Source organism: Amycolatopsis eburnea, assembly GCF_003937945.1.
GTDB lineage: Bacteria > Actinomycetota > Actinomycetes > Mycobacteriales > Pseudonocardiaceae > Amycolatopsis > Amycolatopsis eburnea.
Map to the genome: position 1 here is coordinate 229680 of NZ_RSEC01000060.1, position 110672 is coordinate 340351.

Below are 110672 nucleotides of genomic sequence, written 5' to 3' on the forward strand. Positions count from 1 at the left end.
AGTGGACGCCGCGACGACGGTCGCGTTGGCCCGCAAGCTGTTGCTGGCCAACGCCCGCTCCGGCCGCTTCGACCAGAGCACCACCGGCCACCTCGACCGCAACCGGAAGAACTGGGTCTACGAGCGCACCCGCCAAGGCTGCTTCCGCTGCGGCGGGCGGCTCCTGGTCCGCACGCAGGGCCACGACGTCCAGCGGCGCCCGACGTGGTTCTGCCCGAAGGACCAGGCCGGGCCGTACCCACCGCAGTAGACTCGGCCTCGTGACGACGTTCAAGCTCCCGCTCTACGGGACCGACACCGAACGCGGCGACCTCGCTCCCTGAGCCGCGCCCGGCACCCCGTCACCCGCAACCCCGAATCAGGGAGCTTCGTCATGCCCGGAATCCTCACCGGGCAGGCCTTGCGCGCCTTCGCGCAGGCCCTGCCCAAGGTCGAACTGCACGTCCACCTGGTCGGCTCGGCGAGCCTGCCGACCGTCCTCGAACTGGCCCGGCGGCGCCCGGCCGCCGGCGTCCCCACCGACGAGCGCGAGCTCGCGGAGTTCTTCACCTTCCGCGACTTCGCCCACTTCCTCACCGTCTACCTCGCGGTCACGTCGCTGGTGCGCGACCGCCACGACGTCGGCACGCTGGTGACCGGCCTGGCCGCCGACCTCGCCGCGCAGAACTGCCGCTACGCCGAAGTCACCGTTACCCCGTACAACCACCTGCTCGACGGAGTGCCCGGCGACGAACTCCTGTCCGGGTTGGAGGCCGGCCGGGCCCGCGCCGCCGAACTGGGCGTGGAACTGGCCTGGTGCTTCGACATCCCGGGCGAGAAGGGCGGCAAAGCCGGGCAGGAGACGCTCGTGTTCGCGCTGCGCGAACGCCCCGAGGGCCTGGTGTCGTTCGGGCTGGGCGGGCCCGAACTCGGGGTCGGCCGCGCGCGGTTCGAGCCGTTCTTCACGCGGGCGCGGGAAGCCGGGCTGCACAGCGTCCCGCACGCGGGCGAAACCACCGGCCCGGCCACGATCTGGTCCGCGCTGCACGACCTCGGCGCCGAGCGGATCGGCCACGGCACCAGCTGCGTCGGCGACCCCGCGTTGCTGGAACACCTTGCCGCGCACCGGATCCCGCTCGAGGTGTGCCCGACGTCGAACGTCCGGACCGGACAGGTCGGCAGCGTCGCCGCGCACCCGGTGCGGCGCATGCTCGACCACGGCGTCGTCGTCACGCTCAACACCGACGACCCGCCGATGTTCGGCGCCACGCTGACCGGCGAGTACGTCGCCGTCGCCGAAGCCGTCGGGCTCACCGCGGCCGAGCTCGCGCGGCTCGCGGAGAACGCCGTGGACGCGTCCTTCCTCGACGAGCAGCGGAAAGCAGGTCTGCGGAGTGAGATCGCGAAAATGACATTGCCGGACCCCGGCGACTTCGCCTAGCGTGGCAGTACACGAGAGAGGAGGTGGTCCAAAGTTGTATTCCAACAGGACTCGTGAGGTGGCTGTCCGCTAGCGGATGGCACGTGGAGGACTTTGAGCAGCGCTACAGCTGAGCCACCTTCTGGCTCATCGCCTGCTCCACGTGATGCCTGATAGCGAATACCAGGCAGTCACCGTGCCCCCGGGGTTCCCGAGCACCAGTCCGGCTCGGGCTCGAACGTTTGACGGCGTTCGAGAGACACCCCGGGGGTTCCTTATGTGCTCATCTGTGCAGGTCATGCCACCCGGCGTCGCAGGACGACCGTCCGGCGATCAGCGTTTCGCCGTTCTGTCCCCCGGACGGCTGAAGGTCGCTAGCCTGGGAGCATGCTCAGGCCCGACTACCCGATCACCACGGATCGGCTGCTCCTGCGCCCGTTCACGCCCGGCGACCTCGACGCGTTGAACTCCTTCCAGTCCCGCGCGGACGTCGCCCGTTACCTCTACTGGGGCCCCCGAAGCCGCGCCGAATCGGCCGCCGCGCTGGCGAAGCGCGTCCACAGCTCGACCCTCACCAAAGAAGGCCAGTTCCTCGCCGTGGCGGTCGAACTGGCCTCGACCGGGCAGCTGATCGGCGACCTGAACCTCGAGTGGCTCAGCAGCGAGCACCGCCAGGGCGAGATCGGGTTCGTCTTCCACCCGGACCACCACGGCAAGGGCCTGGCCGCGGAAGCCACCACCGAACTGCTCCGGCTGGGCTTCGAAGACCTGGGGCTGCACCGCGTCATCGGCCGGTGCGACGGCCGCAACACCGCGTCCGCCGCGCTGATGGAACGCCTCGGGATGCGCCGCGAAGCGCACCTGAAGGAGAACGAGATCGTCAAGGGCGAGTGGACCGACGAGCTGATCTACGCGATGCTCGAAGACGAGTGGAAGGACCTCCGGGCCTCCGGCGCGTAGTGGTCGCTTTCACGTGAAAGTGGCGCTCCGGTCGCGGGCCGCGGGCGGTTTGGCAGCATGGGGGCGTGTTCTTCGACAAGATCGTCCGCCCGGCGCTGTACCGGCTGTCCTACCACGACCCCGAGCTGGTGCACGAGCGCACGATCGGCGTCCTCGCGCGGCTCGGCAAGGCCGCGCCCGCGCTCGGCGGCGCCCTGCGCGTCGACGACCCGGTGACGGTGCTGGGCCTGCGCTTCCCCAACCGTGTCGGCCTGGCCGCCGGCATGGACAAGAACGGCCGCGCGCTGCCCGCGTGGGCCGCGCTGGGCTTCGGGTTCGTCGAAGTCGGCACGGTGACGCGGCTGGCGCAGCCGGGCAACCCGAAGCCGCGGCTGTTCAGCCTCCCCGCGAGCGACGCGGTGATCAACCGCATGGGCTTCAACAACGACGGCGCCGAAGCGCTCGCGGCCAAGCTGGCCCGCGACGGCAAACCCGGCGTGCCGCTGGGGATCAGCATCGGCAAGTCGAAGGTCACGCCGCTCGAAGACGCCGTCGAGGACTACCGGTTCTCGCTGCGGGCGCTGTACCCGTACGCGGACTACTTCGCGATCAACGTCAGCTCCCCGAACACGCCGGGCCTGCGGCAGCTGCAGGACCGCGCCGCGCTGGCCGAGCTGCTCGGCGAGCTGCGGTCGACGTCCGCGGAGCTGGCCGGCGCGGGCACGCCGACGCCGTTGCTGGTGAAGGTCGCGCCCGACCTGACCGACGACGCGCTGGGCGAGCTCCTGGGAGTCGCCGTCGAGCACGGCGTCGCCGGGATCATCGCGACGAACACGACGCTGTCCCGCGACGGCATCGCGGCCGCGGAAAGCAGCCTGGCCGGACAGGCGGGAGGACTGTCCGGCCGGCCGCTGACCACCCGCGCGGCGGAGGTCGTGCGGTTCGTGCACGACCACACCGGCGGGAACCTGCCGATCATCGGCGTCGGCGGCATCCTGGGCCCCGACGACGCGCTCCGGCTCGTGGACGCCGGCGCGTCGCTCGTGCAGCTCTACACGGGTTTCGCGCTGCACGGCCCGGGCCTGGTGCGCCGCGTCAGCCGGGGTCTCGCGGGCCGGCGGTAGAGGCGAACCGGACGTACCCGCGCCAGGACTCGTAGCGGTCCAGACCAGGCCCGTCCGCGGCCAGGCAGCGGACGGCGAGCGGGGCGGTGCCGTCGTCCAGCTCGACGCGGTCGAGCACGAAGGGTTCCTTGAGCGTCGCGGCGAACCGTTCGAAGGCGGCCGGGGACAGCCGCCAGCGTTCGCCGTCGAGCGCGGCGCCGCCCGGGAGCACGCCGGGCTGCGGCGGCTCGGTGGGCAGGAGCACCATCCGGTAGCCCTCGATGGTCCGGACCGGTCCGCCGAACCGGGCGCCCAGCCCGGTGAGCTCCGCGTTGAGCGGCTGGCCGCGCAGGTGCGCGCCGAACACGACGACGTCCTCGCCCGGCTCGGGGTAGGGCGTCATCGGCTCGTCCGTGCAGACGGTCGCGAGGTCGAGGGCGATCTGGTCCTCGAACGCCCGCGTCAGGAAGGTGACGCCGAACGGGCGGCGGTCACCCGGCAGCACCGGGACGGACACCGCGGCCACGTCGAGGAGGTTCGCGAACGCCGTGCAGGCGGCCAGGCGGTGGCCCACCCCGGCCGGGTCGGCCAGCGCTTCGGCGATCCCGGGCTGCTCCGGCACGGTGGGCACGACGAGGGCGTCGAACCCGTCGAACCCGGGCTCCCGCACGGAAACCGGGGTGAGCACGGCTCCCGCCGCCGTCAGCCGCGCGACGGCGGTCTTCAGCGCGAGGCTCGCCGCCTCGCCGAGGGGCAGGTCGGTGGGGTAGGCGAGCCGCGGGTGCTCGCCGGCCCCGAGGCGGACGTCGGCGGGCCAGGTCCGCTCGCCCCCGGTCGCCGCGGTGAGGGCGCGGTGGGCGGCGGTCAGGCCGTTCGAGTACACGGAAACGCCGTCGGCGGCGGGCAGCAGACCGCGCGTCGGCTTCACGGCGGTGACGGCGTTCAGCGCCGCGGGGACGGCTCCCCCGGTGCTCAGCGCCAGGTCGACGATGCCGAGGGCGACCGCGACCGCCGCGCCGTTCCCGCCGGCCTTGGTGCGGTCCCACGCGCCGGAAACCATGGCGGCTCCGGTCTTCCCGAGCACGATGGCGCCCGCGGCGGTGAGCCGCGCGACGACCGGCGCACTGGTTTCCGGGACGGCCCGCCCGGACGGCTGCCCGGCGACGTCGATCAGGTCCTGCACGGCGAGGACGGTGCCGGCCAGCGGCAGGGCTTCCCCGGCCTTGACGCGCTCGTCGACGGCCTTGGCGTCGACGAGGACGTCCTCGACGGCCCGGAGGGAGGTCCAGATTTCGGGGCGGCCGGCTTCGGTGATGCGCTCGAAGGCGGCGATGACGCGGTGCGAGGCGGTGGGCGGGGTGACCGGGACGGGATCCGGGTCCGGCGGGAGCGTGTTCACGGGGCGTCCTTTCCTCGGCGGGTCGAGAAAGTCCACTGTGTACGGTCGGCGCCGGCGAACCTCAGTGCACGGCGGGCCTCCCGGCGAGTGACACCTCTGCATGCATGACAGAAACGTTAGTTCGCGGACGTTTCCGTCGCGATCAGCTTCCGATTACGGGCGTGTTTCGGCACCGGGAGGTGAACAGGGCGCGACGCCGGGGTGAAACGCACGATCACGCACGCCGGGTGACGAAGGGGCGAAGCGGCCGTGTGTTCGCCCTCGAACGGCGGAGCGGGGCACCCGGATGGCGCAGTGCGGCCGGATTCGCGTGACCGGCGGGGAAATCGTGGGATCCGCGCCGGATCAGGCGGATTTCGCGTCGGCGAGCGGCGTCGCCGGACGGAATCGGGCGGTCAGGACAGCTCGCGCAGGGCCATCGCCAGCCCGGCCAGGCGGTCCGTCGCGTCGGTGAGGGCCTGCTTCGACGTCACCAGGCCGTCGCTGGAGGCGGCGACCGTGTGGCCCGCCGCGGCGACCAGGCCGCGGTAGCCCTCGAGGCCGTCGTCGAGCTGTTCGCGGAGCTTGCCGACCGCGGCGTCCAGCGCGGCCTTCTCGCGCGCCGGCGCGGAGTCGCGGCCGCGCTCGATCGCCTGGATGCGGGCCGCCAGGCCGCGCAGCGCCGCGGCCGCTTCGCCCGCCGTCTGCCGGGCGTCCTCGACGGACACCTCGGGCACGGGAGCCGTGCCCACCGAAGACGGCACGGAAAGCTGGCGCAGCAGCTCGCCCAGCGACGCCTCGCACTCGGCGAGCCGTTCCATGGGTTCACGAGCCGCCGACCGGGCGGGTGGCAGCGGCGGCGGTCCGGCCGGCGCCGCCGGGATCGGGGTGCGCTTGAGGTCGCGCAGCTTGAGACCGGACCGGACGCTGAACGTGCCGAAGATGACGGCACCCGCGAACGCCGTGATCGCCTGCGGCATCATCGCGGCGCCGGCCGGGCTGAGCCAGCCCACCGCGGCGGCCACCGTCACGACCGCGCACAGGATCGTCAGGATGATCCACAGCGTCAGCGCCTTCGACGTCCGGCGCTTGCGGCGTTCGAGCTTCGCGGCCGGGTGGTTCCAGCGGTCCCACTTGGCCCTGGCCTCGGCGAACGCCGGGACCTGGTTGGCCATCGACGACAGCGAAGCCGTCATGTCCGGCCGCCGCACGGGCGGCCGTTGCAGCGGGTTGGGGCGGGCGGGCTTCCCGCCGGCCTGGTCGGCCGGCGGGAAGTACCGCTGCACCTTCTGGAGCTTTTCCTGGGCGCGCACGGCGTAGTCGGGCAGCTTCTCGATGTGCTTCTCCAGCTTGGCGCTCAGTTCGCCGAAGTCACGTCGCTTGCCCTGCTGCCCCATGCTCGCCCCCTCGCCTCGGTCGCCCGCGTCAGGCCGGGTTCTTGCCCTGCTCGGCCTGGACGCGCGCCTGGATCTCGCGCTGGATGTCGGCCGAGCTGCTCGCCGGCTTCTGGGCCGCCGCGCCGCCGTCGGTCACCTGCGCGACCGACTCGCCGCGCATCGACGACCGGATCTGCTCGAGCCGCGAGTGGCCGGCCAGCTGCGTCGTGGAGGCCTGGACCTCCATCATGCGCCCCTGGACCGAGTTCTGGGCGAGCTCCGCCTGACCCAGCGCCGTGGTGTAGCGCTTCTCGATCTTGTCGCGGACCTCTTCCAGCGACGGCGTGTTGCCCGGCGCGGCCAGCTGGCTCATCTGGTTCAGCGAAGCGGAGACCTGCTCCTGCATCTTCGCCTGCTCCAGCTGCGAGAGCAGCTTGGTGCGCTCGGCCAGCTTCTGCTGCAGCATCTGCGAGTTGCGCTCCACGGCCTGCTTGGCCTGGGCCGCCGCCTGCAGCGACTGGTCGTGCAGCGTCTTCAGGTCCTCGATGTTCTGCTCGGCCGTGACGAGCTGCGTCGCGAAGCTCTCCGCGGCGTTCTCGAACTCGGTCGCCTTCTGCTCGTCACCCTTGGCGCGGGCTTCGTCCGCGAGGACGAGCGCCTGCCGGGTGGACGCCTGCAGCTTTTCGACGTCGCCGAGCTGCCGGTTGAGCTTCATCTCCAGCTGCCGCTGGTTGCCGATCACGGAGGCGGCCTGCTGCGTCAGCGCCTGGTGGTTGCGCTGCGCCTCCTCGATGGCCTGCTGGATCTGTACCTTCGGGTCGGCGTGCTCGTCGATCTTCGACGAGAACGCCGCCATCATGTACTTCCAGAACTTCACGAACGGGTTGGCCATCTCCTCCGCCTGCCTTCTTGCGTCCCACGGGCCTTGAGTACTCGGGGTGGGGCGTCGCTCCCCTGCTTCTGCAACGCACCGACCCCGGCGTTGGGTTCCATCGTGTCAGGTCGGCCACGTCCGTTCCAGGCGACCCGGCGGAATTCAGGGATCGCCCTGATCACCCCGAGTAGGCAACGCGAACGGCCCCGGGCGGGTTGCCCGGGGCCGTTGTCGTGTCCGACCTGTGATCAAGCTGCGATCGTCGAGGCCAGCTTGGGCTGGCCGATCGTCGTCCGCAATGTCGTGTTCATCCTCGGTGCCGGGGAAACCCGCAGGTCGGCGAGGTCGTTCCCGATCAGCTCCGACATCAGGCGACCGCCTTCGATGCCGGCCGCCGAGGCCTCGGCACCCCGCTTTTCCCGGGGCGCGCCTTCCACGATCCGCTCGTCGACCGGTGCGACCTCGACGGTGTCGAGGGCCGAAACGTCCGCCGCCACGTTGTGCAGCAGTTCGCCGAGCGGAAGGTCCAGGGCCTGGCAGATGGACGCGAGCAGCTCGCTCGACGCCTCCTTCTGACCCCGTTCCACCTCCGAGAGGTAGCCGAGGCTGACCCTGGCGGCGCGGGAGATGTCGCGCAGCGTTCGACGCTGGTTGGTGCGGGCATGACGGAGCCGATCACCGATCGCCTCACGCAACAGCACGGTCATCACGCGCCTCCCTTCCGAACAAGTACCCCCTACGTTACCCAGAGCGGTGCCCTGGGCGCAGGAGTTGGTGAGCCCGTACGCCAAGGGCGAACGCCCGATTCACGTCAGATGTTCCCCGAGCAGGGCAAACGCGGCCTGGACCGATCGGGTCCTGATCAAGTCGCGATCCCCGCTCAAGGCCAGGGTACGGACTGTGCGTGTTCCCGGCCCGGCAAGCCCCAGGTGCACGGTGCCGGGTTCGACGCCGTCCTGCGGCGACGGGCCCGCCACGCCGGTGAGGCCGAGGCCCCAGGTGGCGCCGCACCGCTCGCGGGCACCGTCGGCGAGCTGCGCGGCCACCTCGGGGTGGACGGCGCCGTGCTCCGCCAGCAGGGCGGCGTCGACCCCGGCCAGCGCGGTCTTCAGCTCGGTGGCGTAGACCACGAGCCCGCCGCGGAGCGCGGCGCTGGCCCCGGGCACGCGGGCCAGGGTGGCGCAGACGAGCCCCGCGGTCAGCGACTCGGCGGCGGCGACGGTCTCGCCCCGCGCGGTGAGAGCACCGATGAGCGCGGCGGCCTGCTCGTCCGCTCGGTGGGCCTGATCGGCCACCTCAGCCCCCGGTCACCCGGCGCCCGGCCGCGCGCAGCCGCACGGCCCGGACCAGGTAGTCGACGCCGGTCACCACGGTCAGCACCAGAGCCAGGCCCATCAGCGACCACCGGACCGGGTCCGCGCCGGCCGGCAGCGGCAGCAGGTACGCCACGATGGCCGCGATCTGGGCCATCGTCTTGGCCTTCCCGCCCCGGCTGGCCGGGATCACGCCGTGCCGGATCACCCAGAAGCGCAGCAGCGTGACGCCGATCTCGCGGACCGCGATGACGATCGTGACCCACCAGCCCAGCTCGCCCAGCACGCTCAGCCCGACCAGCGCGGCGCCGGTCAGCGCCTTGTCCGCGATCGGGTCGGCGACCTTGCCGAAGTCGGTGATCAGGCCGTACTTGCGGGCCACCCAGCCGTCCAGCTGGTCGGTGGCCGAAGCGACGGCGAACAGGCCGGTCGCGATCGCGCGCCAGGTCGTGTCGTGGCCGTCGCCGACGAACAGCGCGACCACGAACAGCGGCACCATGACCAGCCGCGAGAGCGTCAGCAGGTTCGCGACGTTGAGCGTGGGGACCGGGGTCGGCTCGGGGACCTGCGCGGGGCCCTCACGCGTCAGGCCGTCGTCGGCGGCGTCGCTGGGGAGCGCACTCACCGGTCGGCGTCCGGTACCGCGCGGACGATCAGGTCCACGCCCGCGGAGTCCACGACCTCGCAGCGCAGGAAGTCGCCCACCTCGGTCTTCTCCGGCGCGTCGAGGATGACGCACTCGCCGTCGACCTCGGGGGCCTGGTGCGCGGCGCGGCCGGTCAGCTCGCCGTCGTCGTCCAGCTCGACCAGCACGTCGACGAACGTGCCGATCCGGTCCTCGGCGCGCTGCGCGGTCAGCTCCTCGACCAGCGCGGAGATCCGCGTGACGCGCTTGGCCACCTCTTCGGCGTCGAGCTTGCCGTCGAAGCCCTCGGCCTCGGTGCCGTCCTCGTCGGAGTAGCCGAAGACGCCGACGGCGTCGAGGCGCGCGCCGGTCAGGAAGCGTTCCAGCTCGCTCAGGTCGTGCTCGGTCTCGCCGGGGAAGCCGACGATCACGTTGGTCCGGATGCCCGCCTCGGGCGCGTACTCGCGGATCTGCTCGGTCAGCGCCAGGAACGAGTCGGTCGAGCCGAACCGGCGCATCCGGCGCAGCACCTGCTCGCTGGAGTGCTGGAACGACAGGTCGAAGTACTCCGCGACGCCCGGCGTGGTGGCGATGGCCTTGACCAGCTGCGGGCGCGTCTCGGCCGGCTGCAGGTAGGAGACGCGGACGCGCTCGATGCCGTCGATCCCCGCCAGCCGCGGCAGGAGCCGCTCCAGCGCGGTGGCGCCGTCGCGGCCGAAGTCCTTGCCGTAGGACGTCGAGTTCTCGCTGACCAGGAACAGCTCCTTGACGCCGTTTTCGGCCAGCCACATCGCCTCGGCGACGATCTCGTCCGGCTGCCGCGAGACGAACGAGCCGCGGAACGACGGGATCGCGCAGAACGAGCAGCGCCGGTCGCAGCCGGAGGCGATCTTCAGCGCGGCCACCGGCGAGTCGTCGAGGCGCGTGCGCAGCACCCGCGGGCCCCAGCCGTGCTGCGCGTGGCCCGGGACCTCGACGTTCTCGGCCGCGGCGGGCCGCTGGACCGGGCTGATCGGCAGCAGCTTGCGGCGGTCGCCGGGGGTGTGCGAAGCGATCTTGCGGCCGGCGACGACGTCGTCGAGCCGGGCCGAGAGGTCGGCGTAGTGGTCGAAGCCCAGCACGGCGTCGGCCTCGGGGAGGCTGTCGGCGAGCTCGTGGCCGTAGCGCTCGGCCATGCAGCCGACGGCGACGACCTTCTTGCCGGTGTCCGACGCCGCCAGCAGCGTGTCGACCGAGTCCTTTTTGGCCGATTCGACGAAGCCGCAGGTGTTGACCACCACGACGTCGGACTCTTCGGGATCGGCCGCCAGCTCCCAGCCGCCGGCCGCGAGCCGGCCCGCGAGCTCCTCCGAGTCGACCTCGTTGCGGGCGCAGCCCAGGGTCAGCAGGGAGACGCGGCGGGTGGCGGCTGGGTCCGTGGCAGGGGAAGGCACGACGTTCAGGGTAGCCGCCGGGTGCACGCGGCCTGACGACGGCGTAGCCCGGTCGTGTCACCGCCCGCGCCGGACCATGTGGCAGGCTTGACGATCGTGCCGTCCGACTCCCCCAGCCCGACCGTCCGCCGCGCGCGGATCGCCGACGTCCGCAAGATCAAGGCCCTCGTCGACTCGGACGCCGGGCGCGTCCTGCTGGAGAAGGACCTGGTCACGCTGTACGAGGCGGTCCAGGAGTTCTGGGTGGCGGAAGTGGGCGGCGAGGTCGTCGGCGCGGCGGCGCTGCACGTGCTCTGGGAGGACATCGCCGAGCTGCGCACGGTGGTGGTCGACAAGGCGGTCCGCGGCCAGGGCGTCGGGCGCGTGCTGGTGGCCCGCCTGGTCGACGAGGCGCGTGAGCTCGGTCTCCGCCGGCTGTTCGTGCTGACCTTCGAGACGAGCTTCTTCGCCGGGCACGGGTTCGTCGAGATCGACGGGACACCGGTTTCGCACGAGGTGTACGAGGAGATGCGGCGCTCGCACGACACGGGTGTGGCCGAGTTCCTGGACCTGCCGTACGTGAAGCCGAACACGCTGGGCAATTCGCGGATGCTGCTGCAGCTCTGAGCCACCCGGTCCGGGCCGGTGCGGCCGGTCCGCGATGTGATGAAAGGGTCGTTCACCTCGCCAGACGACATGAACGACCCTTTCATGACACCGCACGCCCCACGCCGGCGCACGAGCCGCTCCGGGCACCCCTACGTCAGCTGGACGATTCCCGCCTAGGGGCCGAAGTCAGGGGGAAATTTTCCCGACAACCTCCTTTCGGGCGGTGACCTGCACCACTGCGCTGCCCGAAGCTGATCGGGCACCAAGTCACCCGATCGGCAAGGAAGCAACGATGCGCACGACACTGCGGAACCTGGGGGCCACCGTCGCGGTGGCCGCGACTGTCGGCGGAGGCGTCCTCGCGGGCGCCGGCACCGCGGCGGCCGTCGACATCCCGGCGGTCACCGACCAGTACCTCTTCTCCACGTCCCTGTCCGGCTTCGAGTCGATCCGGAACCAGGCGCCCTACTCCGGCCAGCTCGACTGGTCGTCGGACGGCTGCTCGTGGTCCCCGGACACCCCGTTCGGCTGGCAGTTCCTGCCCGGCTGCCACCGGCACGACTTCGGCTACCGCAACTACAAGAAGCAGGGCCGCTTCACCGAGGCGAACCGGCTGAAGATCGACGACAACCTCTACAGCGACCTGAAGAGCGTGTGCGGGTCCAACGTGGCCTGCAAGGGCGCGGCCTGGACGTACTACCAGGCGGTCCGCAAGTTCGGCGGCTGAGCCGCTCCCCCGGCCCGGGTGCGCCCCCGCGCGCCTGGGCCAGGATGGGGGCATGGAGATCGATCACCTGCTCAGCACGACCCGCGCGGTGCGCCGCAAGCTCGACCTCGACCGGCCGGTCGAACCCGGGGTTCTCGAGGAATGCCTGAACCTGGCGCTGCAGGCGCCGACACCCGGCAACGTCCAGGCGTGGCGCTGGCTCGTGGTGCGCGACCAGGAGGTCAAGAACCGCCTCGGCGTGCTGTTCCGCGAGGTCGGCGACGCCTACCTGGCGGCCAGGGCCGACGCCGACCCGCGGGCGCTGGCGTCCGGGCGGCACCTGATCGACGTGATCGAGCGCGTCCCGGTGTTCGTGATCCCGGTCCTCCAGGGGCGCCCCACCGGCGACAACGCGGCCGACGCGGCGTTCTACGGCGGCATCTTCCCGGCGGTGTGGAACTTCCAGCTGGCGCTGCGCTCCCGCGGCCTGGGCTCGACGCTCACGACCTACCACCTCTCGCGCGAGGCCGAGGCGGCCGAAATCCTCGGCATCCCCGACGGCCACACGCAGGCCGGCCTGCTGCCGGTGGCGTACACGACCGTGCCGGACTTCAAGCCCGCGCCGCGCACCCCGCTGTCCGAAGTGGCCTACCGGGACCACTGGGGCACGCCGCTCAGCTGATCCGGACCGTGGCCTCCTGGCCGTCCACGCTGACCGACACCAGCTCGACCCGGCTGGCGGCGAAGGTCGTCTCCTGCGGGCCGGTGCGCGGGCCGCTGTGCAGCTCGGCCGTGGTGCCTTCACCGCGGCCGGGCTCCTTCAGCAGGAACGCCAGCGTGGCCTCCCCCTGCCAGACGCAGGTCATGTTCGGGCGGCACCGCGAGTCGGAGACGACCCGGACGTAGCGCACGGTCAGGTCCTTGCCCTGCACGGCGGCCTCCTGCCCGAGCCGCAGGGTGACGTCGTGGCCCGCCGGGGTGCTCACCGTCGACGGCGGCGGGGGCGCGGCGGGACCGGGAGCGCTCGGCTGCCCGGAGGCGACCGAGCTCCCGGCACCCACCGTGACGACGGCGAAGGCGAACAGTCCGGCTACGAATCGCTGTAGGTCCACGTACTCAAGACGGAAGGGACCGGGCGGCGGGTTGCACCGGCTAGTTGATCTTTTCGATCAGCCGGCCGACCTGGGTGGACGGATTTCGGCCGTGCCCAGCGTCCGGATGGCGTGCTCGTTCGACGGCCACCTCGACCCCGCTCGCGTAGTCGTCGAACCGCAACGCGGACTTGCGATAGGCGGGAACATGGCGAAGGAGCCGTTTCTCGACGTCCCCATAGCAGGTCAACGGCGCTACGCACGTCTCGAAGTGCAGCAGCAGCCAGTACTCGAAGCACGGGTTCGAAACCGCGAGGTTCACCTGAAGCCGGTCCGCCGTCTCCACGGCCTTGTCCAGGTCGAACTCATCGACATCGACGACACACCAGACTTCGTCGTACGCCGCTTCGCGACTTGCGAGCCCGGCCGCGTACCTGACGACGGTCTCGGGATCCGCCGGTTTCGCCTTGATTTTTACCGTGACCGCCGGATTTCGCCGGAACCGCTTCAACCCTTCGAAATAGGCCGGCTCGGTCGCCGCCGCGCCGCAGACGACCAGGATCGACAGGAGCGGGTCCCGGAACGGTGCTCTGCGCCGCCTGCTGTTTTCCCGACGAGTCATCAGCCGCGCAGCGCCTTCGCGAAGTCGCCCAGCACCGGCACGGCACCATAACTGCCCGCGAGATACCGGCGCTCGGTGTTCTGGTCCTTGCGCGGTTTGAAATCGGTGAGCGGGTAAAGACTGCTCGCGCCCGCGGCGTCCCGGTCGACGAACCAGATCTGGTCCCGGTCGAGCACGTGCTCACCGAGCATGCTCCCGAGCAAACTGGTGTCGTGGGTGGTGAAGATCAGCTGCGCGCCCTTGCTGTTCAGGTCGGTGTCCTGGAACAGCCCCACCAGCTTCGCGGTCAACATCGGGTGCAAACTGGCATCGATTTCGTCGACCAGCAAGACGAGTCCTTCGTCCAGCGCCGAAAGCACCTGCGGCAGCAGTCCGATCCAGTTGCGCGTCCCCGAGGATTCGTCGTCGAAGTCGAACGGCTCCCGAGCGGCACCGTGGAGCAGCTTCAGTTCCAGGTCGAACCCGCGGGAGCGCACGTGGTGCGAATCCTGCCGCTCCACGAGGACGTCCGCGATGCCGACATCGGCCACGGTGAGAAGCGAGACCATGCGCTGCCGGTTCTCCGGGTTCCGGAGCAGGTAGTCGCCGACGACCTGCTGCACGTACCTCGAGGTGAACCACCCGTCCCCCAGTCCGTTGACCAGGAGCCCGGAGGAGAACCATCGGTAGACCGGCATCAGTGGACCGAGTTCGAGCCGGTCGCACACGCTCAGGAACAACGCCGTCGGCCGGATCAGCTCTTCCAGGACATCCAGCTTCGGCTTGGAATCGGCCACCGTGGTGCCGAACTTGATGCCCTCCCGATCGCGCTCGAAGACCACTCGCTTCCGCTTTTCCGGGTAGGCGTAGAGCCACTCTTCGAGGATCTCGTCCCCGCTCAGCAGGAAGCCGTAGGTGTACGGAACGCCGGCGGCGAGCAGTTCGAACACGAACGTCGACGGCCGCGGTTCAGCGTCGGGGTCCAGCCGGAAGGGATCCTGAACGGCCGCGATCTCGTGGCGACCGGCGAGGTTCGGGGCGAACACGTCCGTGACGGCTCGCTGAACCAGGGTGATGGCGTTGAACAAGTTCGACTTGCCGGAGGCGTTGGCACCGTAGACGGCGATCACCGGCACCGCGGGCCGCTCGTCACCCGGCAACGCAGGCATGAGGAGAAGCTCCTGCTCCTCCCGGAACGAACGGTGATTGCCCAGCCGGAAGCTGCGCAGCACCCTGACCACCTCCCTGACGGAGCTTCGAGCCGTTCTGTACCAGTAAACCGCACAGAACGGCTCGAAGCACCAACCAGGGCCGCTACTCGTCCTCGCCGCCCGCGTCGGCGTCCACCGGGCCGCCGCCGCGGATCATGAACAGGACCGACTCCAGCTCCTCCGGCTTGATCAGCACGTCGCGGGCCTTCGAGCCCTCCGACGGGCCGACCACGCCGCGGCTTTCCAGCAGGTCCATCAGGCGCCCCGCCTTGGCGAACCCGACCCGCAGCTTGCGCTGCAGCATCGACGTCGAGCCGAACTGGGACGTCACGATCAGCTCCGCCGCCTGCAGCAGGACGTCCAGGTCGTCGCCGATGTCCGGGTCGATCTCCTTCTTCTCGCCGGCCTTCTGCGCCGTGACGCCGTCCTGGTAGTCCGGCTGCGCCTGCTCCTTGGCGTAGTTGACGACGGCCGCGATCTCTTCGTCGCCGACGAACGCGCCCTGGATGCGGACCGGCTTGCCGGCGCCCATCGGCAGGTACAGCGCGTCGCCCATGCCGATCAGCTTCTCCGCGCCCGGCTGATCCAGGATGACCCGCGAGTCGGTCAGCGACGACGTCGCGAACGCCAGCCGCGAGGGCACGTTGGTCTTGATCAGGCCGGTGACGACGTCGACCGACGGCCGCTGCGTCGCCAGGACCAGGTGGATGCCCGCCGCACGGGCCTTCTGGGTGATGCGGACGATCGCGTCCTCGACGTCGCGCGGGGCGGTCATCATCAGGTCGGCGAGCTCGTCGACGATCGCCATGATGTACGGGTACGGCCGGTACTCGCGCTCGGACCCCGGCGGCGCGGTGATCTCGCCCGACTTGACCTTCTTGTTGTAGTCGTCGATGTGCCGGACCTTGTTGACCTGCATGTCCTGGTACCGCTGCTCCATCTCCTCCACCAGCCAGGCCAGCGCGGCGGCGGCCTTCTTCGGCTGGGTGATGATGGGCGTGATCAGGTGCGGGATGCCCTCGTACGGCGTCAGCTCGACCATCTTCGGGTCGATCAGGATCATCCGGCACTCGTCCGGCGTCGAGCGCGCGAGCAGCGACACCAGCATCGAGTTGACGAAGCTCGACTTACCGGAACCGGTGGAGCCCGCGACCAGCAGGTGCGGCATCTTCGTCAGGTTCGCGGTGACGAAGTGGCCCTCGATGTCCTTGCCGAGGCCGATCACCATCGGGTGGTTGTCCTTGACCGTGGACGGCGCCCGCAGGACGTCGCCCAGGCGCACCATCTCGCGGTCGGAGTTCGGCACCTCGATGCCGACCGCGGACTTGCCGGGGATCGGCGCCAGCAGCCGGACGTTGTCGGTGGCCACCGCGTACGCGATGTTCTTGGTCAGCGCGGTGATCTTCTCGACCTTCACGCCCGGGCCGAGCTCGACCTCGTAGCGCGTGACCGTCGGGCCGCGGGTGAAGCCGGTGACCTGCGCGTCGACGTTGAACTGCTCCAGCACGCCGGTGATCGCCTCGATCATGGCGTCGTTGGCCTTGCTGCGGGACTTCGGCGCGTCGCCGAGCTTCAGCAGGTCGGGCGGCGGGAGCTGGTAGTCGCCTTCGACGGTCCGCGTGACCGCGAGCGGCGGTTCGGCGGGCTTCTTCGGCTTCTTCTCGGGCACCTCGACCGGCTTGGGCACGGCCTTGGGCGGCTTGGTCGGCGTCGGCGGCTCGGCCAGCATCGCGTCGATGTCGAGCTGCTCGGGGTCGGCGTCGCTGGCCTGGCGGCGGCGGGACGGCTTGCGCAGCCGCGCGGACTTCGGGTCGGCCTCGGTGACGGCGTCCTCGTCGGTGGCGAACCCGGAGCGCAGCGCCTCGGCCTCGGCGATCTCCTCCTCGTCGAGGCCCCAGTTGCGCAGCCGCTGCGGGATCTCGCGGACCGGCGTGCCGGTGAAGACGAGGATGCCGAAGACGAGCGCGAGGATCAGCAGCGGCACGGCGACCCAGGTGGTGACGCCCATGGTCAGCAGGCCGCCGGAGAAGGCGCCGATGATGCCGCCGGCGTACATCCGGCCGTCGTTGGTGGCCGGGAGCGCGGTGAAGATGTGCAGCATCCCGAGCACCGACAGGACGACCATGATCGTGCCGATGACCATCCGCGGCCGCGTTTCGGGGTGCGGCTCGGACCGCATCAGCGCGACCGCGACCACCACCAGCACCAGGGGCAACGTCACAGCCCCGGCGCCGAGCACGGTCCGGGTGGCGACCTCGACGCCGGCGCCGATCGGCCCGGCGGCCCGCCACCAGACCCCCACGGCGGCGATGATGGCCAGCGCGATCAGGCCGAGCGCGAGGCCGTCGCGGCGGTGTTCGGGCTCGAGCTCACGGGTGCGGCCGACCGTGCGGGCCAGCGTTCCGGTGCCCTTGGCCAGCAGGTTCCAGGTACCGCGGACGCCCTTGCCGAAGATGCCGGGCGTCTTGCGGCGCGGGGCGGGCTTGCGGGCGGGCGACGAACGCGGCCGTGGCTTCGCGGGGGTACGCGGCTTGCGCGCCGCTGCCCCCTTCGCGCCGCTTCCCGTGCTTCTCTTCCTCGTCGCCGACCCAGCCATGCGTCAACGGTAACTTGCCTTGCGCCTCAGCCCCGTGTGCCACTCTCGGCTCAGGGTGAACTTCTGCCTCACCGCGCCACACCGCCCGTGCGCATTCGGGTGAAAGCGGCGTCTGCCATGCTCTGCCCATGCTCGCGCTGCGCACCGCCGAACCGCCCCGCCGTGCCCCCGCCATCTGGCGCACCATGCTGAACATCGACCGCGGTCTGGTGAACCTGGTCGGGCGGCTCACCGTCACCGGCCGGGTCCCGGCGCAGCTGCGGGGCAGGCCGCTGCTCATGGCCGCGAACCACATCGGCGTGTTCGACGCGTTCGTGCTGATGGCGGCGTGCAAGCGGATCGGCATCAACCCGCGGTTCATGCTGGCGGGCGGCATCCTGGACGCGCCGGTGATCGGGCCGGCGCTGCGGGTCAGCGGGCACCTGCGGGTCGACCGCAAGCACGCCGGCACCGCGGTCGGGCAGTTCGCCGAGGCCGTCGAGGCGATGAAGACGACCCGGGAGCCGATCATCGTCTACCCCGAGGGCCGGATCAGCCACGACCCCGGCCTGTGGCCGGAGCGCGGCAAGACCGGGGCGGCCCGCCTGGCGCTCGCTTCGGGCGTGCCGGTGATCCCGATCAGCCAGTGGGGCGCGCACGAGGCCGTCTACTGGGGCACCGAGACCGTCAACGGCCCGGCCGACCTCGTCCCGCTCGCCCGCTCCGGGCTCAGCGCGCCGCTGCGCCGGCCGCGGTTCCAGGTGCACTTCGGGGACCCCGTCGACCTGTCCGACGTCGAGCCGGAGCGGCCGGGCGCCGGGGTGCGCGCGCACGCGCGGATCATGCGGGCCATCACCGACGGCCTGGTCCCGCTGCGCCGCGGCGAGCTGGACCGCCCGCGCTTCCACGACCCGACGCGGCCGACCGACACCGTCAGCCCGTGGAAGCCGGCGTCCGGATCCTGAGACGCCCGGACCGGCCCGCCTAGAGTCGCGGACGTGAGCACCCGGATCCTCGTCGTGTACTACAGCTCGACCGGCAACACGGCGGCCCTCGCCGAGTCCCTCGCCGCCGGCGCCCGCGAAACCGGCGCCGACGTGCGGGTGCGGACCGTGCGGGAGACCGCGCCCGCGCAGGCCGTCGCGCAGAACCCGCGCTGGCAGGCGTGGATCGACACCGGCCCGCACCAGGCGCTGGCCGAGCTGGCGGACCTCGAGTGGGCCGACGGCCTCGCGATCGGCAGCCCGACCCGGTTCGGCGGCCCGGCCGCCCAGCTCAAGTCGTTCCTGGACAGCACGGGCGGGCTGTGGGCGAAGGGGAAGCTCGCGGACAAGGTCGCGACGTCGTTCACGACGGCGTCCACCGCGCACGGCGGCCTGGAATCGACGCTGCTGGCGATCAACAACGTCTTCTACCACTGGGGCGCGATCGTCGTGCCGCTCGGCTACACCGACCCGCACCTGATGGAGTCGGGCAACCCGTACGGCGGCTCGTTCGTGTCCCGCAAGTCGGCGGCGCCCGACGACCTCGCCCTCGGCGCGCTGCGCGTCCAGGGCCGGCGGCTGGCCACCATCACGACGCACGTGGCGACCGGCCTCAAGCGGGCCGAGTAACCGGAAAAACCCTTTTGGCAGTGACGCGGCCGCGCTTAGAGTCGCGACGGTGACCACCGAGCTGCCCGTCCTCGCCCCGCCCCGGGTCGCCCACCGCGGCCGCGGGACCACGCTCGTCCTGCTCGCCGCCCTGTCCTTCAGCACGTCGGGCACGCTGGGCAAGTCCGCGATGGCCGCCGGGATCAGCCCGCAGCAGGTGGCCTCGATGCGCATCGCGCTGGCCGGGCTGGTGCTGCTGGCGGGCGTGGCGCTGGTGGCGCCGCGGAAGCTGCGGGTGCGCCGTGCCGAGCTGCCGGTGCTGGCCGGGTACGGCCTGCTCGGCGTCGCCGGCGTGCAGCTGCTCTACTTCGTCGCAGCGGGCCGGATCCCGGTCGGCATCGCGATCCTGCTGGAGTTCGTCTCCCCCGTGCTCATCGCGCTGTGGGTGCGGTTCGTGCGGCGGCACCGGCTGCCGCGGTCGGTGTGGGGCGGCATCGCGCTGGCGATGATCGGGTTGTCGCTGGTCGCGCAGGTCTGGCAGGGCGTGACGCTCAACGGCCTCGGCCTGCTCGCCGGCTTCGGCGCGGCGCTGTGCTCGGCCGGGTACTTCCTGCTCGGCGAGCGCGCGGTGGCCGACATCGACCCGCTGGGCCTGGTGACCTGGGGCATGGTGATCGGCGCGGTCGCGATCGGCGTCGTCGCGCCGCCGTGGACGTGGCCGGTCGGGCTGCTCGGCACCGACGTCGCGTTCGGCGCGTGGCACCCGCCGGTGTGGCTGCTGATCACCCTGCTGGTGCTGGTGGCGACCGTGCTGGCCTACGTCTTCGGGATCTCGTCGCTGCGGCACCTCCCGGCGTCGGTGGCGAGCGTGCTGGGGCTGGTCGAGCCGGTGATCGTCACGGTCACGGCGTGGGCGCTGCTCGGCGAGGAGCTCACCTGGCTCCAGCTGCTCGGCTCGGCGATCCTGCTCGGCGGCGCGTACCTGGTGCAGCGGAAGGCCGAGGTCCTCACGAGCTGAGTTCTTCACGAAGTGCCGTCGAAGTGCGACAATCCCCCACCGTGACGACGAAGTCCGGGCTGCGGCCCGATCTGCGCCAGCGGCACGTGCGGATGATCGCCCTCGGCGGCATCATCGGCGCGAGCCTGTTCATCGGCAGCGGCGCGGTGATCCACACCGTGGGCCCGGCGGCCGTACTCTCCTACGCGCTGGGCGGGCTGCTCGTCGTGCTCGTGATGCGGATGCTCGGCGAGATGGCCACGGCCGCGCCGTCGCTGGGCTCGTTCATGGAGTACGCGCGCGACGCCCTCGGCGGCTGGGCGGGCTTCACGATCGGCTGGCTGTACTGGTACTTCTGGGTCGGCGTGGTCGCGTTCGAGGCGGTCGCCGGCGCGAAGATCCTGCAGGGCTGGATCCCCGGCGTGCCGCAGTGGGTGTTCTCCCTGGCGCTGATGCTCCTGCTGACGGCGACGAACCTGGCGTCGGCGCGGTCGTTCGGCGAGACGGAGTTCTGGCTGGCGTCGGTCAAGGTCGCGACGATCGTGGTGTTCCTGGTGCTGGGCCTGCTGTTCGTGCTGGGGCTCTGGCCGGGTGGGCACTTCTCGGTCGGCAACATCGGCCTGGACGGTTTCGTGCCCCACGGCGGCTTTTCGGTCGTGCACGGCGTGGTGATCGTGATCTTTTCCTACTTCGGCGCGGAAATCGTGACGATCGCGGCCGCGGAGTCCGACCAGCCGGAGACGGCGGTCCGCAAGGCGACGTCGACGATCGTCTGGCGCGTGATCGTGTTCTACGTGGGTTCGGTGACCCTGCTGGTGATGATCACGCCGTGGCGCGAAATCCCCAGCGAGACCAGCCCGTTCGCGGCGGCGTTCGGCCGCTTCGGCGTCCCGGCGGCATCGACGATCGTGAGCGCGGTCGTCCTGACGGCGGCGCTGTCGGTGCTGAATTCGGGGCTGTACACGGCATCCCGGATGCTGTTCGCGCTGCGCCGCCACGGCTGGGCCCCGGCGTGGATCTCGGACACGAACGCGCGCGGCGTCCCGTGGAAGGCGATCCTGGCGTCCACTTCGGTCGGTTACGTGGCGGTGGTGATGAGCTACGTGTCCCCGGACAAGATCTTCTACTTCATCATCAACTCGGCGGGCGCGGTGGCATTGTTCGTGTACGCCATCATCTGCGGCTCGCAGCTGCGGATGCGGCGCACGCTGGAGGCGTCGTCACCGGAGAAGCTGAAGCTGCGGATGTGGGGTTATCCGTGGCTGAGCTGGGTGACGTTGGCGCTGACGCTGGCGGTGGTGGCGTCGATGCTGTTCGTGGACGAAGACGCGCGCTCGCAGCTGTACCTGAGCCTGATCAGCCTGGCGGTGATCCTGGGCGTGTACGCGCTCATCCGCCGGCGATCCGGCTCAGCGCCCCGAAGAACACGTCCGTGATCTTCGCCGGGTCCGGCGTCACGAACGCCTGGCCGCCGGTCGCGGCCGTGATCTGGTCGAGTTCCGGCTTGTCCGCGTCCGGGCCGATGCCCACGCCGATCAGCGGGATGGGGCGGCGGGGGTCCTGGAGTTTCGCCAGCTCGGCCAGCAGGTCCGCGCGGCTGATGCTGTGCGGGTCCTCGTTGCGGCCGTCGGTCATCACGATCACCAGGTTGAGCCGGCCGGGCTCCCACTCGCGGCGGGCGGTGCGGTAGGTGTCCAGAACGCTGTCGTACAGCCCGGTTCCGCCGTCGGCGGTCGCCGTCAGCTGCGCGAGCTTGTCCGGCGCGCCGCTGGCCAGGTGCTGGGCCACCGAGGCCATCGGGAGGATCTCGCGGTAGTCCTTGTCGCCGTCGAGCTTGGTGGAGAACGCCAGCATGCGCAGCTGCGTCGCCGGTTTGAACAGGCGCAACGCCTTCTGCGTCGCCTCGACCGTCAGCTGCATGCGGTTCAGCGCCGTGCCGGGCACCTGCGCGTTCATCGAGCCGGACACGTCGATCAGCACCTGCACGCGCGCGCTCAGGTTGATGCCCGCCCACTGGTTGAGCAGCTCGTCGACGACGCCGGCCTGCGGCAGGTTCATCACCTGGATGCCCGTCGGCGACACGCGCGGGTCGTCGGTGTGGTCGCGCAGCGCCTGCCCGCCCGCCGCGCGCAGGCCCGTCTTCGCGATCGCGTCGGAGCCGGGGCCGCCGAGCAGGGCCTCCCGCAACGCGTCGACGATCGGGCGCTGCTGCGGGGTGACGCCGCTCAGCTCCGCGAACGGGTAGTCCAAAGTGGGCACCGCGGTCGAGTAGACGGCGACGAGCGGCGCCGACGTGTCCTCGATGTTGTGGCGCAGCAAGGAGTTCTCCGACGTCGGGAACGCCGTGACCGCGGCCGTGCCGCTGCCGTCGCTCGAGCCCGGCAGCCGCGCGATCAGGTCCGTCTCGGCGCCGAGCGTGTTGACCGAGAACCGCCGCAGCAGCGCGACGTACGCGGCCGAAGGTTCGGGCGCCGCCTTGACGCTGTCGCGCAGGCCCAGCAACGCCAGCGCGCCGACCGGGTCGCGCGCCGGGTCGGGCATCCCCGGCACGACGCCGGGCGCGGCCAGCACGTCCGCCCACGTGGGTGCGCGGTCGGGCCAGCCGAGGCCCTTGGCGACGTCCGCGGCGACACCGAGCACCACCGGGGAGCTGGCGACCGACGCCCCGGTTTCGGGCACGTCGGCGGCCCCGAGCTGGTGCGCGCGGCGCAGGGCGAGCGTGGAATCGGGCACCCACACCTGCGGGCGCGGGCTGCCGTCGGACAGCGCGAGCCGCTCGGCGGCCTGCGTCGCCTCCCTGGTCTGGACCTCGACCGCGCCGCACGGCAGGTCCAGCCCCCGCGCGACGATCGTCAACGCGGGCGCGATGTCCGCGGACGCGGTCACGAGGACGTTCACGGGGTGCTCGCACGCGGGCTTCCGGTTGACGACCGCCACGGTCACCCAGGCCGCGGCTCCCAGCACGGCCACGAGCCCGATCGCGAGCACGGGCACCAGCAGCTGGCGTCGGCCATCCGGCGAATGACGTCCCATCGGCGCGGCCTCTCTGCGCGAGGCGAGGTGGGGATCAAGGTTATCCCGCGGCAAAGCGGCGTCTCGTGGTCCAGACGGCGTAACAGCCCCTAGGGGAAGCCTCATCCCCAGGAGGGACCCGGTCCGTCCCGCAGCGGGATGTCCCGGCCCGCGGCAGCCGAAACACTGGTGCCCATGAAGCCGACACGTGCCGAACAGCGCCGGGCCCGCCGCGCGCTCCTCCGCCAGAGCGTCGTCGTGGCCCTCGCACTGATAGTGATCAAGCTGGAACGCTAAGCAACAACCGGCCGCGCCTCATCCCAGTAGGAGTCGATCTCACCGGCGAACTGTGCGTACCAGCGTCCGTCTGCGGAAGCGAGGCAGATCCACGGTTTGTCGTACGACTCACCCTTGAACGTGTAGTGCTTGAGGCAAATAGATCCATTTTCGGAGCGGTAATCGGCAGCGACGACACCGTACGGAAATGGAACCTGCGAGAGCCGCACTTCAACGCCATCGGCTGACGACAGAGCACGCAGCGTCAAGAAGTCATAACAGGAGTTCTCGATCAACGCGACTTCGCGGTCACGTGAAAAGTGCCGCCTCGATCGCACGACTGCGTGGTCGAGGGCCGTTCCCTCGGGGTCGTACAGCATGACTCGAAGTCGCTTACCCGCCTGCACGTAGTCTTTCAGTTCCGCCTCATAGCGGCCGAATGTCCGCGAAAGATCTACTCCGGCAAGCATCACCAGGCTCGAGTTCTTCAACGCCGACGGAAGATCCAGAACGGGCTCGTCCTGAAACTTCGCTCTCGCACCGATATCAGCCAGCCTGTCCAAGCCGGCTTGAACAGCGATCCGCTGCTCGATGAGGGCAAACCCGGTCAACCCCAGTGCCGTGACCGTGAGCGTCGAAACAAGCCGCTGGGATCCGACGTCCAGAATCGCGAGTACCACGGCGACGGTGCTGACGACCAGGACAAGGTACAGCTCGACATGGCGGCCTCGCCGAATCGAGTCCCAGATCCTCGAAAACACACCGACCCCCGTCCAGGCGAGTCTTCAAGGGTAGATGGAGCGGGAAGCAACCTTCACCGCCGTTACCCAAGCGGAACCGATGTGGTGAAACGCGGAACGCCTCCGCACTCCGGCTGGAGGCGAAGGCGTTCCGCGCGAAGGACTCAGACCGGGATGACCGTCGGGACGATCATCGGGCGGCGGCGGTAGGTGTCCGCCACCCAGCGGCCCACGACCCGGCGGACCGCCTGGGCGATGCGGTGGGTGTCGGTGATGCCTTCCGCCTCGGTGCGCGCCAGCTCCATCTCCACCAGCGGCACGACGGCGTCGAGGGCCTTCGGGTCGTCCGAGAAGCCGCGGCCGGCGACCGTCGGGCTGCTGACCGCGCGGCCGGTGTTCGAGTCGACCGCGACGTTGATCGCGATGAACCCGCCCTCGCCGAGGACCAGGCGGTCCGACAGCGTCGACTCGCCGACGTCGCCGACCGACAGGCCGTCGACGTAGACGTGGCCGACCTCGACGCGGCCGGTGCGCGACGCCTTGCCGTCCACGAGGTCGACGACCACGCCGTCTTCGGCGATGACCACGTTCTCCGCGGCCACGCCGGTGCGGACGGCCAGCTCACCGTTGGCGCGCAGGTGCTTCCACTCGCCGTGGACCGGCATCACGTTGCTCGGGCGCACGGCGTTGTACAGGTAGAGCAGCTCGCCCGCCGACGCGTGGCCGGAGACGTGCACCTTCGCGTTGCCCTGGTGGACGACGTTCGCGCCGAGCCGGGTCAGGCCGTTGACCACGCCGAACACCGCGGTCTCGTTGCCCGGGATCATCGAGCTGGCCAGCACGACCGTGTCGCCCGCGCGGATGGAGATCTGGCGGTGCTCGCCGCGCGCCATCCGCGACAGGGCCGAGAGCGGCTCGCCCTGGGAGCCCGTCGAGACGAACAGGACCTTGCTCTCGGGCAGGGTGCTCGCCTGGTCGAGGTCGACCAGCAGGCCGTCCGGCACGTTGAGCAGGCCGAGGTCGGCGGCGATCCCCATGTTGCGGACCATCGAGCGGCCGACGAACGCGATCCGGCGGCCGTGCCGGTGCGCGGCGTCCAGGACCTGCTGTACGCGGTGCACGTGGCTGGCGAAGCAGGCCACGATCACGCGCTGGTCCACGCGGCGGATGACGTCGTCGAGCACCGGGCCGATGTCGCGCTCGGGCATGACGAACCCGGGCACCTCGGCGTTGGTCGAGTCGACGCAGAACAGGTCGACGCCCTCGTCGCCGAGCCGGGAGAAGCCGGCCAGGTCGGTCAGGCGCCCGTCCAGCGGGAGCTGGTCGAGCTTGATGTCGCCGGTGTGCAGCACCACGCCCGCCGGGGTGCGGATGGCCACCGCCAGCGCGTCCGGGATGGAGTGGTTGACCGCGAAGAACTCGAGGTTGAACACGCCGACGTCGCGGCGCTCGCCCTCGCGGACCTCGATCAGCTTCGGCCGCTGCCGGTGCTCCTTGGCCTTGGCCGCGAGCAGCGCGTTGGTGAACCGCGAGCCGTAGATCGGCAGGTCCGGCCGCAGGCGCAGGAGGAACGGGACGGCACCGATGTGGTCCTCGTGCCCGTGGGTGAGCACCAGCCCCTCGATGTCGTCGAGGCGGTCCTCAATCGCGCGGAAGTCGGGCAGGATCAGGTCGACGCCGGGCTGGTCGTCCTCGGGGAAGAGCACCCCGCAGTCGACGATGAGCAGCCGGCCGCCGAATTCGAAGACGGTCATGTTGCGCCCGACCTCGCCGATGCCGCCCAGCGCGACGACGCGCAGGGCTCCCTCGGGGAGTGCGGGCGGGGCGTTCGTGGGGCCTGGACCTGGGGGAAGTGAGCTCACCGAGGCAGGGTCCCAACGCTGGTGTGCGAGGTCGGCGCCACGTAGGCGGCCCGCGAGTCTGCTTGTGCCACCCGCTCACCATGCCAGTCCTGGGCCGCCGTGTCGCCCAGCGGCACGCCGCCCTGGGCCAGATCGGCGGCGATCGCGGCCACCTGCTCGTCGGTGGCCGGGGCGATCGGCAGCCGCGGGTGGCCGATGTCGAACCCGCGCAGCCGCAGCGCCGCCTTGCTGAACGCGACCCCGCCGACCCGCGACATCGCGCGCAGCACCGGCAGCATGGCGCGGTGGTTGGTGCGCGCGGTGGAGGTGTCGCCGTTCTCGTAGGCGTCGATCATCGCGCGGATCCGGCCCGCGACGACGTGACCGATCACACTCACCACGCCGGTGCCGCCGACGGAGATCCACGGCAGGTTCAGGCCGTCGTCGCCCGAGTAGTAGGCGAGGTGGGTGTTCGCGATGACCTCGGAGCCGGCGATGAGGTCGCCCTTGGCGTCCTTGACCGCGACGATCCGCGGGTGCTCGGCCAGCCGCAGCAGCGTGTCGACCTCGATCGGGACGACCGAGCGCGGCGGGATGTCGTAGAGCATCACCGGCAGCCCGCTGCTGTCGGCGACGGTGGTGAAGTGCGCGTACAGCCCGGCCTGGCTCGGCCGCGAGTAGTACGGGGTGACGACGAGGAGCCCGTGCGCGCCGGCCGCTTCGGCCTGCTTCGCCTGCTCGATGCTGTGCGCCGTGTTGTTGGTGCCCGCGCCGGCCACGACGGTCGCGCGGTCGCCGACGGCCTCGACCACGGCGCGGATCAGCTGCTGCTTCTCGTCGTCGGTCGTGGTCGGGCTCTCGCCGGTCGTGCCGTTGACGACGAGGCCGTCGTTCCCCAGCTCCACGAGGTGCTCGGCCAGCTCCTGCGCCCGCTTCAGGTCCAGCGCCCCGTCGGCGTCGAAGGGGGTGGCCATCGCGGTGAGCACGCGCCCGAACGGCCGTCCGGGCGCTGCGGTAGGTGGGTTGGACATGCCCAGACGGTACCCCGTCCCGCCGACGAAAACCGCGCCGACCTGGCCTCCTCGGCGAAGTGCGGAGGATTTCCCGGGCGTGGCCGCTCGTCGCGGAACTTCTACTTGACCTTGGTCACGATCGGCGCCGTGATCGGCCCGCCGTCGGCACGGGTCAGCAGGCAGTAGAACTCGCGGGTGGGGTCTTCGCCGCTCTTGGCGGGCGAACTCTCCCAGGCCGCCTGGGTCGGCACGAGCGCGCGGAAGGTGAGGTCCTGCCGCTTCGCCTCGGGCACGATCGACGAGCGGAACGCGGTCGCGCACGCGGCCTCGGCGCTCGCCGTCACCGCGCCCTGCCCCGGGTAGGCGGCGACCTTGGCGTCGTCGGAGTTCCAGTTCTCGATCGACAGGACCCGGCCGATCTCGTAGACCTCCAGCGTGTGGCTCTTGTCGCAGTCGGTCTTGTTGTCGTCGTCGCTGATGATCGAGCCGTCCTGCACCGGGGTGTTGAAGCACCGGTAGTAGCCGCCGATGGCCGTGCGGAGCTGGCCGTTGAGCCCGTACGTCATGGTCGGCTGCTTCTGCCGGTCGACGGCGGGCGTCTCGTACGCCTTGCCCGCGAAGAAGCCGCCGACCAGGGCGCCGACGACGAGCAGCGCGGCGAGCGAGAGCCACAGCGCGCGGAGGTTCCGCTTCGGCTCCGGCTTCGCGGCCGTCATCGTCGCCGGGGCGCCCAGCATCGCGGTGCCGTTCGGCGGGGTCGGGCGGACGCCCTGCGCCGTGGCCAGGAGGTTCTGCGCCTGGGCGGCGGAGAGCCGCGCGTCGGGGTTGGCGACGAGCAGGCCGAGGATGGCGGCGGCGATCGGGCCCTGGCCGCGGGTCAGGTACGGGATCTCGGTCATGATCGCGTGCAGCGTCGCTGCCGTGGTCGCGCGCTCGAACGGCATCGAGCCTTCGACGGCGTAGAACAGCGTCGCGCCGAGGGACCACAGGTCGGACGCGGGCAGCGCTTCGCGGCCTTCGACGCGCTCGGGCGCCATGAACGCGGGCGAGCCGACGATCATGCCGCTGGTGGTCAGCCGCGGGTCGTCGATGGCGTGGGCGATGCCGAAGTCGGTCAGCTTCACGCGGCCGTCCGGCGCGACCAGGATGTTGGCCGGCTTGACGTCGCGGTGCACGATGCCCGCGGCGTGCGCGGCCTGTAGCGCGGCGAGCACCCGCTCCCCCAGCCGCGCGGCCTGCGCGGCGGGCATCGGGCCCCGCTGCCGCACGAGGTCGGCCAGCGACGGCGCTTCGACGAGCTCCATCACGATGAACGTGGTCCCGCCGTCGGTGACGACGTCGTAGACCGTGACGACCGCCGGGTCGTTGAGCCGCCCGCCGGTGCGCACCTCGCGCAGCGCGCGCTCGGAGAAGACGGCGGCGGACTCGGCGTCCGGCAGCCGCAGCTCCTTGACGGCGACCTGCCGCCCGATGACCTGGTCCTGCGCCCGCCACACGACACCCATGCCGCCGCGGCCGAGTTCACCGAGGAGGAGGTAGCGGCCGGCGACGACCCGCTGACCAGGCGTGACGGGCGCCTGGGGTGGGTACGGCCGGGTCTGTTCGTCGGTCACGGTGCTCCTTTTGGCGGCGGTCGCGCAGATGCTAGTCGGACCGCTCCGGAGCGTGCGGGGTTCCGCGCAATTGTGACTCAGCGGTGTGTTTCGCCGCGGTACGGGATCCATCGGTAACCCGGCGCGAAGTCGCTGAACTCGGCGCGCTCGCCAGTGGCGGCCCAGATGTCCTCGCTGACCACGAGCCCGGCGAACCGCGTCAGGTCCTTTTCGGCCACCAGCTCGGCGTACGTGCGGAACTCGTCGGTCTCGACGCCGGCGAGCGCGTAGCGGTAGACCGGCGGAGCGGTCCGCAGGAGCCAGTAGAGCTGCCGCCCGGCCGCGGTCATGGCCGCGGCCTCCGCGGCGGACCCGATCCCCCGCTCGCTGAGGCCTTCGGGCGCGATGCTGCACCACCAGGCGCCTTCGGAGGAGAAGACGCGGGAGGACCGGCCTTCGAAATGGCGGGCGAGGTCGCGGGCGTGGGTTTCCCGTTCGCCGCACTCCGCGTTGAGGGCGTAGATGTAGGCCATTCGCTCAGCCGGTGACAGTCAGGTAGATCAGGACCAGGTTCAGCGCGATGATGATCGCCGCGATCACGCACGCCGCCACCGTGGTCAGGCGCCGGTTGACGTCCGCGCCCATGAGCGTGCGGTCGGCCGTCAGGCGGATCAGCGGCACCAGCGCGAACGGGATCCCGAACGACAGCACCACCTGGGACACGACCAGCGCGGCGCTCGGGTCGGCGCCCAGCGCCAGCACCACGATCGCCGGGGTCAGCGTGACCAGGCGGCGCAGCACCAGTGGGATCCGCTTGTGCAGCAGGCCCTGCATGATCATCGCGCCCGCGTACGCGCCGACCGACGTCGAGGCCAGGCCGGAGGCCAGCAGGCCGATCGCGAACAGCAGCGCGATGCCGGGGCCGAGTGCCCCCGCCACCGCGGTGTGCGCGCCTTCGATGCTGTCCACGCCCTCCTGGCCCTGCAGGTTCGTCGCGGCCAGCAGGAGCATGCCGAGGTTCACCGCGCCGGCCAGGAGCATCGCCAGGCCGACGTCGGCGCGGGTCGCGCGCAGCAGCCGGCGGCGGGTGAGGCCGTCCGGGCGGCCGTGGCGGTCGCGGACCAGGCCGGAGTGCAGGTAGACCGCGTGCGGCATGACCGTGGCGCCGAGCATCGCGGCCGCGATCAGGACGCTGCCCGCACCGTCGAACTTCGGGACCAGGCCGCCGAGGGTGTCCGCCGCCGACGGCGGTTCGACGAACAGGCTCGCCAGGAAGCCGACGGCGATGACCAGCAGCAGGCCGGTCACGACCCGTTCGAACGTCCGCTGGCCGCCGCGGTCCTGGACCGCCAGCAGCGTCAGCGAAACCGCGCCGGTGATCAGGCCGCCGACGATGAGCGGCAGGTCGAACAGCAGGTTGAGGGCGATCGCCCCGCCGACCACCTCGGCCAGGTCGGTGGCGATGGCGACGACCTCGGCCTGCGCCCAGTAGGCCAGCCGCGCGGACCGGGGCAGCCGGGCGCGCAGGGCCTCCGGCAGCGACATCCCGCTGACCAGCCCCAGCTTCGCCGACAGGTACTGCACCAGCACGGCCATCAGGTTCGCCGCGACGATCACCCAGACCAGCAGGTAGCCGTAGCGGGCGCCGGCGCTGATGTTGGAGGCGACGTTCCCGGGGTCGACGTACGCGATCGCGGCGACGAACGCCGGCCCGAGCAGGGCCGATCCCGTGCGCAGGCGGGAGGCCAGTCTCGGCCGCACGGCCTCGCTCACTGCCATGGCGTCTGCCTCTCAGCCGGATGTCGGGGACCCCAAATCGAAGTTTAGGCGTGCCGAACTTTCGATTTCAAGGGTGACGGTGCCCACCGTCACGCCGGGGTTACCCCGCGATCACCCGCCGAAAAGTCAGGTCAAGGCGACTTCGTGGCCGGATTCGCGCAGCGCCTTCACCGCGTGGTCGAGGTCGGCGGCGCGGACGAGGATGTGGTCGGTGTCGAACGTCGACATCGAGAACAGCGCCACGCCGGCCGCGGCCAGCTCCGAGGCCAGCGCGGCGATGATGCCGGTCAGCGTGAACTCCAGCGGGCCGCGCACGGACAGCAGCCGCCAGCCGTCCTCCGCCGCCGTGCTGCCGCCCGGCTCGCGACCGGCCGGGCAGATCACCGACAGCTCGTCGGGGGTGCGGGTCACCGAGACGAAGGCTTCGCCGGGCGCCAGCAGCTCGGCGGGCACCGGGGCGTCCGCGGGCAGCCGGACGACGGCGTACTCACCGGGCCGGACGTCGATCGCGAGTCGTTTCATCAGCCTTCGAACACCTTCGGGCTCGTGGCGATCTCGGTGCCGTCCGGCAGCGTCGAGATCGTGAAGTCCGCGAAGACGTTCGCGGCGGCTTTCTGCAGCTGGCGCAGGCATTCGACGGCGAGCTCCCGGATCTCGACGTCGGCGTGCTCGGTCGCGCGCATGGCGACGAAGTGGCGCCAGGCCCGGTAGTTGCCGGTGACGACGATGCGCGTCTCGGTCGCGTTCGGCAGCACGGCCCGCGCGGCCTGGCGGGCCTGCTTGCGGCGCAGCGTCGCGCTCGGGACGTCGGCGAACTTCTCCTCCAGGCCGGCGAGCAGCTCGGTGTAGGCGTCGACGCTCGCCTGCGTCGCGGCGAGGAACTTCTCGTGCAGGACCGGGTCGTTCGCGATCACGTCCGGTTCGACGACGGCGGCGGCGCGCTCGGGGACGTAGCGCTGCGAGAGCTGGGAGTAGGAGAAGTGGCGGTGGCGGATCAGCTCGTGCGTCAGCGACCGGGAGATGCCGGTGATGTAGAAGGTGACCGTGCCGTGCTCCAGCACCGACAGGTGCCCGACGTCCATGATGTGCTCGAGGTAGCCGGCGTTGGTCGCGGTGGCGGGGTTCGGCTTCTGCCACGACTGGTAGCAGGCCCGGCCGGCGAACTCGGCCAGCGCCTCGCCGCCGTCGGCGTCGGTCGACCACGGGACGTCCTCGGGCGGGAAGAACTCCGTTTTCGCGATCAGCTGCACCCTGGGTGACACGGTTTCGGTCACGTCAGCACTCCTTGTCCACGACTCCCCCGGCAGCCTATCCGCTTCCTTGACTGACACCACCGATGACGTCATAGTGGTGTCATGGACCTGACGCCGTACATCGCCAACCTTCGCGAGGACCTCGCGAACACGGCTGCCGCCGGGGACGAGCAGACCCGGCGAGCGGCCGCGCTGCTGTCCTCCGCACTCGAACCCGCCGTCCGGCTGACGCTGATGAACGCCCTCGCCGACCTCGCTGCCGAGGTCACGGCCGCCTTGCCGGGCCAGGTCGTCGACGTGCGGCTCGACGGGCGCGACGTCCGCGTGGTCGTCACCGGCGCCGCCGAAGAGCCGACACCACGCACGACACCACGTGACACCACACCGCCACCACCACCGATCGACGGCGGCGACATCAGCCGCATCACGCTGCGCCTGGTCGAGCAGATCAAGGGCCAGGCCGAGCGCGCCGCGGCGGCGCAGGGGGTCTCGCTGAACACGTTCGTTTCCCAGGCGGTGCAGGGCGCGCTCGGCGGCGCCCACAAGCAGCACCACGGCAAGGACGACCGGTCCGGGTCGCGCCTGCACGGCTGGGTCGAAGGCTGAGGGGGCCGAAAAATGAGTGAAGAGCAGACGACACCGGCCGGCGAGCTGGTGCGGATCGACGACTTCGAGACCGAGGTCCCGCTGGAGCTCGACGTCAGCGTGACGATCGGCCGCGTCGAGGTGGTCCTGGAAGGGACCTCGGGCGCGCGGGTGGAGCTGCGGCACGACCAGGGCGAGCAGCAGCCGTGGGTGGCGGGGGTGAACAACCTGCTGTCGTGGGTCGGCGAGCGCTTCGGCGACCAGCTGGGCGTCGACCCGGCGGCCTCCCCCGCCGAAGCGGTGCGGCAGAGCCGGATCGAGAAGCTCGGCAACCGCCTGGTCGTCCAGGCACCGAAGGCGTGGCAGCTGCGGAACGTGGCGCTGGCGGTGAAGGTGCACGCGCCGGCCGGCTCGCACGTGGAGGTGCGCGCGGGCGCCGCGGATGTGACGGTGACCGGTTCGGCCGGCCGAGTCGACCTGCTGACGGGCTCGGGCGAGGTCAAGCTCGACCGCGCGGACGGCTCGGCCACGATCCGCACCGGCAGCGGCGCCATCACCCTCGGCCCGACGCTGGCCGGGCTCCAGCTCCGCAGCGGCAGCGGCAGCGTCGAGGCGTCCTCGGTGGCCGGCTCGGCGACGCTGGCGACGGGAACGGGCAACGTCTGGCTGGGCGCGGTTTCGGGCGAGGTGATGGCCCGCACCGGCAGCGGCGACCTGTCGGTCGCGGACGCGGCGTCGGGGTCGCTGGACCTGATCACGGGCTCGGGCGAGGTGCGGGTCGGGATCCGCGGCGGCACCGCGGCCGAGATCGACCTGACTTCCAGCGGGGGCCGGGTTTCCAGCGAGCTGGACGTGCTGGAGGCGGCGCCCGAGGGTGAAGTGAAGTTGCGGGTGCGAGCCCGGACGGGCTCCGGCAACGCCGTGGTGACGCGCGCAGCCGGCTGAGTAAGGGGGAGACGGGCCGTTCCCGGCGGGGGTGCCGGGGACGGCCCGTCTTGCGTCCTCTGTGGACGCTCAGGCCTGTCCGGTCAGCAGGGCGATGAGGCTGTGCGGCGTCTTCTCGCCGAAGCACAGCTCGAAGTCGCGCGCCGCCTCCGCCGCTTCGGCCGCGCTGCGGGGGAACAGCGCCGCCTCGTATTCGGCCAGGGCGGCCTCCGGGTCGTCCGGGTGGGCGGCGATCGCGCGGCCCAGTTCGGCGGCGTCCTGCATCGCGAGGTTGGCGCCTTCGCCGTTCGGGACCGACAGGTGGGCCGCGTCGCCCAGGAGCGTCACCCCCGGGGTGCGCGGCCAGCGGTGGCCGGGCGGCAGGGTGGTGATCGGGCGCAGCACCGGCGGGGTCTCGCCGTCGGTGATCAAGGCCGTCAGTTCCGGCGCCCAGCCCTCGAACTCACCCGCGACCTGCGCCCTGGCCGCCGCCTCGTCGGTGAAGTCGGTGAACCAGTCCCGCGGCTTGGACAGCACCACGTACGTGTGGAGCGTGCCGCCGGCTTCGCGGTGGGCCTGGATGCCCTTGCCCGGCTCCGGGACGAACAGCGCTCCTCCCCCGGCCGCCTTCGCGGTCGCCGGGTGGCGGGTGTCGGCGTCGAACAGGAACGTCTCGACGAACGACGTGCCGACGTACTCCGGGACCGCGCCGGACACCAGCGGGCGGACGCGGGACCACGCGCCGTCCGCGCCGACCAGCAGGCCGGTGACCGCCGTCGTGCCGTCGGCGAACGTCAGCTCGTGGCGCCCGCCGCCCAGCGAGCGGGCGCCCGTCACCTTGTGGCCCCAGCGGACGGTGCCCGCGGGCAGCGAGTCCAGCAGGAGCCGGCGCAGCGCGCCGCGCTGGACCTCGGGACGGCTGCCGGTGCCATCGTCCGGCTCGTCGAGCAGGACCTTCCCCGTCCGGTCCAGCACGCGCGTCGCTTCGGCGCCTTCGACGATCAGGGCGCGGAAGCCGTCGGTCAGCCCGGCCGCCTCGAGCGCGAGCTGGCCGTTGTGTTCGTGGATGTCGAGCATCCCGCCCTGCGTACGCGCCGAAGGCGAGCTCTCCGCTTCGTAGACCGTGACCGGGACGTCGTGGACGTGCAGCACGCGCGCGAGCGTGAGGCCGCCGAGCCCGGCGCCGACGATCACCACGGGTTCGGACATGGCGACTCCTTTCGTTGGAATGTCGTTCCATTATTGGAACGTCATTCCAAACATGTCAAGATGAGGCATGGCACAGCGGCGCGCAGTGGCCCTCTCGCGGGCGCAGATCATCGGGACGGCGGTCGAGCTGCTCGACACCGACGGCGAGAGCGGGTTGACGTTCCGGGCGCTGACCGAGCGCCTCGCCACCGGCCCCGGGGCGATCTACTGGCACGTGGCGAACAAGGGCGAGCTGCTCGACGCCGCGACCGGCGCGGTGGTCGCGGACGCGCTGGCCGCCGAGCGAGCCGCGGGATCACCCCGGGACGAGGTCCGCGCCGTCGCGCTCGGCCTCTTCGACGCGATCGAGAAGCACCCGTGGCTCGCACCACAGCTCTCGGCGCAGCTGTCGCGCGGCCCGTCGGGCCCGGTGACGCCGAAGATCTTCGAGAGCATCGGACGGCACGTCCGCGACCTGGGCGTCCCGAAGGGCAGCTGGTTCACGGCGACTTCGGCGCTGGTGCACTACGTCCTCGGCGCCGCCGGCCAGAACGCCGCGAACGCGCGCGTCGTGACGAGCGGCAAGGACCGCAGCGAGTTCCTCGACGCCGTCTCGGCCGCTTGGGCGGGACTCGACGCCGAGGAGTACCCGTTCATGCGGGAGGTCGCCGCCGAAGTGCGCGACCACGACGACCGCGAGCAGTTCCTGGCGGGCGTCGACCTCATCCTCACCGGGATCGGCGCGGTGCACTCACTGCCCTAGCCGGTGCTGGTTGTCCCAGCGGATCTCGTCCCACCGCGGTTCCCGGACGATCGTGCGGTCGGTGTTGTGGAACGCCAGGACGCCGTTCAGGAAGAGGGTGCCGTCGAAGCCCTTGAAGTCGCCCCCGTAAGCGGCCTCGCGGAGCCGGATCTCGGCCTGCCCCGGCTCGAAGGCACGCGTCCGGGGCCATCCCCCGTAGAGGATCGGCAGGTAGGGCACTTCCACGCGGTTGGCCAGCAGCAGGTCCAACGGCCGGCGCAGTCCCGGATCCGAGCGAACCACCACGACGAAGTCGTCGTCCGACTCCGCGATCGACGACAGGCGGAGCCACAGGGTGTGCAGCAGCTCCTCGCCCAGCTCGGCCAGGGCCGCGGGAGCGACCTGCTTCACGAGGGCGCGCACCTCGTCGACGTCTTCCGCCATCGGCCCCGCGCTGGGCACTTCGCCGGAATGGCCCTCGAGCGTCCACACCACCGAGAGAGGACCGAATTCCTGCCGCAGCCCGGAGGGCGAAAGCCGGTCCTCGGGCCGCAAGCGGAACCTGCCCCGGCCGGGGCCGCCGGGGGTGATCCAGACCTGCGCGGGACGCGTCAACCGCTGCTCCGTGCCGAACCCCTCGGGCCGGATCAGCTCGACGTGGGGCCGCACGCCGCCCGAGAGCGCGGCCGGTTCGGCGAGCAGGCTGAGGGCGAGCGGCACCACCTCGCCCGCGGCGGTGATGATCTCGCGGCCCTTCTCCTCGACCTCTCGTTCGCGACGCGCCGAGCGGCGGCCCCGGCTCGGGAGCCCGGCCTGCTCGCGGGCACGGTCGTACGCCGCCGGGCCGACGAGCGGCAATGCGTCCATCAGCGCCTCGAACGCGGCGCGGTTGACCTCGCCCCACGCCGTGCGTGCCGCGTCCGGCCACCCGAGAGCCACGAAGCACAGGGCGACGTACCGCTCGGCCACTGCCTCCTGCAGCGGCGACCGGGCCGCCGCCGCGGCTTCGCGGAAGAGGTCGCGCGCCCGCGTCCATTCCGCCTGGCGTGCCTCGGCCGGCGCCGTCACGAGGTCGCGCAGCGTGCGCTGACCGGCGGCGAGCGCGGTCGTGTAGCGCTGGTCCAGCAGTTCGTCCAGCTGCCGGCCGAGCCCGGCCAGCTGGGTACTCAGCCTGTCCTCGCTGGCCGTCACCGCGCCGAGCAGCTCCGCGGCCAGCCCGCCGAGGTCGTCGTCCCCGGTGAGGGCACCGACGAGCTGGGTCACCCCGTACTTCGCCGCGATCACCGAGATCGCCGTCAACGGCTCCACTCACCACACCCCCCAGTCGTCGTCAGCGAACCAGCTTCGCCAGCGGCTTGGCGAGATCGCCGCGAGTGCCGACCGCCACGCCGGACAGGCCGAGCCACTCCGCCATGTGCCGCAGCTCCCCCGCCAGTTCCGGCAGCACGCGCGCCTTGTCCGCGCCCTCTTCGGCGAACGCGCCCTGGACCCGCAGGACGCCCGCCGCGCGATCGGACTTCAGGTCCACCCGCGCGACCAGTTCGCCGTCGAGCAGGAACGGGAACACGTAGTAGCCGTAGACGCGCTTCGGCTCCGGGACGTAGATCTCGATCCGGTAGCGGAACCCGAAGAGCCGCTCGGTGCGGGCGCGTTCCCAGATCAGCGGGTCGAACGGGCACAGCAGCGCCCGGCCGGTCACCGCACGCGGCGTGCGGGCCTCGGCGTGCCGGTACGCCACCGCCTTCCAGCCGCGGACCGAAACCGGCTCCAGGACACCGGATTCGACCAGCTCCGCCACCGCCTGGCGGGCCGGGGCCGGGCCGAGGCGGTAGTAGTCGCGCAGGTCGGTCTCCGTCGCGACGCCCAGTGCGCGCGCCGACCGCTCGATCAGGCCGCGCGCGCCCTCCTCCGCCGAGACCGTGCGCGCCAGGACGTCCGGCGGGACCACCCGTTCGGTCAGGTCGTACAGCCGCTCGAACGACCGGCGCGTGCCCGTGGTCAGCTGGCCGATGCCGAACAGGTACTCGCAGACCCGCTTGACCTCCGAGCGCTCCCACCACGAGCCGGGGCCGCGCCGCTGCGCGTCCGCCTCGACCTCGCGCTCGATGCCGCCCGCGCCGATCGGGCCGAGTTCCTTGACCACCGAAAGGATCTCGTCGACCAGCCCCGGCGACTTCTCGATCAGCGGGCCGTAGTGCCGCCACCAGCCGTCCCGCTTCGCGCCCGACCGGATCAGCGGCCAGTCTTCGATGGGCAGCAGGCTCGCCTCGTGCGCCCAGGTCTCGACCATCAGCCGTGGCCGGCGCGCCGTGTGCGACCACGCCGCCGCGTCCAGCAGCGCGGGTTCGTAGGCGCCCAGCCGGGAGAAGACCGGCATGTAGTGCGCCCGGACCGCGACGTTCACCGAGTCCAGCTGCAGCAGCTGGACGCGCGAAAGCACGCGTTTCAGGTGCCGCCGGGACGGCTCGCCGGAGGGACGCGGGTCGGTGAAGCCCTGTGCGGCCAGGAAGGTCTTCCGGGCCGTCGGGACGCTGATCGTTCGCATGGTGAGGTCATGGTGCCAGCCACCACCGACAAAAACGGCACCGCTATCTTGACGACCTATGAGCGACGCCGCCGTCCGCCCCGCCGACCTGTCCGACGCCGCGGAGATCGCCCGCATCCAGCGCGAAACCTGGCACGCCGCCTACGAAGACCTGCTGGGCAAGCAGGCGCTCGCCGAACTGGACGCCGCCGACCTCGTGGGGACGTGGACCGAGACCATCGACTACCCGGGCAGCCTCGTCTACGTCGCCACCGAAGGCGAGTACACGGTCGGGTTCTGCGTCGCCGGCCGCGCGCCCGAGGGCGAGGTCGCCGCCGCGGACGGCAGCCTGCCCGACGACGCGGGCGCCACCGGCCTGATCGCCACGCTGCTCGTCGAGCCGCGGTGGGGACGCCGCGGCCACGCCGGCCGGCTACTCGCGACGGCCGCCGCGGGCCTGCGGACCGACGGCGCCGCCCGCGGCATCGCCTGGGTCGCCCAGGGCGACCACGCCAGCCTCGGCTTCTACCGCCGGGCCGGCTGGAACCCCGACGGCACGGTCCGCACCCTCGACACCGGCGAGCGCCTGCTCCGCGAGGTCCGGCTCACCGGCACCCTCGAGCTGTCCCTGACCTGAGTCGCGGAAGATCACCCAGCGCATCACGGCGTACATGAACACGCCTTCGCAGGCGCCCGCGAGCAGCCGCGAGACGTGGTATTCGACGCCCAGCGCCGTCAGGCCCGCGCCCACACCCAGCAAAAACGCGGCGTAATTGACGGCGATCGCCACGACGTACCCCACGAGCTGCATTCCGACGGCGGCGTGGGAATGGAAGTTGAACGTCCGGTTCAGCACGAAGCTGAGCCCGAACGCGCAGCCGTACGCGACCGTGATCGCCAGCCAGACGGGCCAGCCGAGCACGCTCCGGAAAACGGTCAGCAACCCGAGGTCGACGCCGAACGTCAGACCGTTGATGAGGCAGAAGCCGAGAAACGTCGGAGCCACGACGCGCGACAGACCCAGCGGGAGTATCCGGACGACGGCCCGGCACAGGGCGCCGAAGCGGTCAACGGGCGTACGGGGTTGCTCGGCGGCCACCTCGTCAGCGTTCCAGCGGGAGGTGACCGGGAGCCGTCCGGCAGGTGATCTTCTGGTGCGGGCCACCGGGCGAAGACGGGGGCTAACCCCCGTGTTTCCAGGTTTCGAACTGATAACGTGAAGAACGCGAGCGATTTTCGGGAGGTGACACGATGAGCTGGATCCTGCTGACGCTGGGCGTCGCGTTCGGTTCGGCCATCGTGCCGCTGATCAACGCCGAAGTGTTCTTGATCGGGTTGTGCGCGAGCCAGCCGGGCCTGCACTGGCTGTGGCTCGGGGCGGCGGTCGCGGTCGGGCAGATCGCCGGGAAGACGCTCTACTACCTCGCCGCGCGGGGGACGATCAAGCTGCCGAAGCCGTTGCACGACCGGCTGCACCGCGAGCGGCCGATGACGCCGCGGCGGGTGCGGTGGCAGTTGCGGACGAAGCGGGTGCGGGGGTGGGTCGAGCGGCTGCGGGAGCGGTGCCACCGGCATCCGCACTGGATGGCCGGGACGTACGGGGTCAGTTCGCTCGTCGGGTTGCCGCCGTTCATGGCGACCAGTGTGCTGGCGGGGCTGGTGCGGATGCGGTTGGCGACGTTCTTGACCACGGGGCTGGCCGGAAGGTGGATCCGGTTCAGTTTGATAGCGGCTTCACCTGCGGTGTTCGCTGGGTGGTTGCATCACTGAGCAAGTTGAGCCGGTTCGAAGGTTGACTCGCTTCAGTTTCTTAGCTGGTTCAGTTTCTTAGCCACTGCGGGTTTACCGCTGCGGGCGGCCCACTGCACGGCCACCGCGCCGCCGACCGCGATGGCGAACGCCCAGCCGCCGATCGGCTCGGCCAGCACCGCGACCAGGAAGCAGAAGGCGGCGAAGCCGCGGAGCCCGCGTAGTACGCCGCGCATGGTTGCCAGCGCCGCTCTCGGACCGCCTTGGGCCAGGGCGAAGGCCGCCACGACGCTCGTCCCGGTCGGGAACGGAGCCAGCACACCGGTGAGCCCCGGCCCCAGCCGCCCGGCGGCGGCGGTGAGTGCCAGGACGAGTCCGGCTGTCGCGAACGCTCGAGCCGGAAGGTCCCACCACGGCGGGCTCACTCGGCCGGACGCGCGCAGGCTTGACGCCGACGCTTCGCCTCGCCCAGGCAAAGCCGCCTCGCCCAACGCGGGCAAGCTCCCCGAGCCAGTCCCCCTCGAGCCCTCCGGCACCAGCCGCGTTCCCGCCCAAGCCGCCGCCAGAGCCATCCCCAGCGCGGCCCACACCGGCACCGGCGCGAACGACAACGCGAGATCCAGCGCCAGACACCCCAGCCACCCCACCACCACCGTTCCCAGCCCGCGCACCCGCCCGACCCGGGCGAACACCACGGCGAACGCCGCCAACGACACCAGCCCCAGCAACGACGCCGAAGCGGCCCGCGCCGCGAAGGCCGGGCCGTGCTCTAGGTGCGTGATCAGCAGGATCGGGCCCGCCACCACCGGCATCGCCACCAGCAACCCGGTCACCCCCGGCCCCCAGCGGCGCCCGGCCAACGACGAAGCGACCACCAGCAACGGTGCCAGGACGAGCTTCAAGACCAGCGTCACTGGGTCCAGTCCGCCGGGCTCAGCGACGCCGCCACCCGCACGAACCCGCGGACCAGCGGACCTCCGCCGGACTTCGGCCACGCCACCACCAGGTCACTCGGCGGGCGGTCCGCCACCGGGATGACCGTCAACCCCGGCGGCAGCGGCTGGCCGACCGGGGCGAACGCCGAGATCCCGTTCCACAGCACCGCCTGCAGGCACTCCTGGATCGTCCGCACGACCGGACCGCCGGGGACGCCGCTCGTCCAGTACGCCGCCCACGTCGGGTCGGTGCCGTCCGGGAGGCGGATCCAGCGGCGGCCGGACAGGTCCGATGTGGACACCGATGGCCGGGCGGCCAGGGGGTCGTCGGTGCGCAGGACGACGCCGGTGTGGACCCGGCGCAGGACGTGGACGCTGATTCCCTTGCCCTCGAACGGGGTCCGGGTCAGTGCGACGTCGACCAGGCCCGTGCGCAGGCCCGCCGTCGGGTCGGCGAGGTCGGTCTCGTGGACGCGGACGTCGACGTGCGGGTGGCGGTCGCGGAACAGCGCGACCAGGCGGGCGCCGGCGTGCTCGGCGGTGTCCGCCAGGGTGCCGACCGTCAGGGTCGCCGCACCCGCCGCCGCGGTGACGTGGTCGGGGATCCGGTCCGCCCGGGCCAGCAGCGCGACCGCTTCGTCGTAGAGCACCGCGCCCGCCGCGGTGAGCGTGACGCCCTTCGGCGTGCGCTCGAACAGCGTCGCGCCCAGCTCGTCTTCCAGCCCGCGCACCGCACGGCTCAGCGGCGGCTGCGCCATGTGCAGGCGCCCCGCCGCGCGGCCGACGTGCCGCTCCTCGGCCACCGCGATGAAGTACCGGAGCACGCGCAAGTCCATACTCCCACGGTATCGAGCCGACGCAGCCGGTCTTGGACGCGCGCCGCCGCGCGCGCCGATGATCGAGGGCATGGACCTCAGGATCGGATGCTTCCGCTACGACACCACCAGCCTGCTGTTCGGAACCGCCACCGTGGAAACGGCCGACACGCTGCCGGAGATCTTCGAACGGCTCATCCGCGGCAACGAGTTCGACGTCGCCGAACTCGGCCTCACGTTCTACCTGCGCCTGCTCGAAGAAGGCACGCCCTTCGTGGCGCTGCCGATCTTCCCCAACCGGGTGTTCCGGCACTCCTGCGTCTTCGTCAACACCCACGCCGGTATCACCGGACCGGGTGACCTCACCGGCCGGACCATCGGCGAGTTCGGGACCTACGGCCAGGACTCGGGCGTCTGGGCCAAGGGCATCCTGATGGACGAGCACGGCTTCCGGCCCGAGGCGAACCGCTGGGTGATCGGCGGGCTGGAACGGCCGTCGGCGCCCTTCGGCTTCATCCCGCACCCGCACCCGCCCGCCCTCGACGTCACCACCGCCGGCGACGGGAAAACGCTGAACGACATGCTCGACACCGGCGAGCTGGACGCGCTGTTCTCCGCCAACGTCCCGCAGTGCGTGCTGGACGGCTCCCCGAACGTCGCCCGCCTGTTCCCGGACTTCCCCGCGCGGGAACGCGAATACCACCGCCGCACCGGGATCTTCCCGATCATGCACACGATCGTCGTCCGGCGGGAGCTCCTGCGGGCCGACCCCGGCCTGGCCCGCCGCGTCTACGCCGAGTTCGAAGCCGCGAAGGACGCCGCCGCGGCGCGCTACCGGCGGAACCGGCGGCTCTACCAGGTGCAGACCATGGTCCCCTGGGCCAACGCGCTGGTCGACGAAACCCTCGCCGGGTTCGGCGAAGACTGGTGGCCCTACGGGATTTCCGCCAACCGCGCGACGCTCGAGACGTACCTCAGGTACCACCACGAGCAGGGCCTGTCGTCCCGGCGCTGGCGGCTCGAAGAGGTCTTCGCGCCGGAGCTACTCGGTACCTGAGCGCTCGGCGGCTTCCAGCTCCACGGCGGTCTTCATCGTCTCGCGCGCCCGGCGCCGGTCGCCGGCGATGTCGTAGGCGTACGCGAGCTTGTACCAGGCCCGCCAGTTCTCCTGGTCCGCCTCGACCTCGGCGCGGCGCTCGGCGAACCACGCGTCGGCCGCGTCGCGGTCCACCCGGCCCGAGGGCCGCCGGGGCAGGTCGGAGACGTCGGGGAGCGCGCCCTCGGCGTCCAGGCGGCGCGAAAGGCGCTGGATCTGCAGGCCGTTGCGCCAGGTCACGACGACGACCCAGATGCCGAGGACCGGCAGCAGCAGGACGCCGGCGCCGAGCGCGATGCCCACGCCCGTCCCCGTGGCGAACAGCGCGAACGCGCGGTCCGCCAGCAGGAAAAGGTAGACGACCAGCGCCGCCGTCAGCAGCAGCGCCACATTGCGGGCCCTCACAGGTCGAGGACGTTTTCCAGGCCGACCGTCAGGCCGGGGCGGTTCAGCACCTCGCGGACGCCGAGCAGCACACCCGGCATGAACGACGTCCGGTCGAGGGAGTCGTGGCGGATGGTCAGGGTCTCCCCCTCGCCGCCGAACAGGATCTCCTCGTGCGCGACCAGGCCCGGCAGGCGGACCGAGTGGACGCGGACCTCCTCGACCGAAGCGCCGCGGGCACCGTCCAGCTCGGACGTCGTCGCGTCCGGGCCCGGCGTCACGCCCGCCTCGGCCCGCGCGGCGGCGATCATCCGGGCGGTGTGCGCGGCGGTGCCGGACGGCGCGTCGGCCTTGCGGTTGTGGTGCAGCTCGATGATCTCCGCCGACGCGTAGAACTTCGCCGCCTGAGCCGCGAACCGCATCGCCAGAACCGCGCCAAGGGCGAAGTTCGGCGCGATCAGCACGCCCAGCGCGGGCTTCGGCTCCAAGAGGGAACGCAGCGAAGCCAGCCGCTCTTCGCTGAAGCCCGTGGTGCCGACGACCGCGTGGATGTCGTGCTCGACCAGGTGCTCCAGGTTGCCCATGACGGTGTCGGGGTGGGTGAAGTCCACGACCACCTGCGCGTCGGCGAGCGCCGAGAAGTCGTCACCGGCGTCCAGCGCCGCGACGAGCTTCATGTCCGAAGCCCCTTCGACCGCCTTCACCACCGTCGCGCCCATGCGGCCCCGGGCACCGAGCACACCGACGTTGATGGTCATGAAGCGATCACCTCGTGCAGGTCGTCAGGAAGGTCGTCGGCGTGAGCGTACGGCCCGACGACCGCCGCCGCCGAGACCCCGCCCGGGCGCGCGAACAAAGTGCGAGCGAGCGCACACACGTCCTCGGTGGTCACCGCGTCGATGCGCGCGATCGTGTCGTCGACGCCCAGGTAGCGGCCGTAGTTGAGCTCGGTCTTGCCGATCCGCGACATCCGCGACGACGTGTCCTCCAGGCCCAGCACCAGCCCGCCGCGCAGCTGGCCCTTGGCGCGGGCCACCTCGGCGTCGGTCAGGCCGTCGACGCCGACCTTGTCGAGCAGCTCGCGGATGACGCCGGCGACGTCGCCGAGCTTTTCCGGCTGGCAGCCCGCGTACACGGCCATGTGGCCGGTGTCGGCGTAGCTCGCCACCGACGAGTACACCTGGTAGGCCAGCCCGCGCTGCTCCCGGATCTCCTGGAACAGCCGCGAGCTCATGCCGCCGCCGAGCGCCGCGTTGAGCACCGACAGCGCGAAGCGGCGTTCATCGTGGCGCGACAGCGACCGCAGGCCCAGCATGACGTGCGCCTGCTCGGTGTCGTCGGTGTGCAGCGCCAGCTTCGGCGGGGTCTTGATCCGGGCCCGGCCTTCGCGCGGCGGGACCGGCGTCGCCGTGCCGTTCAGGCGGTCCTTCAGCGCCTTGCGCACCAGGCGCAGCACCTGGTTGTGGTCGATGTTCCCGGCCACGGCCAGCACCATCCGCGGCAGCGTGTACCGGCGCTTGTAGAAGTTCCGCAGCGCGGACGGCGACATCCCGATGATCGACTTCTCGGTGCCGAGCACCGGGCGGCCGAGCGCGTGGTCGCCGAGGATCGCGCTGACGAACGTCTCGTGCAGCAGGTCTTCGGGGTCGTCGTCGCGCATCGAAATCTCTTCGAGGACGACGCTGCGCTCCATGTCCATGTCGCGGTCGGTGCACAGCGCCTCGAACACGACGTCGGTGACCAGGTCCACGGCCAGCGGGAGGTCGGCGTCGAGCACCTGCGCGTAGTAGCAGGTGTGTTCCTTCGCCGTGAAGGCGTTGAACTCGCCGCCGACCGCGTCGATCTCCTCGGCGATCTGCGTGGCGTCGCGGTTCTTCGTGCCCTTGAACAGCAGGTGCTCGAGGTAGTGCGCGGCGCCGGCGACGGCCACCGGCTCGTCGCGGGAGCCGATGCCGACCCACAGCCCGACCGTGGCCGAGCGGGACGCCGGGACGTGCTCGGTGATCACCCGCAGGCCGCCGGGCAGCACGCTGCGCTTGACGACCGCACCGTCCGGGGTGGACTCGAGCGTGCGGGTGGTGCCGACGGGCTGTTCGTGCCCGGAAACCTGCCGTGCCATGGGTTCCTTACTTCACATGCCGTGAAGGCCTCCTTACCGGTCATAAACGCCGGTAAGGAGGCCTTCACGGACCAACAAGCGGTCTTACTTGGCGTCGGCCTTCTCGGCGTCACCCTCGGCGGGCTTGGCGTCCTCGTCCTTGACCACGATCAGGCTGATCTTGCCGCGGTTGTCGATGTCGGCGATCTCGACGCGGAGCTTGTCGCCCACGTTGACGACGTCCTCGACCTTGGCGATCCGCTTGCCGTTGCCCAGCTTGGAGATGTGCACCAGGCCGTCCTTGCCCGGCAGCAGCGAGACGAACGCGCCGAACGCGGCCGTCTTCACCACGGTGCCGAGGAAGCGCTCGCCGACCTTGGGCAGCTGCGGGTTGGCGATGGCGTTGATCAGGTCGATCGCCGCGTCCGCCGACGGGCCGTCGGAGGCGCCCACGTAGATCGTGCCGTCGTCCTCGATGGAGATGTCGGCACCGGTCTGCTCGGTGATCGAGTTGATCATCTTGCCCTTCGGGCCGATGACCTCGCCGATCTTGTCGACCGGGATCTTCACGCTGGTGACGCGCGGCGAGTACGGGCTCATCTCGTCCGGGCTGTCGATCGCCTCGGCGATGACCTCCAGGATGGTGATGCGCGCGTCCTTCGCCTGCTTCAGCGCGGCCGCGAGGACCTCCGACGGGATGCCGTCGAGCTTCGTGTCGAGCTGCAGCGCGGTGATGATGTCCTTGGTGCCCGCGACCTTGAAGTCCATGTCGCCGAGGGCGTCCTCGGCACCGAGGATGTCGGTGAGCGCCACGTAGCGGGTCTCGCCGTCGACCTCGTCGGAGACCAGGCCCATCGCGATGCCCGCGACCGGCGCCTTCAGCGGCACGCCGGCGTTGTAGAGGCTCATCGTGGACGCGCAGACCGAGCCCATCGAGGTCGAGCCGTTGGAGCCCAGCGCCTCGGAGACCTGGCGGATCGCGTACGGGAACTCGTCCCGCTTCGGCAGCACCGGCACCAGGGCGCGCTCGGCGAGCATGCCGTGGCCGATTTCGCGGCGCTTCGGCGAACCGACGCGGCCGGTCTCACCGGTGGAGAAGGGCGGGAAGTTGTAGTGGTGCAGGTAGCGCTTCGTCGTCTCCGGGGAGAGCGAGTCGATCTGCTGCTCCATGCGCAGCATGTTCAGCGTGGTGACGCCCAGGATCTGGGTCTCGCCGCGCTCGAACAGCGCCGAGCCGTGCGCCCGCGGGATCACGGCGACCTCGGCCGCGAGCGACCGGATGTCGGTGAGGCCGCGGCCGTCCATGCGGATCTTCTCCGTGAGGACGCGCTGGCGCATGATCTTCTTCGTCAGGGCCTTGAACGCCCCGCCAATCTCCTTGTCGCGGCCCTCGAAGGCTTCGCCCTCGCCGAGGCCGACCTTCTCCAGCACGGCGGCCTTGACCTGGTCGGTCGCGGCGTCGCGGTCCTGCTTGCCGGCGATCTGGAGGGCGTTCGCCAGGTCGTCGGTCGCGATGGCGGCGACGGCCTCGTAGACGTCCTGCTGGTAGGCCGGGTAGACCGGGAACTCGCCGGTCGGCTTCGCGGCGGCGTCGGCCAGGCGCTGCTGCGCCTCGCACAGGACCTTGATGAACGGCTTCGCGGCCTCGAGGCCCTCGGCGACAGCGACCTCGTCCGGCGCCTTGCCGCCGGCGGCGATCAGGTCGAGCGTGTGCTCGGTGCCCTCGGCCTCGACCATCATGATCGCGACGTCTTCACCGACGATGCGGCCGGCGACGACCATGTTGAAGGTCGCCTTCTCCAGCTGCGACCAGGTCGGGAACGCGACCCACTGGCCCTCGATCAGCGCGACGCGCACGCCGCCGACCGGGCCGGAGAACGGCAGGCCGGCGATCTGGGTCGACGCCGACGCGGCGTTGATGGCCAGCACGTCGTACGGGTCTTCCGGGTTGAGGCTCTGGACGGTGATGACGACCTGGATCTCGTTGCGGAGACCGTCGGCGAACGACGGGCGCAGCGGCCGGTCGATCAGGCGGCAGGTCAGGATCGCGTCGGTCGACGGGCGGCCCTCGCGGCGGAAGAACGCGCCGGGGATGCGGCCCGCGGCGTACATGCGCTCCTCGACGTCCACGGTCAGCGGGAAGAAGTCGAAGTGCTCCTTCGGGTGCTTCGACGCGGTCGTCGCCGAGAGCAGCATGGTCTCTTCGTCGAGGTACGCGACCACGGCGCCGGCGGCCTGCTTGGCCAGGCGGCCCGTCTCGAAGCGGACGGTGCGGGTGCCGAACCGGCCGTTGTCGATCACGGCTTCGGTCTCGTGCACGGTGACTCCGGTGGAGTCGGTCATAGACAGTTCTCCTCTTTGGTTCCTTCTACTGGCGCGAGTCTCCCACCCTGGGACCCGTTTCGCCTGAGGACGCTCGAGGAATGAGGCCGGTCTTCGATCGAAGCCCCCGGGACGCTTCCCGGGAACCACTACCGAGGACCGGCGGACGGACCCTCGTGCGCGCTCGCGCCGTTCGGTACTGCACCGAGGGGGAGCAGCCGGCGGCCACTCCCCCTCGGGTTCAAGCTATCGGCGCAGGCCGAGGCGCTGGATCAGCGCACGGTAACGCTCGATGTCCACCTTCATCACGTAGTTCAGCAGCCGGCGGCGACGGCCGACCAGCAGCAGGAGCCCGCGACGCGAGTGGTGGTCGTGCTTGTGAGCCTTGAGGTGCTCGGTGAGGCCGACGATCCGCTTGGTCAGCAGCGCGACCTGGGCCTCGGGGGATCCGGTGTCCGAGTCGTGCACGCCGTACTCGGCCAGGATCGACTTCTTCTCTTCGGTGGACAGCGCCACTTGTGTTGCTCCTCGAATTGATCAGTGCCGTGCGGCCCCGGGCGTGGATGCACGCCGGGAAGACGGTCACGGCCGCCACGGACTGCAGCCGGACCCGCTCGTGAGGTTACCAGCCCGCTGAACAGCGCCTTCAGGCGCCGTCCAGCTCGAAGACGCGCGCCACCCGGTAGCGGGGGCCGCCCGGCTCGCGCTCGCTGGTCATCAGCGCCACCTCGGTGGCCTGCCAGCACCGGCTCGTGAAGCCGGCGAGCTTCTGGGTCCAACGCGCGGCGCGCCCCGGATCTTCCCGGGGGAACCGCGCGAGCGTCAGGTGGGCCGCGTACGGCCTCGACTCGGCGTCGGCGCCCGCGGCGTGCGCGAGCGGCGTCAGCTCCGTTCCGGCGACAGTCAACCACAGCACGCCGGGGAACGTCGCGGCCTTTTCCAGCCGGACCCCGACGGCCGCCCGCCCGGCCAGGCGCCGCTCCAGCCAGGCGGTGCGGGTCTCCAGGTCGTCCGGCCCGTAGTAGGCGAGCGTGACGTGCCAGCGCTCCGGCGGCTCCCAGCGCAGGCCGCCGCCCGGCTCGCCCACGGCTTCCGCGATCGCCTCGACGACGTCGTCCGGCGGGAGCAGCGCGCTGAACAGGACCGGCATCAGGAGCCGTTGCCCGCCCGGCGGAGCAGGTCGGCGATGGCCGGGAACTCGTCGTCGAGGCGCTTGGCGGCCTCGCCCAGGTCTTCGTCCTCGGCCAGGTCGCGCAGGTAGGCGAGGACCTTCGCGTCTTCGTTGACGACCGGGATGTTGTCCCGGCCGACGGTGGGGCGCGAGTCGCGGACGTCCTCCATCGCGGCCAGCATCGCGTCGCGGTTGCCCGCGGCGACCTCGGGCACCAGGATCTTGCGCTCGAGCATGATCATCCTGGCCAGCACGACCGGGTTGCCGATCTTCGCCCGCCGCCCGCTCATCACCTGGCTGAGCATGGGGGCGCTGATCCCGAGGACCTCCGCCAAGAACGCCTGCGAAACGTCGAACGCGACGACGAGCCGGCGCACGCGGTCGCCGAGCGGCTCCCCGTACCACTCGCGCTGCAACGCGATGTTCCGCTGGACGATCTTGTGGTCCTCCACCAGTTCCGCTCCCCTATGCCCCGCTCGCGCACACCGTCCGTGAGCATCTTGCCATCGCCCCCACGTGCGTGAACGCGAAATCCCCTATTCGCCCCCGGTCGGGGCGTCCGGGGGCAGCTCCAGTGCCTTTCTCGTCTCGATCACGTCGTCGTCGATCTGCGTGACGAGCCCGGCCGAGTCGGCGAAGCGCACCTGGTCGCGCAGCCGCGTCACGAAGTCGATCGCCACGTGCTGGCCGTAGAAGTCCTCGTCGACGTCGAGCACGAACGCCTCGACGGTCCGCTCGCGCCCGGAGAACGTCGGGTTCGTGCCCACCGAGACCGCGGCGCGCAGCCGGCGCGACGGGTCAGCCGAGCGGGTGAACCAGGCGCTGTACACGCCGTCGGCCGGCACGGCGGCGAAGCGCGGCGTCGACAGGTTCGCCGTCGGGTAGCCGAGCTCGTGACCGCGGCCGTCGCCGCGCACGACGATGCCCTCCAGGCGGTGCGGGCGGCCGAGGGCCTCCGCCGCCGCGACGACGTCACCCGCGTCGATGCACGACCGGACGTACGTGCTGGAGAACGTGATCGCCGATTGGTCCTCTTCGGACAGTTCCTTGCCCTGCAGTTCCGCGCCGTAGGCGGCGAACCCGAACCGGCGGCCCAGGGTGCGCAGCATCGCGACGTCGCCGGCGGCCTTGGCGCCGAAGGTGAAGTTGTCGCCGACGATCACCGCGGCCGCGTGCAGGCGGTCGACGAGCACCTCGTGCACGAACTCCTCCGGCGCCAGCCGGGACAGCTCCAAGGTGAACGGCAGCACGCAGAAGACGTCGACGCCGAGGCTCTCGACGATTTCCGCCTTGCGCCGCAACGTGGTCAGCTGCGCCGGGTGGCTGCCCGGGCGCAGCACCTCCGACGGGTGCGGGTCGAACGTCACCATGACGCTCGGCAGCCCCCGTTCGGCCGCCGCGGCCACGGTCCGGCTGATCAGCTCCTGGTGCCCGCGATGCACCCCGTCGAACACGCCGATGGTGACCACGCACCGGCCCCAGCCGCCGGGGAGGTCCCCCAGCCCACGCCACCGCAGCACGTCGTACTCCCGTCTCTGTAAGGCCCACCCTAGGCGGGCAGCAACACCACCACCGCGCGGGACACGCCTTGTTCGTCGGCGGCCAGCGCGAGCACCCGGCCGTCGGGCCCGAAGAGCCCGTAGGTGCCGTCGAGCCCGGCCGCGGGGATGCGCTGCCCGTGCCGGACGGCCTTCGCCGTGGCCGCGTCGAGGTCGCGCCTCGGGAAGGCGGCCGCGACGGCGGCGTCGAGGTCCAGGCTCAGCTCGGGCGTCTCCTCGAGCTGGTCGAGGGTGCGCGCCCTGGCCAGCGTGAACGGGCCGACCGTGGTGCGCCGCAACGCCTTCAGGTGCCCGCCGCAGCCGAGGTCCGCGCCGAGGTCGCGGGCCAGCGCGCGGACGTAGGTGCCGGACGAGCACTCGACGACGGCGTCGACCTCGACGTGGTCGTCCTCGTGGCGGATGCCCAGGACGTCGAAGCGGTAGACGGTGACCGGGCGGGCGGGGATGACGACGTCCTCGCCGGCGCGGACGCGGGCGTAGGCGCGCTTGCCGTCGATCTTGACGGCGCTGACCGCGCTCGGCACCTGCTGGATGTCACCGGTCAGCTTCGCGACGCCTTCGGCGATCTCGTCGTCGGTGATCTTTTCGGTGTCGCCGGTCGTGAGGACCTCGCCCTCGGCGTCGTCGGTCGTGGTGCTGCTGCCGAGGCTCAAGGTGGCCAGGTAGGTCTTGCGGTCCAGCGCCAGGTGGCCGAGCAGCTTGGTGGCGCGCTCGATGCCGAGCACCAGCACGCCGGTCGCCATCGGGTCGAGCGTGCCGGCGTGCCCGACCTTGCGGGTGCCCATGATGCGGCGGGCCCGGGCGACGACGTCGTGCGACGTCATCCCGGCGGGCTTGTCGACGATCAGGAGACCGGGCGGCGGGGCGGGGCGGCGGGGCGGTTTGGGGCTCGACACGGCGCAAACCCTAGCTGCCGTCCCTTGGGGAACGATCAGGCCGCTCAGGCTGCGACGATCGGCGTCTCCGGTAGTGCGGCGTCCCAGCGGCGGCGGGTGATCCGGACCGGCAGCTCTTCGCCGCGGGCTTCGGCGAGGAACAGGTGGGCGCGGGTGCGGCGCCACCACACGAGCATCCGGACCGTGCCGAGCGCGAGGATCGCGACGATCGCCAGCAGCGACAGCCGGAAGCTCCCGCCGGTCCACTGCAGCAGCACGCCGACGAGCAGGGCCGCGATGGTGGTGGCGACGAAGCCGCCGACGTTGACCACGCCGGTCGCCGTGCCCACCCGGGACAGCGGGTTGTAGTCGCGGGCGAGCGCGAACCCGATCATCGACGCCGGACCGCCGAGGGCGAGGAAGGCGAACGCGGGCACCAGCACGGCCACCGGCACGGTGCCGGGCCAGCTCAGCAGCAGCGCCCAGACCAGCGCGGCACCGCCGATGTACCCGCCGACCAGCGGCATCCGCAGCGACGGGTGCCTGCCGATCACGCCGCCGAGCAGCGGACCGCCTGCCATCGACCCGAAGACGAACACGGTGAGCAGCGCGCTCGCGGTGGCCTTCGACTGCCCCTGGCCCTGGACCAGCCACGGGACGCCCCACAGCAGCGTCAGGGCGTTGGGGGCGAACATCGTGCTGAAGTGGACCCAGAAGCCCAGGCGCGTCCCCGGCGTCCGCCAGGCTTCGGCGACCTGGTGGGCGAGCGCGCGCGGGCGGACCGGTTCGCGGACGGGCGGCGTTTCGCCGGCCGGGACGTCGCGGACCCGCAGCGCCACGACCAGCGTGTACAGCACGGTGAGGGCGCCGACGGCGAGGAAGGTGGGCGTCCAGCCGGAGACGTCGAGCAGCAGCGCCAGCGGGACGGTGGCGGCGAGGTTGCCGATGTAGCCGACGGCGGCGGTGAACGACGTCAGCAGCGCGTACTGGCGGCCCGGGAAGTGGGCCGCGAACAGGCGCAGCACGCTGACGAAGGTGAGCGCGTCGCCGAGCCCGAGCACGCCGCGGGCGAGCAGGCCGAGGCCGTAGGAGTGCGCGATGCCGAGCAGGAGCTGCCCCGTGCCGAGGATCAGCACGGCGGCGATGAGGACGCGGCGGGGACCGTAGCGGTCGACCAGGACCCCGGTCGGGATCTGCATGGCGGCGTAGACGCCGACCTGGAGGACGGTGAAGGTGCCGAGCGCGGCGGCGCCGACGCCGAACCGTTCGGCCGCCTGCAGCCCGGCGACGCCGAAGGAGGTGCGGTGGAAGACCGCGAGGAGGTAGACGGTGACGGCGGCGAGCCAGATGAGCCAGGACCGGGCCGTGGCGCGGCCGGTGGCGGGCGGCACAAGGACCTCCAGGGGTTCGGCGGTGTTCGGGGCGTGGAACGCCCACGCTGCCGTCCCTACTACTTGTATCGCCTAAGCAACGGCGAAACATAGCCGTTATCCGGGTGGTTTTCGCCACAGGGTCGGGGGCATCACACGTGGTCAGGCGGGGCGGATCGCGCCCGTCACCGCCCAGTTGCCCGAGCGCCAGCGCGCCACCACGAACGCCAGCCGGAGCACCATGAACAGCGACAGGCCGGTCCAGATCCCCGCCAGCCCCCAGCCGAACCCCAGCGAGGCCCAGATCAGCGGCAGGAAGCCCAGCGCCGCGCTCCCGAGCGTCGCGTTGCGGAGGAAGGCCGCGTCGCCGGCGCCCAGCAGGACCCCGTCCAGCGCGAACACCACCCCGGCGATCGGCTGCAGGGCCACGAAGAACCACCACGCGTGCGGGATCTCCGCCAGCACGCCCTGGTCGGACGTGAACGCGTGCGGCAGCACCCACGACAGCGCCGCGAACAGGACGCACAGGAAACACCCCAGCAGCAGGCCGTACCCCGTGATCTGGTTGGCAACCCCGCGCGCCTGCCGCGCCGAGTTCGCGCCCAGCGCCGCGCCGACCAGCGACTGGGCCGCGATCGCCACCGAGTCCAGGACCAGCGCGAGGAACGTCCACAGCTGCAGCACCACCTGGTGCGCGCCCACCGCCTCGGTCGACGTGCGGGCCGCGACGGCCGCCGCCGAGACGAAGCACGCCTGGAACGCCAGGCTGCGCAGGACCAGGTCGCGGCCCAGGCCGAGCTGCGCGCGCATCACCTTGAAGTCCGGGCGCAGGCCTGCCTTCTCCTTGACCAGCGCGGCGAAGAACAGCGCCGCCGAGATCACCTGCGCGACGACGTTCGCGATCGCCGAGCCCTCCAGCCCGAGCCCGGCGCCGTAGACGAGCACCGGGCACAGCACGGCCGAAATCCCGTTGCCCGCCAGCACGTACCGCAGCGGTTTCGCGGCGTCCTGGACCCCGCGCATCCAGCCGTTGCCCGCCATGGTGACGAGGATCAGCGGCGCCCCGAACAGCGCGATCCGCAGCCACGACACGGCCGCGGACGCGATCTCGTCGCTGCCCGAGAGCGCGCGGGCGATCGGCCAGGCCAGCAGCTGCCCGACGCCGAGCACGACGAACCCGACGAACAGCGCCAGCCACGTCGCCTGCACGCCTTCGCGGACCGCGTCCGCCCGGCGGCCGGCGCCGTGCAGGCGCGCGGTGCGCGACGTCGTGCCGTAGGACAGGAACGTCAGCTGGCTCGACACCTGCGCCAGCACGACCCCGCCGAGCGCGAGCCCGGCCAGCGACAGCGCGTCGAGGTGGCCGACCACGGCGGTGTCGACCAGCACGTACAGCGGCTCGGCGGCCAGCACCCCCAGCGCGGGCACGGCCAGGCCCAGCACGCGCTTCGCCGGTACCCGCTCGGTCTCCTCCACGTTCACCACGATCCGGACTCTAACCGGCCCCACCGACAGTTCTGACCGGCGGGAAGCCGGGAACTTTCCGCCGGCGGCATCCGACGCGCGCTAAAGCAGCGGCGCCCGCTCCAGCGCGGCGCGCAGGCCCGCGAGGACCTCCTCGGCGGTGCCCGGGATCGTGCAGCCCGCGGCCTGCCGGTGCCCGCCGCCGCCGAACTCCGCCGCGACGGCCGAGACGTCGAGGCCGATGGAACGCAACGAGATCTGCCACTGCGCCGGGTTCGCCAGGTCCTGCTTGAGCACCGCGGCGACGGCGGCCTCGCGCACCGAGCGGACGACGTCGACGACCGACTCGACCTCCTCGGCGCGCACCGTCTCGGCCAGGTCGACGCGGACGACGGCGTGCACGAACCCCTTGCCCTGCGCGGCTTCCCGCTCCAACCGGGCTTCGCTCAGCACCGACGACAGCATCGGCAGCCACGCGAAGGGACGCTCGTCGACGATCCGCCGCACGACCGCTTCGGCGTCGACGCCGGCCTCGATGAGCCGCGCCGCCATCCGGTGCGTCTCCGGGCTCGCCCGCCGGAAGCCGCTGGTGTCGGTGACGATCCCGGCGTAGATCCCGCGCGCGATCGGCTCGTCCAGGACGGTGCCCAGCTCGTCCAGGAGCCGGAACACCAGGATCGCGCTGGCCTCGGCCGTCTCGTCGACGACGTGGCAGGTGCCGTAGAAGGTGTTGGTGGCGTGGTGGTCGACGACGAGCACGGCACCGGCGGTCTCGACGCGCCCGGCGAGCCGGCCCAGCCGCTTCGGCGTCGGCGTGTCGACGCAGACCAGCAGCGGCTCGGCGGCGGGCAGGTCATCCGGGTGGGTGAGCAGCCCGTCTTCGTCGAGCCACCGCAGCGACTCGGGCGCCTCGTCGGGCTCGCCGAAGGAGACGCGCACCTTCGCGCCGCGCTGGCGGAGGGCCCGGCCGAGGGCGAGCGCGCTGCCCAGCGCGTCCGCGTCCGGGCGGATGTGGCCGAGGATCGTCACGTCGGTGGCCGAGGCGAGCAGCGCGGCCGCGTCGCGGATGTCCCGCGCCGGAGTAGGGGTCACGGTGCGTCACGCTACGCTCTGCGGGATGCCTGAGTACGCGATGCTGGTCTACCCGTCGGCCAACCGGGTCTACGCCGCCTCCTCCGCCGCCCTGCTGCGCGCCGAGCTGGCGGTCTTCGGCACGGCCTTGGCGGCCGAGCTGTCCGCGATCGAGGAGACCGAACTCGGCGGCGTGGGGTACGTGCGCTTCACGAGTTCGGCCCCGCTGGAGGCGCGCGACCTGGCGATCCTGTCCAACCTGTCGTCGCTGTACGCGCTGTTCGAGCTCGGCGACGGCGTCCTCCGGCCGGTGACCGTGACGCCGCTGGCGAAGGCGGACTCGGACCTGCTGACGATCCAGAAGTACGCGGGCAAGACGAACGAGCTGTTCACGAAGCTGCTGGTGAACGTCACGCTGATGGCGACCGCGGACCCGTTCTCCCCCAAGGCGAAGTACCTGCTGGACCCGCTGTGCGGGCGCGGCACGACGCTGAACCAGGCGATGATGTACGGCCTGCACGCCACCGGCCTGGACGTCGACGGCAAGGACTTCGAGGCGTACGAGGCGTTCATCAAGACCTGGCTGCGGACCAAGCGCGTGAAGCACACCGCGGAGTCCGGCCAGCTGCGCCGCAACAAGGTGCGCCTGGGCCGGCGCCTCGACATCGAGTACGCGATGTCCAAGGAGGAGTACAAGGCCGGCGACACCCGGCGGCTCGTGTACCTCAACGCGGACACGCTGACGACCGACGAGGTGCTGCGGGCGAATTCGTTCGACGTGATCGTGACCGACGCGCCGTACGGCGTGCAGCACGGCAGCCACCGCGAGGCGGGGTTGCAGCGCAGCCCCCGCGACCTGCTGGCGGCGGCGGTGCCGGTGTGGACCAGGGTCCTGCGTCCCGGCGGGGCGCTGGGGATTTCGTGGAACACGACGGTGCTGCCGCGGGAAGAGCTGGTCGCGGTGCTGCGGAAGGCCGGCCTCGACGTGCGGGAGGGCGGGCCGTGGGAGGAGTTCGAGCACCGGGTGGACCAGGCCATCCTGCGCGACCTCGTGGTGGCGGCGAAGCCCGCTTCCTGAGTCGACAAAGCGTTTCGCGGCTATACTCCCGGACGTGACCGTCGACCAGCGACCCTTGCGTGCCGACGCGCGGCGCAACCGGGAGGCCTTGGTCGCCGCGGCCCGGGAGGTCTTCGGGGCCAAGGGCGTCGACGCTCCCCTCGACGAAGTCGCGCGGCGGGCCGAGGTCGCCATCGGGACCCTCTACAACCGGTTCCCCACCCGGGCCGACCTCGTCGAAGCCGCCTTCCTGCCGACGCTGCGGGAAGCCGCGGCCGTCACCGAAGAGGCGCTCGCCTTCGAGGACCCCTGGGCCGGTTTCGTCCACTTCCTCGAACGCTCGGTTCTCATGCAGGTCGCCGACCGCGGGTTCACCGAGGTGTGCTCGCGGGTGTTCGATCCGGACTCCGGGATCGAGAAAGCCAAGCACGCCAACGCTTCCCGGCTGAACCGGATCATCGAACGCGCTCAGGAAGCCGGGCAGCTGCGCGACGACTTCCGCGGGGCCGACCTCGCCGTCGTCTTCGCCGCGGCGACCGCCACGCCGGATTGGCGGCGGGGGCTCGGCATGATCCTCGACGGGCTCCGCGCCCGATGAGCTGGCTCGCGGACACCCGCGACTCCTACGACACCGTCGCCGAGAGCTACGCCGAATTCGTGGCCGACGCCCTCGAACAGCAGCCGTACCTGAAGGCCGCGCTGACGCTGTTCGCCGCGCAGGTGGACGGGCCGGCCGTGGACGTCGGCTGCGGGCCGGGGCACTTCACGGCGTACCTGGCCTCGCTGGGGGTCGACGCGTCCGGCGTCGACCTCTCCCCGGCGATGGTCGGGCTGGCCCGGCGGGCGCACCCGGAGCTGGCGTTCGAGGTCGGCTCGATGACGGACCTGACGCTGCCCGACGCGTCGGTGGCGGGCGTGCTCGCGTCCTGGTCGCTGATCCACGTCCCCGACGACGACGTCCCGGTGGCGCTGGGCCACTTCCGGCGCGTGCTGCGCCCGGGCGGGCTGCTGGTGATCGGGTACCACGTCGGTGCCGGGACCCGGCTGAAGACCCAGGGGTACGGCGGGCACCCGATGCGCGTCCACATCCACCTCCGGCAGCCGTGGTGGCTGGCGAGGCGGGTGCGCGCGGCGGGGTTCACGGTCGAGGCCGAGTGGTCGCTGAACCCGGAAAACGAGGTGTCGCAAGCGATCCTGTTCGCTCGCGCGTCAGCGTAGCCGCTCCCCCACGAACTCCAGGACGTCCGGCAGGATCCCGCGCCAGTACTCGTCCTTGTGCCCGCCCGGCGAAAACCGCGCCACCGCGGGCGAAACCGCCTTGACCAGCTTGCGATCCGCGCCCAGGAACGGGTCCGACTCGCCGCACCACACGCCGAGGGTGCCCGGGCGGAGGTCCGCGGTGTGCAGCAGCGGCTCTTCCGCGCGCCAGTTGTCCTCGCCGGAGAACACCTTGCGGCTGCGGGCGTCGGGCCAGTCCACGAACAGGGCCGCGCTCGCCGTCGCCACCGCCTTCAGGTCCGGGTGGGCGCGGGCGAACCGCAGCGCGCCGAAGCCGCCCATCGAAATGCCGAACACGGCGGACGCCGGGAGCAGGTCGCGGCCGGTCAGCCAGGTCGGGAGTTCTTCGGTGAGCATCCGCTGCGGGTCGTCGCCGGAACCGACGTCCACCCAGTAGTTGGCGCCGTCGACGGCCGCGATCGCGAACGGCGGCGTGCCGGCGCGGACCGCCGCCGTCAGGAGGTCCGGGACGCCCAGCGAGAGGAACGTCCGAGCCTGCGCGCCCCGGCCGTGCAGGGCCAGGCACACCGGCAGCCCCGCCGCGGGGACCCCGGCCGGGGTGATCAGCACCAGGTCGACGTCGGTGCCGCGGGCCACCGACGGCATGCGCTGGACCGTCACCGGGTCACGCAACACGGAAGGCCGCGTCGGCGGCGGGACCGCGGGCGGGCCGGGCGGGGGTTCGGACGGTGAGCAGCCCGCCAGCAGCGCGAGTGCGCTGCCGGCGAGCAGGGTGCGGCGGGAGAGCACGGGTCAGCCCCGGCTCTCTTCCTCCGCGAACTCGTCGTCTTCGGCGTCCTCGGTCTCTTCGCGAGGCGCCTTGTACGGGTCGGCGTCGCCGGCGTGCTGGGCGCCGGTCGCGCGGCGGGCGACCTCCGCGTCGGCCTCACGGGCCTTGGCGAGGAGGTCTTCGATCCGCTTCGACTCCTCCGGGATCGTGTCCGCGACGAACGTCAGCGTCGGCGTGTAGCGGACCCCGGTGCCCTGCCCGACCTTGGTGCGCAGCACACCGCGCGCCGATTCGAGCGCGGCCGCCGCACCCGCGAAGTCCGGGACGGAGTCCAGCTTCTCGCCGAGCACCGTGTAGTAGACGGTCGCGTCGTGCAGGTCGCCGGTGACCTTCGTGTCCGTGATGGTCACGTAGTTCAGCCGCGGGTCCTTGACCTCGTGTTCGATCGCGGACGCGACGATCTGCGAGATCCGCTTGGCGAGCTTGCGAGCCCGAGCAGGATCGGCCATGTCGTTCTCCTAGAAAAAGGGCTAGTCGTCTGGACCGAGCAGCCGGCGGCGCGCGGACAGGAGTTCGAACTCCGGCCTGCTCGCCACGTACCGCTCACACGAGTCGAGCACGTCCCGGACGTGCTCGCCACCTTCGGCGACCACGGCCACCCCGATGAGGGTCCGGCGGTGCAGATCGGTGTGACCGGCCTCGGCCACCGATACGGCGAAGCGCTTGCGCACCTCGGCCAGCACCGGACGGACCACGGACCGCTTCTGCTTCAGCGAATGGACGTCGCCGAGCAGGATGTCGAGCTCGAGAGCTCCGACGAACATAGGCAGTTTTGGTGGTGTCGTAGGGATGGGAACCCCGGGTGTGCGGCGGAAAACCGCACACCCGGGGACACAGGCATTACGCCCGCGGCTTCTCGCGCTGCTCGTACGTCTCGATCTGGTCGTCGACCTTGATGTCGCTGTACGAACCGAGCGTCAGACCGCACTCGTAGCCCTCGCGGACCTCGACCACGTCGTCCTTGAACCGCCGCAGCGAGCTGATCGGCAGGTTCTCCGCCACGACGGTGCCGTCGCGGAGCAGACGGGCCCGGGCGTTGCGCCGGATCTCGCCGGACATGACCAGGCAACCCGCGATCGTGCCGATCTTGGAGGACTTGAAGACCTCGCGGACCTCCGCGCGGCCCAGCTCGACCTCTTCGTACTCCGGCTTGAGCATGCCCTTGAGGGCCTGCTCGATCTCGTCGATCGCCTGGTAGATGACCGTGTAGTACCGGACGTCGACGCCCTCGCGGGTGGCCCGCTCGGTCGCCTTGCCCTGGGCGCGGACGTTGAACCCGAGGACGATCGCGTCGGACGCGGTCGCCAGGTCGATGTCCGACTCGGTCACGCCACCGACACCGCGGTGGACCACGTTCAGCTCGACCTCGTCGCCGACGTCCAGCTGGAGCAGCGAGGCTTCGAGGGCCTCGACCGTACCCGAGTTGTCACCCTTGATGATCAGGTTGAGGCTGTTCGTCTCCTTCAAGGCGGAGTCGAGGTCCTCGAGGCTGACCCGCTTGCGGCGCGACGCGTTGAGCGCGTTGCGCGTGCGAGCCGACCGGCGCTCGGCGATCTGCCGGGCGACGCGGTCCTCGTCGACCACCAGGAAGGTGTCACCCGCGCCCGGCACCGACGTGAAGCCGATGACCTGGACGGGACGCGACGGCAGCGCCTCGGTCACGTCGACGTTGTGCTCGTCGACCATCCGGCGGACGCGGCCGTAGGCGTCACCCGCCACGACCGAGTCACCGACGCGCAGCGTGCCGCGCTGGACCAGGACGGTGGCCACCGGGCCGCGGCCGCGGTCGAGGTGCGCCTCGATCGCGACACCCTGGGCCTCCATGTCCGGGTTGGCCCGGAGGTCCAGAGCGGCGTCCGCGGTCAGCAGGATCGCCTCGAGCAGGCCGTCGATGTTGATGTTCTGCCGCGCGGAGATCTCGACGAACATCGTGTCGCCGCCGTACTCCTCGGCGACCAGGCCGTACTCGGTCAGCTGCTGCCGGATCTTGTCCGGGTTCGCGCCTTCCTTGTCGATCTTGTTGATCGCGACCACGATCGGGGCCTTGGCGGCCTGCGCGTGGTTGATCGCCTCGACCGTCTGCGGCATCACACCGTCGTCGGCCGCCACCACGATCACCGCGATGTCGGTCGAGTTCGCACCACGGGCACGCATGGCGGTGAACGCCTCGTGACCCGGGGTGTCGATGAAGGTGATCAGGCGCGGGTTGCCCTCGAGCTCGGTCTCGATCTGGTACGCACCGATGTGCTGCGTGATGCCGCCGGCCTCGCTCTCGCGGACCTTCGTCTTCCGGATCGTGTCGAGCAGGCGGGTCTTACCGTGGTCGACGTGACCCATGATGGTCACGACCGGCGGCCGGACCTGGAGGTCCTCTTCCTCACCCGCGTCTTCGCCGTAGGTGATGTCGAAGGTCTCCAGCAGCTCGCGGTCTTCTTCCTCGGGGCTGACGACCTGAACGTTGTAGTTCATTTCGCCGCCGAGCAGCTCGAGGATGTCGTCCGACACGGACTGCGTCGCGGTGACCATCTCGCCGAGGTGGAAGAGCACCTGCACCAGCGAAGCCGGGTTGGCGTCGATCTTCTCGGCGAAGTCGGTCAGCGAAGCACCCCGCGGCAGCCGGATCGTCTCGCCACTGCCCTTGGGCAGGCGGACGCCGCCGACGCTGGGCGCCTGCATGTTGTCCATGTACTCCTGGCGCTTCTGCCGCTTCGACTTGCGGCCCTTGCGCGAGGGACCACCGGGGCGCCCGAAGGCACCCGCGGTACCGCCACGGCCACCGGGGCCGCCACGGCCGCCGCCGCCACCGCGGAAGCCGCCACCGCCGGCCGGGGCACCCGTGCCACCGCCCGGGCGGAAGCCGCCGCCACCGCCGCCGCCACCGGGGCCGCCGCGGAAGCCACCGCCGCCGCCACCGCCACCGGGACCGCCGCGGAAACCGCCGCCGCCACCGGGACGACCGCCGCCACCGGGGCCGCCACGGGCGCCGCCACCGGGGCCACCGCGGGCGCCGCCACCGGGACCGGCGGGACGCTGCGTGCGGCCCGGCATCATGCCGGGGTTCGGCCGCGGGGGCATGTTGCCCGGGCTCGGCCGGTTGCCACCGGCGCCGCCGCCGGGCCGCGGGGCCGGACGGTCACCGCCGCCCTGACCGCCGCCGGGACGCGGCGGGCGGGTGTCGCCGCCCTGACCGCCACCGGGGCGCGGGGCCTGCGGACGCGGGGCCGGGGCGCCGGAACCGACGCCGAACGGGTTGTTGCCGACGCGCGGGGTGCGCGGGCCGGGCTTGGGACCGCCGGGCTTGGGGCCCTGCGGCTTCGGCGGGACGACCGAGCCGGTGCCGCCCTGGGCGGGCGCGGCCGGGGTGTCCTGCTTGGGCGCGGCAGGAGCGTCGGCTTTCGCGGCCGGGACCTGCTGCTGGGGCGCGGGCGTCGCCGGCCGGGGGCCGGGCCGCGGACCGGGGCGCTGCCCCGGGGTGGCCGGCTTCGCGGCGGCGGGTGCCTGCTGCTGCGGCGCGGCCGGAGCCGGCGCGGCCGGAGCGGGTGCCGCCTTGGCCGCCGGCGCCTGCGGGGCAGGTGCGGCGGGCTTCGGGGCGGCGGGCTTGGCGGCCGGCGGGCCGGGGCGCGCCGACGGGCCGGGGGTGGGCTTCTTGGCGCCCTTGGGGGCGTACGCGTCGCGGAGACGGCGGGCGACGGGCGCCTCGACCGTGGACGACGCGGACTTGACGAACTCGCCCTGTTCCTTCAACTTCGCGAGAACGTCCTTGCTGGTGATGCCGAGCTCCTTCGCGAGCTCGTGTACGCGGGCCTTGCCTGGCACAACTCTCCTCATCTAGGGGAGGCCAGGCGGCTGACCCGCTGACCTCGTCCTTATTGTCTGACGCTCATGGCTTCAGCTTCACGGCTGACTCATGACGGGTCGACCTGCTTCCTTGGTTCCTCGCGACCCCGGGGACGTCCCGGGTTCGTGGTGCGTCGTGGTGAGCCCGACGTGCTCGCGGACCTCACGGGCGTCGAGCGCCCCCGTCGCCCGCAGGGCTCTGGGGAAGGCCCGCCGCCGTTCGGCCTTGGCCAGGCAGTCCGGGTCGGGGTGCAGCCAAGCCCCCCGGCCCGGCAGCCGCCGACGTCCGTCGACGACCACCCGCCCGGCCACCGCGACCACGCGCAGCAGCTCACCGATCAATGCCCGCCGCTTGCAGCCGACACAAGTCCGCACCGGGAGATTCCGGTGGGGCTGGTGCTCGGCTACCCGCCGCGGGCTTTGAACCACTCCTGAGTCTAGCGCTTCGACCTTCACTCAGCCGAACCGGTTGTCGCGGCGGGCCGCGCCGGACCGGCGTGGTCTTGATCACCCTCGTCGTCGGCCGGTGCGGCGTCGCTGCGGATGTCGATCCGCCAGCCGGTCAGGCGGGCGGCCAGGCGGGCGTTCTGCCCCTCCTTGCCGATCGCCAGCGACAGCTGGAAGTCCGGCACCACGACGCGGGCGGTCTTCGCCCGCTCGTCCACGACTCGTACCGAAACAACCTTCGCGGGCGACAGGGCATTCCCGACGAAGCGGGCCGGGTCGTCGGAGAAGTCGATGATGTCGATCTTCTCGCCCGCCAGCTCGCTCATCACGTTGCGCACGCGCGCGCCGACCGGGCCGATGCAGGCGCCCTTGGCGTTGACGCCCGGCACGGTGGACTTGACCGCGATCTTGGTGCGGTGCCCCGGTTCGCGCGCGACGGCGGCGATCTCGACCGTCCCGTCGGCGATCTCCGGCACCTCGAGCGCGAACAGCTTGCGCACCAGGTTGGGGTGCGAGCGCGAGAGCGTGATCTGCGGGCCGCGGTTGCTGCGCGACACGGTGAGCACGTACGCCTTGATCCGGCTGCCGTGCTCGTAGGACTCCCCGGCGACCTGCTCGCCGGAGGGCAGCACGCCCTCGGTGTCACCCACCTGGACCACGACCATGCCGCGGGCGTTGGCGCGGGCGTCGCGCTGGATCACCCCGGCGACGATCTCGCCCTCCTTGGTGGAGAACTCGCCGAAGGTCTTCTCGTGCTCGGCGTCGCGCAGCCGCTGCAGGATGACCTGGCGCGCGGTGGTGGCGGCGATCCGGCCGAAGCCCTCGGGGGTGTCGTCCCACTCCTCGTCGACCTGGCCGTCGTGGGTCAGCGTGTGCGCGAGCACGCGCACCAGTCCCGTCTTGCGGTCGATGTCGATGCGGGCGTGCGGCTGGTGGCCCTCGGTGTGCTTGTACGCGGTGAGCAAAGCCGTCTCGATGGCCTCGATCACCGTTTCGAAGGGGATGTCCTTGTCCCGTTCGATCGCCCGCAGCGCGGCGATGTCGACGTTCACTTCGACCCCTTCTCCGTCTCGGCCGCGATGATGCCGGACGCGTCGTCTTCGAGCAGTTTCAGGTCCTCGGCGGGCGGCTGCTTGAACTCGATCTCCACGACCGCCTTCGCCACGTCGGCGTAGCGGACGTCGCGGAGCTTGCCGCCTTCGAGGACGCGGGCGGCGTCCGCGCCCGCGTGGCCGACCCGGCCGATGAAGGCCGTGCCGTCGGCCTGGGTGATCTTCACGAGCCGGAACCGCGCGCGCCGCCAGTGGCGGGCCTGGGTGAGCGGGCGGTCGAGCCCCGGTGAGGTGACCTCCAGCGTGTAGGCGCTCGCCAGCACGTGGTCGTTCTCGTCGAGCGCCGCCGAGACCTTGCGGCTGACCTCGGCGACCTCGTCCAGCCCGACCCCGTCGTCGGCGTCGACGACGACCTTGACCAGCTGCCGCCGGCCGGCCTGCTGCACCTCGAACGAGTCGAGGTCGAAACCCGCGGCGGTGACGGCTTCGGCCACTATCGGCTGGAGCCGGCTGGCGAGTTCTCCTGGCACGTGGGGCTCTCCTTGGTTACGGCGGGTCGGTGGTGGACCAGCTTATCCGGTCGCCCGCTCGGGCCGCGCGAGCGGCGGGGGCGGCCGGGGGCCTGGCAGGATGGGCCGACGTGACCGGAAGACCGACCGACCTGACCCGTCGTGCCGCCCTCCGCGCGGGGGCGCTGGCCGCGCTGGCCGTCCCGCTCGCCGCCTGCGGGCCCGGCTACGACGAAAGCCCCGACCCGTTGCAGCCGCTGCTGGCCGCCGCCGACGCGGACGCCACCGCCGCGCGGGCGCTCGCCAAGGGCGACGACGCCGCCGGCCAGCTCGCGGCCGCGCGCGCGGCGCACGCGGCGGCGCTCAAGTCCGAAGTGGACCGCTTGAACCGGCCGAAACCGTCGCCGTCACCGGCCCCGCCCGCCCCGGCGGCGCTGGGCGATCTGAAGGACCGGCTGGCGGCGGCGCGCAAGGAGGCCGAAGACCTCGTCGGCGGGCTCCCGCGCTACCGCGCCGGGCTGGTCGCGGCGGTGGCGGCGGGCTGCGCCGCGCTGCAGCGCATCGACCCCGCGCTCGGTCCGGGCGACGACGCGCCGAAGGTGGGCGCCGCGCCCGGGGGTGCCGTGCCCGCGGAGGCGGTGGACCCGCTGCAGACCGCGCTGGCCGCCGAGCACGCCGCCGTGTGGGTGTACGGGCTGGTCGGCGCGTTCCTGCCGGGTGACTTCGGCGACGCCGAGAAGAGCGGCGCGGCGGAACACGCCCTGCGGCGGGACTTCCTGCAGACGACGCTGGCCGCTTCGGGTGCCACGCCGGTCGCGCCCGAAGCGGCGTACGTGCCGAAGAACCCGGTGACGGACGCGAAGTCGGCGTCCCAGGTCGTCGCGACGGCCGAGGCCGACTGCGCGTCGGCGTGGCTGGCCGTGGTCAACCACACCGACGACGCGGGCCTGCGGACGACGGCGCTGCACGCGCTGGTCGCCGCTTCCCGCCGCGGCACCCCCTGGCGCGCCGAAGCAGGCGAGAAGCCGACAGCCCTCGCGATGCCGGGCCAGGCCGGCTGAAACGCCGTGAAGGCCTCCTTACCGGCGTTTATGCCCGGTAAGGAGGCCTTCACGGACTTCGGTCAGGAGTGGAGGTCGGCCGACAGGCGCAGCGCGTCGTCGGCGATCTTCTCGATCAGGGCCTTGTCGGTGTGCTTCGCGTAGAAGTCGGCGAGCACGATCGTCGTGTTCGTGCCGTCGACCTTCGAGGCGTACGCCGCGTTCTTGCCGGTCAGGCTGGGGGTGCCGGTGCCGGCGAACGTCTTGTCGCGGACCAGGTCCGTCACGTTGCCGGTGTTGTCCTGGTCGGTGAGCGCCTTGAGCGCCTTCGCCTTCGACGAGTCCGGCATGCCCACCACGACCACCGACACCAGGGCCTTCTGCCCGCCGGTCTCGGTCGTGTACAACGCGCGGACCAGCGACTGGCACGGGTTGTCCGCGAAGAACTCCTTGGTCTTGCCGTAGGAGTTCGCCGGGCAGTCGTCCGCGCGCGCCGGGCCGGCGACCTTGGTGAACTGGTAGGCCCCCGTGCTCTGGGCCGGTGGCTGCGCGACCGGCTGCTCCGGCGCCGAGTCGTGCCGGATCAGGAACCACAGCAGCCCGGAGACGACGGCGATCGCGACCAGCCCGGCGCCCCTGAGCAGCAGGGACCGGGTGTCGCGCGCCGGCGGGCCCGGCGCCGGCGGGCGGGGCTGCGGGGGCACCGCGCCCAGCGGGGCCGTGTCGGACGGGCCTGGGGTGAAACGAGCACCAACCACGGGGACATACGGTAGTTCACCGCCCGGATCGGGTTCACTCGAATGCGCGTAAAACGCGTTCGACGTCGTCAACGGTGTTGTAGAGGTGGAAGCCGACCCGCACGCGGCCGCCGCGGACGCTGGACACGATGCCGGCCGCCGCCACGCGCTGGGGATCGGCGTCGAGCGCCACGATCGCGGTGCCGCGCGGGGGCAGCCCGAGCTTCTCCAGCAGCGCGTCGGCCAGCCCGGTGTTGTGCGCGCGGACCTCGGCCAAGTTCACCCCATCGAAGTACTCCAACGCCGCCGCGGCGCCGACCTGGGCGAGCCACACCGGCGAGAGGTCGAACGCGCGCGCGTCGCCCGCCAGGCGCAGCGGGAGGCCGTAGACGCTGGCCCACGGGTCCTCCCCCGCGTACCAGTTCGCCGCGACCGCCCGGGTGCGTTCGTGCGCGTCCGGGCGGACGTACAGCCACGCGCAGCCGCGCGGCGAGAGCAGCCACTTGTAGCCCGCCCCGACCACCCAGTCGGCCCAGGCGACGTCCAGCGGCAGCCAGCCCACCGCCTGGGTGGCGTCCAGCAGCACCGCCGCCCCGGCGGCCTCGGCCGCCCCGCGCAGGGCCGCGAGGTCGACGATCCGGCCGTCGGCGGACTGGACGACGCTCACGGCGACGACGTCGTGCCCTTCGACGCGCTCCGGCAGCAGCTCCAGTGGCACTTCGGTCACGGTGACGCCCGGGTTCGCCGCGAACGGGAACGTGACGCTGGTGAAGTCGCCCTCGGCGGCCACGACGCGGGTGCCCGCGGGCAGCGCCGCGGCGACGTTGGCGATGAGCTGCGACGCCGACGCCCCGATCGCGACCCGCCCGGGGTCGACGCCGAGCAGCCGGGCGAACCCGGCCCGCGACCGCGTGACGTACGGGTCGAACTCCCCCGGCCGGGTCGCGCCGGTCCGCCACCGCTCGACCGACTCGGCGACGGCTTCGGCCACCGGCGCGGGCGGGATGCCCACGCTGGGCGTGTTCAGGTATCCGGGCGGGACGGCGAAGTCGGTTCCGAAGGCGCGCATGCCCCGACTCAAGCAGACCGGGGCAAGCGGTTTAGGGCAGCAACGCGACGACGTCGGCGTAGGACGGCGGGCTCAGCGGCAGGTCACGGCCCTCGAGCACAGCCCTCGCGGTCTCGGCGGCGGCCGCCAGCGCCATCCGGTACGGCAGCGAGCCGAGGCTGATCCGGGCGACGCCCAGCTCCGCCAGCCCGGCCACGGTGACCTTGCCTGGCAGGAACAGCAGGTTGAGCGGGAGACCGGCGGCGACGATCCGCTCGACGTCCGCCGGCTCGGCGAGCCCGGGCACGAACACGCCGTCCGCGCCCGCCGCGGCGTACGCCCGCACCCGCCGTTCGGCTTCGGCGATCGAGCGGTCGCCCGCCCAGTGCGTGTCGGTCCGCGCGTTGACGAACAGCTCCGGCACGCGCTCCTTCACGGCCGTGACCAGCGCGCACTGGACGTCGAGCGCGGCCGGCGAGCCGTCGGCGCGGCCGTCTTCGAGGTTGACGCCGGCGGCGCCGGCCGCGGCCAGCTCCTCGGCGAGGTCGGCGACCGCGGCCGGGTCCGCGCTGAAGCCGTCGGCGATGTCGACGCTGACCAGGGCGTCCAGCCGGGTCAGGCGGGTGGCCAGCGCGACGGTCGCGGCCCGCGTCGACGGCGCGCCGTCCGGTTCCCCGGCCGCCGCGGAGACGCCGAGGCTGGTCGTGCCGAGCGCGCGGAAGCCCTGCGCGGCGAGGAAGGCGCCGACGCCGAACTCCCACGCGTTCGGCAGCAGCAGCGGGGACCCGGGGACGTGCAGGGCACGGAATTCGTCCATGCCCCCGAACCTAGGTCCGCGACGCTTCGGCGGGCACCGAAGCGAACGGCGCCAGGATCCCGGGCACGGCCGCCGAAGCGAACTCGAGCCCTTCGACGGCGTCGGCGTCCAGGATCGAATAGGCGCCGGCGCCCGCCGCCGTGGTCGCGGTGAAGGTCGCGAGCCCGCGGCGCCGCTGGAACACCGACTGCTTGACCGTCCAGCCGATCACCCCGTCCCGCGCCAGGACCGCCGTGCCGCGCCGGACCGCGCCCGCGCGCACGACCAGGTAGCGGCCGCGCGTGCCGTGCCCGAGGCCGCGGTAGGCGTCGAAGGCCAGCACGACCGCCACCGGCAGCGCGACGACGGCGAGGGCCCCGCCCAGCACGAGCAGGACGTCGGTGAGCAGCACGCCGAGCACCAGCAGGACCACGACCGGCGTCGCCGCGGTCAGCAGGGCCCAGCGCAGCCGCCGTCCCCGGGCGGCAGGCGGGTGCGGCACCAGCTCGACGTCCGCGACGGCCTCGCCCGCCACCCGCGCGGCCACGTCCACGGCCACCGCGCGCGGCGCCGCGGGCAGCAGCGTCTTGGCTTCGGTCTTGCCGTCCTCGCGCTTCATCCCGGTGGCGATGGCGTCCACGCGCGCGGCACCGGCGAGCCGGGCCCCGAGCGGCTCGACGAGCTCGACCCCGCGCAGCCGCCGCTCTTCGATCGTGATCGACCGGGTGGTCAGCAGGCCGCGGCGGACGCGCAGGGTGCCGCCGGGTTCGCGGTCCAGCCGGTAGTGCCACCACATCTCGGCGAACAGGCCCACGGCACCGGCCACGCCGAGCACGATCGCGAGGACCAGCAGGAGCAGGACGCTCGCGACCAGGGGGACGTCGCCGAAGAGGCCGAGCAGCCACTGCAGCAGCCCGCCGCCAGCACCGAACCAGTCCGCGACCTTGAACAGCGCGCCGAACGCGGACAGGCCGAGCGCGGGCGCGACGAACGACACCGGCGCGTACCGGATCCACCGCTTGTCGAGGCTCGCGAGCGCACCGTCGGCGCGTTCGGCGGCCGGGACGCGGTGCAGCAGTTCGGTGCGCAGGGCTTCGGCGTCCGCCCGGGCCAGCGGGGCGAGCGCGATCTCGTCCTGCTGCCCGGTGCCGATGGTCAGCACGGCGACGCCGAACGCGCGGTGCAGCGGGTTGGCCGTCAGGTCGACCGTGCGGATCCGCTCGCGCGGCAAGGACTTCCGCGTGTGGGCGACGAACCGGAACTCGAGTTCGAGGCGCTCGGGCGTGCAGCGGAACCGGGTGGCGCGCCAGCGGACGAAGTCGGCGAGCACGCCGGCACCGACGAACAGGACCGCCGCCGGGACGAGCCACAGCGACCGCGTCCCGATCGCGATCGGGGTGCCCGCCGACACGGCGATCCCGGCCGTGACGAGCGCGGAGACGCCGAGGGTGCGCCGGTCGAGCCGGCGCCACTCGCTCACGTCGCGTCCCCGGGCGTGGCCTCGGTGCGGTCGGTCAGCCGCTCGGCGACGTCCGCCGCGACCCCGGCGTCGAGACCGCGGAGCTTGACCGCGCCGCGCGCGGACGCCGTGGTCACGGTGACCGTGGCGAGCCCGAAGCGCTGCTGCAGCGGCCCGCGCAGCGTGTCGACGGTCTGCACGCGCGAGAGCGGCGCCACCCGCCACTCCTGCCAGAGGAAGCCCGAGCGCACGTAGACCGCGGTGCCGGTGACCTCCCAGCGGTGCAGGCCGAACCACCACACCGGCAGGACGGCGCACCAGGCCACCCCGAGCACCGCGACCACGGCGGCCGGGACGAGCAGCCAGAACGCGGCCGGCGGGATCAGCGCGCCGAGCACCGCGAGGACGAGCACCACCGGCCCGAACGCCAGCGCCCCCTGCGCCCGCCACCAGGCGATGGCCCGCCGATCGAGCGCATTGCGCGGCGGCCGAAGCCGCACCACACCGTCAGACATCGTTTCCCCCTCTGTTTACAATGCGATCGCATCGTAACGGCGATGGCGGCGTCTTCGCAATGCGATCGCATGACAACCGGGAGCGGACGTGCCGAAACAGGTGGACCACGAGCAGCGCCGGGTGCAGATCGCCGAAGCGCTGCAGCGGCTGACCACGAGAGCCGGGCTGGAAGGCGTCAGCCTGCGGCACGTCGCCGCCGAGGCGGGCATGTCCATGGGGTCGGTGCAGCACTACTTCAAGACCAAGGACGAAATGCTGCTGTTCGCCTTGGAGCACCGGCACAAGCTCCGCAGCGAGCGGATCACGGCGAAGGTGCTCGCCGAGGGACCGCCGACCCCGCGGTCGATCCTGCGCGCGTGCCTGGTCGAGATCCTGCCCCGCGACCCGGACAGCGAGAGTGACTACCTGATCGGCGTCGCGTACTTCATCCGCGCCGTCGCCGACCCCGCGCTGGCGAAGGTGTTCGGCGAGGGCATGCCGGAACTGCTGGCGTTCTTCGCCGACCAGGTCCGCCAGGCCCAGGAAGCGGGCACCGTCCCGGCGTCGGCCGACCCGGCCGCCGAGGCGGCGATCCTGTGGGCACTGGCGGACTCCCAGGGCTCGGAAATCCTGATGGGCCACCGGACACCGGCCGAGGCAGTGGCCACAGTGGACTACTACCTCGACCGGCTGTTCACCGGCTGACCTCAGCCACCACCCCCACCGCCGCCCGACGCCGCCGAGATCGCGGCCGTGCGGGCCGCGTTCACCTCGCGGATCACCTTGCGCAGCGCCGGAACCGCCGCGCCCGCCTGCTCCTCCAGCTCCGCGAGCCGGGCCCGGTACCGCCGCCGGTCCGCGCGCGGGAGGACCGCGCCCAGCTCGACCGCCGCGGCCAGTGCCGTCAGCGCGGCGACGCCCGGCGGTACCCGGTCGGCGCTCCGCAGCGCCGACGTCACCTCGTCGTGGAGGGCGGCCGCCCCGGCGCGGTCGTGGACCACCGGGCGGCGGCGCGGGAACAGCCCCAGCACGCGCGATGTCCGGAGCGTGATCACCCCGGCCGCGCCGAGCTGGGCTTCCAGCGACTCGAGTGTGCCGCGGGCACCGCGGCGGACGCGGGCGCGCCACTTGCGGTGTGGATCCGCCGCCAGTTCCGCCAGCAGGTCGTCGAGCACCAGGTGCCCGGTGCCGCCGGCTCCGGTGACGACCGGGCGGCCGTCGTCGTCGGCGACCAGGCCGCGCAGCACCAGGTCCGTCAGCGCCGCCGCGCGGACCAGCAGCGCCACGCGCTCGCGGTCCGGCAGCCGGTCGCGCCGGGTGTCGCAGGCCAGCAGGTACGCCCGTGCGGGCAGGGAAAGCATCGTCGTTCTCCTCACTGCCGCTTCAGCGCGGGCCAGACGTCCCGCCACGGCGCCGTCCGGCCGTCGTATTCCCACAGCAGCCCGTCGACCACCGTCGTCTCGTGCGCGAAGTACGGCCGCAGCTGCCCCGGGTCGAAGCCCGCGAACAGCACCGCGTCCGCCGACTCCGGTGGCGGGCCGAAGTACCAGTACCCGCGGTGTCCACTGTAGACACGCTGGATGCCGTACGGCGCGCCGTAGAACTCCGTCACCGCCGCGAACGGGTAGATCTCCGCGTACACCGCGGTCCGCGCCCGGACGTCGGCCGGCAGCGCCGCGTACGCCTGCCCGATCGCCTTCGCCAGCTCCTGCTGCGGCAGCTCCCCCTGCGCGAACGCGCTGCCGAGCTGGAACGGCCCGTACGACGTCCGCGCCGTCGCCGGCCACACCGGCAACGCGGCCAGCGTGACCACGGCCGAGAACGCGAACACCGGCCACACCACCGCTTTCCACCAGCGGACCAGGTTCCGGCGGGTCAGCTCGGTGGCCGCGGCCGCGAACGGCACCGCGTACAGCCCCGTGACGTAGTTCGCCCGCCCGTGCAGCACCAGCACGGCCACCGCCACCCCGAGCGCCGCGACGCCGAGGTACCGGTACGGCCGCAGTTCCGGCGACCGCAGCAGCCGCCACACCCCGTAGACCAGCGCGAGCACGCCCGCGCCGATCCCGGCACCGAGAAGCGCGTCGCGCGCGAAGCTGCCGTAGCCGGGGAATTCCGCCGCGACGACGTCGCTCATGTGGGTGTACGGCCAGCCGTGCGCGGCCTGCCAGACGAGCGTCGGCACCGTGGCGGCGACGGCGATCGCCGCGCCCAGCCAGAGCTTCGGCCGGGTGAGCAGCTCCCGCGGCCCCAGCCACAGCGCGGCGAGCAGCACCGCCGCCCACAACGCGGGGATCAGGAACTTCGTCTCCAGCGACACCGCCGTCACGACGCCGGCCCACCCGAGCAGGCCGTCGCGCCGCGTGCGGGTCCAGCGGACCAGCAGCCAGCTGACGACCGTCCAGAGGAACGGGTCGAGCACGTACGTGGCCAGCCAGTGGCTCGCGATGACGATGCCGGACGTCGCGTAGCACGCGGCCGCCATCACCTGCGCGCCGCGGCCGCCGCCGAGCTCGCGGGCGATCAGCGCCGTGACGACCACCCCGGCGGCCGCGGCCAGCGTCATCGGCAGCCGCAGCGCGACGAGCGAGCCCGGCGCGAGCCAGTCCATCGCCGCCGCCAGCGCCGGGATGAGCGGTGGCTGGTCGAAATACCCCCAGTCCAGGTGATCTCGACCGGCCACCAGGAAGTACAGCTCGTCGAACCCGCCGGCGTAGCGCCCGCTGGTCAGCAGCAGCGCGAGCCCGGCAAGGCCGGCGACCACGAGCACCGGGCCGGTGGCGAACGCCGTCTTCGGTCGCGTCAGGACAGTCACCTTTCTCCCCCCCTCGCCTTCGGTGTCCCCAGTCCACCGGTCCGCGGGGGCCCGGCGAAACCGGACGAGGGAGGTGATCGCGGCGACGAACGTTGCGAGCACCCGGCGCGAGGCGCAACTTTGGTTGTCATCCGGGCGCGGCGAGCCCGCCCGGCGATTACCGTGACCGCGTGACCACCGCCCGGCGGCCGCTGTGGCCGAGCCGCTCCGACGCCTGCTGGCTGTTCTTCGCGGCGTTCGCGTTCTCCGGCATGAACGCGCTCTTCTTCGCGCTCGGCGACCGGACGACGGGCTCGCTCGGCCCGGCGGCCGGGCTGGCGCTGCAGGTGGTCTGCGACTTCACCCTGGTGCTGCTGTTCCGGTTCCCGGTCCAGGTGTGCGCCTTCGTCACCGCGGTCGCGTTCGCGATGCTCGCGTCCGACGTCTTCGCGCCCGGCCTGCTCGTGCCGCGGCACCCGCTGGCGCTGCTGACCGTCCCGACGATCACGCCGGTGGTCCTGTCGCAGGCGGCGCGGGTGCTGGACCGGCGGACCGTGCTGTGGGTGGCCGGGATCCTGGCGGTCGTGGCGTCGCGGCCGTGGACGCCGGACTGGGCGGTCACGCCGTTCGGGTTGCTCAGCACGGCGCTGCCGGCGCTCGTTTCGCTGTACTTCGAGGCGCGCCGCCAGCTGCTGCAGTCGTTGCGCGACCGTGCGGAACGGGCCGAGCGCGAACAGCACCTGCTCGCCGAGCAGGCCCGCGCGGAGGAACGGCGGCGGCTCGCGGGCGAGATGCACGACGTCGTCACGCACCGGCTCAGCCTGATGGTGCTGCACGCCGGCGCGCTCGGCGTGACGTCGGCGGAACCGGCCGTGCGGACGGCGGCCGAGGACATCCGCCGCGAGGGCGCCCAGGCGCTCGACGAGCTGCGCGACCTGGTCGGCGTGCTGCGCAACGGCACCGAGATCGGCGGCGCGCGCACGCTCAGCCCGGCCGAGCCCGGCGACCCGGCGCGGCTCGTCGAGGAGTCCTGTTCGGTCGGGGTGGCGACGGAGCTGGTGGTGGACGGCGACCCGGCACGGGTGTCCCCGACCGTCGCGCGCACCGCGTACCGCCTGGTCCAGGAGGCGCTGACGAACGTGCGCAAGCACGCACCGGGCGCGTCGGCGACGGTTTCCCTCCGTTACCGAGACGACGGCCTGGACGTCTCGGTCGGCAACACGGCCGCGGCGAGCCCACCCGACCCGGCACTGGCCGGCAGCGGCTCCGGCGCGGGCCTGGCGGGCCTGCGCCAGCGCGTCGAGCTGGTCGGCGGCCGCTTCGAGGCGGGCCCGGCCCCCGGCGGCGGGTTCCGGGTCGGTGCGATACTGCCCGCTTACGTACCGACGGCGGAAGGCACGCACTGTGATCCCGGTGCTCGTGGTCGATGACGAGCCGATGGTGTGCGCCCACCTGCGCACGATCCTGGGCTCGGCAGGCGACATCGACGTGGTCGCCCAGGCGGCCGACGGCGCCGAAGCGGTCGAGGCCGTGGTCCGCCACCGCCCCCGCGTGGTCCTGATGGACCTGCGCATGCCGGGCGTCGACGGCCTGACGGCGATCGCCCGCATCACGGCCATGCCGGACCCGCCGGCGGTGGTGGCGCTGACGACGTTCGACGCGGACACCTACGTCATCCGCGCCCTGCGCGCCGGAGCGGCGGGCTTCCTGGTCAAATCGACCCCGCCGGAGGACCTGATTGGCCTGGTCCGCGTGGCAGCGGACGGCCACACGGTGCTGTCACCGTCGGCTGCTCGCCGGTTGGTGGCGTTGTCCTCGGACGGCCGTGAGCGCGGGGAGGACGCGCGGCGCCGGACCGCGGGGCTGACCGAGCGGGAGCGGGACGTGCTGGCGTGCCTGGGCGAGGGACTGTCCAATGCGGACATCGCAGGGCGGCTGCATCTGGCTGAGGCGACGGTGAAGAGCTATGTGTCGCGGATGTTGGTGAAGCTGGAGTGTGCGAACCGGACGCAGGCGGGGTTGCTGGCTCATGAGGCGGGGTTGGTGGCTCGCTAGGGTGCGTAGTTTGCGGCGGGTGGGGTCCGCTGCGGGATCTGTGCGATGGGGTCCGGCTGTGGGGCACCGGGTGCGGGGAGCTTGGTTTTGCGGGTCTGTGTGACGTTGTCGTCGATGCGGGTGGACGCCTCTTTGCTGAGCGGTGGGCGGCCTGGACTTGGTCGGGTAGATCCGGGGGTTGAGGTGCCTGGCTAGCTCGGGGATCTGTTGTCGCGGGTGCGGTCGATGCCTCGCTGCGGGAACCGAGGCGTTCATGTTGCTCGGTCGACTCGGGAATCTGGTGTCACGCAGGCGGTGGCTGCCTCGCCGCGCAAACCGAGGCATTCATGTGCCCGGCCGACCCGAGGATCTCTTGTCACGCACGCGGTAGATGCCTCACCGCAGGAACCGAGACGGTTACGTGCTCGGCCGACCCGAGAATCTCTTGTCACGCACACGGTAGATGCCTCACCGCAGGAACCGAGACGGTTACGTGCTCGGCCGACCCGAGAATCTCTTGTCACGCACACGGTAGATGCCTCACCGCGGAAACCGAGGCGGTTGCGTGCTCGGCTGGTCCGAGAATCTGGTGTCACGCAGGCGGTGGATGCCTCGCCGCGCAAACCGAGGCATTCGCGTAGTCGGCTGGCTCGGGAATCGCCGCCGATGGTTCCGCAATTCGTTGGGCCGCCTTGGTTGCTCGCGCGGGTGGGGACATGGGGGTGGGCCCGTAGCCGGTGGCTGCGGGCCTGTCCCGTGTTCAGGCTGCGAAGGGCAGGGGTTGATGCAGGTTGTTGCGCCTGGGTTTTCGGCGTTTGTCCAGGAACCGTGGGGGCAGGAATTCGGGGTGGCCGTCGGTGGCGATGCGGACTTGCCAACCCGAGCGGTGCAACAGCCGGTGGTGGTGGCCGCACAACAGGACCAGGTTCGCCAGCTCGGTCGGGCCGCCCTCGGCCCAGTGCCGGATGTGATGACCCTGGCAATGCCGTGGCGGGCGATGGCAACCCGGGAACGTGCAGCCGCGATCGCGCAGGAACAACGCCCGGCGCAGGCCCGGTGAGATCAGGCGGCGGGCACGACCTAAGTCGAGGGGTTCGCTGGCGGAGCCGAGGACAGCGGGGATCACCTTGCAGTCACAGGCATGCAGGCGGGCCTCGGCGGCCGAAATCAGGCCGGTATCGCCGAGCGTTGCCTGCCCCAGACCGGATTTCAGGTCCGCCAGGGAGACCGCGACCATGACGTGGGCGCGTTCTCCGGCTTGGGTGGGTAGCTCTGGGGAGTTGAGCGCGAGGTCGACTGCGTCGGAGAAGGCGTCGCCGTAGCGTTCCTGTGGGGAGCGGAGGTCGTCGGCGCCGCGGCGTTCGGCCAGCGCGTCGAGCAGGGCGCTGGCGCGGGTGCCGGTTTCGTCGTCGAAGCGACCGGACAGTTCCCAGGTTCCGGTGCGTTTGCGGCGCAGCGACAGTTCCCGGGCGGGGGTAGCGGGTTCAGTGTCTTCGGGGGCGGGGCCGTCGGGGTCGAGGTGAGCCAGGATCCGCGCGCCCAGGGCGGCGACTTGCTTGTGACCGCCCTCGGCGGCGAAGGCCAGGAGATCGGCCTCGGCGGTATCGCGGTGCATGGCGGGGATCTGGGAGACGGCCTCGATGATGGTGTCGATCATCGGGGTGCTCAACGAGCCGGTCACGGCAGCGGCACCGGTGGCCGGGGCGAGGACGGGGGTGGCGTCGGAGGAGTAGAGGGCCTGGGCACGAGCGACGGTGCGTCTGGCGGCAGCATGCGGAACATCGGCGAGGTGCTCATAAAGCCGTGCAGTGGAACGGTATCCGAAGAGTTCCATAACGCCGCGGGATTCGATTTCCACCAGCAGCGCACCGATTTCCGCCTCAGCAGACCGCACCACAGTGAGCAGCGCAACGACACGGTCGGCCAAGGCCGCCGCATCCGCTTGCCACACCGCTTCTCTGTCCACACACCAAGACTACCGGCCATACGAACACCTGTTCATCACACGATCAGGTGGAACAGATCAAGGCCACAACAACGGAACAGCGTGCCAAACCGCCCACCCGATCACCACGAACCAGCCAAGAATCCAGAAAAACCCAGGAATCCCAGTCCGCTCAGCAAGCGAAGAAGCATCATCCCCCACCACCCCACGGAACCGGTTCGCGACCAGCGCCCCCAACCCACCCAGCTCACTGGTCAGCAGCAACCAAGCCTCCGCATACGCGACGCCGTTCTTCAACCAGTCCGGCGCCCACCGCAGCGCGCAGAACACGACCGCGCCCACCGCGACGACCGCCGCGCCGGTGATCACGTCCCGTGTGAACAGCAGGATGAACAGCATCGCGACCGCGGTCAGGGCCAGCACCGCCGGTACCAGACCCCGGTGCAGCAGCGCTGCCGCGCCGAGGCCGGCCAAGGGTGGCATCGCGTAGCCGGCCGCGGTGGCCAGGATGCCCGCGAACGGTGACGGGTTCCAATGCTCGGTCTGACCGGACTCCGCGCCGGTGATTTCGATGCGGAAGACGCCGCCGCCGGTCAGGATGCTCACCAGGGCGTGGCCGCCCTCGTGGAAGAGGGTGCCGAGGACGTTCACGCGGTTCAACAGCAGACGGGTTCCGGTGGTCATGAGGGCGAACGACGTCGCCGACACCGCGCCGGCGAACACCGCGGTCGTGCCCACCAGTGCCCAGCCGGGCGCGGGCACCGTCTCGTTGAGCACCGCGAAGGCGGACGCCACGGAATCTACGCCGACGCCGGGGTGTGCTCCGCGTCGTACGCATCACGCGCGTCCTGCACCGAAGACATGTGCACGCGCGCCCACCGGTCCAGCATCTCCAGCGGCTCCGACAGGTTCCGGCCCAGCGGCGTCAGCTCGTACTCCACCTTCGGCGGGATCGTCGCGTACGCCGTGCGGGTGAGGATGCCGTCGCGGACCAGGCTCCGCAGCGTCTGGGTGAGGACCTTCTGCGAGATCCCGTCCACGCGGCGGCCGATCTCGGTGAACCGGAGCGGGCCGTCCTTCAGCGCGCCCACGATGAGCACGGTCCACTGGTCGCCGATGCGGTCGAGCAGCTGGCGGGTCGGGCAGTTGCGGTCGTACGGGTCGGGCTGCCACACGGCGCGTCTCCTCACTTTCCGAGAGAGAGTAACACGCGTTTCAGCCGGTGGGGGCCATCAGCGCTTCGAACAGGATCCGCAGGTGCCGGCGCCCGCGGTCCCAGCGGGCCTCCAGTTCCTCCTGGTCGCGCGTGGCCCAGCTGGCGATGAGGATGCCGCGCACGACGTCCATCGCCGTGTACACCGCGTGCAGGAACTCGTGGTGCCCGGCGTGCTCCGGCATCAGCGCCCGGCCGAACTCGACCAGGCTCGACGTCGCGATCGGCTCGACCGCCGCCATCTGGCTGCGCAGCTCGGGGTCGGTGCGCGAGGCCACCCACAGCTCCACCGTCGCCGAGAACACCGGACCCTGGTGCATCTCCCACATCAGCTGCAGCGCGTCGCCGACCGGGTCGCTGGACGCGCGCAGCCGGTCGAGCTCGGCCATCGCGACCTCGGTGCGCTTGGCCGCCAGGTGCCGGATCGCCGACGTCACCAGGTCGGCCTTGGTCGGGAAGTGGTGCACCTGCGCGCCGCGCGTGACGCCGGCGCGGTCGGCCACGCGGGTGGTCGTCGTGCCCGCGTAGCCGTACTCGACGAGGCAGTCGATCGTCGCGTCGAGCAGCCGGACGCGCATCGCCGCGCTGCGCTCTTCCTGCGTGCGGCCGGTCGATCCCCGTCGTGGCGCTGACATGCGCCCACCTTATGGGGCCACCGGCGCCGCCTCGACCAGCCCCGCCACGACCCGCCCGATGAAGCGCCCGAGGAACCGCCGGTAGAACCAGCCCGTGCCGGGGATCTTCGGCGTGAACGTCGAGTGCCAGTGGATCTCGGTGCCGCCGTCGTGCGGCGAAAGATCGACGTAGGCGACGTAGTCCCGCAGCGGCAGGCCGTGGTCCAGCGCGTAGCCGAACCGGCGGCCCGGCTCCAGCGCGACGATCTTCTCGTACGACTTGACGCTGCCGGTCCGGAACAGCCGGATCGCGCCGAGGCCTTCCGGCTCCCCCTCGCCTTCGCGGACCAGCTCGAACGAGCCCAGCGGCGACCACCGCGGCCAGCTCGCGCCGTCGCGGAGGAGCGCGTACACGGTGTCGGGCGGCGCGGACGTCCGGCCGCGCACGGAAATGCTCTGTACCATTTGGTACGTGTACCATCTGGTACATGATCGAGACAAGCCCGCGCGACCGGCTCCTGGCGGCGGCGATCGACCACATCGCCCACCACCGCGGGACGGAGAAGAGCCTGCGGGCGCTCGCGGCGGACCTCGGCACCAGCCACCGCATGCTGATCTACCACTTCGGCTCGAAGGAAGGCCTGCTCACGGCGGTGGCGCGCGAGGTCGAGGCCCGGCAGCGCGCGGCGCTCACCGGCCTCGACCCGGCGGAGTTCTGGCGGCGGCTCACCGACGACGACCTGCGCGCCAACGAGCGGCTCTTCTTCCAGCTCTACGGCCAGGCCCTCGGCGGCACGCCGGGCACCACCGGCCTGCTCGACGGCGTCATCGACGACTGGCTGGGCCCGATCGAGGCGCTGCTCGCCGAGCACGGCGTCCCCGAAGCCGACCGCGCCGCGCACGCCCGGCTCGGCCTCGCCGTCGCGCGCGGGCTGCTGCTCGACCTCGTCACGACCGGCGACCGCGAAGCCGTCGACGCGGCGATGGCGCACTTCCTGGCGAGGTACCGGCAGCTCGCGTGATACTGGCGCGATGCGCCTGCTACTGGGGATGTCGGCCGCTCTGCTCGTGACGACCACGCTCACGCCCGTGGCGGCCGCCGCGAGCCCGCCGATCCGCGAAACGGCCTGGGTGGAAACCGGCACCGACCACGACCACGACGGGCAGACCGACCGCGTCGCCGCCGACATCGCCCGGCCGGCGACCGGCGGGCGCGTCCCGGCGATCCTCGACGTCAGCCCGTACTACGCCTGCTGCGGCCGGGGCAACGAGGCGCAGAAGAAGACCTACGAACCCGGCGGCACCCCGCGGCAGTTCCCGCTGTTCTACGACAACTACTTCGTGCCGCGCGGGTACGCGGTGGTGCTCGCCGACGTCGGCGGGACGAACCGCTCGTCGGGGTGCTTCGACGACGTCGGGAGCGGCAACGCCGTCGTGAACTGGCTCAACGGCCGGGCGAAGGCGTTCGACGCGCCCGAGGGCGGCCGTCCGGTGCGGGCGGACTGGGCCACCGGGGACGTCGGCGCGATCGGCAAGTCCCAGGACGGCGCCACCGCGATCGGCATGGCCGCCTCCGGGGTCCCCGGGCTGAAGACGATCGTGCCGATCGAAGGCGTCGCCGACAACTACGCCCAGCTCGTCGCGAACGGCGCGCCGCTGGCCACGCCGGAGAACACCGGTTCGTCGTTCACCTACAACGAGCGCGCGGCCGAGCTGTGCCGGCCGTTCGAAGCCGACCTCAAGGCGCGCATGGGCACGAACGGCGACTACAACGCCTACTGGCGCAGCGTGAACTACGTGCCGAAGCCGGTGCGGGCGAGCGTGCTGATCGCGCAGGGGTTCGGGGACGGCGCCGTGGCCCCGAACCAGTTCGCCGCCTACTGGGCCGCGCTCGGCCGGACCGGCGTCCCGCGCAAGGCGTGGCTGAGCCAGGCCGGCCACGTCGACCCGTTCGACCTGCGGCGCGCGCAGTGGGTCGACACGCTGGGCCGCTGGTTCGACCGCTGGCTGAAGGGCGTCCGCAACGGCGTCGAGGACGAGCCCGCCGTCCACCTCGAAACCACGCCGGACCACTGGACCGACGTCCGGAGCTGGCCGCCCGCGACCACGCCGGTGACGTTCCGGCCCGGCTCGGGCACGGCCACGGTCGTCGACGATCCCGCGGTCGGCCGGGAGGACTGGGCGGCGGGCGTCTCGGCGGCGCGGTTCACCGGGCCTCCCCTGCCCGCCGCGGTGCGGATCGCCGGGTCGCCGTCGGTGACGATCACGGCGTCGTCGGACAAGACCGCCGCGCGGCTCGGCGTCGCGCTCGTCGACTACGGCCCGGCCGAGCTGCGCAACACCGCGAACTACGGCAGCGGGATCAAGAACCTGGCGACGACGTCGTGCTGGGGCGAAAGCCGGCCCGGCGATTCCGCGTGCTTCCTCGACACCGCCACCGACCTCGTGCCGGTCGACCACCGGATCATCGCCGTGGGCTGGGCGGACCTCGGGCACCACGCGTCGCTGCGGCACGGCGAGCCGCTCGTCCCCGGCCGGGCGTACTCGATGACGTTCACCCTCACCGCGCTCGACCACGTGGTCCCGGCCGGGCACCGGCTCGGTCTGCTCCTCGGCGGCACCGACGGGCAGCTCTTCGACCCGGCCCTGCCGGCGCTCGGCGACACGCTGACCTTCGACCTCGCCCGGACGTCGGTCACCTTCGGCCTTACAAACCCCGAACACTAGGCCCACGCCGCCCGAACACCGCCGCGCGAGAGTTCTCCCCGTACCCGAGACGAGGAGACACGATGCGAGGAACCACCTGGACGCGGCTGGCACTGGCGGGCTGCGGGAGCGCGGCCTGCCTGCTGGTGGCGGCGCCGCTGGCCTCGGCCCAGACGACGTCGCCGGCGCCGGTCGCGCCGATCACGCTCAGCCCCGAGGAGTCGCAGCAGGTCTGCTCGGACTGGGTGCCGAAGCTGCAGAAGAAGGCCGACAACCTGAAGGCGCGGATCACCGGCGGCGCCGAGATCACCGGCTCGGTCGCCAACCTCAAGGCGCGGGCCGCCGACCAGCGCGCCAAGGGCCACACGCAGCGCGCCGACCAGCTCGACCAGCGCGCCACCAAGCGCCAGGGCCGGATCGGCGAGATCGACGCGGCCAAGCAGAAGCTCGACGCGTTCGCGTCCGCGCACTGCAAGCCGGCGAAGTGAGGGCGGCGAGGACCGCGGCGGCGGTCGGGGCCGCCGCGCTCGTCGCGCTCGGCTGCTCCGGCTGCCGCGACAACCTGATGGGTCCGCCGTCCGACGGCGCGCCCGCGTCGTCCGAATTGAGCGGTGTCGAGTCGACGCTGAACGGCATCGAGTCCGACATGAACAGCGATGGCACGCCCTGACCGGCTAGCGTCTTCCCGCACACGACGGAGGGAGCCGGTATGGGGTCACCAGGACGCGGCCTCGTCCTCGTGGTCGAGGACGAGGCCGCGATCGCCGAGCTGGCGGCGCTCTACCTGAAGCGCGACGGCTTCGGGGTGCACGTCGAGACCGACGGCGGGCGGGCGCTCGACGCCGTGCGGCGGGTGAAGCCGGTGGCGATCGTGCTCGACATCGGACTGTCCGGAATGGACGGTATCGAGATCTGCAAGGCGTTGCGCGCGGCCGGGGACTGGACGCCGGTGCTGTTCGTCACCGCCCGCGACGACGAGCTGGACCGCCTGCTGGGCCTGGAGATCGGCGCGGACGACTACCTGACGAAGCCGTTCAGCCCGCGCGAGCTGGCCGCCCGGGTCCGGACGGTGCTGCGCCGCGCGTCGGGGGCGACGCCGGCCGCGGAAACGTTCGCCGTCGGCGGCGCCCGGGTCGACGTCCTCTCCCGGCGGGCCTGGGCGGGCGACACGGAGATTTCCCTGACGTCGACCGAGTTCGACCTCCTCACGCACCTGCTCCGGCACCCGGGGCAGGTGCTTTCGCGCGACCAGCTGCTCAGCGCGGTCTGGGGCTACGCCGCGGCGGCGGGCACGCGCACGGTCGACGTCCACGTGGCGCAGCTGCGGGCGAAGCTCGGCGCGTCGAGCCCGATCCGGACGGTGCGCGGCATCGGCTACGCGGCGGACCCGGCGTGAGGGGCACGCTGGCCGGCCGGATCACCCTGGTGTGCCTGGCGGTCGCGGGGATCGCGGTCATCGTGGCCGGGCTGGTCGCGGCGCGGCTGATCCGGACGACGGCGGACAACGCGCTGCAGTCGTCGCTGTCCGCCCAGGCCGACGTCGTCGCCACGCAGCTCGACGAGACCGGCATCGGCAACCGGCTGGGCGTCGGCAAGGTGGCCGATGTAGTGCGCGGCCAGGGCATCTCGGTGGTGGTCCGCCGCGCGGGCGGGCAGGCGCTCGGCGAACCGGCCGCGGTGCAGGCATCGACCAAGCTCGGCCTCGCCGCCGACCATTCGGGCCGCGTCACGGTCGGCGGCGCGCAGTACCTGGTCGAGACGCGGGTGGTCGGCACGCGCGGGGCCGCGTTCGCGCTGGTCCTGCCCGCCCGCAACGCCGACGCGACGCAACGCGCGCTGGTGCGCAACATCGCGCTGGCACTGGGGATCGGGCTGCTGGTGGCGGCCGTGGCCGGGTTCGCGTCAGGACGGCTGCTGGGCCGTCCGCTGCGCCGGGCCGCGCTCGCCGCGGGCTCGCTGCGGGCGGGCCGGCGCGACGTGCGGGTGCCGGTCCGGGGACCGCGCGAGGTGGCGGAGGTCGCGGGCTCGTTGAACGCGCTGGCCGACGCGCTGGCGGTGAGCGAGGCGCGGCAGCGGGAGTTCCTGCTGTCGGTGTCGCACGAGCTGCGCACCCCGCTGACGGCGGTGACGGGTTTCGCGGAGGCGATCGCGGACGGCGTGGCCGCCGGTGACGACGCCGTGCGCGCGGGTCAGACGATCCAGCGCGAGGCGCAGCGCCTGGAACGGCTGGTGACGGATCTGCTGGAACTGGCGCGGCTGGGCGCGGACGAGTTCCGGCTGGACCTGGCTTCGGTCGACCTGGCCGCGCTGGTCCGCGACTGCGCGGAGGTGTGGCAGCTGCGGTGCGCGCGGGAAGACGTGCGGCTGTCGGTTTCGGCGCCTCCGTCCCCGGTTCCGGTGGTGGCGGACGCGCGGCGGCTGCGTCAGGTGGTGGATGGGCTGGCGGAGAACGCGCTGCGGGTGACGCCGTCCGGTGCGCCGATGGTGTTCGCTCTCGCGGTGACGTCCGCCGGCGCTTCCCTTTCGGTGCGCGACGGCGGTCCGGGGCTGGCGCCGGAGGATTACCCGGTGGCGTTCGAACGCGGCGTGCTGAACGCGCGCTACCGCGACCGGCGTCCGGTGGGCTCCGGAATCGGGCTGGCGCTGGTCCACGGCCTGGTGACGCGAATGGGCGGGACGTTGGCGGCGGGGCCGGCACCGGAAGGCGGAGCGGCGTTCACGATCGTTTTCCCGGTTTCTCCTCCGCCGTAACAACCGCCGTGTTCCGGCGACTTCCACAGCGTCCTCGTCGGCACAGGTGGAGGCGAAATCATGACCGAAAACGACGGCCCGATCGAATTGGTCGTCCTGACCGAGCGGCCGGCGGTGCGCGACGACGCACCGACCGACCTCGACGTGGTCGTCGAGATCCGTTGCCGGGCCGGGAGTTCGGCCCGCGAAGCCGGCGATGCGATGCGGATGAACCTGTGCGTGGTGATCGACCGAAGCGGCAGCATGGACGGCAGGAAACTGGAGACCGCGAAACGCAGCTGCCTCGACATCCTGGGCCGCCTCGCCGAGCAGGATCTGTTCACCGTGGTGGTTTTCGACGACCAGGCGGAAGTGGTCACCAACCCGCAAATGAGCCGTTCCGAGGCCCAAGAACGGATTCGTGCCATCGCGACCGGCGGCATGACCAACCTCTCGCTCGGCTGGTACCTGGGCCTGCTGGAACTGCAGACGCACACCACCGAGCAGCACTATAACCGGCTCTTCCTCCTGTCGGACGGTCAAGCCAACGCCGGTGAAACCAAGCGGACCACGCTGGCCCGCGAAGCGGCACAGTCACGGGACCTCGGCATCACGACCTCGACGATCGGCATCGGGGAGGATTTCGCCGAGGACACCCTCGAGACCATCGCCTCCGGGTCGGGTGGCCGGTTCTGGAGCATCAGCGAGTCGCGGCTCGAAGACATCATCGAGGAAGAGTTCAGCGGTGCCCTGAGCACCACGCTCGACCGGCCGCGGGTCGAGCTGACCTTGCCCGGCGGAGTCGTCCTGGACCAGGAGCTCAACATCCTGAAGAAGAGCGGCAACCGTTATCGGGTCCGGCCGCTCAAGGGCGAGGACATGTTCAACTTCGCCGTCCGCCTGTCCATCGACCCGAAGGCGCTCGAAGGCGAGCGAGCGGAGATCGGCGCCCGGCTCTTCGACGCGGATCAGCTCGTGACGACCGCCACCGCGGTGGTCGAACTGCTCCCGATCGAGCAGGCGACGGCGACCGCGTCCGAACCGCTGGTGCTCAGCGTGGTCAGCCAGTACACGATGACGACATCGGACGAGGAGATGCTCGAAAAGCTCGACACGGGTGACATGAACCTCATGAAGCGCCTCCTGATCGCCGAAGTGGAAGGCATGCGGCACGTGCGGGACGCGCTCGAGGCCGAGCAGGACACCGAACGCCGCCGCTTCGAGCTGGCGAATCTCATGGCCCGCGGGTTGATGTCCGAGGTATCGGTGGAACTCACCGAGCTCTTGGCGCCCTACCTGGCGGACCCCGGCGTGGATCGATTCCTTTCGTTCTGGCGCAAAGGCCTCCGGCAGGAGAAGTTCCGCTGGTCGAACCGCGACTGTGGGGTGAGCGCGTTCGACGAAGAGTCGGTCGCGGAGGTAGTGGCCCGCGCCATCACCCTGGGCGGTGAGCTGGCCGTGCGCTACCCCGGCGACGCCAAGGCCATCGGCCGGCGGGTGGAGGCGCTTCGTGAGTACCTGGAAAGGTTCTGAGCCGGGCGCCTGGACCTTCGGCAAAACCCTGCTCACCGGGCACGGGAAGGGCACCGGCGACTTCGGCACGTCCTACGCGGTCCTGTCCGGCGACCGGATGCTGAACGGCCGGGTCAGCGCGTCGATCACCCTGGCCGACCGGCACCAGACCGGCGCCGGCCTGGTGTGCCGGGCGGACAGCGCCTGGTCGTTCCTCGCGTTCTACACCGCGCCCGCCGAGGGGCCGCCGGATTCGACGTTCGCCCGCATCGGGGTGTTCAAGGAGGGGTTGTTCGTGCCGGTCGCCGTCTCGGCGGAACCGGTGGTGCTGTCGCGGCGGGCGAACCGGTTCTCGCTCGAGTTCTTCTCCGGGCACGTCCGCGGCGAGATCGTCGCGGGCGACCGCACCTACGAGCTGTCCGCGACCGTGCCGCACCTGCCGTTCCCGGGGCTGGCCGGGCTGGTCAAGTTCTACCGCGCGACGCTGCAGGCCCGGGAGTTCACCGCGACGATGAGCGACATCCCCTCCCCCAGCCAGGTGGCGCCGCCCGCCGAATACGACTTCGACGTGTTCCTGTGCCACTCGACACCGGACAAGCCGGTGGTCACCGAGCTGGCCGCGCGGCTCGCCGGCGCGGGCCTCACCTACTGGCTGGACGCCGAGCGGATCGACTTCGGGGACGCGATCACCGACGCCATCGAGCAGGGCCTGTCACGCAGCCGCTTCGTGCTGCCGTGCTTCAGCGCCGGCCAGAAGCAGTCCGGCTGGGTGCGCGCGGAGTACCAGGCGATCCTCAACGCGCAGTTCTCCGGCGACGACACCCGCCGGGTGGTCCCCGTGCTGCTGGACGACATCGAGGCGAGCGCCCTTCCGGTGCTGCTGCGGGACCGCAAGCGGGTGTCCTACCGGAACAAGGTGGAGTTCGGGGAGTTCATCCAGTTCCTGCGACGGCGGTGACCGGCGGGGCCGGTTAGGCTGATCGCCGTGGAGCTTCTGCACCTGCGCTACTTCGTGGCGGTCGCCGAGGAGCTGAACTTCTCCGCCGCCGCGCGGAAGCTGCACATGGCCGCTTCCCCGCTCAGCCAGCGGATCAAGGACCTCGAGCACGAGCTCGGGCAGCGGCTGTTCGACCGCAGCACCCACCACGTCACCCTGACCGACGCCGGGACCGCGCTGCTGCCCCTCGCGCGGGACGTGCTCGAGCAGGTCGGCGCCATCCCGTGGAAGCTCGCCGAAGCGACCAAGCCGCAGCGGCGGACCGTCTTCCTCGGGATCCCGGCCGGCGTGCACCCCGACCTGCGGGAACGCGTCAACGCCCTCGCCGGGCGCGTCCGGGACGAATACGAGCTCAAGCGCTGGCCCGGCACCACCGCCGACCTCGTGCAGGGCGTGCACGAGGGCAAGCTCGCCCTCACGCTGGCGCGGCTGCCGGTCACCGATCCGGCGCTGGAGCAGCTGCCCGTGATGACCGAGCGGCTCGGGGCCGTCGTGCCCGCCGAGCAGTTCGCCGGGCGGGAGTCGGTCAGCCTGGCCGAGCTGACCGACTTCCCGTACGTCGCCTCGCCGGAGGAAATCGTCCCCGCGTATTTCGACCAGCTCGACCACCAATTGAGCGAGCTCGGCGTCAAGAAACGCATCCGGTTGACCAACACCGGGTACGGCGGGACGTCGGAAATCATTTCCAGCGGCGAGGCGTTTTCCATTTCCATGCTCGACGAGAAGTCGCCGATGCACGGCTACCGGCTCGACAACGTCATCGTCCTGCCCTTCAGCGATTTCCGCCCCCAGCTGGACACCGGGCTGCTCTGGCGGCGCGACCGCACCGACGGCGACCTGCGCGGGCTCGTCAACGCCGCGAAAGAGATCTTCGCCGATCCACTCACTAGCTGACAAATGGTATGACCGCTGCGGTCATACCATTGTTCGCATCATGATCATTCCCTTTCCGCGCCACCGCTATTAGCTTCGGAGGTAGAGCGAAACAGCAAGGCGCGAAAGGACGAACGATGAACAGCACCGGCCCCTTGGACGGCGTGCGCGTGATCGACCTCTCGACCGTGGTCATGGGCCCGTACGCGGCCCAGATCCTGGGCGACCTGGGCGCCGACGTGATCAAGATCGAGTCCCCGGCGGACACCGTCCGCGTCGGGCAGTACCGCACCACGCCGGGCATGACCGCGCTGAACCTGAACGTGAACCGCAACAAGCGCAGCGTGGCCCTCAACCTCAAGGACGACGCCGAGCGCGAGCAGGCCCTCAAGCTGACCGACACCGCCGACGTGCTGATCACCAACATGCGCCCCGGCGCGCTGAGCCGGCTCGGCCTGAACTACGCCGACGTCGCCGAGCGCAACCCGCGGCTGGTCTACGCCCACGCGCAGGGCTTCCGCGGCGACTCCCCGCAGGCCGGCAACGCCGCCTACGACGAGACCGTGCAGGCCTCCTCCGGCCTGGTCGACGTCGCCAACCGCGCGCTCGGCGAGCCGGTCTACCTGCCGACGATCATCGGCGACAAGGTGTCGTCGCTGACCATCGCCTACAGCGTGCTCGCCGCGCTGGTTCACCGCGACAGGACCGGCGAGGGCCAGCAGATCGAGATCCCGATGACCGACACGCTGCTGGCGTTCAACCTGGTCGAGCACCTCGCCGGGCACACCTACGAGCCGGCCGAGGGGCCCACCGGGTTCGCGCTGTCGATGACGAAGGGCCACGCCGCGGTCCGCACCAAGGACGGCCTCGCCTGCGTCATCCCCTACAACCCGAAGAACTTCCGCGACTTCTTCGCCGCCGCCGAGCGCCCGGACCTCGCCGAGGACCCGCGCGTCAACGGCGAAGCCATCGATCGCGCCGACAACGAGTGGCTGACCGAGCAGATCGCCGCCTGTGCGCCGGCGCTGACCACCGAGGAGTGGGCCGAAGTCTGCGCGAAGCACAGCATCCCGATGGCGCCGGTGCTCGAACTGGACCGCGCGCACGAGGACCCCTACGTCCGCGACGGCCACCTGCTCGACACCGTCGAGCACCCGAGCGAGGGCACCATCCGCACGGTCGGCATCCCGGTGAAGTTCTCCGCGACGCCCGGCTCGATCCGCCGTCTGGCCCCGCTGGCCGGCCAGGACACCGCCGAAGTCCTCGCCGAACTGGTCTAGACCAACGCATCTTTCCCTACGAAAGTGGCGTCAAGGAAGTGTGAAGTCATGAGTGAAGTACGCACTGAGCGGATCGGCGGCACCCTGCTGATCACGATCGACCGGCCGGAGGCGCGCAACGCGGTCAACGCCGCCGTCGCGACGCGGCTGGCCGCCGCACTGGACGAGCTGGAAGCCGATCCCGCGCTCCGGGCGGGCGTCCTGACCGGCGCCGAGAACACCTTCAGCGCCGGAATGGACCTCAAGGCCGCGCTCAAGGGCGAATCCCCGGAGATCCCGGGACGCGGGTTCGGCGGCCTGACCGACGCCGAGCTGGGCAAGCCCCTGATCGCCGCGGTCGAAGGGTTCGCGATGGGCGGCGGGTTCGAACTCGCGCTGGGCTGCGACCTGATCGTCGCCGCCGAAAACGCGAAGTTCGGTCTCCCCGAAGTGAAGCGCGGCCTGATCGCCGCCGGTGGCGGGGTGATCCGGCTGCCGAAGCGGATCCCGCACCACCTCGCGATGGAGTTCCTGCTGACCGGCGAGCCGGTCACCGGCCGCCGCGCCGGGGAACTGGGACTGGTCAACCGCGTGACGCCGGCCGGCGACGCCGCCGCGGTCGCGGTCGGCCTGGCCGAGAAGCTGGCGGAGAACGCGCCCCTCGCGCTGGCCGCCGTCAAGAAGATCGTGCGTGCCGCGGACCCGAAGGCCGTGCAGCGCGAGGAAATCAAGAAACTGATGCAGTCCGACGACGTCCGCGAAGGCATGACCGCCTTCGCCGAGCGCCGTGCTCCGAAGTGGACAGGCGAATGAAGATCGAAGAAGTCCGCCGGCACGTGACCACTCCCCTGACCGCCCCGGCGTTCGCGCCCGTGGTCCCGAGGTTCACCGACCGCGAGTACCTGAACATCGTCTACCGGACCGACGCCGACGCCCTGCGCGCGGTCGTCCCGGAGCCCCTCGAAGTCGAAGAACCCTTGGTGCGCTTCGAAGTCATGAAGATGGGCGACGTCTCCGGCTACGGCCCGTACACCGAGTCCGGCCAGGCGATCGAAGTCAGCTTCGACGGCGAGCGCGGCGAGTACCTGCACGCGATGTACCTCGACAACTTCCCCGCGACGGCGTCCGGGCGCGAGGTCAGCGCGTACCCGAAGACGGTCGGCAGCCCGAACCTCTATGTCGACAACGGTGTCCTCGTGGGCACTTTGGACTACGGGACGCTCCGGGTGGCCACCGCGACCATGGGCTACAAGCACCACGAACTGGACGCCCACGAGGCCGAACGCCAGATCACGGTCCCGACGTTCATGCTCAAGACGATCCCGGGCTACGACGGCGCGCCGCGCGTGCAGGAACTGGTCCGCACCGAGATCACCGACGTCGTGGTCAAGGAGGCCTACACCGGCCCCGCGCGGCTGCAGCTGTTCCAGCACGTCCTCGCGCCGCTGGCGGACCTGCCGGTGCTGGAGGTCGTCTCCGCGAGCCACATCCGCACCGACCTGACCCTCGCTCCGGTCAAGCCGGTCTTCGACTACCTGAAGGGAGCGCGGTCATGAAGAACGCGGCTGTCATCGGCGCCGGCACGATCGGCCTGTCCTGGACGGCGTTGTTCGCCCACCACGGCCTGACCGTCCGGGTCACCGACCCCCGCCCCGACCTCGCCGACGCCGTCGCCGAAGCGCTGAAGACGTTCGCCCCGCACCTGGGCACCACCGCCGAGGAGCTGGCGAGCCGGGTGAGCATCGCCGGGAGCGTCACTGAATCAGTGAAAGATGCGGACGTCGTCCAGGAGAACGGGCCGGAGAACGTCGAGTTCAAGAAGGAGCTGTTCGCACAGCTCGTCGCGGAAGCTCCGGAGCACGCGCTGCTGCTCAGCTCGTCGAGCGCCATCCCGTCCACGGCGTTCACCGAAGAGATCGACGGCACGCGTGTCCTCATCGGACACCCGTTCAACCCGCCGCACCTGATCCCGCTGGTCGAGGTCGTCCCCGGCGAGCGCACCAGCGACGAGTCGGTCGAGCGGGCCGTCGGGTTCTACACCTCGCTCGGCCGGACGCCGGTCGTGGAGCGCAAGGAAATGCCCGGCTTCGTCGGCAACCGGCTGCAGAACGCGCTCAGCCGCGAGGCGATCTACCTCGTCGAGCAGGGTGTGGTGACGCCGGAAGAACTCGACAAGGTCATCACGAACTCGCTCGGCATCCGCTGGGCGACCGTCGGGCCGTTCCTCGGCTCGCACCTCGGTGGCGGCCCCGGCGGCTACCGGCACATGGCCGAGCACATCGGCAAGTCGATGAAGAAGATGTGGGCCGGGCTGGGCACTCCCAGCCAGAGCCCCGAAGAGCAGGAACGGCTCATCGAAGCCGTCGAAACCGCTTACGGCTCCTCCACGTACTCGGACCTGGCCGAGACGCGCGACCGCAAGCAGCTCGCCGTTCTGCACGCAGTGGAGGAGAACTGACATGGACACCCTGACCGCCGACTTCTACGACTTCGAGGCGCTGCTGCCCGACGACGAGCACAAGCTGCTGGTCAAGGCGCGCGAGTTCATGGAGCACGACGTCAAGCCGCTGGTGAACGAGAACTGGGAAGCCGGTACCTTCCCGAAGGAACTGATCGGGATGTTCCGCGAGAGCGGCCTCGCCGGCCTGCCCTACGAAGGCTACGGCGAGCACAAGCCCGCCGTCAGCCACCTGCTCACCGGCATGATGGCGATGGAGATGAGCCGCACCGACGCGTCCGTCGCGACGTTCTTCGGTGTCCACAACGGACTGGCGATGTACTCCATCTACAGTGGCGGAAGCCAGGAACAGCGGGACCGCTGGCTCCCCGAGATGGCCGCGATGGACAAGATCGGCGCGTTCGCGATGACCGAGCCGCTCGGCGGGTCCGATGTGGCCGGTGGCATGCGCACGACCGCACAGCGACAGGGCGACACCTGGATCCTCAACGGTGCCAAGAAGTGGATCGGCAATGCGACCTTCGCCGACTACGTCGTCGTGTGGGCCCGCGACCTGGACGACAACCACGTCAAGGGATTCGTCGTCGAGAAGGGCACGCCGGGCTTCGTACCGGAGAAGATCCAGGGCAAGACCGCGTTCCGGATCGTCGAGAACGCCGAGATCGCCCTCACCGACGTCCGCGTGCCGGAGGCGAACCGCCTGCAGGGCATCAACTCCTTCCGGGACGTCGCCGAGATCCTGCGTGCCACCCGCGGCGGTGTCGCGTGGCAGGCGCTGGGCGTGATGATCGGCGCCTACGAAGCCGCGCTGGCCTACGCGCGGGAGCGCAAGCAGTTCGGCCGCCCGATCGCACGCTTCCAGCTTGTGCAGGACCTGCTCGTGAAGAGCCTCGGCAACATCACCGCGTCGTGGGGCATGCTCGTGCAGCTCGCCCGCCTGCAGGACGCCGGGATCTTCAAGGACGAGCACTCGTCGCTGGCCAAGGCGTTCGTCACCTCGCGGATGCGCGAGGTCGTCGCCTGGAGCCGGGAGATCTTCGGCGGCAACGGGATCGTGCTCGGCTACGACGTCGCGCGGTTCTTCGCCGACGCTGAAGCGATCTACTCGTTCGAGGGCACGCGCGAGATGAACACCCTGATCGTCGGCAAGGCGATCACCGGGCAGTCCGCGTTCGTGTGAGCGTCAGTTCACGCAGCCGGCGGCCGCACTGGTCGCCGGCTGCTTGCTGTCCGGCGTCCTGGTGGTGGTCGCCGCGACCGGCTTGACGCCGCCGGGCGTGTCGTCGCCCGAGGCCTGCACCGCGGGCGTGCTGATCGCGGTGCGCACGAACTGCTGGACCTGCGCCGGGTCGACCTTCACCGCGTCGCCGTCGGACGGCGTGGCCAGCGACAGGCTCTGCACCGGGATGGTGGCGAACGCGATCGCGCCCGACGTCATCCCCCGCAGCTGCTGCGCGAAGCTCAGGACGTCCCAGCCCTTGTCCAGCACCACCGCGCCCTGCACCGCGCTGACCAGCGAGTTCAGCTTCGAGACGTCGGTGAACGTGCCCGCGTTCAGCACCTTCTTGGCCATCCCGGACAGGAACGCCTGCTGCCGCGCGATCCGGTCGAGGTCGCCGTTCTGCAGCCCGTGGCGCTGCCGGACGAACGCGAGGGCCTGCGCGCCGGACAGCGTCTGCGGCCCGGCCGCGAAGTCCGCGCCCGAGTAGCTGTCGTGCACCGGCTCCTTGAGGCAGACCTCGACGCCGCCGACCGCCTGCGAAAGCGCGTCGAAGCCGGCGAGGTTGATGGCCGCGTAGTGGTTGATGGTCAGCCCGGTGAACTTCTCGACGGTCCGGATCGCCGTCCTGGCCCCCGCCGCGTTCGCCGCGACCTCCAGCTGCGCGCCGCTCAGCCCCTGGGCGCGCAACCCGGACATCGAGGCGTTCTTGGCGCGGCTGTACGCGGAGTTGATCTTGTGCTTGCCGAACCCGTCCGCGATGTCCACATAGGAATCGCGGGGGATGGAGATCGCGGTGGCCGCGGCACCGCCCGCCGGGATGTGCACGACGATCATCGTGTCGGTGGTGTCCCCGCCGTCGTCCCCGCTCCCGGCGTGCAGGGCGTCGAGCACGCTCTGCGGCAACGGGTTGCCGTACGCGTCGGTGCGGGCGTCGATCCCGACGAGCAGGATGTTCTGGGCCACTTTGAGCGGTTCGCCGGGAACGGCGTCTTCCCCGTCGATCTGCGCCGACGGCGGGATGACGTCGGCGGTGACGATGCCGGCGTCCAGCTTGCTCAGCTGCGTCCACGCGTACCCGGTGACGGCGAGCACCAGCGTCGACACGACGCCGATGGCCACGCGCCCACCGACGCGGCGCCCCCGGGACGACAGCAGCACGGCACTTCCCCTTGCTTCCCTCTGGTTCGAACCCCTGCTTCGAGGATCACCGGGTTAGCTGGGAATCAGCTGAGAAAATTGTAGGAAGGTCGTGACGCTGCCCGATCGGCCGAGCCGGTTCGAGCCGATCGGCCGATTTTCGCGACGGACGGTGGTGGCGCGGGCACGGGGAAGTGCTGTGGCAGTGACCACAGTGGCCGGCCGCCGGTCCGCGACGTCATGAACGAGTCGTTCATGACGCCGGACGGGATGAAAGGGTCGTTCATGGCGTCCGGCCGCGCGCCCGGGCTAGCGGGGCATCCGGCGCCAGATCGCGCGCGGCAGCAGGCGCATCCCGAAGAACACCGGCCGGAGCACTCCCGGCACCCACACGACCCCGCGGCCCCGGCGCAACGCCGCCGCCGTCGCCTCCGCCACCTGGTCCGGGGTGCTCGAGAACGGCGCCGGTGCCATCCCCTCCGTCATCCGGCCGATCACGAAGCCCGGGCGGACCAGCAGCAGGTGGACACCGGAACCGTGCAGGGCGTCCGCGAGGCCGCTCGCGAAGCCGTCGAGGCCGGCCTTCGCCGAGCCGTACACGTAGTTCGCGCGGCGCACGCGGATGCCGGCCACCGACGAGAACACCACCAGGGTGCCGTGGCCCTGGGCGCGCAGCAGGTTCGCCGCGTGGGTCAGCACGCCGACCTGGGCGACGTAGTCGGTGTGGACGATCGCCGCGGCGTGGGTCGCGTCCGCCTCCGCGCGGGACTGGTCGCCGAGGATGCCGAAGGCGAGCACCACCGTCTCCAGCGGGCCGTGCTCGGCCGCCACCTTGTCCAGGAACGGGCCGTGCGCGGTGAGGTCGTCGGCGTCGAAGTCCGCGGTCTCGACGCTTTCCGCGCCCGCCTCCCGCAGCGCGGCGACCTCCGCCGTCAGGTCGGCGCCCGGGCGCGCGGCCAGCACGAACCGCCGGGTGTCGCCGCTGACCAGGCGTTTCGCCAGGGCCAGCCCGATCTCACTGCGTCCGCCGAGCACCAGCACCGTTCCGCTCATCGCCGCAGTCTTCCAGCCCGGGTGCGCTAGCGTGCCCGGGTGGGTCGCACTCCGGACTTCGAAACGCTCGTCGAACGGCACCGCCGGGAGATCCAGGTGCACTGCTACCGGATGCTCGGGTCGCTGAGCGACGCCGAAGACCTGGCCCAGGAAACCTTCCTGCGGGCGTGGAAGGCCCGCGACGGCTTCGAAGGCCGGGCGAGCGTGCGCACCTGGCTCTACCGGATCGCGACGAACGCGTGCCTCGACGTCCTCGCCCGCCGTCCGCGTCGGGTGCTGCCCGACCAGCTCGGGCCCGCCGGGGAGCCGGACGGGCCGATCGCGGCCGCCGACCTGCCGTGGCTCGAGCCGTACCCGGACCGGCTGCTCGACGGGGCCGGGCCGGCCGACGCCGTGGTCGACCGGGAGACGATCGAGCTGGCGTACCTCGCCGCCCTCCAGCACCTGCCGCCGCGGCAGCGGGCCGCGCTCGTCCTGCGCGACGTGCTCGGCTGGCCGGCCAAGGAGACGGCGGCGGCGCTGGAGACGAGCGTCGCTTCGGCGAACAGCGCGCTCCAGCGGGCGCGGACGACGTTGCGTGAGCGGCTGCCCCCGCACCGTGCCGAGTGGACGGCCGGCGACCCGACGGCCGAGGAAGCGGCGCTGCTCAAGCGGTTCATCGCCGCGTACGAGGACGGCGATCCCACCGCGGTCGCGCGGCTGCTGCGCGAGGACGCCCGTGCGGTCATGCCGCCGTACACGCTGTGGTTCGGCAGCCGCGCGTCGATCATCCGGGCGCTGTCGCTCTCGCTGGACCCGGCGTCGCCGCACTGCGTCGGGCGGTTCCGGATGCGGCCGGTGCGCGCCAACGGCCGGCCCGCCGTGGCCACCTACCTGCGGCGGCCGGGCGAAGCCGGCTTCCGGTGGTTCGGGGTGACCGTGCTGACGGTCGAAGCCGGGCTGATCACGGCGATGGCCGCGTTCGAGTCGGTGCCGGCCGCCGCCTGGGACCTGCCCGAAGCGTGGCCAGGTGAGCACGATGAGCATGGGTCGTAATCCCACGCAAGCGAATTGAACGGCACACGCGGGCGCGAAAATGCCCGGGCGGGTGATTCGCGAAAACCACCCGCCCGGGCACACGCACTCCCGCATCCGATTTTCTTCCGGATTCGGTGTTATTGCTCTGGGCCGCCGGGAAGAGGTCACCGGGCGGCGGTCAGGCCACTCGGTGCCGCTGCGGCGCGGTACGCGCCAGCCGGCGTCGGTCCTCGGCGGTGGTCCCGCCGAAAACACCGTGGTCGAGCCCGTTGTCGAGCGCGTAACCGAGGCATTCGGCGCGCACCGGGCAGCGGGCGCACACGGCCTTGGCCTGCGCTGTCTGCCGGGCGCCGGGGCCCATCGCGGAGATCGGGAAGAACAGTTCCGGGTCCTCGTCCTTGCAGGCCGCGAGTTCCGCCCAGCCCGTCATCGTGGCTTCCATTTCCTTCGTTCACCTCCTTCGTTCTTCTGTTTCCCATTGTCAGCGCGCGTCAACCGACTTGACCGCGGCGGACGCGCGAGCGAATCCGCGTCGGTCAAGGGGGTTTTGGCTTCGGTCCCCGGTTCACCCACCGGGCAACCAAGACTGCAACACGTGAGAGTACGCCCTTCTTCCCCGGATCTCGATGTCGATCACGTCACCCGATCGGCGACGAAGTACTCCGGCGCGTCCCTTGCGGCAGCCGCCCGAAGGTGCTCCACCGAACGGCCCGGCCCGCGCGGCCCGCGCCGGGCCTTCCCCTGTCCGGCAAGGCATTCCCGCCCGGACGCGGCCGAAACCCGGCCGGTCTTCGCCACGGCGGCGTCCGCCGCGGGGGCTCGAGCCGCGGCACCCCGCCGGCGTCCGGAATCCGCCGTTCGCGGCTTCGCTCCCCCGGCTGCCCGCCGCCGGGTCGGTTTCCCGTCGTCATCGAAGCGGGGTACCCGGCATGTCCGCGGTCACTCGTCACATCGCGTCACCAAGGAGAAGCAGCCCATTACTCCTACCGGGCAGTCTTGATCGAATCGTTACACGTAGCGGTCACCTCGCCGCACCTGTCTTGGTGGAGGCGAGGGGTGGTGAGGGGTCGGTGGGCGGTCACGACGATTTCGACGCGTTCTTCCGCGCCGACTTCGCGCCGCTGGTGGCGTTCCTCTGCAAGGCCGGGTTCGAGGTCGAGACCGCGCGGGACGCGGCCGCCGAGGCGATGGTCCACGCGCTGGAGGCGTGGCCGGCCCTCGACGACCCGCGGGCGTGGGTCCGCCGGGTCGCCGGGCGGCTGCTCGACGGCGCGGGCGACGCGCGCGCGGACTGGACGCTGGCGGGTGATCCGCGGGACGACCGCGAGCTCGCCGGGCTGGTCGACCAGCACGGCGAGCTGATCGACCTCCTCGCGTCCCTGCCCGGCAGGCAGCGGATGGTCCTGGCGTGGTCGCTCGACGGGTTCACCCCGGCGCAGATCACGGACGCGCTGCGCATCGCGCCCGCGACCGTCCGCTCCACCCTCCGCCACGTGCGGGAACGCCTTCGGCGACACCGGGCTGTCCGGCCCGGTGACCAGCGGGACAGGGAAAGGTGAGCACCATGCCGGCAACCGAGTACGGGGACCGGGCGATCACCGAGCTGCTGCGGGAGTCCAACACCGCGCTGCACGACTCGCTGCGGGCCGGCCTCGACGTGGAGGGCACGCTGCTGCGGGTGCGCAGCCGGGTGCTGGTCCGGGAGATCGCCGCGGCGCAGCCCGCCGACGCGTTCCCCGCGCACTGGCGCCGCCACGACGAGCCGGTCGCGGACGCCATCGCCGGTGACGACGCCGCGACCGCCCGGCTGCTCGCCACCATCCGCCCGCTGGTGGTGCGCTACTGCCGGGCCCGCGTCGGCCGCCACGAGCGCTCGTTCGCCTCGGCCGACGACGTCGCGCAGGAGGTCTGCCTCGCCGTGCTCACCGCGCTGCCGTCCTACCGCGACCAGGGCCGCCCGTTCCTCGCGTTCGTCTACGGCATCGCCCAGCACAAGGTCGCGGACGCCCACCGCGCCGCGGCGCGCAACCGCACCGACCCGGTGCCCGAGATCCCGGACGGCGTCAGCGAAGCCGCCGGTCCCGAGCAGCGGGCGCTGCGGTTCGAGCTGAACGAGCGGCTGGCCCGGCTGCTGGACGTGCTCCCGGCGAAGCAGCGCGAAATCGTCGTGCTGCGGATCGTGGTCGGGCTGTCGGCGGAGGAAACGGCCGCCGCGGTCGGCTCCACGCCCGGCGCTGTCCGCGTGGCCCAGCACCGCGCGCTCGGGCGGCTCCGAAGACTCCTGGGCGACGAGGACTGACTCAGCGCCGCACCCGCTCCAGGACGAACTCCGCCAGCGCCGCCGCCGGGCCCGCCATCGACTCCCTCGCCAGCAGCATGAACTCGATGTCGCCGGGTTCGGGCAGGCCGTCGAGCTCGACCAGGTCGGCCGGGATCAGGCTGCGCGCGTGCAGGGTGACGCCGAGGCCGGCCGCCGCCGCGGCGCGCAGGCCGGTCAGGCTCGACGTCTGGCACGCCGCGCGCCACTCGAGCCCGGCGCGCTCGAGGCACTCCACCGCCAGCTGCCGCGTGATCGACGGCATCGGGTACTGCACCAGCGGCACCGGCTCGCCGGGCTCCAGCACCGTGGCCGCCGACCCGATCCAGACCAGCGGCTCCCGCCAGAGCAGCCGCCCGTGGTGCGCGCCCGGGCGGCGCTTGCCCAGGACCAGGTCCAGCTGCCCGGCCCGCAGCCGCTGCGTCAGGACGTCCGAAAGCTCCACCGTCAGCTCGACGTCCACCAGCGGGTGACTGCGGCGCAACCGGTGCAGGATCTCCGGCAGCTCGCCGAGCGCGAAGTCCTCGGACACGCCGAACCGGACGCGGCCGCGCAGCTCGGCCCCGCGGAAGTGCCGTTCCGCGCGTTCTTCGGTGTCGACGACCGTCTGCGCGAACCCCAGCATCGCCTGCCCGCGCGCGGTCAGCTCGACGGTGTGGGTGTCGCGGGCGAACAGCAGCCCGCCCGAATCGCGTTCGAGCCGGCGCACGTGCTGGCTGACGGTCGGCTGGCCGACGCCGAGGCGCCGCGCGGCCGCGGTGAAGCTGCGCGTCTCGGCGACGGCGAGGAAGGAACGGCACAGGCGGGGGTCGAGCACGCGGTCACTTTATCGCGATTCACGATGACAGTCAGTCCGGTCATCGGGGTTCACAATGAACGCGGCGGCGCCGACAATGGCTGTGGAAGGAGATCCATGTCCCGGTTGCGTCTCGACCCGTTCGTCCTCGCCATCCTCGCCACCGTCGGCGTCGCCACCCTGCTGCCCGCTTCGGGCGCGGTGGCCGGCGGCTTCGGCACCGCCACCACGATCGCCGTCGGTCTGCTGTTCTTCTTGTACGGCGCCCGGTTGTCCACGCAGGAAGCCCTCGACGGCTTGCGGCACTGGCGCCTCCACGCGGTCGTGCTCGGCGCGACGTTCGTGCTGTTCCCGCTGCTGGGCCTGGCCCTGTTCGCGCTGCCGTCGTCGGTGCTGCCCGCCCAGCTGGCCGCCGGGGTGCTGTTCCTCGCCGTGCTGCCCTCGACCGTGCAGTCGTCGATCGCGTTCACCTCGATCGCGCGCGGCAACGTCGCGGCGGCGATCTGCAGCGCGTCGCTGTCCAACCTGGCCGGGATCGTGCTCACCCCGCTGCTGGCGGCGCTGCTGCTCGCGGGCGACGGCGCCGGCGTCGACGGGTCGGCGGTGCTGGGGATCGTGCTGCAGCTGCTCGCGCCATTCGTGGCGGGCCAGCTGGCGCGGCGCTGGATCGGCGGCTGGATCTCCGCGCACGCGGCGCCGCTGAAGCTGGTCGACCGCGGTTCGATCCTGCTGGTCGTCTACACGGCGTTCAGCGCGGGCATGACCGAAGGCATCTGGCACCGGCTCGACCTCGGCCACCTGCTGGTGCTCGGCGCGGTGTGCGGCGTGCTGCTGGCGGCCGTGCTGGCCGCGACCGGCTGGGGCGCCCGCGCGCTCGGCTTCGCCCGCGCCGACCGGATCACCATCGTGTTCTGCGGGTCGAAGAAGAGCCTGGCGAGCGGCCTGCCGATGGCGACGGTGCTGTTCGGGCACGCGCAGGTGGGGCTGATCGTGCTGCCGCTGATGCTGTTCCACCAGATCCAGCTGATCGTCTGCGCGGCGCTGGCCCGCCGCTACGCCGCCGCGTCGGAGGGCCGGGAACTCGTGCCCGCCTGAGCCGATGAGTTTCCGCGGCCCCGCTCGTCGGTACCGGTGACACCCCGAACCGGAAGGCGGCACCATGGCCAAGGTCCTCTACCACATCACGATGTCCCTCGACGGCTTCGTCGCCGGCCCCGCCGACGACATGTCCTGGCTGCGGGGCCTGCCCACCGGCCCGAACCCGGTCGCCGAGCGGGTCATGGGCGAGATCGGCGCGGTGCTGATGGGCCACCGCACGTACGCCCCGGCGACCACGGCGGAGGGCGAGGTCTACGGCGGCCGCGTCCGCGTCCCGATCTTCGTGGTGACCCGCGACGACCCGGCGTCGGCGCAGCCGGGCTTCACCTTCGAGGCGGACCTGCTGAAGGCGGTCGCCGCGGCCTCGGCGGCAGCGGGCGACGGCTGCGTCGCGGTACTGGGCCCGGCGACGGCCCGCCGCTGCCTCGAGGCGGGCGTGCTCGACGAGGTCCTGGTGCACGTGGCCCCGGTGCTGCTCGGCGACGGAGTCCGGCTCTTCGACCACCCGGGCGGCACGCGGGTCCGGCTGGAGCCGGTGGAGCTGAGCACGGCGGGCGGGCTCGGGAACTTCCGGTACCGGGTGGAGTCCCCTGTGGACAGTCGGGCGTAACGGCGGCGGGCGGCGGAACGATCCCGGTGGTGTTGTTCCCAGGGGAGGATCCACCATGGCACTTCAGGTTCGAACCGCACTCGCCGTCCTGGGCGGGGCCGTCGTCGTCACGGCGGGGGCGGTGGCCTTCGCGGGCGCGTCCGCCGCCGTCGGCCCGTCACCGGCCCCGATCGTCCAAGCGGCGCAAGCCACCTGCGTGACGGACGGCAGCGGCTTCTGCACGGTCACCCACGGCCTCGGCAAGGTGCCCGAGGCCGTCGTGGTCTCGGCGAACACGCCGGGCCCGTTCAACGCGTTCATGCTCAACACGGTGCAGGGGTCGTACACGGCGACCACGTTCCAGGTGCGGGCGATGTTCACGCAGACCACGCCGAAGACGTTCGGCCAGATCTGGTTCACCTACGCGGCTTACGGCGCGGCGACGACCCCGCCGACCACGACGCCCCGCACCACACCGCCGCAGACCACGCCGAACACCACCACCCCGACAACACCGACGCCCACAACAACCCCCGGCGGCGGTTCCTGAGCGGAATCCGTGGTCTTCGCCTTGCTCCGCAACGACTTCCGTCACCGCGGACGGGGCGAAGGCCTGTCCCGCAGCTCCTCCGCCAGGATCGCGTCGACGCGCGAGCCCGCCCGGAAGAGGGCTCGCGCGGCGGCGCGGACCACGAAGCCCAGCGCGAACAGGAAGAGCAGCGCGAGGCCGATGACCGCGGGGTTCGCCACGAGCTCCTCCCGGTACTGGTGGGCGAGGAAGCCCAGGCCCGCCCCCGCCGTGAACGCGTCCAGCAGCGCCAGCCGGAACGCCCGGCGGTGGGGCGGCGTGGCGCCGGCCATCGTTCCCTCCCGCCGGGGGTTTCAGCGGTGACGCCCTTGCAACTTAGACGAGCGTGCCCCGGTCGGCGGCCACTTGAACCTGTTTGGCCTACCGGATCTGCCCGGATGGCCGCTGTGATAACTTGAACCGAACTGAGACTTCTGTGCGGACGCAAATCCGCGTGCCGGGGGTCAGGGGGCGGTAGCTCAGTTGGTTAGAGCAGGGGACTCATAATCCCTTGGCCGCGGGTTCGAGCCCCGCCCGCCCCACGAGTCGGGGTTTGCTGCTCGGTGCTGGCGCACCTTCGCCGGTGCCCGCAGTATCTGCCCGGGGGACAACCCCCGGACCCCCGGCGCGCAACGCGCGTCACCTTGCGTGCCGGTCCATGGGCCGGCGACCGTCCACTCAGGACTGGTCAGCGGATGCGGTCGTAGACCACTGCCGTTTCGCCCAGGTCGCCTGTTTCGTGGTGGGTCAGCTTCCACTTGGTGGCCGGCAGGCCGTCGTCGAAGAGGCGGGGGCCGCCGCCCGCGATTTCCGGGCAGATCATCAGGTACAGGCGGTCGAGGGCGTCCGCTTCGAGCAGGGCCTTGATGACGCTCGCGCTGCTGTTCACCAGGATCTCGCCCGAGCCCGTCGCCTTCAGCCCGGCGATGACCTCCGCGGCCGGGGCGTTCACCAGGCGGGTGCGCTCCCACGGGGACTCCGTCAGCGTGGTCGAGAAGACCACCTTCTCCACGTCCACCAGCCACTTCGCGTAACCGCGGTCGCGCGGGTCGGCGTTCTCGTCGGCGGCCACCGTCGGCCAGAAACCGAGGAAGCCCTCGGCGTTGCGGCGGCCGAGCACCGCCGTCGTCGCCCCTTCCCAGATGCGCGTGAGGTGACGGCGGGCGACGTCGGTCATCGCGTACGTGACGATCGCGCCCATGTCGGCCGGACCGGCGGGGCCGTGGTAGCGGCCGTCGAGGGTCAGGCTCAGGTTCGCGGTCACCTTGCGGTCGGTCATGGTTTTCAGCCCTTCTTCGTGAGTACAGCGGTGAGGTTGTCGAGAACCTGCCCCCAGCCGGTTTCGATGCCGGCGATCGCGGGGACGGCCTCGGGGGTCGTCGCGGTGATGCGCAGGCCGAGCCGGAGGCGGGTGCCCCCGCGCTCTTCGGCCAGCGCCAGGTCGTAGTGGCCGGTGAACGAGGCCGGGCCCGCCACCGCGAGGTCGAACGCGAGGTGCGCGGGTTCCTCGGCCGCGTGGACACGGCCTTCGGAGCGGTACTCGCCGTCCGCGTCGCGGTAGGCGACCACGGCCCGCCCGCCCGGCCGCGGCTCGAGGACGCACTCGGTGATCGTCAGCGGCGGCGGGACCCACCAGGACCCCAGCAGGCCCGGCTCGGTCCAGTGCCGCCAGACGGTCTCGCGCGGCACGGCCAGCAGCCGGTCGAACGCGAACTCGCGCCCGTCCGCCCACCGGTCCCGGTCCGCGACCGCGGCGTCCGCCTCGATCGCCGCCCGGTAGCGCGCGACGACGTCCCGCTCGCCGGCGTGGCCCGTCGTCGCCTCGGCCAGCTCCCGCAGCCGGCCCGCGAAGGCGGCGAGCGGCTCCGCCTCGAGGGCGTAGACGCGGCGCTGCCCCAGCGGGAAAACGGCGACGAGGCCGGCCCGGGCGAGGGTCTGCAGGTGCTTGGTGGTCTGCGGCTGCCGCAGCCCGGTCAGCTCGGCGAGCTCGCCGACCGAGCGGGGGCGCTCGGCCAGGAGTTCGACGATGCGCCACCGCGCCGCGTCCCCGAGTGCTGCTGCGATCCCGTCCATGGGTCTAAGTATTCACACAGAAGAATATTCGTGTCAAGGAATACTTTCAGTCAGGCAGCCAGCGCAGGCCGTAGGCGTACCCGAGCTGGGGCGCGGCGAAGTCCTGCGCCACCTCGCCGGCGCCGTCGAGGTCCAGCGGCGCGCCCGGCTGCGGCGGGTCGGCGAGCACCGACGGCGCGACCCGGTCCAGGCGCCACACCGACCGCGGCGGCCGGTCCGGGTCGAAGCGCACGCGCACCGTGAACGACTCGCACGTCACCAGCGGCACGAACGTGTAGGACGACCGGATCGGGCGCCCGTCTTGGATCCGCAGGACAAGCGAGAACGTGTGGCTGTCACCGCGGGACAGGGGCCGCGGCAGGTCGAGCAGCCAGCGGAAGTGCCGCTGCCCCTCGCGGCTCCGGTCGCTGATCCGCACGCCGTGCTGGGCGTCGGCGGCAACGTGCCGTTCGCCGTCCAGCCCGTCGTCGGTGCGGGGGACGGTGAACTGCGCGGAGATCCGGCGGAGCCCGTCCTGGGTCGCCACGATCACGCGCTCCTCGATCAGCTCCGGTTCGGCGGTGTCCAGCCGCACGAGCGCCTTGAGCCGCTTGACGAACCAGCCGCGGTCCGGGTCGGGCTCGCCGTCGCCCGGCTGCGACCCGGCCTGGATTTCCGCGGCGAGGCGGGCGAACGCGCGGTCGATGCGGCGCCGCGCCGTGCGTTCGGAGACCTGGAGGCGGTCGGCGAGGACCCCGATCCGGTCGCGGAGCCGGGCGTGCTGGGTGCCGGCGGCGATGCCGAGCGCGACGTTGACCGCCAGCCGGTCGTCGGGCGGGAAATCCGCGATCGCGGCCGAAATCGCGGCACGCAGAACTCGCCGCGCGTCGCGGTCGCTCGTCGTCCGGTGGATTTCGCTCCAGCCCGAGACGAGCGGCCCGAGGCGGCTTCGCAGCCGTTCGGCTTCCAGGCCCCAGCCGCGCCGCAAAGTGGTGAGTTCCCGGAGCAGACCGTCCTCGTGTGCCATGGGAATCCGATTGTGGCACGCGGACTTCCGGGCGATCGGGCGTACCGCGTGCGCCGATCAGGTGATTCCCGGGTGGCCAGTGGTTGGCCATTTCCGCCGTGATTCGGCCCGGCCGCGGCCATTTCCGGTTCTCCGGCTGACCCACCATTTTCCCGTCGACGACATCGGGAGGACGGGTTGCTCGACAGCACCGACGTCGCGGGCGTCCGCCGGCTGGCCCGCGACGGCCTGCTCGCCGGCTCGGCCGCGGCGGCGCCGCCCGGCGTCCGCGCGCGGCTGCGCGGCGCGGTCTACAGCGTGGCGTGGCCGCTGGTGTTCACGCGGATCACCAAGCCGCTGGAACGGCGGCGACGGCACCCGGACTGCGCCCGCGGCCTCGAGTGGCTGCGCCCCGACTGCCTCGACCGCTTCCACGACGACGTCGAGGCGGTGGTGGAGCACGCGCTGCGGCGCGCGACCGGCCCGATCGAGAACCTCGAGGGCTGGCTGGCCACCCGCCTGAGCCCGGCGACGGTCGACGCCCACCGGCGGCGGCGCGGCGAAATCGGGGCCCTGCAACGGCCTCGCCTCCCGTCCTGGCTCGGTGACGCCCTCTTCGGCGACACCTGGTTGTGCGACCTGGCGGTGCAGATCCTCACCTGGGCCGGCGTCCCGACGGCGGCGGGCGCCGAGCTGTGGCCCCTCGACGCCTGGGCCGCGCGGCGCGCCGAGGTGACCGGCGAGCCGGTGGCCGACCGCGACACGATCGACCGCGAAGTGCGGAAGGTGCTGACGGCGATGCGGTCCCGCCCGAAGTGGTACGACGAGCACGTCGAGCGGCCACTGGGCCACAAGCGGGCACCGGTGGCCCCGATGCCGGCGGACAACGCGGCGGAACCGCCCGCCCTGGAACTGGTCGGCCGCGACGAGATCGAGGACGCGCAGCTGGCGCGGCTGGCCGAGGAGGCACTGGCGGCGATCGATTCCCGGCTGGCGCGCGGCGACCCGGCGGAGGAGGTGGTCGCGGTGGTGATCCGGACGCTGTTCGGCGCGGCGGGGTCCGGCGACTCCGCCCGCGACGACTGGCTGGCGGCCGCGCTCGCCGACCGGGAGCGGCTCGACGGGATCGTGGCCACGGTGCTGGCCATCCTGGGCCGCTGACCTCGCGCGGTCTGCCTGGCGACGCGGAGATGTCATGAAAGGGTCGTTCATGTCGTCTGGCGAGGTGAACGACCCTTTCATGACATCGCGGCCGACCTCACCTAAGCCGACTTGGGTGGGGCCGTCCGGCCGTCCTCGGCCAGCCGGCTCCGCCGCGCCTCGAAGACCCGCGTCAGCACCTCCGGTGGGCAGCCCGCCGCCTGTCCCCGCCGGCGGGCGGCGGTCAGCTCGGCCAGCAAAACCGCCCGGAGCGCCGCGCGTGCCTGGTCCGGGATTCTTCTGAGCGGGGCCGCTTCGGTCACCCCGGCCTCCTCTCCACCGCACCGGCGCACCGCCGGTGCGGCCCAGACTTCACCTGACGGACAACGTCAGCGCCACCACGGCGGCGGCGGGGCCGGGAGGTGGAGGGGGCAGCCCGTGTGGCGGCCCGTCCAGCAGTCCGCGAGCCAGCTCGTCAGCGCGACCGGCCCGAGGAGGCTGTCCTCCCACACCGGCGTCAGCTCGCCCGCCCGCCGCAGGACCGCCTCGGCCGTGCCGCAGAACGACACGATCGCCGCGACCGCCGCGGCGGCTTTCTCCTCCGGCCAGGCGACGGCGGCTCGCGGCAGCCGGGCGGGGATCGCCCGGCCGGTGGCGATGGTGCAGTCGCGCGCCAGCAGCAGGGCGAGGTCGAACTCGACGGATTCGGCGTGGCGCTGCCGGGTTCGCCAGCGGGGCGAAGCCGCGGCCGCGTGCAGGCCGGCCAGCCGGGCGGCGGCCAGCCCGTCCCACACCGCCAGGAGTACCGCTCGCGTGTCCGCCGGAGGCGTGACGGCGAGTTCGTGGGAGACGGCGCTGAGCCAGGCACACGGGTCCTTGACCCGACGATCGACGACGACGGTCACGGCAGCCAGTTTCGCACCGGAATCCCGCGATGGACCCCAGCTGATCATGGTTCACCCGAGGACCACCCGGTCGGTGGCGAACCGTTGAGCGGCGCGTTCCCTCCTTCGGGCACTCCAGGTGACCACTTCGTCACGCCTGTGCGACCATGTCGGCGCTCAGTGCCGAGCACGCCCTCCCGACCGTCCTCCGCGAAAGGCCGACACCGAGTGATCAAGATCAGCAAGAGCCGGGCCGGCACCCAGCGCGTCACCTTCAGCCTGCCGGTCGGCGCACCGCCCGGACGGGTGAGCGTCGTGGGTTCGTTCAACGACTGGACGCCCGGCCGCCACCACCTCACCCCGCGCTCCAACGGCCGGCGTTCGGCGTCGGTCGACGTCGCCCCCGGCACCGTGCTGCAGTTCCGCTACCTCGGCGAGAACGGCCACTGGTTCGACGACCCCGACCTGGCCGACCGCGCCGACGGCAACTGCGTCTGCACGACCGCCTGACCCCGGCTCACGACCGGCGGCGCCGCTTCCCCGCGCCGCCGGTCCGCCGGGCCGGCTTCGGCGGCGCCGGCTTCCGCACCGGGCGCTTGCGCTCCGCCGGAGCCGGGGCCTGCTGGCGGCCGCGCGTGCTGTTGACCGTGCGGCCGCGGACGATGCCGATGAACTGCTCCATCAGGTCCGTCGTCTCGTCCTCCAGCCACGACAGCGCGACGCTCGACTGCGGCGCGTCCCCGACCGGCCGGTAGGTCAGGTCGCGGCGGTGGTGCAGGCGGGCCAGCGACTGCGGGACGACGAGCACCCCGACGCCGGCCGCCACGAGCTCGATCGCGTCCGCCGTGGTCTCCGGGCGCGAAACCGCCGGGCGGCCCGGCCGGGACGGCCACTCCAGGGTGTCGTCCAGCGGGTGCAGCACGACCTCGTCCGCCAAGTCCACGGTGGACACTTCGTCCGCCGCCGCGATCAGGTGGTCCTTGGCCACCACGACCACGGTCGTCTCGGTGTAGAGCGGGATCGCGTGCAGGCCGTCGCGGTCGATCGGCGAGCGCAGCAGCGCCGCGTCCGCCTCCCGCGCGCGCAGCAGGCCCGCCGCGTCCGCCGCGGCCACCGGCACCAGGGTCAGCGGCACCTCCGGCACCCGCTCGCCCCAGGTCCGCACCCACTTGGCGGGGGTCGCTCCGGGAACGTAGGCGAGGCGGAACGAGGTCACCGGGTCAGGTTACCGGGCACCCCGCTGGCTACCCTGGACGGCATGACGTCGCACAAGACCGCCCAGACCATGAAGCCCGCGACGGCGGCGAAGAAACTGGGCGTGTACCTCGAAGCCACCCCCGCCGAGTTCCAGGAGGGTGTCGTCTCCCGCGACGAACTGAACGCGCTGCAGGCCGACCCGCCCGAGTGGCTGCAGGAACTGCGCCGGAACGGGCCGCACCCGCGGCCGGTCGTCGCGGCGAAGCTGGGCGTCTCCATCGGCGGCCTCACGCGCGGCGGCATCACCGAAGCGCTCACCACCGAGCAGATCGACGCGCTGAAGGCGGAAAGCCCCGACTGGCTGGTGCGCGAGCGCGCCACCCAGGCCGAGGTGCGCAAGGAAACCGTGCGCCTGAAGGAGAAGAACCGCTGACCACCTTGGCGGAGGCCGAGCGCCTCGACGCGGAAGACGAGCTGGCGCCCTTCCGCGAACGGTTCGTCCCGATCAGCGATCCCGGCGTCGTCGCCTACCTGGACGGCAATTCCCTCGGCCGTCCCCTGCGCGCCACCGCGGAACGCCTGCGGCAACTCGTCGCCGAAGAATGGGGCGGCCGGCTCATCCGGTCGTGGGAAGAGCGCTGGCTCGCGCTGCCCGAAGCGATCGGCGACGAGCTGGGCCGCGTCGCGCTCGGCGCCGCGCCGGGCCAGACGATCGTCGCCGACTCGACGTCCGTGTGCCTCTACAAGGTGCTGCGCGCGGCCGTCGCGCTGCGGCCGGGGCGCGACGAGATCGTCACGGACACCGCGAACTTCCCCACCGACCGGTTCCTCGTCGAAAGCGTCGCCGCCGAACTCGGGCTCACGGTCCGGTGGATCGAGGCCGCCGACGTCCGCCCCGAAGACGTCGCGGCGGTGACCGGGCCGCGCACCGCGGCGGTCGTGCTGTCCCATGTGGACTACCGCTCGGCCGCGATCGCCGACCTGGCCGCCATCACGCGGCTGGTGCGCGACCGCGGCGGCCTCACCGTCTGGGACCTCTGCCACAGCGTCGGCTCGATCCCGGTCGCGCTCGACGCGGCGGGCGCCGACTTCGCCGTCGGCTGCACGTACAAGTTCCTCAACGCCGGCCCCGGCGCGCCCGCTTTCCTCTACGTCAACGCCCGCCACCACGCGGAGTTCGGCCAGCCGATCACCGGCTGGATGGGCGCGGCCGACACGTTCGGCATGGCGGCCGAGTACGTCCCCGCGCCGGGGATCCGCCGGGCGCTGTCCGGCACGCCGCCGGTGCTCGGCATGGCGGGCGTCCAGGAGGGCGTCGCGCTGCTGGCCGAGGCGGGGATCGACCGCGTGCGCGCCAAGGCCGTGGCACTGGGCCGGTGGGTGCTCTCCCTCGCCGACGAGTGGCTGGCCCCGCTCGGGTTCGAGGTCGCCTCACCCCGCGACGACGACCGCCGCGGCGGCCACGTCACCCTCCGCCACCCGGACGCCGAGCGGCTTTCGCGGGTGCTGATCGACAACGGCGTGCTGATCGACTTCCGCCGTCCGGACGGTATTCGCGTGGGGCTCAGCCCGCTCACGACGAGCTTCACCGAGGTGCGGGCGGCGCTGGACCGGATCCGGGAGCTGGCCGGACGACCTGAATGACTCATTCAGGTCGTCCGGCGACAGAGGCCCGGCAAAGTCGCCGGGAGCCGACCGCCCTCGGTCTGAACCGACCGGTGCCGGCCGCGGCGAGTGGCGCCGGGCCGCCCCGCGGTGTCTTGAATGAGTCATTCAGGACCTCCGAAGACCTGAATGAGTCATTCAAGACACCGGCGAAGCCGCCGCCGGGCAAACCGCCGCGACTTTGCCGAGGCCCTGACGTCCGACGACATGAATGAGTCTCATTCACTACGGCCAAATAGTAGCCATAGCTACAGTAGTCATGTACAGTATCTGGCATGAGCACTCCCGGGCACCTGGTCTGGCGCCTCTCCATGAAGTGGCGCGTCGCCGTCGACCGGGCGCTGGCCCCGGCCGGGCTGACCCACGCCCAGTACGTCTTCCTCGCCTCGCTCCTCGACCTCCAGCGCGACCACCCGCCGAGCCAGCGGGAACTCGCCGACCACACCGGTCTCGAAGCCCTCTACGTCTCCAAGCTCGCCCGCACCCTCGACGCCGACGGCATGGTCGAACGCACCCGCGACCCCGCCGACACCCGGACCATCCGGCTCACCCTCACCGACCGTGGGCGCGAAGTCGTCGAGCCCGCTATCGCCACCGTCGGCACGCTGCTCGACCGGCTGCTCGCGCCGCTCGGCGGCCGTCGCGCCGATCGCACCGCGGCCTTGACCCGGGAACTCACCCTGCTGCTCGACACCCCGCTCGAAGGAGCCTGAAATGCCCGTCCTCCACCACGAAGAAACCGGCAGCGGCACCCCGATCGTGTTCCTGCACGGCAACCCCGGCTCGTCGCACGGCTGGCGCCACGTTCTCCCCCACGTCGGCGGCGGGCGGCTGCTCGCGCCCGACCTCATCGGCATGGGCCGCTCGCCCAAGCCCGACATCGGCTACACCTTCGCCGACCACGCCCGCTACCTCGACGACTGGTTCGACGCGCTGGAGCTCGACGACGTCGTGCTCGTCGGGCACGACTGGGGTGGCGCGCTCGCCTTCGACCACGCCGCCCGCCACCCCGGCCGGGTCCGCGGGCTCGCGTTCTTCGAGACCATCGTGAAGCCGATGGCGTGGGACGACCTGTCGCCGCAGGCGGCCGAGCGCTCCCGCAAGATCCGCACGCCCGGCGTCGGCGAAGAAATGGTGCTGACGCAGGACCTGTTCATCCGGCAGGCGTTCACCGGCGGTGTCCGCACGCCGGTGTCCGACGACGACCTGGCCGTCTACCTCGCGCCCTTCCCCACCCCGGAAAGCCGCCGCCCGGTGCTCGCCTGGGCCCGTCAGCTGCCGCTCGGCGGGGAGCCCGCCGGGCTGGTCGAGCGCGTCGAGGCCTACGACCGGTGGCTGGCCGGCGCCACCGGCGTCCCCAAGCTGCTCCTGACGTTCGAGGGCTCCCCCACCCTGCTCATCGGCGAAGCGATGACGAAGTGGTGCACGGAAAACATCGCCGCGCTGGACGTCGTCGCGTGCGGGGAGGCCGGGCACCACGCCCAGGAGGACCGGCCGAAGGAGATCGCCACCGAACTCTCGGCGTGGCTGAACCGGCACGGGCTCCGCTGAGGCGTCAGCTGTGCCGCAGCGGCGGCACGGCCGCCAGGCCGAGGATGCGGGTCGCCACCCACGCCAGGGAATCCGCCGTGCGGGCCGGGGTGTCCGACGGCTGCATGACGTGGCTGAGGACCGCGCGCACCACCAGGTCGATCACGACGTCGACCTGGTCGTCGGAGAGCGGCAGCCGGTAGGGCCGCACGCGCTCGGCGAGCACGACCTTCGCGCGGGCGAGCAGCGCGCCCGCGTCGGTGGTCAGCAGCGGGAGGAGTTCGGGCGCGGCGCCGTGCGACGCCGAGACGATCGCGCGCAGCAGGACGTTGTCCTCGGCGAGTTCGAGCACCGAGCGGACGGCCTCGTAGAACGCCTCGATGAGGTCGTCCGGGTGGTGTTCGAAGGCGGCGTCGACGACCGTGAGGAACCGGTCGAGCTCGTGCGCGACCATCGCCTCGGCCAGCGCGGCCTTGGAGCCGATCTCGTTGTAGACGGTCTGCCTGCTGACGCCGACCAGCTCGGCCAGCCGGGCCATGGTGACCGACGGCCAGCCGGACCGCGCGGTCAGCTCGATCGCCGCGGCGATGATCGGCCGCCGGTGCTGTCCACCTTCGGGCGGCGCCGGAGGTGCCCCGCTCATGACCGTCATCCTAGGCCGTCCCCGCGAAGGCCAGCGCATCCGCCCAGGACGCCCGGCCCGCGATCCGCCTGCGGTGCTTCATGATCTCGCGCGGGCGGTCGACGGTGAGCGCGCCGACGAGCCGGTCGCCGCGGCGGTAGAGCGTGGTGTCCCCGGCGGTCACGACCTCGTCTGCGTCCGGCGTGCCGACGAACTGGATCCGGTGGCCGTACCAGTCGGACCAGAAGTACGGCACGGCTTCCAACGGCCGCGCGGCCGCCGGGTCGAGCGCGTGGCGAGCGGCGGCCGCTCCCTGCTCGGCCGCGTTCGTCCAGTGCTCGAGCCGCAGGAGGCCGCCGAACAGCGGGCTCGCCACGTGCGCGACGTCGCCCGCCGCGTAGACGCCCGGTGCCCCGGCGGACAGGGTCGCGTCGCAGACCACGCCGCGGTCGCGTTCGTGCAGGACCAGCCCGCTGCCTTCGAGCCAGCCGGTGGCCGGGACGGCGCCGATGCCGGCGACCACGAGGTCCGCGGGCAGGACTTCGCCCCCGGCCAGCCGCACGCTGCCGTCGGTGACGCCGGTGACCTCGGCGCCGAGACGCAGCTCGGTACCGGCTTCGTGGTGCAACGCGGCCAGCGCCGCCCCGGCGGTCTCCCCGACCGCGCGGGCGAGCGGGACGGCGGCGGCTTCCACGATCGTCACCGGCAGGCCCCGGGCGCGGGCCGCGGACGCGACCTCCGAGCCGATGAACCCGGCGCCGATCACGACGGTCCGCGCGCCCCGGTCGAGCGCGTCGCGCACGGCGACAGCGTCTTCGGCGGTGCGCAGCGCGCGGGCGCCGGGCAAGGTGCGCGCGGTCGCGCCGGTGGCGATCACCAGAGCGTCGTACCGCACGGCCCGGCCCGCGACGGTCACCTCG

General features: G+C 72.1%; 119 protein-coding genes, 1 tRNA gene and 1 pseudogene (2 of these 121 cut by a window edge). 51 read left to right on the forward strand and 70 right to left on the reverse strand.

Annotated elements, in window-relative coordinates:
• The 4 genes from EIY87_RS36590 to EIY87_RS36605 all read left to right on the forward strand — a co-directional run.
• Window positions 1–250 carry the 3' portion of a DNA-formamidopyrimidine glycosylase family protein gene (locus EIY87_RS36590; RefSeq protein ID WP_125314539.1) on the forward strand. The gene continues 560 nt to the left of window position 1, outside the view, so the window shows 250 of its 810 coding nt (coding positions 561–810); the start codon falls outside the window, past its left edge; it ends in the stop codon at window positions 248–250.
• 123 nt (window positions 251–373) lie between these two features.
• The gene (gene add / locus EIY87_RS36595; protein ID WP_125314540.1) at window positions 374–1420 is read left to right on the forward strand and encodes an adenosine deaminase; all 1047 of its coding nucleotides are present in this window, start codon (window positions 374–376) and stop codon (window positions 1418–1420) included.
• 366 nt (window positions 1421–1786) lie between these two features.
• Window positions 1787–2359: a GNAT family N-acetyltransferase gene (locus EIY87_RS36600; protein ID WP_125314541.1), complete on the forward strand. Its 573-nt coding sequence runs from the start codon at window positions 1787–1789 to the stop codon at window positions 2357–2359.
• 65 nt (window positions 2360–2424) lie between these two features.
• Window positions 2425–3462, forward strand: coding sequence for a quinone-dependent dihydroorotate dehydrogenase (locus EIY87_RS36605; protein ID WP_125314542.1), 1038 nt, complete (start codon window positions 2425–2427; stop codon window positions 3460–3462).
• On the opposite strand, the gene EIY87_RS36610 is transcribed toward EIY87_RS36605, so the two are convergent.
• The 7 genes from EIY87_RS36610 to rimO all read right to left on the reverse strand — a co-directional run bounded on the left by EIY87_RS36610 (window position 3434) and on the right by rimO (window position 10440).
• Window positions 3434–4840, reverse strand: coding sequence for an allophanate hydrolase-related protein (locus EIY87_RS36610; RefSeq protein ID WP_125314543.1), 1407 nt, complete (start codon window positions 4838–4840; stop codon window positions 3434–3436). The genes EIY87_RS36605 and EIY87_RS36610 overlap by 29 nt on opposite strands.
• A gap of 395 nt (window positions 4841–5235) precedes the next feature.
• Complete coding sequence (pspM, locus tag EIY87_RS36615; RefSeq protein ID WP_125314544.1) at window positions 5236–6216, reverse strand: phage shock envelope stress response protein PspM; 981 nt, start codon at window positions 6214–6216, stop codon at window positions 5236–5238.
• Between the two features lie 28 nt (window positions 6217–6244).
• Entirely contained in the window at window positions 6245–7087 is an 843-nt protein-coding gene (locus EIY87_RS36620) for a PspA/IM30 family protein (RefSeq protein ID WP_125314545.1), read from the reverse strand.
• A gap of 230 nt (window positions 7088–7317) precedes the next feature.
• Complete coding sequence (locus tag EIY87_RS36625) at window positions 7318–7776, reverse strand: helix-turn-helix domain-containing protein (RefSeq protein WP_191984400.1); 459 nt, start codon at window positions 7774–7776, stop codon at window positions 7318–7320.
• Between the two features lie 99 nt (window positions 7777–7875).
• Window positions 7876–8364, reverse strand: a complete 489-nt coding sequence (locus EIY87_RS36630) for a CinA family protein (RefSeq protein ID WP_125314547.1) — start codon at window positions 8362–8364, stop codon at window positions 7876–7878.
• Between the two features lies 1 nt (window position 8365).
• Window positions 8366–9007 (reverse strand): CDP-diacylglycerol--glycerol-3-phosphate 3-phosphatidyltransferase, encoded by a 642-nt coding sequence (gene pgsA / locus EIY87_RS36635; RefSeq protein ID WP_125314548.1) that lies wholly within the window; start codon window positions 9005–9007, stop codon window positions 8366–8368.
• Window positions 9004–10440 carry a 30S ribosomal protein S12 methylthiotransferase RimO gene (gene rimO, locus EIY87_RS36640; RefSeq protein WP_125314549.1) on the reverse strand — a complete coding sequence of 479 codons (1437 nt, stop codon included), beginning with the start codon at window positions 10438–10440 and terminating at the stop codon, window positions 9004–9006. The genes pgsA and rimO overlap by 4 nt, the downstream gene beginning before the upstream one ends.
• Before the next feature lie 87 nt (window positions 10441–10527).
• Between rimO and EIY87_RS36645 the strand changes: the two genes are divergently transcribed.
• From EIY87_RS36645 to EIY87_RS36655, 3 genes are all read left to right on the forward strand, one after another.
• Window positions 10528–11046: an amino-acid N-acetyltransferase gene (locus EIY87_RS36645; protein WP_404800129.1), complete on the forward strand. Its 519-nt coding sequence runs from the start codon at window positions 10528–10530 to the stop codon at window positions 11044–11046.
• Between the two features lie 274 nt (window positions 11047–11320).
• Window positions 11321–11755: a phospholipase gene (locus tag EIY87_RS36650; RefSeq protein WP_125314550.1), complete on the forward strand. Its 435-nt coding sequence runs from the start codon at window positions 11321–11323 to the stop codon at window positions 11753–11755.
• A 52-nt stretch (window positions 11756–11807) separates the two neighbouring features.
• On the forward strand, window positions 11808–12416 hold the full coding sequence (locus tag EIY87_RS36655; RefSeq protein ID WP_125314551.1) for a nitroreductase family protein: 609 nt from the start codon (window positions 11808–11810) through the stop codon (window positions 12414–12416).
• On the opposite strand, the gene EIY87_RS36660 is transcribed toward EIY87_RS36655, so the two are convergent.
• From EIY87_RS36660 to EIY87_RS36675, 4 genes are all read right to left on the reverse strand, one after another.
• Window positions 12409–12846 (reverse strand): hypothetical protein, encoded by a 438-nt coding sequence (locus EIY87_RS36660; protein WP_225440274.1) that lies wholly within the window; start codon window positions 12844–12846, stop codon window positions 12409–12411. The genes EIY87_RS36655 and EIY87_RS36660 overlap by 8 nt on opposite strands.
• Window positions 12847–12886: 40 nt before the next feature.
• Window positions 12887–13447 (reverse strand): RloB family protein, encoded by a 561-nt coding sequence (locus EIY87_RS36665; protein WP_125314552.1) that lies wholly within the window; start codon window positions 13445–13447, stop codon window positions 12887–12889.
• A complete protein-coding gene (locus EIY87_RS36670; protein WP_225440275.1) occupies window positions 13447–14595 on the reverse strand; it encodes an AAA family ATPase in 1149 nt (382 codons plus the stop codon). The genes EIY87_RS36665 and EIY87_RS36670 overlap by 1 nt, the downstream gene beginning before the upstream one ends.
• Window positions 14596–14740: 145 nt before the next feature.
• A complete protein-coding gene (locus EIY87_RS36675; protein WP_125314554.1) occupies window positions 14741–17233 on the reverse strand; it encodes a DNA translocase FtsK in 2493 nt (830 codons plus the stop codon).
• Window positions 17234–17361: 128 nt separating this feature from the next.
• Here EIY87_RS36675 and EIY87_RS36680 point away from each other — a divergent pair, with 128 nt between their 5' ends.
• The 4 genes from EIY87_RS36680 to EIY87_RS36695 are packed head-to-tail and all read left to right on the forward strand — an operon-like array spanning window position 17362 to window position 21237.
• The gene (locus EIY87_RS36680; RefSeq protein ID WP_125314555.1) at window positions 17362–18177 is read left to right on the forward strand and encodes a lysophospholipid acyltransferase family protein; all 816 of its coding nucleotides are present in this window, start codon (window positions 17362–17364) and stop codon (window positions 18175–18177) included.
• 33 nt (window positions 18178–18210) lie between these two features.
• Entirely contained in the window at window positions 18211–18825 is a 615-nt protein-coding gene (gene wrbA / locus EIY87_RS36685) for an NAD(P)H:quinone oxidoreductase (protein WP_125314556.1), read from the forward strand.
• Between the two features lie 49 nt (window positions 18826–18874).
• A complete protein-coding gene (locus tag EIY87_RS36690) occupies window positions 18875–19822 on the forward strand; it encodes an EamA family transporter (protein ID WP_125314557.1) in 948 nt (315 codons plus the stop codon).
• Between the two features lie 41 nt (window positions 19823–19863).
• Window positions 19864–21237 (forward strand): amino acid permease, encoded by a 1374-nt coding sequence (locus EIY87_RS36695; RefSeq protein WP_125314558.1) that lies wholly within the window; start codon window positions 19864–19866, stop codon window positions 21235–21237.
• On the opposite strand, the gene EIY87_RS36700 is transcribed toward EIY87_RS36695, so the two are convergent.
• The 9 genes from EIY87_RS36700 to thyX all read right to left on the reverse strand — a co-directional run bounded on the left by EIY87_RS36700 (window position 21191) and on the right by thyX (window position 31328).
• Window positions 21191–22834, reverse strand: a complete 1644-nt coding sequence (locus EIY87_RS36700; RefSeq protein WP_191984401.1) for a substrate-binding domain-containing protein — start codon at window positions 22832–22834, stop codon at window positions 21191–21193. The two genes, EIY87_RS36695 and EIY87_RS36700, sit on opposite strands and share 47 nt — an antisense overlap.
• 272 nt (window positions 22835–23106) lie before the next feature.
• Window positions 23107–23850: a hypothetical protein gene (locus EIY87_RS36705; RefSeq protein WP_125314559.1), complete on the reverse strand. Its 744-nt coding sequence runs from the start codon at window positions 23848–23850 to the stop codon at window positions 23107–23109.
• Between the two features lie 143 nt (window positions 23851–23993).
• Window positions 23994–25691 (reverse strand): ribonuclease J, encoded by a 1698-nt coding sequence (locus EIY87_RS36710; protein ID WP_191984402.1) that lies wholly within the window; start codon window positions 25689–25691, stop codon window positions 23994–23996.
• Window positions 25688–26701 (reverse strand): 4-hydroxy-tetrahydrodipicolinate synthase, encoded by a 1014-nt coding sequence (gene dapA, locus EIY87_RS36715; protein WP_125314560.1) that lies wholly within the window; start codon window positions 26699–26701, stop codon window positions 25688–25690. The genes EIY87_RS36710 and dapA overlap by 4 nt, the downstream gene beginning before the upstream one ends.
• Before the next feature lie 101 nt (window positions 26702–26802).
• Window positions 26803–28296, reverse strand: coding sequence for a serine/threonine-protein kinase (locus EIY87_RS36720; protein ID WP_125314561.1), 1494 nt, complete (start codon window positions 28294–28296; stop codon window positions 26803–26805).
• A gap of 77 nt (window positions 28297–28373) precedes the next feature.
• Window positions 28374–28808, reverse strand: a complete 435-nt coding sequence (locus tag EIY87_RS36725) for a hypothetical protein (RefSeq protein WP_125314562.1) — start codon at window positions 28806–28808, stop codon at window positions 28374–28376.
• A 4-nt stretch (window positions 28809–28812) separates the two neighbouring features.
• Entirely contained in the window at window positions 28813–30054 is a 1242-nt protein-coding gene (locus EIY87_RS36730; RefSeq protein WP_191984403.1) for an Nramp family divalent metal transporter, read from the reverse strand.
• Window positions 30055–30180: 126 nt separating this feature from the next.
• Window positions 30181–30576 (reverse strand): ACT domain-containing protein, encoded by a 396-nt coding sequence (locus EIY87_RS36735; RefSeq protein ID WP_125314563.1) that lies wholly within the window; start codon window positions 30574–30576, stop codon window positions 30181–30183.
• Window positions 30576–31328 carry an FAD-dependent thymidylate synthase gene (gene thyX / locus EIY87_RS36740; protein ID WP_125314564.1) on the reverse strand — a complete coding sequence of 251 codons (753 nt, stop codon included), beginning with the start codon at window positions 31326–31328 and terminating at the stop codon, window positions 30576–30578. The genes EIY87_RS36735 and thyX overlap by 1 nt, the downstream gene beginning before the upstream one ends.
• Before the next feature lie 81 nt (window positions 31329–31409).
• On the opposite strand from thyX, the gene EIY87_RS36745 reads away from it, so the two are divergent.
• Both EIY87_RS36745 and EIY87_RS36750 read left to right on the forward strand, forming a co-directional pair.
• On the forward strand, window positions 31410–31913 hold the full coding sequence (locus EIY87_RS36745) for a toxin-antitoxin system HicB family antitoxin (RefSeq protein WP_125314565.1): 504 nt from the start codon (window positions 31410–31412) through the stop codon (window positions 31911–31913).
• Window positions 31914–31925: 12 nt separating this feature from the next.
• Window positions 31926–32837 (forward strand): DUF4097 family beta strand repeat-containing protein, encoded by a 912-nt coding sequence (locus tag EIY87_RS36750; RefSeq protein WP_125314566.1) that lies wholly within the window; start codon window positions 31926–31928, stop codon window positions 32835–32837.
• Between the two features lie 69 nt (window positions 32838–32906).
• Here the strand turns inward: EIY87_RS36750 and EIY87_RS36755 are convergent, their stop codons facing one another.
• Window positions 32907–34025 carry an FAD-dependent oxidoreductase gene (locus EIY87_RS36755; protein WP_125314567.1) on the reverse strand — a complete coding sequence of 373 codons (1119 nt, stop codon included), beginning with the start codon at window positions 34023–34025 and terminating at the stop codon, window positions 32907–32909.
• Window positions 34026–34092: 67 nt separating this feature from the next.
• Between EIY87_RS36755 and EIY87_RS36760 the strand changes: the two genes are divergently transcribed.
• A complete protein-coding gene (locus EIY87_RS36760) occupies window positions 34093–34767 on the forward strand; it encodes a TetR/AcrR family transcriptional regulator (protein ID WP_125314568.1) in 675 nt (224 codons plus the stop codon).
• On the opposite strand, the gene EIY87_RS36765 is transcribed toward EIY87_RS36760, so the two are convergent.
• Complete coding sequence (locus EIY87_RS36765; RefSeq protein ID WP_125314569.1) at window positions 34756–36054, reverse strand: hypothetical protein; 1299 nt, start codon at window positions 36052–36054, stop codon at window positions 34756–34758. The genes EIY87_RS36760 and EIY87_RS36765 overlap by 12 nt on opposite strands.
• A gap of 22 nt (window positions 36055–36076) precedes the next feature.
• The gene (locus tag EIY87_RS36770) at window positions 36077–37291 is read right to left on the reverse strand and encodes a winged helix-turn-helix domain-containing protein (RefSeq protein WP_125314570.1); all 1215 of its coding nucleotides are present in this window, start codon (window positions 37289–37291) and stop codon (window positions 36077–36079) included.
• A 58-nt stretch (window positions 37292–37349) separates the two neighbouring features.
• On the opposite strand from EIY87_RS36770, the gene EIY87_RS36775 reads away from it, so the two are divergent.
• Window positions 37350–37907: a GNAT family N-acetyltransferase gene (locus EIY87_RS36775; RefSeq protein ID WP_125314571.1), complete on the forward strand. Its 558-nt coding sequence runs from the start codon at window positions 37350–37352 to the stop codon at window positions 37905–37907.
• Between the two features lie 66 nt (window positions 37908–37973).
• Here EIY87_RS36775 and EIY87_RS48675 read toward each other — a convergent pair.
• A pseudogene (locus tag EIY87_RS48675) lies at window positions 37974–38435 on the reverse strand (GtrA family protein); the annotation flags it as partial.
• Window positions 38436–38521: 86 nt separating this feature from the next.
• Here EIY87_RS48675 and EIY87_RS36785 point away from each other — a divergent pair.
• Window positions 38522–39040, forward strand: a complete 519-nt coding sequence (locus tag EIY87_RS36785; RefSeq protein ID WP_125314572.1) for a YqaA family protein — start codon at window positions 38522–38524, stop codon at window positions 39038–39040.
• 32 nt (window positions 39041–39072) lie between these two features.
• Here EIY87_RS36785 and EIY87_RS36790 read toward each other — a convergent pair whose 3' ends face one another.
• Complete coding sequence (locus EIY87_RS36790; RefSeq protein WP_125314573.1) at window positions 39073–39933, reverse strand: hypothetical protein; 861 nt, start codon at window positions 39931–39933, stop codon at window positions 39073–39075.
• Window positions 39930–40790 carry a LysR family transcriptional regulator gene (locus tag EIY87_RS36795; RefSeq protein WP_125314574.1) on the reverse strand — a complete coding sequence of 287 codons (861 nt, stop codon included), beginning with the start codon at window positions 40788–40790 and terminating at the stop codon, window positions 39930–39932. The genes EIY87_RS36790 and EIY87_RS36795 overlap by 4 nt, the downstream gene beginning before the upstream one ends.
• A gap of 70 nt (window positions 40791–40860) precedes the next feature.
• Here EIY87_RS36795 and EIY87_RS36800 point away from each other — a divergent pair, with 70 nt between their 5' ends.
• Entirely contained in the window at window positions 40861–41826 is a 966-nt protein-coding gene (locus EIY87_RS36800) for a substrate-binding domain-containing protein (protein WP_225440276.1), read from the forward strand.
• Here the strand turns inward: EIY87_RS36800 and EIY87_RS36805 are convergent.
• The 12 genes from EIY87_RS36805 to EIY87_RS36860 all read right to left on the reverse strand — a co-directional run bounded on the left by EIY87_RS36805 (window position 41812) and on the right by EIY87_RS36860 (window position 54200).
• Complete coding sequence (locus tag EIY87_RS36805; RefSeq protein WP_163046708.1) at window positions 41812–42270, reverse strand: hypothetical protein; 459 nt, start codon at window positions 42268–42270, stop codon at window positions 41812–41814. The two genes, EIY87_RS36800 and EIY87_RS36805, sit on opposite strands and share 15 nt — an antisense overlap.
• Window positions 42267–43007, reverse strand: coding sequence for a 4-hydroxy-tetrahydrodipicolinate reductase (gene dapB / locus EIY87_RS36810; RefSeq protein WP_125314576.1), 741 nt, complete (start codon window positions 43005–43007; stop codon window positions 42267–42269). The genes EIY87_RS36805 and dapB overlap by 4 nt, the downstream gene beginning before the upstream one ends.
• The gene (locus EIY87_RS36815; RefSeq protein WP_125314577.1) at window positions 43004–44368 is read right to left on the reverse strand and encodes a M16 family metallopeptidase; all 1365 of its coding nucleotides are present in this window, start codon (window positions 44366–44368) and stop codon (window positions 43004–43006) included. Before EIY87_RS36815 ends, dapB begins: the two co-directional genes overlap by 4 nt.
• Window positions 44369–44452: 84 nt before the next feature.
• Window positions 44453–46690 carry a polyribonucleotide nucleotidyltransferase gene (locus EIY87_RS36820; protein WP_125314578.1) on the reverse strand — a complete coding sequence of 746 codons (2238 nt, stop codon included), beginning with the start codon at window positions 46688–46690 and terminating at the stop codon, window positions 44453–44455.
• Window positions 46691–46915: 225 nt separating this feature from the next.
• Window positions 46916–47185, reverse strand: a complete 270-nt coding sequence (gene rpsO, locus EIY87_RS36825) for a 30S ribosomal protein S15 (protein ID WP_003084034.1) — start codon at window positions 47183–47185, stop codon at window positions 46916–46918.
• A gap of 130 nt (window positions 47186–47315) precedes the next feature.
• Window positions 47316–47819 (reverse strand): RNA 2',3'-cyclic phosphodiesterase, encoded by a 504-nt coding sequence (thpR, locus tag EIY87_RS36830; protein ID WP_125314579.1) that lies wholly within the window; start codon window positions 47817–47819, stop codon window positions 47316–47318.
• Window positions 47819–48292: a helix-turn-helix domain-containing protein gene (locus EIY87_RS36835; protein WP_086861159.1), complete on the reverse strand. Its 474-nt coding sequence runs from the start codon at window positions 48290–48292 to the stop codon at window positions 47819–47821. Before EIY87_RS36835 ends, thpR begins: the two co-directional genes overlap by 1 nt.
• A gap of 84 nt (window positions 48293–48376) precedes the next feature.
• On the reverse strand, window positions 48377–49360 hold the full coding sequence (locus EIY87_RS36840; RefSeq protein WP_191984404.1) for a bifunctional riboflavin kinase/FAD synthetase: 984 nt from the start codon (window positions 49358–49360) through the stop codon (window positions 48377–48379).
• A gap of 29 nt (window positions 49361–49389) precedes the next feature.
• Entirely contained in the window at window positions 49390–50295 is a 906-nt protein-coding gene (gene truB, locus EIY87_RS36845; protein ID WP_125314580.1) for a tRNA pseudouridine(55) synthase TruB, read from the reverse strand.
• A 44-nt stretch (window positions 50296–50339) separates the two neighbouring features.
• On the reverse strand, window positions 50340–51665 hold the full coding sequence (locus tag EIY87_RS36850) for an MFS transporter (RefSeq protein ID WP_125314581.1): 1326 nt from the start codon (window positions 51663–51665) through the stop codon (window positions 50340–50342).
• A gap of 141 nt (window positions 51666–51806) precedes the next feature.
• On the reverse strand, window positions 51807–53126 hold the full coding sequence (locus EIY87_RS36855; protein ID WP_125315011.1) for an MATE family efflux transporter: 1320 nt from the start codon (window positions 53124–53126) through the stop codon (window positions 51807–51809).
• A gap of 84 nt (window positions 53127–53210) precedes the next feature.
• Window positions 53211–54200 carry a DHH family phosphoesterase gene (locus EIY87_RS36860; protein WP_125314582.1) on the reverse strand — a complete coding sequence of 330 codons (990 nt, stop codon included), beginning with the start codon at window positions 54198–54200 and terminating at the stop codon, window positions 53211–53213.
• Between the two features lie 25 nt (window positions 54201–54225).
• On the opposite strand from EIY87_RS36860, the gene EIY87_RS36865 reads away from it, so the two are divergent.
• Genes EIY87_RS36865 through EIY87_RS36875 form a run of 3 tightly spaced genes read left to right on the forward strand, consistent with a single transcriptional unit; the run spans window position 54226 to window position 56454 of the window.
• Window positions 54226–55257 (forward strand): TRM11 family SAM-dependent methyltransferase, encoded by a 1032-nt coding sequence (locus tag EIY87_RS36865; RefSeq protein WP_191984405.1) that lies wholly within the window; start codon window positions 54226–54228, stop codon window positions 55255–55257.
• Between the two features lie 34 nt (window positions 55258–55291).
• Complete coding sequence (locus EIY87_RS36870) at window positions 55292–55834, forward strand: TetR/AcrR family transcriptional regulator (RefSeq protein WP_125314583.1); 543 nt, start codon at window positions 55292–55294, stop codon at window positions 55832–55834.
• A complete protein-coding gene (locus EIY87_RS36875; protein WP_125314584.1) occupies window positions 55831–56454 on the forward strand; it encodes a class I SAM-dependent DNA methyltransferase in 624 nt (207 codons plus the stop codon). The genes EIY87_RS36870 and EIY87_RS36875 overlap by 4 nt, the downstream gene beginning before the upstream one ends.
• On the opposite strand, the gene EIY87_RS36880 is transcribed toward EIY87_RS36875, so the two are convergent.
• The 7 genes from EIY87_RS36880 to rimP form a co-directional block, all read right to left on the reverse strand.
• Window positions 56446–57264 (reverse strand): alpha/beta hydrolase, encoded by an 819-nt coding sequence (locus EIY87_RS36880; RefSeq protein WP_125314585.1) that lies wholly within the window; start codon window positions 57262–57264, stop codon window positions 56446–56448. The two genes, EIY87_RS36875 and EIY87_RS36880, sit on opposite strands and share 9 nt — an antisense overlap.
• A gap of 3 nt (window positions 57265–57267) precedes the next feature.
• On the reverse strand, window positions 57268–57753 hold the full coding sequence (rbfA, locus tag EIY87_RS36885; protein WP_125314586.1) for a 30S ribosome-binding factor RbfA: 486 nt from the start codon (window positions 57751–57753) through the stop codon (window positions 57268–57270).
• A gap of 21 nt (window positions 57754–57774) precedes the next feature.
• A complete protein-coding gene (locus EIY87_RS36890; protein WP_003083991.1) occupies window positions 57775–58068 on the reverse strand; it encodes a DUF503 domain-containing protein in 294 nt (97 codons plus the stop codon).
• A 76-nt stretch (window positions 58069–58144) separates the two neighbouring features.
• Window positions 58145–61120, reverse strand: coding sequence for a translation initiation factor IF-2 (infB, locus tag EIY87_RS36895; protein WP_125314587.1), 2976 nt, complete (start codon window positions 61118–61120; stop codon window positions 58145–58147).
• Between the two features lie 78 nt (window positions 61121–61198).
• Entirely contained in the window at window positions 61199–61483 is a 285-nt protein-coding gene (locus EIY87_RS36900) for a YlxR family protein (protein ID WP_166641109.1), read from the reverse strand.
• 110 nt (window positions 61484–61593) lie between these two features.
• Window positions 61594–62640 (reverse strand): transcription termination factor NusA, encoded by a 1047-nt coding sequence (gene nusA, locus EIY87_RS36905; protein ID WP_125314589.1) that lies wholly within the window; start codon window positions 62638–62640, stop codon window positions 61594–61596.
• Window positions 62637–63170, reverse strand: coding sequence for a ribosome maturation factor RimP (rimP, locus tag EIY87_RS36910; RefSeq protein WP_125314590.1), 534 nt, complete (start codon window positions 63168–63170; stop codon window positions 62637–62639). The genes nusA and rimP overlap by 4 nt, the downstream gene beginning before the upstream one ends.
• A gap of 110 nt (window positions 63171–63280) precedes the next feature.
• On the opposite strand from rimP, the gene EIY87_RS36915 reads away from it, so the two are divergent.
• The gene (locus tag EIY87_RS36915) at window positions 63281–64210 is read left to right on the forward strand and encodes a ferritin-like domain-containing protein (RefSeq protein WP_125314591.1); all 930 of its coding nucleotides are present in this window, start codon (window positions 63281–63283) and stop codon (window positions 64208–64210) included.
• 62 nt (window positions 64211–64272) lie between these two features.
• Here the strand turns inward: EIY87_RS36915 and EIY87_RS36920 are convergent, their stop codons facing one another.
• The 5 genes from EIY87_RS36920 to EIY87_RS36940 form a co-directional block, all read right to left on the reverse strand.
• A complete protein-coding gene (locus EIY87_RS36920; RefSeq protein ID WP_125315013.1) occupies window positions 64273–64893 on the reverse strand; it encodes a hypothetical protein in 621 nt (206 codons plus the stop codon).
• Window positions 64894–64981: 88 nt separating this feature from the next.
• Window positions 64982–65995 carry an aminotransferase class V-fold PLP-dependent enzyme gene (locus EIY87_RS36925; protein WP_125314592.1) on the reverse strand — a complete coding sequence of 338 codons (1014 nt, stop codon included), beginning with the start codon at window positions 65993–65995 and terminating at the stop codon, window positions 64982–64984.
• Window positions 65996–66026: 31 nt separating this feature from the next.
• Window positions 66027–66791, reverse strand: a complete 765-nt coding sequence (locus EIY87_RS36930; protein WP_125314593.1) for an isocitrate lyase/PEP mutase family protein — start codon at window positions 66789–66791, stop codon at window positions 66027–66029.
• A gap of 10 nt (window positions 66792–66801) precedes the next feature.
• Window positions 66802–68250, reverse strand: a complete 1449-nt coding sequence (locus EIY87_RS36935; RefSeq protein ID WP_125314594.1) for a PH domain-containing protein — start codon at window positions 68248–68250, stop codon at window positions 66802–66804.
• Entirely contained in the window at window positions 68247–68744 is a 498-nt protein-coding gene (locus EIY87_RS36940) for a PH domain-containing protein (protein WP_125314595.1), read from the reverse strand. Before EIY87_RS36940 ends, EIY87_RS36935 begins: the two co-directional genes overlap by 4 nt.
• A gap of 88 nt (window positions 68745–68832) precedes the next feature.
• Here EIY87_RS36940 and EIY87_RS36945 point away from each other — a divergent pair, with 88 nt between their 5' ends.
• Window positions 68833–69429 (forward strand): TetR/AcrR family transcriptional regulator, encoded by a 597-nt coding sequence (locus EIY87_RS36945; protein ID WP_158641436.1) that lies wholly within the window; start codon window positions 68833–68835, stop codon window positions 69427–69429.
• A gap of 2 nt (window positions 69430–69431) precedes the next feature.
• On the opposite strand, the gene EIY87_RS36950 is transcribed toward EIY87_RS36945, so the two are convergent.
• Together EIY87_RS36950 and EIY87_RS36955 are read right to left on the reverse strand one after the other, a co-directional pair.
• The gene (locus EIY87_RS36950; protein ID WP_125314596.1) at window positions 69432–70085 is read right to left on the reverse strand and encodes a GOLPH3/VPS74 family protein; all 654 of its coding nucleotides are present in this window, start codon (window positions 70083–70085) and stop codon (window positions 69432–69434) included.
• Window positions 70086–70096: 11 nt separating this feature from the next.
• Window positions 70097–71539 carry an ArnT family glycosyltransferase gene (locus EIY87_RS36955; RefSeq protein WP_125314597.1) on the reverse strand — a complete coding sequence of 481 codons (1443 nt, stop codon included), beginning with the start codon at window positions 71537–71539 and terminating at the stop codon, window positions 70097–70099.
• Window positions 71540–71709: 170 nt separating this feature from the next.
• On the opposite strand from EIY87_RS36955, the gene EIY87_RS36960 reads away from it, so the two are divergent.
• Together EIY87_RS36960 and EIY87_RS36965 are read left to right on the forward strand one after the other, a co-directional pair.
• Window positions 71710–72948, forward strand: coding sequence for a sensor histidine kinase (locus EIY87_RS36960; RefSeq protein WP_125314598.1), 1239 nt, complete (start codon window positions 71710–71712; stop codon window positions 72946–72948).
• On the forward strand, window positions 72923–73573 hold the full coding sequence (locus EIY87_RS36965) for a response regulator (protein ID WP_086862950.1): 651 nt from the start codon (window positions 72923–72925) through the stop codon (window positions 73571–73573). Before EIY87_RS36960 ends, EIY87_RS36965 begins: the two co-directional genes overlap by 26 nt.
• 739 nt (window positions 73574–74312) lie before the next feature.
• Here the strand turns inward: EIY87_RS36965 and EIY87_RS36970 are convergent.
• The 5 genes from EIY87_RS36970 to EIY87_RS36990 all read right to left on the reverse strand — a co-directional run bounded on the left by EIY87_RS36970 (window position 74313) and on the right by EIY87_RS36990 (window position 77789).
• Window positions 74313–75518: an HNH endonuclease signature motif containing protein gene (locus tag EIY87_RS36970; protein WP_125314599.1), complete on the reverse strand. Its 1206-nt coding sequence runs from the start codon at window positions 75516–75518 to the stop codon at window positions 74313–74315.
• A 57-nt stretch (window positions 75519–75575) separates the two neighbouring features.
• A complete protein-coding gene (locus EIY87_RS36975) occupies window positions 75576–76292 on the reverse strand; it encodes a M50 family metallopeptidase (RefSeq protein WP_225440279.1) in 717 nt (238 codons plus the stop codon).
• A gap of 5 nt (window positions 76293–76297) precedes the next feature.
• Window positions 76298–76672 carry a winged helix-turn-helix transcriptional regulator gene (locus tag EIY87_RS36980; RefSeq protein WP_125314600.1) on the reverse strand — a complete coding sequence of 125 codons (375 nt, stop codon included), beginning with the start codon at window positions 76670–76672 and terminating at the stop codon, window positions 76298–76300.
• A gap of 40 nt (window positions 76673–76712) precedes the next feature.
• The gene (locus EIY87_RS36985) at window positions 76713–77288 is read right to left on the reverse strand and encodes a TetR/AcrR family transcriptional regulator (RefSeq protein ID WP_125315016.1); all 576 of its coding nucleotides are present in this window, start codon (window positions 77286–77288) and stop codon (window positions 76713–76715) included.
• A gap of 66 nt (window positions 77289–77354) precedes the next feature.
• Window positions 77355–77789 (reverse strand): SRPBCC family protein, encoded by a 435-nt coding sequence (locus EIY87_RS36990; protein ID WP_125314601.1) that lies wholly within the window; start codon window positions 77787–77789, stop codon window positions 77355–77357.
• 23 nt (window positions 77790–77812) lie between these two features.
• On the opposite strand from EIY87_RS36990, the gene EIY87_RS36995 reads away from it, so the two are divergent.
• The 14 genes from EIY87_RS36995 (at window position 77813) to EIY87_RS37060 (ending at window position 91039) form a co-directional block, all read left to right on the forward strand.
• Window positions 77813–78346 (forward strand): TetR/AcrR family transcriptional regulator, encoded by a 534-nt coding sequence (locus tag EIY87_RS36995; RefSeq protein ID WP_125314602.1) that lies wholly within the window; start codon window positions 77813–77815, stop codon window positions 78344–78346.
• 10 nt (window positions 78347–78356) lie between these two features.
• The gene (locus tag EIY87_RS37000) at window positions 78357–80051 is read left to right on the forward strand and encodes a CocE/NonD family hydrolase (protein ID WP_125314603.1); all 1695 of its coding nucleotides are present in this window, start codon (window positions 78357–78359) and stop codon (window positions 80049–80051) included.
• Between the two features lie 62 nt (window positions 80052–80113).
• Window positions 80114–80518: a hypothetical protein gene (locus EIY87_RS37005; protein WP_125314604.1), complete on the forward strand. Its 405-nt coding sequence runs from the start codon at window positions 80114–80116 to the stop codon at window positions 80516–80518.
• Entirely contained in the window at window positions 80515–80700 is a 186-nt protein-coding gene (locus EIY87_RS37010) for a hypothetical protein (RefSeq protein ID WP_125314605.1), read from the forward strand. Before EIY87_RS37005 ends, EIY87_RS37010 begins: the two co-directional genes overlap by 4 nt.
• Before the next feature lie 39 nt (window positions 80701–80739).
• On the forward strand, window positions 80740–81426 hold the full coding sequence (locus EIY87_RS37015) for a response regulator transcription factor (RefSeq protein WP_125314606.1): 687 nt from the start codon (window positions 80740–80742) through the stop codon (window positions 81424–81426).
• Complete coding sequence (locus tag EIY87_RS37020; protein WP_125314607.1) at window positions 81423–82781, forward strand: HAMP domain-containing sensor histidine kinase; 1359 nt, start codon at window positions 81423–81425, stop codon at window positions 82779–82781. The genes EIY87_RS37015 and EIY87_RS37020 overlap by 4 nt, the downstream gene beginning before the upstream one ends.
• A 60-nt stretch (window positions 82782–82841) precedes the next feature.
• Window positions 82842–84293 carry a vWA domain-containing protein gene (locus tag EIY87_RS37025; protein WP_125314608.1) on the forward strand — a complete coding sequence of 484 codons (1452 nt, stop codon included), beginning with the start codon at window positions 82842–82844 and terminating at the stop codon, window positions 84291–84293.
• The gene (locus tag EIY87_RS37030) at window positions 84271–85230 is read left to right on the forward strand and encodes a toll/interleukin-1 receptor domain-containing protein (protein WP_125314609.1); all 960 of its coding nucleotides are present in this window, start codon (window positions 84271–84273) and stop codon (window positions 85228–85230) included. Before EIY87_RS37025 ends, EIY87_RS37030 begins: the two co-directional genes overlap by 23 nt.
• Window positions 85231–85257: 27 nt before the next feature.
• Window positions 85258–86163 carry a LysR family transcriptional regulator gene (locus tag EIY87_RS37035; protein ID WP_125314610.1) on the forward strand — a complete coding sequence of 302 codons (906 nt, stop codon included), beginning with the start codon at window positions 85258–85260 and terminating at the stop codon, window positions 86161–86163.
• Window positions 86164–86279: 116 nt separating this feature from the next.
• On the forward strand, window positions 86280–87422 hold the full coding sequence (locus tag EIY87_RS37040) for a CaiB/BaiF CoA transferase family protein (RefSeq protein ID WP_125314611.1): 1143 nt from the start codon (window positions 86280–86282) through the stop codon (window positions 87420–87422).
• A gap of 48 nt (window positions 87423–87470) precedes the next feature.
• Entirely contained in the window at window positions 87471–88214 is a 744-nt protein-coding gene (locus tag EIY87_RS37045) for a crotonase/enoyl-CoA hydratase family protein (RefSeq protein WP_125314612.1), read from the forward strand.
• Window positions 88211–88957: an acetoacetate decarboxylase gene (locus EIY87_RS37050; protein ID WP_125314613.1), complete on the forward strand. Its 747-nt coding sequence runs from the start codon at window positions 88211–88213 to the stop codon at window positions 88955–88957. Before EIY87_RS37045 ends, EIY87_RS37050 begins: the two co-directional genes overlap by 4 nt.
• Window positions 88954–89859 carry a 3-hydroxyacyl-CoA dehydrogenase NAD-binding domain-containing protein gene (locus EIY87_RS37055; protein WP_125314614.1) on the forward strand — a complete coding sequence of 302 codons (906 nt, stop codon included), beginning with the start codon at window positions 88954–88956 and terminating at the stop codon, window positions 89857–89859. The genes EIY87_RS37050 and EIY87_RS37055 overlap by 4 nt, the downstream gene beginning before the upstream one ends.
• Window position 89860: 1 nt before the next feature.
• Window positions 89861–91039: an acyl-CoA dehydrogenase family protein gene (locus EIY87_RS37060; protein ID WP_125314615.1), complete on the forward strand. Its 1179-nt coding sequence runs from the start codon at window positions 89861–89863 to the stop codon at window positions 91037–91039.
• Between the two features lie 3 nt (window positions 91040–91042).
• On the opposite strand, the gene EIY87_RS37065 is transcribed toward EIY87_RS37060, so the two are convergent.
• Both EIY87_RS37065 and EIY87_RS37070 read right to left on the reverse strand, forming a co-directional pair.
• Complete coding sequence (locus EIY87_RS37065; RefSeq protein ID WP_125314616.1) at window positions 91043–92239, reverse strand: LCP family protein; 1197 nt, start codon at window positions 92237–92239, stop codon at window positions 91043–91045.
• Window positions 92240–92527: 288 nt separating this feature from the next.
• Complete coding sequence (locus EIY87_RS37070; protein ID WP_125314617.1) at window positions 92528–93271, reverse strand: SDR family NAD(P)-dependent oxidoreductase; 744 nt, start codon at window positions 93269–93271, stop codon at window positions 92528–92530.
• A gap of 39 nt (window positions 93272–93310) precedes the next feature.
• Between EIY87_RS37070 and EIY87_RS37075 the strand changes: the two genes are divergently transcribed.
• Window positions 93311–94306: an RNA polymerase subunit sigma-70 gene (locus EIY87_RS37075; RefSeq protein ID WP_125314618.1), complete on the forward strand. Its 996-nt coding sequence runs from the start codon at window positions 93311–93313 to the stop codon at window positions 94304–94306.
• Window positions 94307–94466: 160 nt separating this feature from the next.
• Here the strand turns inward: EIY87_RS37075 and EIY87_RS37080 are convergent, their stop codons facing one another.
• Window positions 94467–94730, reverse strand: coding sequence for a WhiB family transcriptional regulator (locus EIY87_RS37080; RefSeq protein WP_125314619.1), 264 nt, complete (start codon window positions 94728–94730; stop codon window positions 94467–94469).
• A gap of 628 nt (window positions 94731–95358) precedes the next feature.
• Between EIY87_RS37080 and EIY87_RS37085 the strand changes: the two genes are divergently transcribed.
• Window positions 95359–95847 carry an RNA polymerase sigma factor gene (locus EIY87_RS37085; RefSeq protein ID WP_125314620.1) on the forward strand — a complete coding sequence of 163 codons (489 nt, stop codon included), beginning with the start codon at window positions 95359–95361 and terminating at the stop codon, window positions 95845–95847.
• A gap of 146 nt (window positions 95848–95993) precedes the next feature.
• Window positions 95994–96587 carry an RNA polymerase sigma factor ShbA gene (gene shbA, locus EIY87_RS37090; RefSeq protein ID WP_191984429.1) on the forward strand — a complete coding sequence of 198 codons (594 nt, stop codon included), beginning with the start codon at window positions 95994–95996 and terminating at the stop codon, window positions 96585–96587.
• A gap of 1 nt (window position 96588) precedes the next feature.
• Here shbA and EIY87_RS37095 read toward each other — a convergent pair whose 3' ends face one another.
• Window positions 96589–97422, reverse strand: coding sequence for a LysR family transcriptional regulator (locus EIY87_RS37095; RefSeq protein WP_125314622.1), 834 nt, complete (start codon window positions 97420–97422; stop codon window positions 96589–96591).
• Window positions 97423–97518: 96 nt separating this feature from the next.
• On the opposite strand from EIY87_RS37095, the gene EIY87_RS37100 reads away from it, so the two are divergent.
• The 3 genes from EIY87_RS37100 (at window position 97519) to EIY87_RS37110 (ending at window position 99638) form a co-directional block, all read left to right on the forward strand.
• The gene (locus tag EIY87_RS37100) at window positions 97519–98496 is read left to right on the forward strand and encodes a bile acid:sodium symporter family protein (protein ID WP_125314623.1); all 978 of its coding nucleotides are present in this window, start codon (window positions 97519–97521) and stop codon (window positions 98494–98496) included.
• A gap of 64 nt (window positions 98497–98560) precedes the next feature.
• Entirely contained in the window at window positions 98561–99109 is a 549-nt protein-coding gene (locus tag EIY87_RS37105; protein WP_125314624.1) for a dihydrofolate reductase family protein, read from the forward strand.
• A 55-nt stretch (window positions 99110–99164) separates the two neighbouring features.
• Window positions 99165–99638 (forward strand): hypothetical protein, encoded by a 474-nt coding sequence (locus tag EIY87_RS37110; RefSeq protein WP_125314625.1) that lies wholly within the window; start codon window positions 99165–99167, stop codon window positions 99636–99638.
• 41 nt (window positions 99639–99679) lie between these two features.
• On the opposite strand, the gene EIY87_RS37115 is transcribed toward EIY87_RS37110, so the two are convergent.
• On the reverse strand, window positions 99680–99949 hold the full coding sequence (locus EIY87_RS37115) for a hypothetical protein (RefSeq protein ID WP_125314626.1): 270 nt from the start codon (window positions 99947–99949) through the stop codon (window positions 99680–99682).
• A gap of 175 nt (window positions 99950–100124) precedes the next feature.
• Between EIY87_RS37115 and EIY87_RS37120 the strand changes: the two genes are divergently transcribed.
• Window positions 100125–100198 (forward strand) — tRNA-Ile (locus EIY87_RS37120).
• 146 nt (window positions 100199–100344) lie between these two features.
• Here the strand turns inward: EIY87_RS37120 and EIY87_RS37125 are convergent.
• Genes EIY87_RS37125 through EIY87_RS37135 form a run of 3 tightly spaced genes read right to left on the reverse strand, consistent with a single transcriptional unit; the run spans window position 100345 to window position 102735 of the window.
• The gene (locus EIY87_RS37125; protein WP_125314627.1) at window positions 100345–100935 is read right to left on the reverse strand and encodes a dihydrofolate reductase family protein; all 591 of its coding nucleotides are present in this window, start codon (window positions 100933–100935) and stop codon (window positions 100345–100347) included.
• A gap of 5 nt (window positions 100936–100940) precedes the next feature.
• Entirely contained in the window at window positions 100941–101729 is a 789-nt protein-coding gene (locus EIY87_RS37130) for a metalloregulator ArsR/SmtB family transcription factor (RefSeq protein WP_125314628.1), read from the reverse strand.
• A 46-nt stretch (window positions 101730–101775) separates the two neighbouring features.
• A complete protein-coding gene (locus tag EIY87_RS37135; RefSeq protein WP_125314629.1) occupies window positions 101776–102735 on the reverse strand; it encodes a hypothetical protein in 960 nt (319 codons plus the stop codon).
• Window positions 102736–102912: 177 nt separating this feature from the next.
• On the opposite strand from EIY87_RS37135, the gene EIY87_RS37140 reads away from it, so the two are divergent.
• A complete protein-coding gene (locus tag EIY87_RS37140; protein ID WP_125314630.1) occupies window positions 102913–103875 on the forward strand; it encodes a hypothetical protein in 963 nt (320 codons plus the stop codon).
• A gap of 101 nt (window positions 103876–103976) precedes the next feature.
• Here EIY87_RS37140 and EIY87_RS37145 read toward each other — a convergent pair whose 3' ends face one another.
• Both EIY87_RS37145 and EIY87_RS37150 read right to left on the reverse strand, forming a co-directional pair.
• Window positions 103977–104177, reverse strand: coding sequence for a hypothetical protein (locus EIY87_RS37145; protein ID WP_125314631.1), 201 nt, complete (start codon window positions 104175–104177; stop codon window positions 103977–103979).
• 66 nt (window positions 104178–104243) lie between these two features.
• On the reverse strand, window positions 104244–104759 hold the full coding sequence (locus EIY87_RS37150; protein ID WP_125314632.1) for a hypothetical protein: 516 nt from the start codon (window positions 104757–104759) through the stop codon (window positions 104244–104246).
• A gap of 207 nt (window positions 104760–104966) precedes the next feature.
• Between EIY87_RS37150 and EIY87_RS37155 the strand changes: the two genes are divergently transcribed.
• Entirely contained in the window at window positions 104967–105248 is a 282-nt protein-coding gene (locus tag EIY87_RS37155) for an isoamylase (RefSeq protein WP_125314633.1), read from the forward strand.
• Window positions 105249–105255: 7 nt separating this feature from the next.
• Here the strand turns inward: EIY87_RS37155 and EIY87_RS37160 are convergent, their stop codons facing one another.
• Window positions 105256–105954 (reverse strand): LysR substrate-binding domain-containing protein, encoded by a 699-nt coding sequence (locus tag EIY87_RS37160; protein WP_125314634.1) that lies wholly within the window; start codon window positions 105952–105954, stop codon window positions 105256–105258.
• 42 nt (window positions 105955–105996) lie between these two features.
• On the opposite strand from EIY87_RS37160, the gene EIY87_RS37165 reads away from it, so the two are divergent.
• The 4 genes from EIY87_RS37165 to EIY87_RS37180 all read left to right on the forward strand — a co-directional run bounded on the left by EIY87_RS37165 (window position 105997) and on the right by EIY87_RS37180 (window position 109151).
• Window positions 105997–106368 carry a DUF5997 family protein gene (locus tag EIY87_RS37165; protein ID WP_125314635.1) on the forward strand — a complete coding sequence of 124 codons (372 nt, stop codon included), beginning with the start codon at window positions 105997–105999 and terminating at the stop codon, window positions 106366–106368.
• Window positions 106365–107579, forward strand: a complete 1215-nt coding sequence (locus EIY87_RS37170) for a kynureninase (RefSeq protein ID WP_125315017.1) — start codon at window positions 106365–106367, stop codon at window positions 107577–107579. Before EIY87_RS37165 ends, EIY87_RS37170 begins: the two co-directional genes overlap by 4 nt.
• A 296-nt stretch (window positions 107580–107875) precedes the next feature.
• The gene (locus EIY87_RS37175; protein ID WP_125314636.1) at window positions 107876–108313 is read left to right on the forward strand and encodes a MarR family winged helix-turn-helix transcriptional regulator; all 438 of its coding nucleotides are present in this window, start codon (window positions 107876–107878) and stop codon (window positions 108311–108313) included.
• A 1-nt stretch (window position 108314) separates the two neighbouring features.
• Window positions 108315–109151 (forward strand): haloalkane dehalogenase, encoded by an 837-nt coding sequence (locus EIY87_RS37180; protein WP_125314637.1) that lies wholly within the window; start codon window positions 108315–108317, stop codon window positions 109149–109151.
• Between the two features lie 4 nt (window positions 109152–109155).
• Here EIY87_RS37180 and EIY87_RS37185 read toward each other — a convergent pair whose 3' ends face one another.
• A complete protein-coding gene (locus tag EIY87_RS37185) occupies window positions 109156–109782 on the reverse strand; it encodes a TetR/AcrR family transcriptional regulator (protein WP_125314638.1) in 627 nt (208 codons plus the stop codon).
• 1 nt (window position 109783) lies between these two features.
• Window positions 109784–110672: the 3' portion of an NAD(P)/FAD-dependent oxidoreductase gene (locus tag EIY87_RS37190; RefSeq protein WP_125314639.1), read on the reverse strand. Its footprint extends 263 nt past the window's final position; only the last 889 of its 1152 coding nucleotides appear in the window; its start codon lies off the right edge, out of view; it ends in the stop codon at window positions 109784–109786.

What these genes read in the sequence shown, in the direction of transcription:
- EIY87_RS37055 (WP_125314614.1), top strand. Translation starts at nt 88,954, where the DNA reads ATGAAGAACGCGGCTGTCATCGGCGCCGGCACGATCGGCCTGTCCTGG.
- EIY87_RS37025 (WP_125314608.1), top strand. Translation starts at nt 82,842, where the DNA reads ATGACCGAAAACGACGGCCCGATCGAATTGGTCGTCCTGACCGAGCGG.
- EIY87_RS36930 (WP_125314593.1), bottom strand. Translation starts at nt 66,791, where the DNA reads ATGGACGAATTCCGTGCCCTGCACGTCCCCGGGTCCCCGCTGCTGCTG.
- EIY87_RS36650 (WP_125314550.1), top strand. Translation starts at nt 11,321, where the DNA reads ATGCGCACGACACTGCGGAACCTGGGGGCCACCGTCGCGGTGGCCGCG.
- EIY87_RS36725 (WP_125314562.1), bottom strand. Translation starts at nt 28,808, where the DNA reads ATGGCCTACATCTACGCCCTCAACGCGGAGTGCGGCGAACGGGAAACC.
- pspM (WP_125314544.1), bottom strand. Translation starts at nt 6,216, where the DNA reads ATGGGGCAGCAGGGCAAGCGACGTGACTTCGGCGAACTGAGCGCCAAG.
- EIY87_RS36925 (WP_125314592.1), bottom strand. Translation starts at nt 65,995, where the DNA reads ATGCGCGCCTTCGGAACCGACTTCGCCGTCCCGCCCGGATACCTGAAC.
- EIY87_RS37135 (WP_125314629.1), bottom strand. Translation starts at nt 102,735, where the DNA reads ATGGCACACGAGGACGGTCTGCTCCGGGAACTCACCACTTTGCGGCGC.
- EIY87_RS37105 (WP_125314624.1), top strand. Translation starts at nt 98,561, where the DNA reads ATGGCCAAGGTCCTCTACCACATCACGATGTCCCTCGACGGCTTCGTC.
- EIY87_RS36600 (WP_125314541.1), top strand. Translation starts at nt 1,787, where the DNA reads ATGCTCAGGCCCGACTACCCGATCACCACGGATCGGCTGCTCCTGCGC.
- EIY87_RS36820 (WP_125314578.1), bottom strand. Translation starts at nt 46,690, where the DNA reads ATGACCGACTCCACCGGAGTCACCGTGCACGAGACCGAAGCCGTGATC.
- add (WP_125314540.1), top strand. Translation starts at nt 374, where the DNA reads ATGCCCGGAATCCTCACCGGGCAGGCCTTGCGCGCCTTCGCGCAGGCC.
- EIY87_RS36655 (WP_125314551.1), top strand. Translation starts at nt 11,808, where the DNA reads ATGGAGATCGATCACCTGCTCAGCACGACCCGCGCGGTGCGCCGCAAG.
- EIY87_RS36800 (WP_225440276.1), top strand. Translation starts at nt 40,861, where the DNA reads ATGGACCTCAGGATCGGATGCTTCCGCTACGACACCACCAGCCTGCTG.
- EIY87_RS36680 (WP_125314555.1), top strand. Translation starts at nt 17,362, where the DNA reads ATGCTCGCGCTGCGCACCGCCGAACCGCCCCGCCGTGCCCCCGCCATC.
- EIY87_RS36890 (WP_003083991.1), bottom strand. Translation starts at nt 58,068, where the DNA reads ATGTTCGTCGGAGCTCTCGAGCTCGACATCCTGCTCGGCGACGTCCAT.
- EIY87_RS37005 (WP_125314604.1), top strand. Translation starts at nt 80,114, where the DNA reads ATGCGAGGAACCACCTGGACGCGGCTGGCACTGGCGGGCTGCGGGAGC.
- EIY87_RS36950 (WP_125314596.1), bottom strand. Translation starts at nt 70,085, where the DNA reads ATGCTTTCCCTGCCCGCACGGGCGTACCTGCTGGCCTGCGACACCCGG.
- EIY87_RS36665 (WP_125314552.1), bottom strand. Translation starts at nt 13,447, where the DNA reads ATGACTCGTCGGGAAAACAGCAGGCGGCGCAGAGCACCGTTCCGGGAC.
- EIY87_RS36625 (WP_191984400.1), bottom strand. Translation starts at nt 7,776, where the DNA reads ATGACCGTGCTGTTGCGTGAGGCGATCGGTGATCGGCTCCGTCATGCC.
- dapA (WP_125314560.1), bottom strand. Translation starts at nt 26,701, where the DNA reads ATGTCCAACCCACCTACCGCAGCGCCCGGACGGCCGTTCGGGCGCGTG.
- EIY87_RS37000 (WP_125314603.1), top strand. Translation starts at nt 78,357, where the DNA reads ATGCGCCTGCTACTGGGGATGTCGGCCGCTCTGCTCGTGACGACCACG.
- EIY87_RS37130 (WP_125314628.1), bottom strand. Translation starts at nt 101,729, where the DNA reads ATGGACGGGATCGCAGCAGCACTCGGGGACGCGGCGCGGTGGCGCATC.
- EIY87_RS37060 (WP_125314615.1), top strand. Translation starts at nt 89,861, where the DNA reads ATGGACACCCTGACCGCCGACTTCTACGACTTCGAGGCGCTGCTGCCC.
- EIY87_RS36745 (WP_125314565.1), top strand. Translation starts at nt 31,410, where the DNA reads ATGGACCTGACGCCGTACATCGCCAACCTTCGCGAGGACCTCGCGAAC.
- EIY87_RS36875 (WP_125314584.1), top strand. Translation starts at nt 55,831, where the DNA reads ATGAGCTGGCTCGCGGACACCCGCGACTCCTACGACACCGTCGCCGAG.
- EIY87_RS37175 (WP_125314636.1), top strand. Translation starts at nt 107,876, where the DNA reads ATGAGCACTCCCGGGCACCTGGTCTGGCGCCTCTCCATGAAGTGGCGC.
- EIY87_RS36865 (WP_191984405.1), top strand. Translation starts at nt 54,226, where the DNA reads ATGCCTGAGTACGCGATGCTGGTCTACCCGTCGGCCAACCGGGTCTAC.
- EIY87_RS36735 (WP_125314563.1), bottom strand. Translation starts at nt 30,576, where the DNA reads ATGAAACGACTCGCGATCGACGTCCGGCCCGGTGAGTACGCCGTCGTC.
- EIY87_RS36985 (WP_125315016.1), bottom strand. Translation starts at nt 77,288, where the DNA reads ATGCGCGTCCGGCTGCTCGACGCGACGATCGACTGCCTCGTCGAGTAC.
- EIY87_RS36775 (WP_125314571.1), top strand. Translation starts at nt 37,350, where the DNA reads ATGAGCGACGCCGCCGTCCGCCCCGCCGACCTGTCCGACGCCGCGGAG.
- EIY87_RS36675 (WP_125314554.1), bottom strand. Translation starts at nt 17,233, where the DNA reads ATGGCTGGGTCGGCGACGAGGAAGAGAAGCACGGGAAGCGGCGCGAAG.
- EIY87_RS36700 (WP_191984401.1), bottom strand. Translation starts at nt 22,834, where the DNA reads ATGGGACGTCATTCGCCGGATGGCCGACGCCAGCTGCTGGTGCCCGTG.
- EIY87_RS37045 (WP_125314612.1), top strand. Translation starts at nt 87,471, where the DNA reads ATGAGTGAAGTACGCACTGAGCGGATCGGCGGCACCCTGCTGATCACG.
- EIY87_RS37115 (WP_125314626.1), bottom strand. Translation starts at nt 99,949, where the DNA reads ATGGCCGGCGCCACGCCGCCCCACCGCCGGGCGTTCCGGCTGGCGCTG.
- EIY87_RS36940 (WP_125314595.1), bottom strand. Translation starts at nt 68,744, where the DNA reads ATGTCTGACGGTGTGGTGCGGCTTCGGCCGCCGCGCAATGCGCTCGAT.
- dapB (WP_125314576.1), bottom strand. Translation starts at nt 43,007, where the DNA reads ATGACCATCAACGTCGGTGTGCTCGGTGCCCGGGGCCGCATGGGCGCG.
- EIY87_RS36760 (WP_125314568.1), top strand. Translation starts at nt 34,093, where the DNA reads ATGGCACAGCGGCGCGCAGTGGCCCTCTCGCGGGCGCAGATCATCGGG.
- rbfA (WP_125314586.1), bottom strand. Translation starts at nt 57,753, where the DNA reads ATGGCCGATCCTGCTCGGGCTCGCAAGCTCGCCAAGCGGATCTCGCAG.
- EIY87_RS36730 (WP_191984403.1), bottom strand. Translation starts at nt 30,054, where the DNA reads ATGGCAGTGAGCGAGGCCGTGCGGCCGAGACTGGCCTCCCGCCTGCGC.
- EIY87_RS36990 (WP_125314601.1), bottom strand. Translation starts at nt 77,789, where the DNA reads ATGGTACAGAGCATTTCCGTGCGCGGCCGGACGTCCGCGCCGCCCGAC.
- thpR (WP_125314579.1), bottom strand. Translation starts at nt 47,819, where the DNA reads ATGCCGGTCCTGTTCAGCGCGCTGCTCCCGCCGGACGACGTCGTCGAG.
- EIY87_RS37040 (WP_125314611.1), top strand. Translation starts at nt 86,280, where the DNA reads ATGAACAGCACCGGCCCCTTGGACGGCGTGCGCGTGATCGACCTCTCG.
- EIY87_RS37070 (WP_125314617.1), bottom strand. Translation starts at nt 93,271, where the DNA reads ATGAGCGGAACGGTGCTGGTGCTCGGCGGACGCAGTGAGATCGGGCTG.
- EIY87_RS37050 (WP_125314613.1), top strand. Translation starts at nt 88,211, where the DNA reads ATGAAGATCGAAGAAGTCCGCCGGCACGTGACCACTCCCCTGACCGCC.
- EIY87_RS37100 (WP_125314623.1), top strand. Translation starts at nt 97,519, where the DNA reads ATGTCCCGGTTGCGTCTCGACCCGTTCGTCCTCGCCATCCTCGCCACC.
- EIY87_RS36755 (WP_125314567.1), bottom strand. Translation starts at nt 34,025, where the DNA reads ATGTCCGAACCCGTGGTGATCGTCGGCGCCGGGCTCGGCGGCCTCACG.
- EIY87_RS36770 (WP_125314570.1), bottom strand. Translation starts at nt 37,291, where the DNA reads ATGCGAACGATCAGCGTCCCGACGGCCCGGAAGACCTTCCTGGCCGCA.
- EIY87_RS36620 (WP_125314545.1), bottom strand. Translation starts at nt 7,087, where the DNA reads ATGGCCAACCCGTTCGTGAAGTTCTGGAAGTACATGATGGCGGCGTTC.
- EIY87_RS37165 (WP_125314635.1), top strand. Translation starts at nt 105,997, where the DNA reads ATGACGTCGCACAAGACCGCCCAGACCATGAAGCCCGCGACGGCGGCG.
- EIY87_RS37080 (WP_125314619.1), bottom strand. Translation starts at nt 94,730, where the DNA reads ATGGAAGCCACGATGACGGGCTGGGCGGAACTCGCGGCCTGCAAGGAC.
- EIY87_RS37185 (WP_125314638.1), bottom strand. Translation starts at nt 109,782, where the DNA reads ATGACGGTCATGAGCGGGGCACCTCCGGCGCCGCCCGAAGGTGGACAG.
- EIY87_RS37110 (WP_125314625.1), top strand. Translation starts at nt 99,165, where the DNA reads ATGGCACTTCAGGTTCGAACCGCACTCGCCGTCCTGGGCGGGGCCGTC.
- EIY87_RS36795 (WP_125314574.1), bottom strand. Translation starts at nt 40,790, where the DNA reads ATGGACTTGCGCGTGCTCCGGTACTTCATCGCGGTGGCCGAGGAGCGG.
- EIY87_RS37180 (WP_125314637.1), top strand. Translation starts at nt 108,315, where the DNA reads ATGCCCGTCCTCCACCACGAAGAAACCGGCAGCGGCACCCCGATCGTG.
- EIY87_RS36750 (WP_125314566.1), top strand. Translation starts at nt 31,926, where the DNA reads ATGAGTGAAGAGCAGACGACACCGGCCGGCGAGCTGGTGCGGATCGAC.
- EIY87_RS36815 (WP_125314577.1), bottom strand. Translation starts at nt 44,368, where the DNA reads ATGGCACGGCAGGTTTCCGGGCACGAACAGCCCGTCGGCACCACCCGC.
- EIY87_RS36670 (WP_225440275.1), bottom strand. Translation starts at nt 14,595, where the DNA reads ATGCCTGCGTTGCCGGGTGACGAGCGGCCCGCGGTGCCGGTGATCGCC.
- EIY87_RS36995 (WP_125314602.1), top strand. Translation starts at nt 77,813, where the DNA reads ATGATCGAGACAAGCCCGCGCGACCGGCTCCTGGCGGCGGCGATCGAC.
- EIY87_RS36785 (WP_125314572.1), top strand. Translation starts at nt 38,522, where the DNA reads ATGAGCTGGATCCTGCTGACGCTGGGCGTCGCGTTCGGTTCGGCCATC.
- EIY87_RS37125 (WP_125314627.1), bottom strand. Translation starts at nt 100,935, where the DNA reads ATGACCGACCGCAAGGTGACCGCGAACCTGAGCCTGACCCTCGACGGC.
- EIY87_RS37015 (WP_125314606.1), top strand. Translation starts at nt 80,740, where the DNA reads ATGGGGTCACCAGGACGCGGCCTCGTCCTCGTGGTCGAGGACGAGGCC.